Here is a 115343-nt window from a genome sequence, read left to right as displayed (position 1 = left end):
AAATAAAAGGCTTGGAAGGGTACGGCATTCAGGTGACGGAGCGCGTGCCGATCCAAATGCAATCGAACAAGGACAACGACCGCTATTTGCGGACGAAACAATCCAAGCTCGGCCATATGCTGCATTTTGAATAAGGATGCTTAAGCGAAAGCTTCCGAAGCAAGTTTTGTTCGAAGTCAATACGATGAAGCAATGCTCACAAAACTAAGCGAAAGCTTCCGAAGCAAGTTTTGTTCGATGCCAATACGAAGAAGCAAATCCTCACAAAACTAAGCGAAAGCTTCCGAAGCAAGTTTTGTTCGATGCCAATACGAAGAAGCAAATCCTCACAAAACATTAAGGAGATGTAAATCATGCCACATGTATACGAAGGACATTTAGTATCGTCGGGATTGAAATATGGAGTCGTCGTCGGACGATTTAACGAGTTTATTTCTTCAAGGCTGCTTAGCGGGGCGCTTGACGCGTTCACGCGGCACGGCGCAGCGGAAGGCGACGTCGAGGTCGCCTGGGTGCCGGGCGCTTTCGAAATTCCGTTAATCGCGCAAAAAATGGCGGAAAGCGGCAAATACGACGCGGTTATTACGCTGGGCGCCGTTATCCGGGGATCGACGCCGCACTTCGACTACGTGTGCAACGAAGCGGCCAAAAACGTTGCGGCCGTAGGAATGAAAACGGGCGTTCCGACCATCTTCGGCGTCCTGACGGTCGACTCGATCGAGCAAGCGATCGAGCGCGCCGGAACGAAGGCGGGCAACAAAGGCTACGAAGCGGCCGTTTCCGCAATCGAGATGGCGAATTTGGTCAAGCAGCTTCGGGCTTAAGTCCCGGATCATCCTCTGCAAGTTCCGAAAGCCCCCTTTCCGTCCCGGGAAGGGGGCTTTACCTTAAACGAGGTTATCGGGTAATATTATGGGGCGGGGTTTGATGAGACAGGCAGGAGGAATAAGGATGACGGTGCTTTACAAGCTGGATTCTTTTGAAGGACCGCTTGATTTATTGCTCCATTTAATCGATAAATCCGAAATTGACATACAGGATATTTCAATCCACGAGATTACCGATCAATACATGGAATATTTGGACGCCATGAAAGAGCTGGAGCTTGACGTCACGAGCGAGTTTCTCGTGATGGCCGCAACGCTGCTTTCCATCAAAAGCAAGCAGCTGCTGCCGAAGCCTCCGGTGTTCGAGGACGATTTCATGGACGAGTGGACCGATGAGAGCGAGGAGCTCGACCCGCGGGACGAGCTTATTCAAAGGCTGATCGAATACAGGAAATTCAAGCAGATTGCCGAGCAGCTGAAGGAAAGGGAGCTGACGCGCAGTCTCGTTTACATGCGCGAGCCCGAAGATTTGACCCCTTATATGAAAGAAGCCCCGGTCAACCCGGTTGAAGGCATACATATCAGCGATCTGATCGCCGCGTTTCAGAAGGCGCTGCGCAGGGCGGCAAGGCGGACGATCGTCGCCACCGTGCAGCGGGACGAAATATCGGTGAAGGATCGGATACGGGACATTGTGGAGGTTCTTAAGCAATACGAAACGGTTCGATTCTCCCGGCTCATTCGGGAAAATATGAACAAGCACGAGATTGTCGTCACCTTTCTGGCCATACTGGAGCTGATGAAGATGAGACATATACGCTGCTTCCAGCATCAATTGTTTGACGATATCGTCATTCATTGGAGAGGGGAAATGACGGAGAATGGATTACTCGAAGCTGAAATCGATTATTGAAGGGTTGCTGTTTATGGCCGGCGAAGAAGGCCTTACGAAACGGCAATTGGCCGATATATTGGAGCTGGACGCCGATCTGGTGGCGGATTTGATCTACGATCTTCATCGCGATCTGGACCGGGAAGGTCGGGGAATTCAACTGGCGGAGGTCGCCGGGGCTTACAAGCTGACGACGCATCCGGAGCATGCGCCGTATTTCGAGCGGATGGCTTATTCGCCGACGAGGTCGCATTTGTCGCAGGCGGCGCTCGAGACGTTGTCCATTATCGCTTACCGTCAGCCCATTACCCGAATCGACATCGAGGAAATCCGCGGGGTCAAAAGCGACCGGGCGATCGCTTCGCTGGTCGCAAAGGATTTGATCGAAGAGGTCGGGCGGGCGGAAGCGATCGGCAGACCGATCTTGTACGGTACGACCAAGTCGTTTCTCGATTATTTCGGGCTCTCCAGCTTGAAGGCGCTGCCCGATCCGGGACATGTGAGCGTCGAGGACGCGCTGGAGGAACAAACGCAAATGCTGTTCGAACGGCTGGACGAGCGGCAGCTTACGCTGGACGAGTTCACGCCGGTTCCCGAGCCGAACGAAGAGACCGGTTAACGCCGGCATCATGCATGAGAAAACAAGGCCAAGCCATACTATATTCAACCAGCAACAGGAAACGGAGGAAACTTAAATGTTCCCTGCCTCTTACGGTTGGATAGCAGCGGGAGGCCTTTTTTTTATGCTTATTCTCACCCTTGTCTTGTCGCCGATTAAGCTTAACGCGCATATCAGCAGGCAAGGCGTCGGCAATAACGACGAGATCAGCTTGAAGGTTAAAGCGCTGTTCGGCCTGGTTCGTTACCGGTTTCGGGTGCCGATGATGAAACTCGGCGGATTGTTCGTGACGGTGCGGGAAGAGTCGGAAAGCGATCTGCCGTGGAAACATGCGTTCGAACAAAATAAGGACGATATCGACAAAGGCAGCATCGATTCGGCTTTGCAAAATTGGGGAACGCTGCTGCAGCTGTTCCGTCATTTGGAGCTTTGGCTGCGCAGGGCGCTTAAGCGCGTCGACATTGTCGAATGGCGATGGCATACCACGGTCGGAGCGGGCGACGCGATGTGGACCGCGATGACGACGGGGGCGGTATGGTCGGTCAAAACCTCCTTGCTCGGATTTCTGTCGCAGCTGGTGCGGCTGAAAACCGAGCCGGAAATGAGCGTCCAGCCCGATTATCAGCAAGCTTCCTTTCGCACGGATTGGTTATGCACGGCCAAACTTTCCTTATGGGACGCCGTCGCGATCGGCTTGCAGCTCGCCGCCCGGCTGAAAAAGTCAAAGACCAGCATCAAAAAGCTGCAAAGCATGCTGAATCCTCAGCCGTCCCCGTAATGTTGGGATACATAGTCCTCCCGGAAGATGAGCAATCTATTAGCGTTAACGCACGGCTTATCGCTTATTTTCAACGGAAGCAGGAGGTAGGACAAATGCAAGAGCATCCAATACAAGGTCTTATGCAGACGGCCATGGAAAATATCAAAGAAATGGTCGACGTCAATACGATCGTCGGCGACCCGGTCCAAACGCCCGACGGCAGCGTGATCATGCCGATAAGCAAAGTCGGGTTCGGGTTCGTTGCAGGCGGCAGCGATATTCGTTATGACGGCCAATCCGCCGGTCATATTCCCGGGGAAACGAACCATGCAGCCGCACAGCCTCCGTTCGGCGGCGGCAGCGGCGGCGGCGTGTCCATTACGCCGATCGCATTTCTTGTCGTAGGCACGCATGGCGTCAAAGTAGTGCCTCTGGACAATCAAACGCATCTGATCGAGCGCGTTATCGACTCGGCACCGCAAGTATTCGAAAAAATTCAATCGATGATGCGCAACAACAACACGACGGTAACAACCGGAACGTTCATTCCGGACGAGACGGTACCCGACCGGTACGTATAGCCGCCCTCGAAGGGCGGTTTTTTCTTTGTCATTGGAAATTTTTCCGGTGGAGGGGGGCTCCTCCAAAAGTAATCGGAATTCGCTGCAGAGCTTCGGGTCACTTTTGGGGGATTTGTTCTTTTTTGCGGACAGAGGCGTCTAACCGAATCCAAATCGGCATAAACTATAAAAAGCCGTTTACAAGGGAGGAGCAGTATAACGAACATGTTAGCGTATCGGCTTTTGCGACTCGGTTTATGCATAACCGTCACATTGCTTTGCATCCGGACAAGCAATCTTCACGCTTCGCAGCAAACCGGGGACGACAATCCTCCGGCTATTTCCACGCACGCCGAAGCGTCGGCGCTCATCGACGTCACGTCCGGCAGGCTGTTGTACAGCGATAACGGAGATACTCCGATGCGGATTGCCAGCCTGACCAAAATCATGACCGCGATTGTCGCGATCGAGCACGGGAAATTGTCCAGCATGGTCAAAACCGGAAAGCGGGCCGCGGGCCGCGAAGGATCCTCCATCTATTTGCGGCTGGGGGAAGAAATGAAGCTGCTCGATATGTTATACGGCTTGATGCTTCGCTCGGGCAACGATGCGGCGACCGCGATCGCGGAGCATGTCGGCGGTTCGGAGGAAGGCTTCGTGGCGCTCATGAATGAGAAAGCGGCGTATTTGGGATTAACCAACACGCAATTTATGAATCCGCACGGGCTCGATGACGACGGGCATTATTCGTCAGCCAACGATTTGGCCAAGCTGACCGCATACGCGCTCAAAAATCCCGTGTTCGCCAAAATCGTCGCGACCGACGTCAAGACGGCGCCGAACCCTTACGATCCATGGGATTACAAATGGAAAAACAAAAACAAAATGCTCCGGCTGTATGAAGGGGCGGACGGCGTTAAAACGGGCTATACGAAAAAAGCGTTCCGCTGTCTCGTCAGCTCGGCCACCCGCAACGGCCAGCAGCTGGCGGCCGTGACGCTTAACGACGGGGACGATTGGAACGATCATATGAGGCTGCTGGACTGGGGATTTGCTCACTTCAAGCTGACGCAGCTTACCGATAAAGGAGCGGTAATCGAAGGCACTTCGTACGTTGCCGGACAAGCTTTCCGTTATCCGCTTGCGGAGTCCGAAAAGGATCAAGTCCGATACAAGGCGGTATACGTTAAGGCCGATTCGGTTCAAAGCGCCCTGGGAGAAAGGGGCGCGCTCGAATGGTATTTGAACGGCGCGAAAATCGGTGCCGTTCCGCTTGTCGACGCCGGAAGCGCAAGACTTAAGCTGCCGGAGCGCAAGCCGATGACGGAGGAGGCATGGGCCGATTACAAAAAAGCGGCCGGAGGCGGATTTTTGTCCGAGATGGCGAAAGCATGGTCCGCGCTGTTTAAAGGGGACTAGCAATAAATCGCTGGGGGAGGCGGTTTGTCGATGGTGAATTGGATTTGGTTGTTTATGATTGTGGCCAGCGTAGCGGCAGCTGCATACAACGGGCGAATGGACGAAATTACCCAAGCGGCGTTCCAAGGGGCCGAATCGGGCGTGACGATCAGCTTCGGCTTGATCAGCATTATGGTGCTGTGGCTCGGACTTATGCGGATCGCCGAGGACGCCGGGCTGCTGGCGAAGCTGGCCAAGCTGCTGGGCCCTTTTGTGCGCAGGCTGTTTCCGGACGTGCCCGAAGGCCATCCGGCGCTTGGATATATTATGAGCAATCTAAGCGCCAATCTGTTCGGGCTCGGCAACGCGGCCACGCCGATGGGAATTAAGGCGATGCAGGAGCTTCAGAAGCTTAACCCGGACAAAAACGTCGCGACGCCCGCCATGTGCACGCTGCTCGCTTTAAATACGTCAAGCATAACGATCATTCCGACGACATTGATTGCGATCCGCATGAAATACGGCTCGGCGAACCCGGCGGAAATCGTCGGGACGACGCTACTTGCGACCGCTATCGCGACCGGAGCGGCGATTGCCGCCGATCTATGGTACCGGAAGCGCCGGCCGCCGGGCGGCGTCAACCCGAACGCCGGGGGCAAGCCTAACACGGCCAAGCGCGGAGCTGCGTCCGGCATCTTTTCCGCCGGAGGTGGACAAGGTGTATGACTGGTTTATGAAGCTTTCCGCGTGGCTTATTCCCGCAGTTATCGTATTTATTCCTTTATATGCGGCTTTTCGGAAAATACCGGTTTACGAAACGTTTCTCGACGGCGCGAAAGACGGCTTCGGCACGGCCATTAACATCATTCCGTCGCTGGTCGGCATGATGGTTGCCATCAGCATGTTCAGAGCGTCGGGAGCGATGGATATGCTGCTTGGCTGGGCGAAGCCGTTGTTCGAAGCGATCGGCGTTCCGAGCGAAGTGCTGCCGCTCGCGATTTTGCGTCCGTTAACGGGCGCCGGCTCGCTTGCTTTTACGGCCGATTTGATCCAAAATTACGGGCCCGATTCGCTGATCGGGCGCATTGCTTCCACGATCCAGGGCAGCACGGACACGACGCTGTACGTGCTGACCGTTTATTTCGGCGCGGTCGGCATCCGCCGAACCCGTTACGCGCTTAAGGTGGGTCTGTTCTCGGATTTGGTCGGGTTTATCGCGGCGATCGTGATATGCATGTTCATCTTCGAGTGACCGAACTTGTGCTTTTCGCTCCATATCGTTATGATGGAGGTTGAGGTGAACCCGAGTGGAACGATTACAGAAAATATTGGCGCAAGCGGGAGTGGCTTCCCGCAGAAAATGCGAAGAGATGATTACGGCCGGCCTTGTCGAAGTGAACGGCGTGAAGGTAACCGAGCTAGGCGCGAAAGCGGACCCGGCGGCGGACGTCATTACCGTGAACGGCAAACGGATTAAAGGCGAGAAGAAGCTGTATCTGATGCTGAATAAACCGAAAGGCGTCATTACGAGCGCGACCGATCCGCAAGGGCGCAAAGTGGTGACCGATTATTTGCCCGGCATCAAGGAGCGGGTATATCCGGTCGGACGGCTCGATTACGATACCGAAGGCCTGTTGCTGCTGACGAACGACGGCGAATTCGCCAACCTGCTTACGCATCCGAGCCACCATGTGCCGAAGACCTATCTGGCAACGGTGAAAGGCATTCCGCACGGCAGCTCGCTGGAGAAGCTCCAGAACGGCATTGAGCTGGAGGACGGCATGACGGCTCCGGCCGAAGTGGAATACGCGGATGTCGACACGGACAAAAATCAGGCGACGATCAGCATTACGATTTATGAAGGAAGAAACCGGCAGGTGCGCCGCATGTTCGATGCGATTAAACATCCGGTGCTTAAGCTGAAGCGGATCCGCTTCGGGGAGCTTCCGCTCGCTCCGCTGCCGCGCGGCAAATACCGCCACTTGACGGAGGCGGAAGTGAAAGAACTGCGCAACATGGCGCTTAAGTCACATAATATTCATAAATAGCGAATCGACTCGGCGGCATTTGCCGTCGAATTTTCGTTATAATGGAAGTAACAGCCAAGACGAGTCAAAAGCGGACCTCAAAAGGCGGTCCTTCATCTTCGAAAAACCTCGGCTGAGGTTTTCTTACATCAAGGTGGTGGATTAAGGAATGAAAGCGTCGCGCAAACCGGTTCAAATTGCAATACTGCTGGCCGTGCTGTTGATCGGAGGCTACGCTGTCGGGACAACCTTGTTCGCGTCCGGCGGCAATTCCGTTCCGAAGGTCGGCGGCAAGCCAAACGAATTCAATCTGGTGGATTTGGAAGGCAACGTGCACCGTCTGTCCGATTACGCCGGCAAACCCGTCGTCATCAACTTCTGGGGTTCGTTCTGTCCGCCTTGCGTGGAGGAGATGCCGGAGTTCGAGCAGCAATACAACAAGTGGAAAGACCGGGGACTGACCATTCTGGCGATCAATTTAAGCGAGGATACGCTTACGGTCAACAACTTCGTTCGTCAATTCAACCTGACTTATCCGATATTGCGGGACGTTGACCGGAAGACGGAGAGAAGCTACGGCCTTCGTTCGTATCCGACCACTTTTTTCGTGAAGGCCGACGGCACCATTATGGAAATCAAAGTAGGCGGCATGACGCAGCAGGATATCGACGAGAGGATCGAACGTTTGCTTGCGGCGTAGCGGGCCGTGTATATCAACAGTCTGGACTAGGAGGTTTCCGTAAGTGTCCTTGGTACATAATACGAAATGCGATTGCGGGCACCAGAATTACGTCGGAACCGTATTATGCGAAAGCTGCGGCAAGCCGCTCACGGACGATGCCGGCTCGTCCATGCCGCTTGAGATGCGGTACGACGGGGCGGCAAGGCGTTCCCAGAAAAGCAATCCGAACTGGATCGACCGGATCTGGAATTTTTTCTCTTCCGTAAAGGTAGCCATTTATCTGATTCTCATTACGCTTATTTTGGCTACGCTGGGTACGATCTATCCGCAGGAAAACACGTTTGTCCGCGATGCCGATTTTGCGGCCTACTATAAAGAAACTTACGGCGTTCCGGGGCAAATTTATTACGCGCTTGGTTTATCCCGTACTTACGAATCCTGGTGGTTCATTACGCTGCTCGTCATGATCGGGACTTCTCTTGTCGTTTGCAGTCTCGACCGCGTTCTTCCGCTGTATAGGGCGCTCAGCAAACAGCAAATCCGAAAGCATCTGCAGTTCATCCGCCGGCAAAAAACGGTTTACGTCGCTCCGCTGGAAGCGAAGCCGGATGAATGGATCCAGTCTTTTGCCCATGCGCTTAAGCGTAAGCGCTACCGGGTTCATACGGACGGGGATGCGCTGCTTGCGGAGAAAAACCGGTTCAGCCGCTGGGGCCCTTACATCAATCATATCGGGCTGATTTTGTTTCTTTTGGCCATCTTGGCACGAAGCATCCCGGGCTGGCAAATGGACAGCTACGTAACGATTCCGGACGGCGAAACGGTTCCGATCGAAGGCACGAAGTATTATGTCAAAAACGAGAAATTTACCGTCGAATATTACAAAGACGAAGAGCTGCCGGAGGAACTGAAAGGCCAGGTTCGCGCGAAGCGCTACGAAACGAAGGCGGTTCTGTACGAATGTACGGCGAACTGCGGCGACCCTCTCGCCGAGCCCGAGCTGAAGGAAGTAGAGCGGCACGACATTACCGTAAACAGCCCGCTTCGCTACAAAGGTCTGAAGCTGTTTCAATACGATTACGATTTGACGCCGCGCCTGCAAGCGGTCAGCCCCGTCGTTATCGACAAGCAAACCGGCCAAAGCTACGGCCCGTTCGAGCTGCCGATGAAGGATGCTCCGCTCGAATACGAAGTGGGTCCGTATAAGCTGACTCTGCGGGCTAATTTTATGGAATTCGCGCTGAACGACAAAGGCGAGCCGACAACGCTGGGGAGGGACCCGAAAGCTCCGGCATTTGTGTTCATGGTTAGCGGTCCCGGCCTTGCCGAAGGCGGCGAGCCGTACATGTATTTCCCGATGGAGAAGGACAAAGTGAAATTCGGTCAAGACCGGATTAACGGCGCTTTGGCGGACAAGCTGGAGATCAAGGTGGAAGGAATGGAAAACGTCCGTTTCTCCGAAGCCTCCACTTATCTGAACGTGCGCGTCGACCGCGCTTTGAACTACGTATGGGTGGGCGCCATCGTCTCGATGATCGGCCTTCTGATGGGGGCTTATTGGCATCACCGCCGCATTTGGCTCCGCATCGACGACGGCGTGTTGTCGCTCGGGGCGCACACGAACAAAAACTGGTACGGCTTGCGCTCGGAAGTGGCGGCGGCATTGAAGAGAACGGGCATCACCGTCGATCCGAAGACGCTCGATAACGGAGGGAACAAAGCGTGATTGAATTTAGCAGCAATGCGTTTCTTGTCGCATTTTTTCTATATTGCTTTTCGTTCATGTTTTTCGTCATTGCGATCGCCGGCAAAAGATGGAGCAACCGGGAGCCCCTTGCACATGAGAAGCGGTGGAGCAAAATTTCGTTTATCGCCGCATGTCTCGGGCTTGCGCTGCACCTGACCTTTTTCTTTACGCGCTGGATCGGCAGCGGGCAAATTCCGACCAGCAACATGTACGAGTTTATGACGTTTCTGGCCATGGCCATTATGATCGCTTTCGTTATCGTTTATCTCATCTATCGTAAGCCGCTGCTCGGCATGTTTACGCTTCCGCTTGTCGTCATCATAATCGGTTACGCCTCCGTATTTCCGTCAGAGGTTCAGCCGCTTATTCCGGCGCTGCAATCCAATTGGCTGAAGGTGCATGTGACGACGGCGGCGCTGGGCGAAGCTTTTTTTGCCGTCAGCTTTGCGGCGGGGCTGCTGTATCTCGCTTCCGTCATCGATTTCGAAGGAACGACGAAGGCGCAGAAGAGGGAGCAATTCTGGCTAGAATTTTGCCTTTATTCCATCGTTCTGGTGGTCGGATTTATTGTCGTCGTGTTTGCGTTCAAGGGCGCAGGCTACGAAGCCCAATTCGTTCAGGAGAAGGTGACGATCGACAGCCAGGGCGCGGAGCAAACGTCTTCGGCTACGGTCGATTATACGCTTCCTCCTATTGCGAAGCCTTTTAATAGCCAGCCGGTCCATATCGATTCGTTTCTCGGGATGAAGGACGGGCTGTTCGAGGCTCCGTCGTGGATGAACGGCGTAAACGCCGGACGCAAGCTGAACACGGTTATATGGTCCGTTATCGCCGGCTCCATCCTGTACCTGCTGCTTCGTCTTGTATTTCGGAAGCCTCTCGGCGCGGTCATCCACCCGCTTACGAAAGGGATCGAAGCCGAGGATTTGGACGAGATCAGCTACCGGGCGATCGCGATCGGGTTTCCGGTGTTTACGCTCGGCGCGCTCGTATTCGCGATGATCTGGGCAGAGAAGGCGTGGGGACGGTTCTGGGGCTGGGACCCGAAAGAAGTATGGGCGCTCATCACATGGCTATATTACAGCGCATATCTTCATTTCCGGCTGTCGCGCGGCTGGCACGGCAAACGGTCCGCGTGGCTGTCCGTCATCGGTTTCGTGATCGTCTTGTTTACGCTGATCGGCGTTAATTTGATTATAGCGGGATTGCATTCCTACGCTGGTGTATAATAGAGAAAGAATAGTTGTAAGGTGAAAGCCGCCCCGATTCGGGCGGTTTTCGGGAAGGAGCATGTAATATGACGGAATTCGACAGCCGTATTCTGGTCGTTGACGATGAGGAGAGAATTCGCCGGCTGCTTAAAATGTATTTGGAGAAGGAAGGTTATTTGATCGACGAAGCGGAAGACGGAGAAACGGCGCTTCGGATGGCAACCGGCCAGGATTACGAGCTTATTCTGCTCGACGTGATGCTGCCGGGAATAGACGGCATCGAGGTGTGTTCGCGGCTGCGCCAGGTGAAGGCGACTCCGGTGATCATGCTGACGGCCAAAGGGGAAGAAATGAACCGCGTTCAAGGCTTTGAGGTCGGCGCGGACGACTATGTCGTGAAGCCGTTTAGCCCGCGCGAGGTCATTTACCGCGTCAAGGCGATTTTGCGCCGCTCCTCGGCAACCGCTTATTTGTCCAAGGAAGCGAACTCGAGCAATAATATCGTATTTCCTCATCTTGTGATCGAGCATGACGCCCATCGTGTAACGGCGGGCGGGCAGGAGGTCAGCCTTACGCCGAAGGAATACGAGCTGCTGCATTACTTGGCGGTATCGCCGGACAAGGTGTTCTCGCGCGAAGAACTGCTGAAGGACGTATGGAACTACGAGTTTTTCGGCGATTTGCGCACGGTAGACACGCATGTCAAACGGCTTCGCGAGAAGCTGAACAAAGTGTCGCCCGAAGCTGCGTCCATGATAACGACCGTATGGGGAATCGGCTACAAGCTTGAGGTGCCGAAATAAATGGTCAAGCTCGGGGAAAAATTGTTCCGGATGGTTTGGAACAACGTCGTTTGGAAGCTGTGGGGCACCATTATTTTGCTGGTGGCGTTCGTTCTGCTTATTCTCGGCGTCTTTCTGCTGCAATATATCGACGTCGCTTTTACCGAGCCAAAAAAAGTTCAACTTTTGTACATCGTAGTCGGGATTATCGGTTTTTTGCTTTCGACGCTGCTGGCGTTTTTCCTGTCCAGAGTCATTCAGCAGCCGCTGCTGCAGCTGAAGAAGGCCGCAGACTCGATCGCGCAAGGCAATTATCAGATGCGGGTACAGGTCAGCTCAAGCGACGAGATCGGCGAGCTGGGGAAGACGTTTAACCGGATGACGGAAGAACTCGACCGGCTCATTCACGACCTAAGCCACGAGAAGGAGCAGCTCTCCCTTATTCTCCGAAGCATCGGCGACGCCGTCTTGTCCTTTGATTCCGAAGGCAAAGTCATCCTGATGAATCCGCCGGGCGAGCAGCTTATCGCCAGGTGGTCGGAATACGATCCGGGCTTGCGTTCTCCGGAAGATGGCCGGAACGTTCCGCTTAAGGTGCCGGGGCCGCTTCTCGATTCGTTCGAAACGGTTATGGAGGAAGGGCGCGAGCTCTCGGAGAAAATTCAAGTGCTCAGCGGCGTATGGTCTCTTGTGATGGCGCCTCTTCGCTCGGAAGGAATAGCGCGGGGCGCCGTCGCGGTTATTCGGGACGTAACCGAAGAGCATAAGCTGGAGCGAATGCGCCGCGACTTGCTTGCGAACATCTCGCACGAAATCCGCACGCCGCTGTCGATGATGCAAGGCTACAGCGAAGCGCTGCTCGACGATATCGCCACATCGCCGGAGGAGAGGAAGGAGCTTGTGCAGATTATTCATGACGAGTCGCTGCGAATGGGGCGGCTTGTCGCGGATTTGCTCGATTTGACCCGGATGGAGGCCGGGCATACCGAGCTCCAGCTGCTTCCGATCGATTTAAAGACGGTCGTGAACCGCGTTTGCCGCAAATATGCCGTATACGCAAAAGACCAAGGCGTCCTGCTGCGCACCGAGCTCTCGGAAGAGCCGCTTAAAGTGGAGGCGGCCGATATCGACCGGATCGAGCAGGTGCTTACGAACTTGATCGACAACGCTTTCCGTTACACGCCTGCCGGCAAGTCGATTACGATAACCGGCAAACGGGTTACGGCGGATGGAACACGCTATGTAGAAATCAAGGTGATCGACGAAGGCAAAGGCATACCGAGCGAAGACGTGCCTTACGTGTTCGAGCGGTTCTACAAAGCCGACAAAGCGCGCAAACGCGAGCTGACGGGCGGAGGAACGGGTCTTGGCCTTGCGATCGTTCAAAATTTGGTCCAATTGCATAAAGGGAGCATACGAGTGGAAAGCGAGCTTGGCGTCGGTACGACGTTTACGCTGCTGCTTCCTGTCGAAGCTCCAGCTCTAAACGCCTCGATTTAACCGGGGCGTTTTTTTACATTTCGACAACGTGCATATTTCGTCGAACTGGCGAGCTTTAGCCTTGCGATGAAGGCGATAAATGTCGCTGCCGCTTGTTGAAAAAAGAAGAGTAATCTTGTTTATCGTGAAACAATTCGGGGAATAACGGCATGTGAGTGAAACTTCTCTCGAAGTCGTTTAAGGAGAGGCGACCGTGCTTCTAACGTCAAACGGCACCGGCCTTTTGCAAGGCCGATGCCGTTTCATTTTGAAGATCGGTATCGTTAAACGTTACAGCGTAATTTCTTTGGCGTTATTCAAGCTAGGCAATCCAGTAATTTTGTCCAGCACTTCTTTAGGCGCGCTTTTGTCGACGCGCAAAATCATAATGGCCGATCCGCCTACTAGCTGACGGCCTACCTGCATCGTTGCGATGTTGACGCCGTTGTCGCCGAGAAGCGTGCCGACGCTGCCGATAATGCCCGGCTTGTCGTTATGCGAAATCAAAATCAAGTTGCCTTCCGGCGTCACGTCGACAGGGAATTTATCGATCGCGACAATGCGCGGTCCGTAGCCGGTCAGCAGCGTGCCGGAAACCGTACGTTCTTCCTGTTTCGTGCGCAGCGAAACGGTAACAAGGTTCGTAAAGTCTTTCGCCGCATGGGATTTGTTCGTTACGATGTTCAAATCGCGCACCTTCGCCAAGTGAAGGGAATTGACCACGTTCACTTGTTCCGAGCCAAGGTGATGCGACAATACGCCTTTTACGATATAACGGGTAATCGGCTGCGTGTCCAATTCGGCAAGCTCGCCGGAATAGCCGACGACGATTTCCTGAACGGCGCCTTCCGTGCATTGGGCAACGAAGCTGCCGAGCTTCTCGCCAAGCTCGAAGTAAGGCTGAAGCTTGCTTTGAAGATTGGCCGGAATCGGAGGCATGTTCACCGCGTTCATAAAAGGCTCGTCCCGCAAAATGTGCAGCACTTGCTCCGATACGTCGATAGCCACGTTCTCCTGGGCTTCGACCGTCGACGCTCCAAGGTGAGGCGTCACGATAATTTTCGGATTCGACAAGAACGGATGATCGGGAGCGGGCGGTTCCGATTCGAATACGTCAAATGCAGCTCCGGCAACGATACCGCTATTGACAGCTTCCACAAGCGCCATTTCGTCGATGATGCCGCCGCGGGCGCAGTTGACGATACGCATGCCCGGCTTCATGATCTCGAATTGGGCGCGGCCGATCATATGGCGCGTTTCAGGCGTCAGCGGGGTATGCACCGTCATAAAATCGGCGTTGCGGACGATTTCCTCGACCGTCGCCAGCTTGACGCCGAGCTTCTCCGCCCGCTCTTCCGTCAGGAACGGATCGTAACCGAGAATGTTCATGCCAAACGCTTTGGCGCGTTTCGCCACTTCGCTGCCGATACGGCCCATGCCGAGCACGCCAAGCGTTTTGTTGCGAAGCTCGACGCCAAGGAACGATTTGCGGTCCCATTCGCCGCCCACCGTCTTCAGGTAAGCTTGCGGAATGTGACGGGCAACGGCCATCATCATCGCGAACGTGTGCTCGCAAGTCGTAATCGTGTTGCCGTCAGGCGCATTAATAACGATGATGCCTTGGGTTGTTGCGGCGTTCAGGTCGATGTTGTCCACGCCAACGCCGGCGCGGCCGACGACTTTAAGACGGGTGCCCGCTTCCATAATGCGCGCGGTAACGCGGGTTTGGCTGCGGACGAGCAGCGCGTCGTACTCGCCGATAATCGCAACCAGCTCGTCTTCGTTTAGTCCGGTCTTCTTGTCGACAACTACGTCTGGAGCGTCGACAAGCTGTTGGATGCCGAGATCGCTGATCGGATCCGAAACTAACACTTTGAACATGTTCAGAATGCCTCCTAATGGTGGCGGAAGCCGGTTCGGCTTCGGCGCCTTGTCTGTCTGAATTGGACTTTTTTATAGAAAAAAACTCTGAAAAGAGTTCTAATCAACCACCGCTTTAACACTTTACCGTGTCTCAACAAGCCGATATGACAATTCGTAACGGGTATCGCTTGCTGGCATTTTCCAGTTCAGCGCCGTTACTTGTATCCCAATTTAACATGTTACCATAAGAGTTGGAAGATGGGGCATATCCATTTGACTATCTCATTTTATAGCATGAAAGCTGTCGATTGCAATGCCGAAACTTGCCCATTTGTGAAAATTTCGTTAGAATTCGTACAGGAGAACAGGCTTTTCGGGCTGCGATTCAGAGGCGCAAATCTCAATCGAAGCCCTCGAGGACGGACGATAGCGCGGGAAAGGTCGATTTAATCGCTAAATTCATTTGTTCTTCCGACAGATTGCGAGTGCTTTATATTCGATTAAGGTAAAAAACAGCAAGGAGATTCGACCATGGATAACTGGTACGATGTGGAGCCGCGGAAGCTGCTAGAGCTTGTCGAAAGCGGAGAAATTAAAGAGGATCAAATTATCGATGTGCGCGAGCCGGAGGAATGGCATTACTACCATCTGCCGGGCTCCACGCACATCCCGATGAATACATTGCCATACGCGCTGGATCGGCTGCCTGCCGACAAGCCGCTGTATATCGTATGCGCCCACGGCGTGAGAAGCGTCGCGGTATGCCGATATTTGGCGGAAATCGGCGGCTTCGGGCACGGCCTCTATAATGTAGAGGGAGGCATGGCGTCGATCGCTTCTCTGCGGGGCTTCGATTACGATTAACGGTTAGAAGAGCGGAATATCCGGCAGCAGTTCGTCGCGGTATTGCTGTCCGGCGCCGTAATCGCCGCTGCGAACCGATTTCGTTTCCGTCAGCAGGTCGATTACGGCGCCTATCGTGGCCAGCCCCCTTTTGCCGGCTTGCCCGCTCGCGATCATCTCGTCGACGCGTGCGGTCAAATCTTGCGGCAAGTAATCGGTCAGTCCGTTTTTGGACTGAAGCGCATCAGCCGCAAGCTTGTTTTTGACCACGAGCGGAAGTCCGCTCCAAACGGAAAGCTTCATGCCGGCGTTATACGCGTATTCGGCAGGAATCGCCGAATCGACGGACGCCGACCACTGCAGCATGCTGCCGTAGAAAAGCCGCTGTCCTTGCAGCTGTTGTTTGACGGCGGACTTGTAATTCGCGTTAGCGGCGATGGCTGCGTCAAGCTCGGCGTTGTTCGATTTTTTTGCGGCTGCAGCGGCGTCGTCCGCCGCATCCTTGAACAGCTTCAAGCTGCGCAGGTAAGCCGCTTGCGAAGCGCCGACCAGCTTGACGTGCTGCAGGCTGACGCTTCCGGCTTCGTCGTATTTGACGGAAGCGAGCTTGGCCAGTCTCGCGAATTCGGCTTTGGCGTCGCCAAGCGAGCCTTGCGCCAGCGAATCGGCGACCTTGTCCCATTCGGCCTGAAATTCCCGGTAAGGCACGAATACGTTATTATAGAAAACGGCAATGTCCTGCTGACTTGCAGGCGAAGTGCCGGCTGCTTGCGCGTCGCCCTCTTTTTCGGCCTCGTAATCGGCTTCGGCCATGCTGATGCCCGTTTTTAAGCCAAGCAAATAGGAACCCGCCGCAAGCGTAAGCGTTAATATAAACAAGATGCTGAAGATGAAGGCCATGCGGTTTTGTCTTTTTTCCATTAACGTTGTAACTCCCCTTATATCATAATAAATTTAAAGTTCGACCCGCGCAGCAAATCGAACCTTAAGACAGGCGGAAAATTATGAAAAAGTTTGACATTCGAAAAATCCGGGTGCAAAAAGTAACGGCAGACCAGTTAAACGACAGGCTGCTTCTCATCAATTTATACGTTACTCAAGCACTAACTCTTATTATCGGTCTGATCTGGCTGTTATTTCAGCGCCAAAATCCATTGCGTCTATTGGAATTTCCGGAAGGGCTTCATTTTTTGGCTTGGGGAGCGGGTCTGGCGGCGGCGGTTATCGCCGCGGATTTGGTTTTATCGAGATGGGTGCCCGAAGAGGCGTCCGACGACGGCGGCATAAACGAGATGCTGTTCCGCGAACGCCCGATATGGCATATCGTACTCATTTGTCTGATCGTATCGGTATGCGAGGAATTGCTGTTCAGGGGAGCGATTCAGCATTCGTTTGGTCCTTATTGGACCAGCATCATTTTTGCGGCGATCCATGTCCGTTATTTAAGGCACTGGATTCCTACGGGTCTGGTGTTCTCCATCAGCTACGGGCTAGGCTGGATCTATATCGAGTCCGGCACTTTATGGGCTCCGATCGTCGCGCATTTTCTAGTCGATTTGGTTATGGGGCTCATCATTCGTTTCAGGAGGAATACATGAGCAGGGTTGAGAAATTCGGGAGATCGAGAAAAAAAAAGCAGCATGACAAGGCGGAGCGGCAGTTCGGCCAGCGCAGTGACTCGACGTCGAATCAGGCTTTGCCGCCTCGCCGCCAGAAGCATCCTTCCAGCAGCCAAAAAATAGCGAAATGGTACTATAATTTATTATTCGTATTGTTTGTGTGTCTGGTTGCCGGACTTTTCTGGTACGGCGTCAAATATTCGCAGTAGATTGTATCCTGCGGCTGAATGGCACTCACGATAAAACGACCCGTTGACGGGTCGTTTTTCGTTCATTATCGCCATATTTAACGATAGTCCGATGCTTTGATTCGTTTCGGGACGGTGATCGTTCCGCTCCATGTTTTAAAGGAATAATGAAACGCGGCGTTTTTGGTCCGATAAAGGATGGGCAAAAACTTATACTGGCTGCGTATATAAGGGACTGCAGGCTCAGCCTTTCGGTATTCGCCATGTGCTTGCAGTTCGTGCGCTTTCAGGTTGTCTTTCAACTGAAGATGGAGCAGCCGAATAACGGTACGCCGTATACCGGGATCGAGGATCGGGAACATAATTTCGATCCGATGGGTTAAATTTCGGGTCATCCAATCCGCGCTTGAAAGCCAGACACGAGGGTTTCCTCCGCTCTCGAAATAAAAAATGCGCGAGTGTTCAAGGAAGCGGTCTACGATGCTGCGGACCGCAATGTTGGCGCTTTGGCCGGAGACGCCGGGACATAAGCAGCAAATCCCGCGAACGATCAAATCGATTTTAACCCCTGCGTTGGAAGCTTCGTAAAGCTTATCGATGATGTCCCGATCCGATAACGAGTTCATTTTGGCAATAATCTTCGCAGGCTTGCCGGCTGCCGCGCTGCTTATTTCATTATCGATAAGCGAGTATAGCTTGGCCCTTAAATCCGTAGGGGAGACGGCCAAATAATTCGACTTGCGGTGCGGCACAAATCCCGAAATTTCATCAAATAATGCGCTCACTTCAGCGGCAATGCCGGCCTCGGCGGTAAATAAACCGATATCGGTATACAATTTGGCGGTCTGCCCGTTGTAATTTCCCGTTGACATATGAACATAGCGTTTCGGCCCCCCCGTTTCCCGCCGTTCGACGAGCGTCATTTTGGCATGAATTTTTAAACCGATCCATCCGTATATCACTTCGCAGCCCGCTTTTTCCAACGCTTTCGCCCATGCGATGTTCCGCTCTTCATCGAATCGAGCCTTAAGTTCGACGACAACCGTAACATGCTTTCCGTTCTGTGCGGCGCGGATCAGCGCCCGGGTAATTCGCGAGTGCTTGCTAACGCGGTATAACGTCATTTTAACGGCCGTGACGGCTGGATCGATCGCGGCTTGTTCGATAAAATCGTTGAACGCGTCAAACGATTCGTACGGGTGAAAAAGCGCGACGTCTTGCTCGCATAGGACGGAAAAGAAAGACCGTTGCTTGAACGCTTGCGGATAGATCGGCTTATACTCCGGGTACCACAGCCTTTCGCCGTCCGCTGCGGTAATCGCAAATTTCATCCAATAGCTTAAATCAAGCGGTCCATCGATAAGTGCAGCATTATCGCTTATGTCCATCTGCTTTCGCAGCCGGTTGTAAGCGTAAGGATGAACGTCCTTTTCCATGTCAAGACGTACAGGGGACCCGCGTTGCCTTCTAGGCAATTTCCGTTCCATCTCATGCAGCAAATCTTCCGCTTTTCTTTCCTCCAGCAACAAGTTGGCGTCGCGAATAATCCGAAATAAAGATGTGCCGGCTACTTGGGCTTCTTTGAATATAAGCGGAATATGCCGTTTCAACAGTTCTTCCACCATAATGAACTGCCGCTTGCGCTCTTCGCCTGGAGAAAGCTCCAGATAACGCCCCCATTTCGTCGGCACTTCAAGCAACGCCAGCGTCTCTTCTTCAGGAAAGCCTGCATGTTCTCCCGTTAACACAACGGCAAAATAAAGACGCTTGGATTTGATTAACGGAAAAGGGGCCTTTTCCTCCACCATGATCGGCTTTAACTCAGGCAGCATATGGCTGCAAAAAAACGCGTCGATTTTATCCTTTTGAATAGCCGTTAAGCTGTCGTAAGATGTGAATTCGAACCCGCCCGAAGCAAGCTCTATTGTAAAAGGACTGAGCGCCGCGTAAAGATCCGCAACAAGCTCTTCCGTTTTTTGGACGATCGCCTTAAACAATTCGCCAGGCGCATAACCGCTAAAATCTTTTTCGGTGACGCCCGATTTCCATAAGTTTCGTATGCCGGCTGCCCGTACGCTCATAAATTCATCCAAATTGGTCGACACAATCGAAAAAAATTTGGCGCGTTCCAAGATCGGCAAACGTTCGTTTTGCGCCTCCCCCAAAACCCGACGGTTAAATTCGAGCCAACTTAAATCGCGGTTCATGTATTTGCAGCTCATCGAACGCAACGCTTACTTGCGGCTGAAAAGCCGTCCGACTTTTTGAATCAAGTGCCATGAAGCGCTGTAGCGAACCGTAACGGTCTCAACGTTCTTTCCTTTATCCGAAGCTTGCATGCAAGCACCTCCGATCAATCACTCGCCGTCCGAAGGAAAGCGAGTGATTGTAATATCGTTTTAGATGATTTCCTCCATTTTGTGCGCAACGTTATTCGCAAAACGATTGTTGACCAGCATTTTTCCGGCTTCGTTTCCGACCTTGCGTCCGAGGGAATTGCCGAGCAAGCCGCCGACAACGGAACCGACAACGGTTCCTACTCCCGGCAGGACGGCAGTTCCCGCCATTGCACCGTATTCGATGCCTGCCATAATGCCGATGGCGCCCGTTACGTTTTCCGATGTTTTAACCGCGTATCGCGATTTTTCCATTTCTCCGTTAAAAAAGCTTCGGGTGTCCTGAAGTTGGGATATTCCTCCGGAAATCAAGCCGCCCCAAAGAGAACCGCCTTTGAACATTTCTTGCCACATTTTGTTCACCCCCTTTATCGATCGATATGAGGTTGACCCGATTCAAGTGTTCCCCTGTTGGCATTGCGGTTTTCGTTATAAATGCTGGGTATATTTTCGGGAAATTCCGAAGCCTTGCCCACAACTTGGTCTCTTGCGTCAAGGAACCATCCGGTTCCTTTGACGGCCAGCTTCCTGGCGGCTTTTCGCGCATCGGGGGAGACAGCCAACACAATTCCCGCAGCTGCAAGAAAAATGCCGAACGGCGATTTTAGCATACGTTGTCCTCCTTTTGAATTGGCATATAAATTAGAGGTTTTCACATGAAATGGATAAATTATTCATCGGCTTACATGAATGCCGCAAAGTCCATTAAGTACAATAATCCCGAATAAAAAGGGGACGCCCGATAAATATTATTTGCTAATAGATATGACGACGAGGAGCTGGAATAATGGCGCCCACTGGGAAGCAACGATTTCTGCGGTTATTGCCCGGCCGGATTCGAATCGAAATTGCCGGACTAAAAGAACAGCCCAATACCGTTGATTTTCTGGTTGAGCGACTCTCAGCGATTAAAGGGATTCGCCGGATTGCGCCCTGTACCGTTTCGGGACGGGCTTTGATCGAGTATGACGAGTCCAAGACGGATGCCCGGGAAATCATTCGCGCCATTCAAGAGGTCGAAAGAACCGTATGCGCTGCTGTCCGCGATATGGGCCAAGCTTCAATGGACCTTGCCATACGGGAAGCGGCAGCCTCCGCCGAACCGGTTACGGAAAAAGAGCTCCTCTGCGAGCTTGGACCGGTAGAACCGTTGCGTTTCGACGAGCCTGTTCCCAAAGAACGGGTTCCGCTCCCGCTTGCGGCCGCTATGGGGGGGCTTGCCGTATTAGGGGCCAAAAGGCTGTTTATGGGGCAGTCTGCGCTGGCGGGCAGCCCGATTCCTTTTTATTTATCCGGTCTTGTGTCGGTCGTTACAGGGTATCCGTTTCTAAAACGGGGATTCGAAACGTACTCTCAAAACAAGAAGTGGAATTCGGACCTATTGTTAGGATCATCTACTCTGGCGCTCGCATTAGTAAGAGAAAACCTGGTCGTGCTGGCCGGGTTAAGCGTTCTTCAATTTCTGAACTGGAAACGAAGCCGGCTTGCCTTTGAAGAGGGCTGCGGAAATTGGCTGTCCCCGGAAATTCAAAGCTACAGCGATAAAGCGGCCAAGTGGGGGTTAGTCGGCGGCGCGGCGACGTGGGCGATTACGCGCAACCCGCTTCAAGGCATCGCCGTGCTGCTCGCCGCTAACCCAAGGCCCGCCACGATTCCGGCCCAATATGCGTGGCGGCAGGCGGAAGCCGTTTCGCAAGAACGAAATCTTACCGTGCCTTCGAACGGTTCGCTTTCCCAATTGGCCAGAACGAATATGCTTCTTATCGAAGATGCGTCTCTTATGTTTGAGGATGAAGCCAATTCGGACGGAATTCGTTGGGTCTCGCATGAAGAGGATGCCGACAAAGCGATATGTTATGCGGCATCTTTAATGAAAAACAGCGAGCACCCGTGGAAGAATGAGGTGTGGGAACAAGCGAAACAAACGTGCCGGACGATTCGGTCAGCCTTTCACGTCACCGAAGAAGAAGGCGGATTGAAAGGGAAAGTGAACGATACGTCTATTTTCCTTGGCACCTCCGCTTATTTGCAACAGAACGGCATTTCATGCGATTCGTACGCAATCGAAGCGAAACGATTGGAGCGTAATGGCTTCAAAGTAATGTTCGTCGGCAAAGCCGGCCATCGTCCCGATCCGTGCCTGGGGATCATCGCGCGGCAAGAAGAAGCGATTTTGAACGAATGGGGCAAGCAGCTCCGGCCGTTTACGGCTCAAGGCTGGAAAATCGGCGTACTGCATAATAAATCGAATATATCTGAAAGCTCGCTCCGAAAGTGCGGCCTTGATACAAGCTGGCTGTCGCTTCAGCCCGGCGAAATGATCGAAAGGGTCGCCCATATGCGGCAAAAAGGCGAGCATGCGCTATTCGTCACGGGTTTCGAACGGAATCCGTTAAACGAGTATCTAGCCGAAGCGGGCATCCCGGTCATAACGGCGGATCAAATTCCGCGCGTCCTTGAAACGTCGGAGTATGTGAAGCATGTCGATCGTGCCGTAAATGGACATTTCCAAGCGACGAAAAGCTGGAATTTGATCGGTTCTGCAATGGCTTGTGTCGGAGCGCTTAGCGCGCCTGTGGCCAATTTGGCTGCGGATGCGCTATCGCTTGTTTTTTTGACCCGTTCGAAGAGAGTGAGCGAAGCCGAATATTCGAATCCGGCACATGCGGCCGTTTCTCGGGAAACCGCCGCCGCTTCGGACGGGCTCGCATGGCATGCCGTCGAAGGAAGCGAGGTGCTGGAGCGCTTTCAAGTCGAGCAGCGAAGCGGTCTTTCCGCCGAGCGCGCAGCCGAGCTTAAGAACCGTTACGGCATGAACCGGCTGGAAGGCAAACAGCCGACGCCCTGGTTGGTCGCGTATTTCAATCAATTCAAAGAATTTACGACACTTGTTTTGCTCGGGACGGCAACGTTCGCTTTCGTGAGCGGAGGGTTCGTTGACGGCATCGCGATGGGGGCGATTCTGCTCGCCAACGCAGCCATCGGTACGATTCAGGAACGGAAAGCCGACAAAGTCGTCCAGTCGCTGAACCAATTTCAACCTCAGATCTGCAAGGTGATAAGAGAAGGCAAGGAAACGGAAATCTCCTCATTGGAGTTGGTTCCGGGCGATATCGTTCATCTGGAGGCGGGCGACCGCGTTCCCGCAGACATACGTGTCTTGCATGCGTCGAATTTGCGCGTGAACGAAGCGGCGCTTACCGGAGAGTCGCTCCCCGTCGACAAATCCGGCATCGCGGTCGAAGGCGGCCGTCCGCTTCCGGAACGGAGCAATATGCTGTATTTGGGTACCGGTATATGCGGCGGCATAGGGACGGGAATCGTCGTCGATACGGGCATGCGAACGGAGATGGGCCACCTCGTGTCGATGCTGAAGCAGGACGACAAAGAGGTTACTCCTTTGCAGGAGAAGGTTACATCCATTAGTAAAAAATTCGTCAAGGGAGCGCTTGCCGCCGGCACGCTCGTTTTTATAACCGGTTTGATGAGGGGAATTCCGCTCAATCAGATGTTCTCGACTTCGATCGCTCTTGCCGCTTCCGCAATACCGGAAGGTCTTCCGGTCACGATTACGATCGCGCTAAGCGCCGGCATATTCCGGATGGCGAAGAAGCAAACGCTTGTACGAAAGCTGTCCGCTTTGGAGACATTGGGCAGGACGACGGTTATTTGTACGGACAAAACCGGTACGCTCACCCAAAACGAAATGACGGTAAAAGCCGTCGCTACGGCAGGCCGCTCTTGGACGGTTTCCGGCAGCGGATACGAGCCGGTCGGACAATTCCAAGAAACGAACCGGGAAGCTGCCGCCGGCATGCTTGCCGAATCGCCGTTAGACGGTGCGGCGGAGCCGGAGCTGGACCGCGATCTGAAACGGCTTCTTGAAATCGGCGCCTTGTGCAACAACAGCCGCTTGGAGAAGCAGGATGAAAGATGGATCGTAAAGGGCGATCCAACGGAAGGCGCTTTGTTAACCCTAGCGGCCAAAAAAGGGATATGGCCGTCAGACCTTCAAGGCTGGCGCAGAAGCCATGAAGAGCCTTTCGATTCCAATACCGGAAAAATGAGCGTCGTCTGTAAGGACAGCTCGGACAACAGCTGTTACCTTCTAATGAAAGGTTCGGTGGAGGCCGTTCTTCGGAGATGCAGCCGGTATCAAGCGAACGGCGTGCTGCTTCCTTTAAACGAGGAGCACAAAAACCAAATTTTGCGTTTAAACGAGCAGTATTCCTCCGATGCTTTGCGTGTGCTCGCTTTTGCTTATCGGCCCGTTGAGGATGACGGCGAAGGAGCGTGCGCGAATGAAGAGGATTTGATTTATGTCGGCATCGTCGGCATGGTCGATCCGCCGAAACCGGCAGTCGCGGAAGGAATTAAGAGCGCTCGATCGTTTGGCGTCAAAACGGTCATGATTACGGGAGATCACCCGATTACCGCCCTTGCGATCGCCAAGCAGATCGGCATATACGACGGCGCGCAAAAAGTGCTCTCCGGCCACGAGATCGACCGTCTGACCGACGAAGAGCTGACGGCCGTCGTCGAAGACGTCTCGATTTTCGCCCGGGTGACCCCCGAGCATAAGCTTCGCATCGTTTCGGCGTATCAACGCCGCGGCCATGTCGTTGCGATGACGGGCGACGGCGTAAACGATACGCCTGCCATCAAGAAGGCGGACATCGGCATCGCCATGGGGCAGCAAGGTACGGAAGTAACGAAAGAAGCGGCCGATATCGTGCTTCAGGAGGATCAATTCGGTTCCATCGTCGAAGGCGTAAAAGAAGGCAGAACGATTATCGGCAATATCCGCAAGGCGCTTGGATGCTTATTAACCGGAAACTTGGCCGAAATTATCGTGACGAGCGCGGCCGTTATGCTAGGACTTCCCATCCCGCTTGTACCCGTGCAAATTTTGCTGATGAATTTGATTACGGACGCCCTTCCCGCGATGGTGCTTGCCGTTAATCCGGGCAAAAAAACCGGAGTGACCGAACGAGCCGAAATTGCGGACGGAAATCTATATCGCAAAGTCGTTGCGCGCGGGGTTATGCTCGGTTTCGGTTCGCTCGGCTTGTTTGGGGCGACTCTGGCTTCCGGAGCGCCGATTGCGGTCGCGAAAAGCGTAGCATTCGCCACTCTTGTTGCGGGTCAGCTTATTCAGACGCTCTCGTGGAGACAAGAGGATACCGGACAAAGCGCCCGCGACTGGGCACAGGACCGCGTTCTTCTCGGCGCTTTGGGGATTTCCGGCCTTGCGCTGCTTACTGCGCTTTATTTTCCGCCGGCAGCCCGGTTTCTGCATACCGCGCCATTAACAATGAGGCAGTGGATCCCGGTGCTGGCGGTCGGAGTGACCGTATCCATCCTGTCTAAACCGGTCGTTTCCATGATGCGTTACCAAGGCGCTGCAGTGGAGAATGTGCCGGCAATAAGCGCCGTGCGAGCCGCAGCCTAATACGTTGCAATGCTTCTCTAACTCATGAACGGAGGCTTTAAACGATGATCCAAAAAAACATTGAAAAAATTATTGTGACCGCCGCTCTTGCGGCCGCCGCAACGACGCTTCTGCCGATTGCCAAAACTACGTTTCGTCCGCTGCTTGCCGGCGGGCTTGAGGCGGGTGCGGCTCTGGTGGACCGGGTTCGCTCCTGCCTGCAAATCGCCAAGGAGGAAGTGGAGGATATTATTGCGGAAGCCCAGTTCGAACGGATGAAGAAGCAGCTCGATTCGGAAATCGCTTTGATGGAAGGAGAACAATAGAGCGATGGAAGAAAAGTCGGTCGATTTTCATTTGCAGCAAGCGTTGTCCCATCTGGAAATCGCAATAAAGCAAAGCGTATCGCTTATTCTTGAGCATCGAGAGGATAAAGCGGCGATCGGAAAAAGGTGGGAGCAATTTTTAGGGACATTTCTGAATCTGGTTCGTGAAAAAGGAAAGCAATCGCGATTGAATTTGCTGTCTCTTATTTCGTTTCCCCGCATTCGCTGAATGCGCCGACGTTTAGCGACTCCTATTCGACCGCCAGGCCGTTCCGCCTCGCTTCTTACCAATATTTTTACGGGTATGACAAGCCGGCTGTGCAGCAGACTATAGAAGAGCTCCACGTTAATCGAGTCAACTCCGAAGGAGGCTGTTTATGTTCAAGCTACGCAGCGGATTTATCGTCGGCGGATTAATCGGAGCGGCGGCGGCTATGGTGTGGGCCCGCAGACGCCCGGCTGCCGCGGCGCGACTGACCGAAGCGGTGTCCGGCATGGGCTCCAGGCTGGCAGGCTGGGCCGTATCGGGGTGGGTGAACCGCTCCTGGGACAAGGCTGCGGATGCCGTCCCAAAGCCGTCAAGCGATACGGAAGCAAATTCAAAATCTAATTTGAATAAAATCGAAGCCATCTTAAACAGCGATCCGGCTTTGAAGCAAGAAGTATCGCGCATACGAGAAGAGGCGTCCGACGTTCACTAATGACCCGGCAACAAACGAAAATGACGAGGAATCGCAGATAACCGGCAGTAAAAAGCCGATATCGGCGATTCTTTTTTTTGTTCATAGTGCAATTGGAAGACGAACATGGTAACATAGGTACATAGTTTGATTTGTTCACATCTTTCCAAAAAATTTCATACGCTGTTACAACAGATGCTGCAGAGGAGGATCCTGTCATGAAGATCGAGCGGCTGAGTCAGGACAAGATACGTATTTTCCTGACGTACGACGACCTGCTGGAACGTGGGATCCAGAAGGATGATATGTGGCGAGAAATTCCTAAAGTACACGAGCTGTTTAGCGAAATGATGGATCAGGCATATACCGAGCTAGGATTCGACGCCAGCGGCGGGCCGCTTGCGGTGGAAGTATTCGCCCTCCCTGCCCAAGGGATGGTGGTCATCGTTACGCGGGGGAAAGTAACCGCGGGCGCGGAAGACCGGCTGGGCGAAGATGACGAGGAGACGGACGAGGATATTTACGAGATGGAAGTGACGATGGAGCAAAGCGACGTCGTCATGTACGCGTTCCGCGATTTCGAAGATGTCATCGATGCTTGCAAACAGCTGAAGAATGCCGGATTAACCGAAGACGGACGGCTTTATTCGTACAATGGGAAATATATATTGGTCTTGGAACCCGCAAATATCGAATCGTCGCGCAACAACGCGGTGATTGCCGTATTGGCGGAATATGGCGAAGCGACTTCCGTCACGTATGCCATGCTGGAGGAATACGGCAAAGTCATTATGGCTTCGGGTGCGGTTCGGGAAGTTTGCACTTATTTTTAAAGGCAGAAGGCATCCTGCAGGCGTCATCGTCAGCCGGATGCTTTTCTTTTCTCTTGCCGGGCCGCATTGTATAATGGAGTGGTACCCAAAGGGTTTGACAGAGGAGGTGGGAACGAAATGCTGCTGTTCTCCATATTGACCGCCGCGGTTGCACCGGGCATTTCGCTGCTCGCCTATTTATATTTGAAAGACCGGTATGAATCCGAGCCGATTCATATGGTGATGCGCATGTTCGTGCTCGGCGTGCTGATCGTCATTCCGATCGTCGTCATCCAGCGCGGGCTGGAATTATGGCTCGGCGATCAGCCGGTCGTATTTTCTTTCGTCGAATCGGCGGGGATTGAAGAGCTCGTAAAGTGGTTCGTGCTATATCATATGATCTACAACCATACGGAGTTCGACGAGCCGTACGACGGCATCGTATATGCCGCTTCGATCTCGCTTGGCTTCGCCACGCTGGAAAACGTGATGTACGCCGTGCTGTCGCCCGCCACGTTCGGCACGTTGATGATGCGCGCGCTTCTGCCCGTTTCCGGCCATGCGTTGTTTGGGGTCGCGATGGGTTATTATTTGGGAAAAGCCAAATTTGCGCCCAGCGCGAAGTCTCGCAAATATTTGGCGATCGCCTTTGCGTTGCCGTGGCTGCTTCACGGTTTCTACGATTATATTATGATCAGCTACGATACGAAGTGGATGTGGATTATTGTGCCGTTTATGGTTATTTTGTGGAGCTGGGGGCTTCACAAAATGAAAAGGGCGTCTTCCAGGTCGCCGTTCCGCTTTCTCGTTCCGGAAGACGAGGTTAAATATTAATCCGTTTGTCCATACTCAATATTAGATTGTCAGGACAGGATTATCGGTTTAACGGAGGATACGATGGATAAGGAAAGGGTTAAGGTAACCATTCGCTGCAACGTTTGCGGAGAGAAGTATGTCCTTAGAGGCCGGAGGGACAACGGCAAGATCGACACCGGCTTCAGGCAATGCATATGCAACAGCAAAGATCTGGAAGTCGAAGAGCATTACGGATTGTAAATTTGCAAACAACCGAATAACGAAACCGATGCATAAAGCTCCTTTTGGCAAACCAAACTAACACCAGGTTTTGCACAAGAAAGGAGCTTTTGTGTTATGTACCAACGATTAAGCGCAGTGCTTTTTCCCGTTTTTGCGATTTTGTTCGTGGGCGCGGCTTATTGGGGCTATCAGGAGCACCAGGATAAAAACTCGATACTGATTAAAGCGGAAAACCAGTATCAGAGAGCGTTCCACGATTTAACCTATCACGTTCAGCAGCTTCATAAACAGCTCGGCAATACGCTTGCGGTCAATTCGACATCGCAAAATTTCCACCGCAAAGGCCTTGTCAACGTGTGGCGAATTACGAGCCAAGCCCAAAACGATGTCGATCAGCTGCCGGTGACGATGATTCCGATCGACAAAGCCGAAGAGCTGCTGTCGAAAATCGCGAATTTTTCGTATAAAACCGCCGTGCGGGATTTGACCAAAGAGCCGCTTACCGAATCGGAATTCAAGACGCTGAAGACGCTGTATGCGAATTCTAAAGAAATTTCAAAAGATTTGCAGGACATGCAGCAGCAAGTATTGGTTCACAATCTGCGTTGGATGGACGTGGAGATGGCCGTCGCTTCGGAAAAGCAAACGAACAAAATCGTGGACGGCTTCCGATCGGTGAATAAAAAAGTCGGCTATTATCCGGAGATCGACTGGGGGCCTTCCGTCACGAGCATGTATCAGAAGCGGTCCGTCAATATGCTTAGCGGCAAACAAGTGTCGGCCGGCGAGATCAAAGCGAAAGCCGCGAATTTTCTCGGCATCGACCAATCCGGCATCCGCGTGACGGAGAACGGCAAAGGGACGTCGTACGCGACCTTTTCCGTAACGGCAGGCGGCAAAGGACGCACCGGCAGCGCGATCGCGATGGATTATACGCAAAAAGGCGGCCAGCTTGTCTGGTTCATGAACTCGCGCGACGTCAAAGGCTCGAAGCTAAGCAGGCAGGAAGCGGAGAAAGCGGCGGCGGCATTTCTGGATAAGCACGGCTTTAAAGAGATGAAGCCGGTCGCCTACAACGAGAACGACAATATCGGGACGTTCACATACGTCGGCATGCAGGACGGCGTTCTCGTTTATCCGGATAAGCTCAACGTCAAAATCGCGCTCGACAACGGCGACGCCGTGGGCTTGCATGCCAACGAGTATATTTACGAGCATCATAAGCGGACCATTCCGAAGCCGAAGCTGTCGAAAGAAGAAGCGCGCAAGTCCGTGAACCCGGACATGGAGGTAACCCGGGAGAATATGGCCGTCATCAAGGGCGAAGCGGGCAAGGAAGTGCTGTGCTACGAATATACGGGCAGAATCAATGGAGGAACGTACCGCATTTATATTAACGCGGACAACGGGACGGAAGAAGCGATCGAAGAGATAACGGCGGGCTGACGATTTCCGATATGGCTCCCCTCCAGCCGACATGCTATAATGTCGGATATGGGAGGGAGCCTATTTGTTGCCAACTGTTAACCAAATGTTGTATCTGCGAGTCGCCGCGTCCAATCCGGAGGAATCGGAAAAGGAGTATAAAGCGAGAATAGCCGATGCAGAAGGCGATACGCTGCTGATCGAAACTCCGATTCACGAGCCTACCGGCAGATTGAAGAAATTGCTGCTCGGCGACGAGCTTTCCATTTATTACATAAACGAAACGGGGATTAAACATTTCTTCGATTCGCACGTTCTTGGCTTTCGCGATGACCAGGTCCGGCTGGTAAAAATCCGCAAGCCGGATCCCGAGCGGATCACGAAGGTGCAAAGAAGAAATTTTTTGCGCGTGCCCGCCGAGCTCGAGCTTGCCGTCCTGACGGAAAATAGGGAGCGTTTTATCGCCGTAACGGACGATGTCGGCGGCGGCGTTTCTTTTTTATGCGATTCGAAGCGGGACATCCAGGTCGGGCAGCGGCTTGACTGCTGGATATTGCTGAATTACAAGAACGGAGCGGTCGACCATGCGCCGTTCGCCTCGGAAGTCGTGCGGATCGTCGAGATGGGAGCCGGGCGCAAGCAAGTGATGTCCAAGTTTACAACGATTAGCGATTCCGACAGGCAAAAAATTATCCGCTATTGCTTCGAGCGCCAATTCGACTTCCGGAACCGGTAGCGCACAGCCGAATAAAAAGCGGCAATATTTGGCATGCTAGCCTTAGGAAGGCAGGTGGCATGCCGTTATGAAACAACCGCGCAAGAAGCGGGAGCCCGTCAGCAGGAGCGACGCCCTTGGCCGGATCGACCGGGCAAGCGGATGGCTGCTGGCGGCGCTGGCTCTGTTGTTGACGATGCTGGTCGTATTCCAATTCGCCTTGCAAAGCGACAAAGTGAGACATGCCGTGAACGATGTCGAAAAATGGGAAGGCGCATCGTTTCCGTAAACGGAGGAAGCGATCGCCGTCTCTTCTTTTCGACCCTTTTCGCGTACGCGCGGTTTTGCATCTATGTCCGCAGTGTGGTATAATTTTCACGGTCGCAGGCAGAGCCTGCTTTTTTCTTGAAATATAAGAATTTATAGGTTTGGTCTTATAAATCGCCTTATATTTCCTCGTTTCGGTTAATCATGCATAGACGTTTATTACGGCCGCTTACGAATGGCAGCATGCCGTTAAAGGATGAATAGTCGTTTTATGCTGTGCCGAGTGGTTAAGGGAGGTCGACAGGAAGTGAGGCAGCAAGACGGCGGCGGCTCTCGCATGAATATCGCAATCGACGGGCCTGCCGGCGCAGGCAAAAGCACGGTGGCGCGAAAGGTTGCGGAGCAGCTTGGCTATATTTACATCGACACGGGGGCCATGTACCGGGCAGTAACGCTAAGCGCCTTGCGGAACCGGATATCGCCGGGTGACGCGGCCGCTTTGGCGAAGCATACGGAATCGGTTCGCATTCGTTTGCAGCCGGGAGAGAACGGCCAGCTCGTTTTTCTTAACGACGAGGATGTAACCGATTTAATCCGTTCCCGCGACGTGACGCTGCTCGTATCGAAAGTCGCGGCGAACGAGACGGTCCGATCCGTCCTGACGGATATGCAGCGAAAGCTTGCGGATCGCAAAGGAGTCGTGATGGACGGCCGGGATATCGGAACGTCCGTTTTGCCGGACGCGGAGTTGAAAATTTTCTTGACCGCTTCGGTTCAGGAGCGAGCGCGCCGCAGATTCCGCGAAAGCGGAATTCAACAAGGCGTAACGGTAGAGCAGCTGGAGAAGGAGATTGCCGAACGGGACAGGCTGGATGCCGAACGCGAAGTTTCTCCTCTCGTATGCGCGGATGACGCGATCGTCATCGACAGCACCTCCATGCCGATCGAGGAAGTCGTTCAGTCAATCGTTGCGTTAAGCCGAACCAAATTGGCGGAGGCGAAGTAAACTGATGTTATACCCGGTAGCGAAATTCATCTTGCGCAGCCTTTACCGTTTGCTGTTCAGGCTGGAGGCGGCAGGTGTGGAGAACGTGCCTTCGAGCGGGCCCCTGATCCTCGCTTCGAACCACGTAAGCAATTTCGATCCTCCGACGGTCGGGATTTTGATCGAGCGGAAGGTCCACTTTATGGCCAAGATCGAGCTATTCAAAGTGCCCGTGCTCGGGCCGATCATCCGAAGGCTCGGAGCGTTCCCGGTCAACCGCGGAGGCGTGAGCAAGGACGCGATCAAAGCGGCGATCGCCCTTCTGGAGGAGGGCAAGACGATGGCCATATTTCCGGAAGGCTCGCGAAACAGCGGAGGCGCCGGAAAGAAAGGAATGGCGCTGATCGCCCATCGCAGCGGCGCGCTTATCGTTCCGGTTGCCATTACCGGAGGCTACAAGCTTTTCGGCAAAACCAAAGTATCGTACGGACAGCCAATCGATCCGAAAGCTATTATCGATCCTCATTCAGAAGATCCTCTTGGGCAAATTACCGAAGCTGTCATGACACGCATACGCGAGCTCGCCGAAGGGCGGCAGTAACCGAAAAAGTTTTAAATGCCGCTTGACCAACGCCGGTCATTCGGATTTAAATAAAGTTGTGGTATGAATCGAGGAGGTTATTTAGGATGTCAGAAGAAATGAATGTTCAGGAAAGTCAAGAAGCCATGGATAATCTAGTGTCTTTGAAGAAAGGCGATATCGTTACCGGCACGATCGTCAAGCTCGAAGATAACCAAGCTTTCGTAAGCATTGGATATAAATATGACGGCGTAATTCCTATCCGCGAGCTTTCTTCCGTTCAATTGAACAACGCTTCCGAAGCGGTTGCGGTCGGCCAGGAAGTACAAGTGAAAGTCGTCAGCATCGACGACGAGAAAGAAAGACTTGTGCTCTCCAAACGTCAAATCGACTCCGAGAAAGCATGGGACGTATTGCAATCCCGTTACGACAACGGTGAAGTATTCGAAGTAACGGTTGCCGACGTCGTAAAAGGCGGCCTTGTCGTTGACGTAGGCGTGCGCGGCTTTATTCCGGCTTCCATGGTAGAGCGTCATTTCGTAGAAGATTTCAGCGATTACAAAGGCCGCACGCTTCGCGTGAAGGTAAAAGAACTCGACCGCGAGAACAACAAAGTGATTCTGTCGGCGAAAGAAGTGCTGGACGAAGAATACGAGCAAAACAAAACTCGAATCATGGAATCTCTTGTCGTCGGCCAAGAAATCGACGGCACGGTACAACGTTTGACTCCGTTCGGCGCGTTTGTCGATATCGGCGGCATCGACGGTCTCGTTCACGTATCCGAGCTGTCGTGGCAGCATGTCGCGCATCCGAAGGATGTCGTAGCGGAAGGTCAATCGGTTCGCGTGAAAGTGTTGAAGGTTGATCCGGCAGCAGGCAAAATCAGCCTGAGCATCAAAGCGGCTCAACCGGGTCCTTGGGAAACGGCGGCATCCCAGTTCTCGACCGGCGACATCGTGACCGGTACGGTCCGCCGTCTCGTATCGTTCGGCGCATTCGTTGAAATCGCGCCGGGAGTCGAAGGTCTCGTTCATATTTCCCAAATCGCGCACCGTCATATCGCGACGCCTCACGAAGTGCTGAAGGAAGGCCAAGAGGTCAAAGCGAAAATTCTTGATTTCAACCCTGCCGAGAAACGGGTAAGCTTGAGCATCAAGGAAACTGAAGAAGCGCCGGAGCAAGCGCCGAAAGCGGAAAAACCGCAACGCGACCGCGCGCCTAAACAAGAGGAACTGAACAATCCTAACGTTAGCTTGAGCAACCAAAGCATGAGCTTTACGCTGGCGGAACGTTTCGGCGACAAACTGAGCAAATTGAAGTAATTTGCCGGTTTTAACCAAAGCAATATTTCTAACTTCAACGGAGCTGTTCCAGATCGATGGATCCTGGAATAGCTCCTTTCTTTTGGCGCATAATAGGGAGCGTCAAGAGGTGATGCGTCCGATGAATCCCGGTTATATCGCATTATGGATTTTTGCGGTTGCCGTCATATTGATTTGCACCGGGTGGGAAGAACTGGTATGCCCCGGCATCCGTAAACGTTATGCGCTGTTTGCGGCCGCCGCATGCTTTGCGCTGCAGCCCGTACATGTACAAGCGGAGTGGGACGGAATATCCGTCTCGTTCGGCGGCAGCGTACTGGCTGCGGCAGCGGCGGTTGCGGTTGCGGCTTCGGCGGGCGAGCGAAGAAAGCCCGCTGCCGGAAGGGCAGGATACTTGCTCCTTTGTTCCTTTATTGCCGGCATGATCTGGGGGAGCATAAAGCAAATCTATTATGCCGACCCTGTCTTTTATTGGATCCATCCGGTATGGGACGGGCCGCTGCTGGCGGGCGTGCTTGCCGTAGCCTTTGCCTCGAAGCCCGGACAGCAGTATCTGATGCTTTTTCTCGCGGCTTGCTGGGCGGAAGCGATCGGCGCCGTTTTAACCGCGGTCGGATACAAGGCGAGCCTGGGCTCTTATGCCTGGTGGGACGGGCTTTTGATCGCCGCTGCCGCGGCGCGGATCGTAACTCTTCTGTTTTATGCCGCCAAGACTGTTGCGGTCAAGCTTCCGGTTTATGCAGCAGGTTCAAAAAGAAACGGCGAAGGCGATATGGACGGCGCTTAACGAAATGTTAGCCAAGTCGTTGCTTTTTTGTTATGATGATAGTCATGAGTATTTTTTGAAGGAGTGAATGGAAATTTATGGCTAGACCCGTTGTTGCTATCGTCGGGCGCCCGAATGTAGGGAAGTCCACCATTTTCAATCGGGTCATCGGCGACCGGCTTGCGATTGTAGAGGATAAACCGGGCGTCACGCGTGACCGGATATACGGAGCCGGCGAGTGGAACGGCAGAGCGTTCAGCATCATCGACACCGGCGGCATCGAGATCGATGGCGAAGACCAAATATTGAGGCTAGTGCGCGCCCAGGCGGAGCTTGCCATCGAGGAAGCCGACGTCATTATCTTTATGGTGGACGCCAAGGCGGGGCTGACGCATGCGGACGACGAAGTGGCCCAAATGCTGTTCCGTTCGCGCAAGCCTGTTGTCGTTGCCGTCAATAAGGTCGATAACATGAACCGGATGGATGACGTTTATGAATTTTATAGCCTCGGCTTTGGCACCCCGGTCGCCATTTCGGGTTCTCACGGGACGGGTATCGGCGATTTGCTTGATGCGGTTGTCGAGAAGCTTCCCGAGCAGGAAGACGAAGAATACGACGAGGACATTATTAAAGTCGCGCTGATCGGACGGCCTAACGTCGGCAAGTCGTCGCTCGTAAACGCGCTGCTGGGCGAAGAACGCGTGATCGTAAGCGACGTTGCGGGTACGACGCGCGACGCGATCGATACGCCGTTTGAACGGGACGGGCAGCGTTATGTCCTTATCGATACGGCCGGGATGCGCAAGCGGGGTAAAGTATACGAAACGACGGAAAAGTACAGCGTCATGCGTTCTTTGAAAGCGATTGAGCGGGCGGATGTCGTTCTTGTTTTGATTAACGGCGAGGAAGGGATTATCGATCAGGACAAGCATATCGCCGGTTACGCCCATGAAGCGGGCAAAGCCTCCATCTTTGTCGTCAACAAATGGGACGTCGTGGAGAAAGACGACAAGACGATGCAGCGGTTCGAGCAGACGATCCGCGACCATTTTTTGTTTATGACCTACGCTCCGGTCGTGTTCTTATCGGCGCTTACGAAATCCCGGCTGCACAAGCTGCTGCCGGTTATTAATCATGTTGCGGAGCAGCATTCGATGCGAATCCAGACGCATCTGCTTAACGACGTCATCTCCGATGCCGTTGCGATCAATCCGCCGCCGACGGACAAAGGAAAGCGGCTGCGCATCAACTATGCGACGCAGGTGGCGACGAAGCCGCCGACGATCGTTATTTTCGTCAATGATCCGGATATGATGCATTTTTCGTACGAACGGTATTTAGAGAACAAAATTCGGGCCGCCTTCGACTTCGAAGGCACGCCGATTCGTCTGTTTACAAGACGGAAGTCTGAAGAGGATTAGGGGAGAGTACATTGCTGCTAGCCATTATCGCGGTTGTCGTCAGTTACTTGATAGGTTCGTTGTCCTTCAGCATTCTGGTCGCCAAATGGGTGAAGGGAATAGATATTCGCCAGCATGGAAGCGGCAATGCGGGGGCGACGAATACGCTTCGCGTCCTCGGCAAAGGCCCGGGCATTCTCGTATTTTTGCTGGATATTGGTAAAGGGGTGCTCGCGGTTTGGATCGGCAGATGGCTGGCAGACGGATACGACTGGGTTCCGGCGCTTTGCGGCCTCGCTTCCATTGTCGGACACAATTGGCCGGTCTGGTTCCGCTTTAAAGGAGGCAAAGGAATCGCCACGACGGTCGGGGTCATGGCCTCGCTCTCTTTCCTGCCGGCTTTAGTCGCCGGCGTCATTGCCATTGCGGTTATCGCCCTGACCCGTTACGTATCGCTTGGTTCGCTCTTATTCGCGGCCCTTACGCCTATCGCGATCGGAATCATTCACTATGAATCTCCGGAGCTTGCGGTAAGCCTGGTGCTCTGCGTATTTGCGTTCGTAAGGCATCGCTCCAACATTATCAAGCTTGCGCAAGGAACGGAAAACAAGCTGGGAGCAAAAAAAGGACTGTGAGGTGGGGCATCCATGAGCAATGAGCGGAACGAACGTTACGCAGCCGTCCTTGTTGCGGGCAGCTGGGGGACTGCGCTTGCTTCGGTGCTGGCCGACAACGGCTTTACCGTACGTTTATGGACGCGGAACCGGCAGCAGGCCGAAGAAATCAATACGCGGAACGAAAATGCCAAATTCCTCCCGGAAATCCGTTTAAATTCCGCTATAGTGGCGACGCCCAGCATGGAAGAGGCTTTGGCGGAGGCGGATATTGCGCTTTTTGTCGCTCCGTCTTCCGCCATGCGGGATGTAGCCCGGCAAGCGGCTCCGTATATGTCCGAGTCGACACTATGCGTGCACGCGACAAAAGGGTTCGAGACCGAAACGCTTAACCGGATGACCATCGTGCTGTCGGAAGAGCTTGGGCGCCCTGCCGAGCGGATTGCGGTGCTGTCTGGTCCAAGCCATGCGGAAGAAGTAATCCGCAAACAGCCGACGACCGTCGTGGTCGCTTCGAGCGGATTGGCCGTTGCGGAGCAAGCTCAAGACGCGTTTATGAATCCTTACTTCCGCGTATATACGAATCCGGACGCCATCGGAGTGGAGGTTGCCGGCGCGATCAAAAACATTATTGCCCTCGGGGCGGGCTTGTCGGACGGGCTCGGCTTCGGGGACAACGCCAAAGCGGCGCTTCTGACTCGCGGGTTGGCGGAAATCGGCCGTCTCGGCGAAGCGATGGGGGCCAATCCCAAAACGTTTGCCGGCCTTGCGGGCGTCGGCGATCTTGTCGTGACGTGTACAAGCAAGCATAGCCGCAACTGGCGGGCCGGGTTTATGCTAGCGGACGGAACCCCGCTCGATGAGGTGCTTTCGCGCATGGGCATGGTCGTGGAGGGCGTGCGGACGACCCGCGCCGCTTACGAGCTTGCGAAGCGTTATAACGTGGAAATGCCGATAACGGCTCAGCTGCACCAAGTATTGTTCGAGCAGCTGGAGCCAAAGACAGCCGTTACGCGCCTGATGGGCCGTCTCCGTACTCACGAGATCGAGCCGATCGATTGATGAAGACTCGAAGGGACATACATACGCTCCTTGCACCAGAGATGTGTTGGAATCTCAGGCGCATGGAGCGTTTTTTAAAGCATAGAACTTCGCATGTTTCCGTTCTTGTCGGCGCTATTCCGCCAGCTCAGAAATCCCGCGTGTCGCGACTTGTTTGTTGTGAGTATCCCTAAGGCTCAGTAAGGCGATTGTCTAACTTTCCGAGCGAGCGGCGGGATCGTACCGAAAAGCATGCTAACAGACAACTGTACGCACCAATTGTCCCTCCGGTACATATGATGGCTAAGAGCTACTCACAAAGCGCAACATGGGAGGGGAAACATGAGCAACAAGGATCTTTCCAAGGACGTCCTAGGCGCAATTAACAAAAAAACGGGCAAAAATATATCCGAAAATGCCGTCAAAAAGCTTGCAAGCAACGTAACGCCGGATACGTTAAAAAACGAGGCGGAGCTGCGCAAGCTGATCAAGCAAGTGTCGGAAATGGCCAAAGTGCCCGTATCGGAAGCGACCACTAACGATATCGTAAAAGCGGTGACGGCCAGCGGCGTCGGCCTGAGCCATCTGGAATCGCTTATTAAAATGATGATCAAAAAGTAAATTAACGTTTTTATCGGACAAAAGCGGGTAAAAGGCAAAAGCTTCGCGCCTGCCGGACTTCGTCGATGGACGAATACGGCTTCCCGGCTTTTGTCCTTTTTTTGTCGAAATGCTATAATAAGGGCATCCTTGCGACAGGATATATTTCACAGACGAGGAGAAGATCGCCTCCATGGATGCCATGACGAAGATGTGGGTTTCCTTCATCGGAATCGGATTGATGGCGTTAGCGGCCTTTCTGATAACGTTTGCCCGCGTCAAAACAAAAGGCGTTACGAAAGCGCTGTTATCTATCGCCGCTTTTATTTTTCTTGTATTCGGTTTCATCTACGGGTTTTTCTCTATTTTATAAGGAATAAAGCAAGAGATTCGTTAACAGGACCGGCAACATAAGGAAAGAGGAGAAATGGCATGATTCGGCTTAAGGGGAGAACCAAATTCGCCGAGACGGAGGCGATAGCAGGACTTACGATTTTAAAGCATGCCGTGAAAGCGAAGATCGATTGGGGCCATCTGTGCACGAAGGGCACTTGCGCCCAATGCCGCTGTTATGTGGAAGAGGGGGCCGAATGGCTCGAAGGCATTACGGACGCCGAGTGGGACCGGCTGGAGCCGGAGGAGTTCGAGGCCGGCTATCGGCTTGCGTGCCAGGCGGTGGTCAAGGCCGGAGCGGGTACCATCGCGGCCGTCAACAAGCCTTACAGATAGACGGGAACGGCGATTAACGTTTAGGAAAGACGGCATGGGGAGACACGAATGGGCAATACACACGTTGAGGTTACGTTTCGGCCTTCCGGCCGGACGGTTAAAGTGAAGCCGGGTACGACGCTGCTTGCGGCGGCCAGGCGTGCCGGCGTTTCCATTCGCACCCGTTGCGGAGGGAATGCCGCTTGTTTGATGTGCAAGGTGAAGGTGCAGCCGGACGGCGCGCTGTCGCCGATAAGCGATAAAGAGCAATTGAAGCTGGCGGGCCTTACGGATGAGCGAATGCGGTTGTCCTGCCAAGCGAAAGTGTACGGCCGCGTGGAGGCGGAGGTGCCGCCCGATCCGTTGCAGGAGGTTGTGCGCAGACGTCTGCTGCAGCAGGCCGAGGAGGAAAACGATACGCTCTGGTAGCATAGGCGTGGAGGGATAGCCGAGTTGGTGAACGCAAACGAAAGAAAACAAGGGAAGGCCTCTTCGGTTCGGCGCTTGCTGGTGGCGCTCGCGCTTGCGGCTTCGGCCGTCGCGCTGACCGGATGCTTGTACCCGAAAGAGCAGCTAAGGCAGAACGCCGTTCCGCCAAGAGACGCGGTTCGTAACGTTCAGCTTGCGATCGAGGATTACCAGAAGGAGCTGGGATTGCTCCCGATCAAAAACAGCACCGTAGACACGCCGAGATACGAAAAGTTCGTCGTCGATTTTACAAAGCTGCTCAGCGGCGGCTATATTAGCGAGGTGCCGGGTGCGGCGTTCGAGGAGGGCGGGCATTATTATTTTATCGTCATTGACGAAGAAACGTCGCCGCGCGTCAAGCTGATGGATTTGCTTACGGTGCAGTACATAAACGATTTGAAGGCTCAGGTGCGGGATTACGCTAGAGCGCATAACGGGGCGCTGCCGCGAGGAGATGAGGTTGCTCCGGGTTTTTACCGGATCGATTACGGGCTGCTGAACAAAAAAGAAAAGCCGCTCCGCAGCGTTTATTCCGGACAAACGATTCCGGTCCTTCTCGATCGGGAAGGAAACGTGTACGCCGATTATGCCATCGACATTATGCAGGCGATTCAGAAGAGCGGGCGGACCGATTTCGACCCGTCGCTCGATTTGCGCACGCTGCTCGTGGACAATTCCGTATTCGCGCCGGCGAAATCGACCGCATACCGCTATGTCGACGGCGAACCGATGCCGGTGCCGGAATAACCGCAGCTCTATTATTCTTTTTGTTTTCTGGAAGACAAGCGGCTATATCAAATATTGAAATACTCGGAAAATAGAGACGGCATCGTTCCTTGATTGGGGCGATGCCGTTTTGCGTTTCCGGCCTTTTTGTGCCCCGCGGCGGTCGGAATATCGGAATATAAGGCTATGGCGGCTCATATAATTCAATCTTGGAAGGGATTTTGCGGCGAATGCAAAAAAAAGATTTCGTAGAAACAACCGTCATAAAAGGGGAGCCGGGACATATGATGTTACTAGTCCAACAAGCATGTACGAGTTGCGTCGCTGGCCTGCCCTCTTGTCCGGTGGAAGGCGGCGAACCGGAATTTCAATTGGGAGGGGATATTCAGTGGAGAAAGTGGACATTTTCAAGGACATAGCCGAACGAACCGGCGGGGATATTTACCTCGGGGTCGTCGGGGCGGTCCGGACTGGCAAATCTACGTTTATTAAGCGGTTCATGGAGACGGTCGTGCTTCCCAATATTACAAACGAGGCCGATCGCGTACGAGCCGTAGACGAATTGCCTCAAAGCGCCGCCGGCAAGACGATCATGACGACCGAGCCCAAATTCGTGCCGAACCAAGCGGTACAGCTTCGCGTCACGGAAGGGCTTGAAGTAAACGTTCGACTTGTTGATTGTGTCGGCTACGCCGTAGAAGGCGCCAAAGGTTACGAGGACGAGAACGGGCCGCGCATGATTTCGACGCCATGGTTCGAGGAGCCGATTCCGTTCCAGGAAGCGGCCGAGATCGGGACCCGCAAAGTCATTCAAGAGCATTCGACCTTGGGCGTTGTGGTGACAACCGACGGAACGATAGCGGAAATTCCCCGCGGCTCTTACATTGAAGCCGAAGAACGGGTAGTGGCCGAGCTGAAGGAGGTTGGCAAGCCCTTCGTGCTGGTCATCAACTCGACCCGGCCGCGCAGCGAAGAAACGCAAAGGCTTCGCGGCGAGCTGCAGGAAAAATACGATATACCGGTTATGGCGCTAAGCGCGGCGACAATGGGCGAAGACGAAGTGATGTCCGTGCTTCGCGAGGTGCTGTACGAGTTCCCGGTTCACGAAGTGAACGTGAATCTTCCGAGCTGGGTCATGGTGCTGAACGAAAACCATTGGCTCCGCAGCAATTACGAAAACTCGGTGCGCGATACGGTCAAAGATATTCGCCGTCTGCGCGACGTCGACCGCGTCGTTCATCAGTTCATGAACTACGACTTCATCGACAAAGCCGGCTTAAGCGGCATGAACATGGGGCAAGGCGTGGCCGAAATCGATCTGTACGCCCCGGATGAGCTGTACGACCGGATCTTGATGGAGGTCGTCGGCGTGGAAATCCGCGGCAAAGACCATCTGCTGCAGCTGATGCAGGAGTTTGCCCATGCCAAACGCGAATACGACCGGTTTGCGGAAGCGCTCGAGATGGTCAAGACGACCGGTTACGGCATCGCCGCGCCGACGCTGGCGGAAATGGCGCTCGACGAGCCGGAGCTTATCCGTCAAGGGTCCCGGTTTGGCGTTCGGCTGAAGGCGACGGCTCCGTCGATCCATATGATCCGCGTCGATGTCGAATCCGAGTTTGCCCCCATTATCGGCACGGAGAAGCAAAGCGAGGAGCTTGTCCGCTATTTGATGCAAGATTTCGAGAACGACCCGATCAAGATTTGGGATTCCGACATCTTCGGACGCTCTCTTCATTCCATCGTAAGAGAGGGCATTCAGGGCAAAATCGCCATGATGCCGGACAACGCCCGCTACAAGCTGCAGGAGACGCTTGGCCGTATCATCAACGAAGGATCGGGCGGCCTCATTGCAATCATCCTTTAATGGATAAGAGAAACCGTTTCTCGGAAGAAGCGGTTTCTCTTTTTTTTTGCGCGAATATTATTGCACAAAAAACGAATGAATCTTATAATGACTTTTATTATTGTTCGACTTTTTCCGATATTACTGAATTTTTATACATTGTATCGATTTATTTTAATTAATCCGATTGACATAGTTGGAAAAGGTGATATGATTACATCTAGATAAATTTTTCCGCGGTTGATAAAGGGGAGGAAACAGTAACATGAAAAGAATCGCCAAAATTTCGCTCAGCTTGATGCTGGCCGCGCTTATGGTCGTTATTGCGGCATGCGGCGGCAAGGCCGGGAACGGCAGCAATGCCGAGCCGAGCGCAGCGCCTTCTCAGGAAGCGGGGGCAGCCGCTACGGCCGGCAGCGATCTGGAATCGCTGAAGGGCAAAAAAATCGCGCTTGTCATGCAATTCAACACCGGCACGTTCTCCGCTCAATACGTAGAGGGCGTTAAGGAACAAGTAGAAAAGTTCGGCGGCACGGTGAAAGTATTCGCTTCCGACAACGATCTGGTGAAGATGGCTTCCAATCTGGACGCGGCCATCAACCAAGGCTTCGACGGCATTTTGCTCGACCATGGACAAGCCTCGGCTCTGGAAGCGGGCGCGAAGAAAGCCGTGGAGAAAGGCATTCAAGTCGTTTCGTTCGATTCGGATCTGAACGTGGACGGCGTTCCGCTCCTCCAGCAGGACGACCAGAAGATGGCCGAGCTGACGCTGCAGCAGCTGGCTAAGGACGCAGGCGGCAAAGGCAATATCGTAAAAGTATGGGTTGCCGGCTTTGCTCCGATGGAGCGCCGCCAAATCGCATATAAAGCTTTCCAAGAGCAAAATCCGGACATGAAGGAAATCGCGGCGTTCGGCAATGCGAGCAACCCGCAAGTCGATACGCAGGCGCAAATGAAAGCCATTCTGACCAAATATCCGAACAAAGGCGACATTACGGCCGTATGGGCCGCTTGGGACGAATTCGCTAAGGGAGCGGCTCGCGCCATTCAGGAAGCCGGACGCACCGAAATTAAAGTGTACGGCATCGATATGAGCGACGAGGATCTGCAAATGATCCAGGATCCGAACAGCCCGTGGATCGCTTCCGCCGCGACGGATCCGAAGGATATCGGCCGCGTGCAGGTTCGTACGCTGTACAAGCTGTTCAAAGGCGAGGAAGTCGATAAGGTAACGACGCTGGAATCCGTCTACGTAAGCCGCGACCAGCTTCCGACCGACAAAAAGATCAACACGACGGAACTGAGCGAGTACGTGGAAGGCTGGGGCAGCAGCCAGCAAAACTACGAAGATTGGATGAAAGAGCTGGAAGGCTCGAACTAATACAACATTATAGTTGCAGGCTTACGGAAGCTTATGCCCACGGGCGTAAGCTTCCTGATGCGTTATAAGGGAAGGGGTGCAGCATTACGATGAAGCAACTGGTCATGCAAGGAATCCGCAAATCCTTCTCCGGCGTGCCGGCTCTTCGCGGCGTCGATTTTACGGTGAACGGCGGCGAGGTGCATGCGCTGCTAGGCGCCAACGGCGCGGGGAAAAGCACGTTGATGAAAATTTTGTCCGGCGCATACGAGCAGGACGAAGGCACGATTACGATCGACGGCCAGCCGGTTGCCATTGGGTCGCCAGGGGATGCCAAGCGGCTTGGCATCCATTGCGTGTATCAGGAGGTGGACACGGCGCTTGTGCCTTATTTGAGCGTGGCGGAGAACGTCATGCTGGACCGGATTTCGGCGAAAGGCGGCCATTGGCTTGTGAACTGGGCGAAACTGGAGGAACAAGCGAAGGAGACGCTGGCGAGGCTTGGCGCGGACATCCCCGTGAAGAAGAAGGCGGGAGAGCTTACGCTCGCCGAGAAGCAGCTTGTTCTTATCGCCCGGCTGCTGACCGAGGAAGCGAAATACGTCATTTTCGACGAGCCGACGGCGCCTCTTAGCCACGAGGAGACGGAAAAGCTGTTTCGGGTTATCAACCAGCTTAAGGCGGACGGAATCGGCATCGTGTTTATTTCGCACCGTCTTCCGGAAGTTTTCAGGCTGTGCGATGCCATTACGGTGATGAGAGACGGCGAGCGCATCTGGACGAAGCGGACGGTTGAGTCCTCGCCGGAGGACGTCGTGCAAGCGATGCTGGGCAAAGTGTTTGCGGAGGAGTACCCCAAGGCGGACGTTACGATCGGCGAGGTGCGGCTCCGGGTGGAAGGGCTGTCGCGCGGCAAGGAAGTGAAGAACGTCAGCTTTGAAGCGAGAAGCGGCGAAATTGTCGCGGTCGTCGGGCTGGTCGGAGCGGGCAAAACCGAGCTGTCGCGCCTGCTGTTCGGAGCCGACCGGGCGGAAGCGGGGAGCGTCAAGGTGGACGGCAAGCTGCTTAAGCTTGCCGAGCCGGCGGACGCGATCGCGGGCGGAATCGCGCTTGTTCCGGAAGAGCGGCGCAAGCAAGGCATACTTGTCGACGAGTCCGTTCAGCAAAATTTAAGCCTGCCGATTTTGAAATTCATCTCGCGCCTCGGCATCGTGTCCAAAACGAAGGAAACGAACAACGCCTCCGCCGTTATCGGCAAGCTGGGCATCAAAACCTCTTCGGCCCTGGAGAAGACGGGGCATTTGAGCGGGGGGAACCAGCAGAAGGTGTCCATCGGCAAATGGCTGCCGACCGAGGCGACCGTCTACTTGTTCGACGAACCGACAAAAGGGGTCGACATCGGCGCCAAAAGCGACATATTCCGGATAATCGGCTCGCTGGCCGGACAAGGCAAGACGATCGTATATTTGACTTGCGAATTCGCGGAGGCGCTTGGCATCGCGGACCGCATTTATGTCATGTGCGACGGTTCCTTCGCCGCGGAGTTCAAACGCGGCGAAGCGACCCAGGAGCAACTGCTGTTGTACGCAAGCGGAGGAAAGGAAGAGCGGCATGGTAAATAAAAGCACCAACTTTGTGTTTAAGTACGGCTCGTTAATCATCATCGGCATCGTCATTTTGTTTTTTTCGCTCCTTAACGAGTATTTTTTCACCTACAGAAACTTGACGGACATTCTCCGTTCCATTTCGATCGTAACTTTTGTTGCCATCGGCGTGACCATTTCCCTAACGGTGGACGGCTTCGACCTGTCCGTCGGATCGACCGTTTCGCTTACGACCGTCGTGACGGCGGCGTTCATGGTCTGGTACGAGCTTCCGCTCATCGTCGTCATTCCGGCGGCTTTGCTGATCGGCGTTATCGTCGGGCTGCTTAACGCGCTGCTGATCGTGCGCATCCGCATTCCGGACATGCTGGCGACGCTTGCGGTCATGTACATTATCGCGGGCATTCACCGCACCTATACGAAAGGCTACAACATTTACAACAATATGCCGATGCCGGACGGCACTACCGCGCCGGGCACGTTCAGCGAGTCGTTCCTGTGGCTCGGCCAGGGCAAGCTGTTCGGCGTTCCGGTGCCCGTCATTCTGATGATTATCGCGGTGGTCGCCGTGCATCTGTTTTTTAAATATACGCGGTGGGGGCGCCAAATGTATACGATCGGCGGCAACGAAGAAGCGGCCAGATTGTCGGGCATTCGGGTACGCCGCATACGTACGTTCGCTTACGTCGCTTCGGGCGTGTTTGCGGCCATCGGCGGCATTCTTTATTCGGCGCGCGTCGGAACGGGCCAGATCGACGCCGGCTCTCCGCTGCTCATGGAAGCGGTGGCGGCCGCTTTCGTCGGTTATTCCGTCCTAGGAGCGGGCCGCCCGAACGTGATCGGCACCTTTTTCGGCTCGGTGCTGATCGGCGTGCTGCTGAACGGCTTGACGATGCTGAACGTGCAGTATTATGCCAACGATATTATCCGGGGCGGTGTGCTTTTGCTGGCTCTCGCCGTCACGTTTATTAACCTGACGCGAAAGAAAAGAGGCTGAAAGCCTTTGCCCGGGAAGCCGTCAAAGCCAATAGGCTCTTGAAATTGGGGAACTCCTGTATTACTATAAGTTTGTTCGGTCTAAAGGTATATTTTTGAAGTTTTCCGTTAATAAGAGGGATAAGATGACATTAGGCGCCTTCAGGGGAGGTGAAACAATGAATAAATCGGAATTGATCAGCAAAGTGGCGGAATTGGCGGATCTGTCGAAGAAGGACGCAACGAAAGCCGTTGACGCCGTATTCGAAGCCATTTCCGAAGCGCTGCAAAACGGCGACAAAGTGCAATTGGTCGGCTTCGGAAATTTTGAGGTTCGCGAGCGCCAGGCGCGCAAAGGCCGCAACCCGCAAACGGGCGAGGAAATCGATATCGCAGCCAGCAAAATGCCGGCTTTCAAACCGGGTAAATCCCTTAAGGATCTTGTTTCCCAATAAGGAGAAGCAAGTCGCTTTAGATGGCAGCAGCGTCCGAACGCATCACGTTCGGACGTTTTCGTTTGGCGGAATTTCAATGTTGACACCTAGGTAAATTTTCGGTAAACTTTTTGTTGCGCATAGGATGCCGCATTATATCGGGACGTAGCTCAGCTTGGCTAGAGCGCACCCTTGGGGTGGGTGAGGTCGCAGGTTCAATTCCTGTCGTTCCGACCATATTCGTAATTACCAAGCCCTCCCGACAGTACGGGAGGGCAGTTTTTCTGGACGCATAATGCAATTATGCACACTGCAGACTTGCAGACCATAACAGGAGGGCAAACGATGGAGTCGACCAACGATTATGTCGTGATCAAGGCGAAAGACCAAGGCGTGCAAGTCATCGGCTTGACCCGCGGGCAAGATACGAAATTTCACCACACGGAAAAGTTGGACAAAAACGAAGTGATGATCTGTCAATTTACGGATCATACGTCCGCTATTAAAATCCGCGGCAAAGCGATCGTTATGACCAAATACGGAACGATAGAAACCGATCAGTAAAAAAAGGCGCCAAACGGACGGCGCGTTTCGATGGAGCAGGCATAGCCTGCTCCATTTGTTTGTACAATGGGGTATGGGGGTTATGCGCGAAGCTTACACTATGGGTTGTTGCCGCCCGACGAAAGGAGGATCCGAATGCGGCTTTGGAGACGTTACGCGCCGGCGGCATTCGCCGCTTTGGCGGCTGTCGGCCTACTATCCTTTTTGCCCGCTGCGGCGGAGCATAAGCGGGCCGAGACTGAAGTCGCGGCGTTCCGGACGGAGACGATTCAGCGGCTCACCAACGCGAATTTGGTCGATGCGTTCGTTGCCCTCCGGCTGTCGGGGTCGATCGCCAACGTGAAATGGAGCCAGGCGGTCCTATCCGTCGAGCTGCTGATCGACGGAGCCGAAGGGCGCTCGGGAGCTTGGCTGCAGGATGCGAGGAAGCTGATCCGCTTTTCCTTTGAACATACCGGCAACGTAAACCGGCTGATCGTCCGGTTCAAGGAACGGGAACAAGCCGGCTCCCGCCTGCTCCTCGCGATTGACGTCAGAAGAAGCGACAGCTGGCTTCAAGGGAGCCCGGAAGAGCTCGACAACGCCGACCCGATCAAGGATCCGTTATGGAAAAAAAGGCTTCGGCTCAATTTTTCGCCCTATTACTTTGCCCATTTATATAATCTCACTTAAAGTTATGCTATAATAATTTAGATTATAGAGCGGCGGGGTGTCGCTTTTACTGTTCGGGGGCTGTTTAATGAAATCTTATCGAATTCCAGAGCTTACTAGGAAATATGTCGAGTACGACATGATCCAATCCCATACGGAGCTTCCGGCTGCGCCCGATTTTCGGGTCAGGCTGCTTCACGCTTTCCTGGACAAACATCAATCCTTGTCCCGGTTCAGCGACTTGTATGCGATCGTCGTGTCGTTGGTGCAGCTCGGCATGGATACTCACGACCTCATTGATACGAATCTCGGTAAAAGATCGATGCGAGAGATGCGCTCGCGGCAGCTCAAAGTTCTTGCGGGAGATTATTTCAGCAGCCGGTTTTATTATTTGCTTGCCCAGGACGGGCAAATCGAGATGGTATCCCGGATAAGCGCGGCCGTGTGCGAAGTCAATCGGCTGAAGGTGAGCCTCTACTCCGGGATGAAGCAGCTGAAGATGACGGCCGAAGATTATTTAAGCCAGACGGTTCGGCTAAAAAGCGAGCTGTTCTCGATATTCGAAACGATGCTGGAGGCCCCTTCGTCGAGGCTGTGGTCGGAGCTGCTCCGCCTCGTCAGCCAATGCGAAGCCGTAATGGAGGAGCTGCGCCGCAGCGAAAGTCCGGCGCGCTTTCGGAACAGCTGGGCGTATTGGCATGTTCTTCAGGAAGGAACCGAGGAGGAGCGCAAGCGGTTGTCCGAGAATCCCGACGAACCGGCTTTTATTCAAAGCTTAATCGTCAAATACGATATCCGAAATCAATTGGCGTCCAAGCTGCAAGCGGCGTCGGAAGGCATCCGGCGCGCCGCCGTCCGTCTCGAGACGGACGGTTGGGGCGGCGAGCTTGCCCGAATGCTTGACGGATACATTAAAAAAATGGCATTGCCGGTCACGTTGTAGACCGGAGGGATGAGGTGGGTAAACTGGCTTTTGACATGGATTCCAAACGGCATGTGCATGCGGTGTTCGAAAGCATCGCGCCGAAATACGATTTAATGAACGATCTGCTCAGCTTCCGCCGTCATAAGGCATGGCGCAAGTTCACGATGCGCAAGATGGACGTGCGGCATGGAGAAAGCGCGCTCGACCTGTGCTGCGGCACCTGCGACTGGACGATATCGCTCGCTCAGGCAAGCGGGACGGGACGCGTCGTCGGTCTCGATTTCAGCCGCAATATGCTGGATGTGGGCGCGGATAAAATAAAGAAAATCGGATTGGACAAGCAGATCGAACTGGTGCAGGGCAATGCGATGGACCTTCCGTTCGAGGACGACAGCTTCGACTATGTGACGATCGGCTTTGGATTGCGCAACGTACCCGATTATTTGCAGGTGCTGAAAGAAATGCGCAGAGTCGTGAAGCCCGGGGGGCAGGTCGTCTGCCTGGAGCTTTCCAAACCGGAATGGCAGCCGTTCAAAGGTATTTATTATTTTTATTTCGAACGGTTGCTTCCGCTCATCGGCAAGCTCGTGGCCAAACGGTTCGAGGAGTACAAATGGCTGCCGGATTCGCTTAAGACGTTTCCCGATTCGAAGCAACTGTCGGCATTGTTCCGCGAAGCCGGGCTGCACGACGTGCAGGCTTATCCGCTGACCGGCGGCATCGCGGCGCTGCACATCGGAACGAAGGAGACGTTGGAATGATACAACCGGATTCAAAGCGGCATTCCGGAGAACGTCCGGAAACCGCGGCCGTTCGGCGCTGGGCGGTCGGCATCACCGGCGCCAGCGGCTCTGTCTACGGCATACGTTTGGTGCAGGAGCTGCTCCGTTCGGGGATAACGGTTCATCTGGTCATTACGGAGGCCGGCTGGCGCGTATTGAAGGAAGAGCTGGATTGGGAGACGGCACACCGCCAGGCCGCGTTAAAGCGGCATTTCGAAGAAGCGATGGAAGCAAAACAGCTGATTTACCATCCGAATGCGGACATCGGGGCGAGCATCGCAAGCGGATCCTACCGCATGGAGGGGATGGCGGTTATGCCGTGTTCGATGGGGACGTTAGCCTCTATCGCCCACGGCATTTCCGATGATTTAATGACCCGCGCCGCCGACGTCATGATCAAGGAAGGGCGGAAGCTGCTGCTTGTTCCGCGGGAGACGCCGCTTCATGCGATTCATCTCGAGAACATGCTGAAGCTGTCCCGGCTGGGAGTGCGAATGATTCCGGCGATGCCGGCTTTTTATTATAAGCCCAGGACGATGGACGACATGATTGATTTTTTGGTAGGCAAAGTGCTTGACAATATGGATATTCCGCACGAACTGTACAGAAGATGGGGAGATGAACAGAATGGCTGACAGACAGAAAATCTCCATCGGCCAGATTGATTACGCGAACGCTTGGCCGATATTTCACGGCCTTCGCCTTGACGGCGATTATATGGAGAGCGTCGCGCGCGTGCCTTCGGAATTAAACCGGATGCTCGCCGCGGGCGAGCTGCAAGTATCGGCCATGTCCTCCTACGCTTACGCCGTAAACAGCGACAAGCTGCTGCTATTGCCCGGATTGTCGGTCGGCTCGGTAGGGCGCGTCAATTCGTTGTTTTTCTTTTCGAAAAAACCCGTCGATACGGACCCGCCGGAGCGGATTGCATTGACTTCCACGTCCGCAACGACGGTTAATTTGCTCAAAATTTTGATGGAGAGCTATTACGGCCTTCATCCTGAATATATATCGATGGAGCCTTCGCTCGACCGGATGCTCGAGCAGGCGGACGGCGCGCTTTTGATCGGCGATCCCGCCATTCATGCGTTCTGGACGAGGAAGGATCTCCACTGCATCGATCTCGGAGAGCTGTGGCACCGGTTTACCGGGCGCGGCATGACCTATGCGGTCGTGGCGGTGCGCAGGGATGCGGCGGAAGCTTGGCCGGACGCGATCGGCTATATTCATCGCGCCTTGCTGGACAATATGGCCGGAAACGTAAGCAACCTGGACCCTGTCGTCGCAAGGGCGTGCCGGGAGCACGGCGGGGAAGAATCGTTCTGGCGGTCCTATTTCGGAGGGCTTCAATACGATTTGAATCCCCGGCTTCTGGAAGGACTGGAGCTGTATTGCCGCTATGCGAAGGAGCTTGGCCTTCTGGAGCGGGACACGGAACTTGCTTTTTTTCGAAAAGATAAGAATTTATAAGTCTGCCCATTATAAATAGCTTATCCTTCACCGCGAAACGTAAGCTATGCCGCCTGAGGACTGCTGAGACGAAGGGCGAAATCAATCTCCGATAGACAGGTGAAAGAATGAAAATATTGGACTTATACTCCAAAATGAAAGGCGATTTAAACGAAATCGAGCAGGAGCTTATCAGAAGCGCTTCCAACGAGCAAGAGCTGTTGAACGAAGCTTCGCTCCACTTGGTGAAGGCGGGCGGCAAGCGGCTTCGCCCGGTTTTTGTGCTTCTGTCGGGCAAATTCGGGGATTACGATCTGCAGGTTCTGAAAAAGGTCGCGGTGCCGCTCGAGATGATTCATATGTCTTCGCTCGTTCACGACGACGTGATCGACGACGCCGGCACGCGCAGGGGACAAGTGACGGTGAATTCCAAATGGGACAATCGGATTGCGATGTATACGGGCGATTTTATTTTCGGCAAGGCGCTGAAGATTGCGGCAGAGCTGCAGAATCCCGTCATTCATCAATACTTGTCCAAGGCGATGCTGCAAATGACGATCGGCGAGATGGAGCAAATCCGCGATTTTTTCAATACCGAGCAGAACGTCCGTCATTATTTGCTCCGCATCCGCCGCAAAACCGCGCTGCTTATCGCGATCTGCTGCCTGCTCGGCGCATTGGCCGCAAACGCCGACCGCAACACGGCCTTCCGGCTGTACCGTTACGGCTACAATGTCGGAATGGCGTTCCAAATCCGCGACGATCTGCTTGATCTGCTCGGGACGGAGAAGCAGCTCGGAAAGCCGCCGGGTTCGGACATCCGGCAGGGCAACATTACGCTGCCCGTCATTTGCGCCTTGCGGCAGGACGGCGTACGGGAGCCGCTTCTGAAGGAGATCGAAGCCATTCGGGACAGCAACGGCGGCGCGGACACGAAACGGGCGATCGAGCTGATCCGATCGAGCGCAGGCATTGACGAAGCGGACCGACTGGCGGACCGCTTTATCGCGAAAGCGCTTGAAGCGTTGGACGGCGTTCCCGCCATTCCGGCGAAAAAACATTTGACCGATATCGCTTATTTCGTAAACAAGCGGAACTACTAGAACGAGAACGGCATCTTAAGCGGGAGGAACAGCATGTCAGCCGATACCGATTTTCAAGCTTTTATCCATCATATTAAAACGAAAACCGATATTGATCTGTCCTTATATAAAGAAGCGCAAATGAAGCGCCGATTGACAACGCTCCGGCTGAAACACGGATTCGCCACGTTCGCGGATTATTGGCGGGCGCTGGAGAGCGACAACCGGTTAATGAGCGAGTTTTTGGACCGGATGACGATTAACGTATCCGAGTTTTGGCGCAACCCGGGCCGGTGGGAGACGCTGCAGCGCCGCTTTCTTCCGGAGCTGCTTCAGCAGGCGGGAACGCTAAAAATATGGAGCGCGGCTTGTTCGACCGGCGAAGAACCTTATACGATCGCAATGCTGCTGGCCGAAGGAGGCCTGCTTAACCGTTCGGCGCTGCTCGCCACGGATCTGGACGCGGGCGTGCTTGCGAAAGCGCAGGAAGGCATCTATGCGGAGCGGTCGCTCAAAGACGTCCCTCCGGCGCACGCGGCCCGTTATTTTACCGAAAGGAACGGCATGTACGCCGTATCGGACACGCTGAAGAACGCCGTTCGATTCAAGCAGCACAACCTTCTTCACGACGAATACGATTCCGGCTTCGATCTGATCGTTTGCCGCAACGTTTTGATCTATTTTACCGAAGAAGCGAAGCAGCAATTATATTATAAGTTTTCGGAAGCGCTGCGCCCCGGAGGGCTGTTGTTCGTCGGCAGCACGGAGCAGATTTTTTCGCCCGCACAATACGGCTTTGAAACGGCGGATACGTTTTTCTACCGGAAGATTTAAGGCGGCGCTGCTGCGCGATGTATACGGCCGGCCGTCTTCTCCAATACTAGAGACAAAGATTGTTTGTTAGTTTGGAGGATACGGATTCGCAAATGGACAAGCGCAAAGTGATAGCGGCGTACAAACGGGGATGGATTACGATTCAGGAATGTGCGCAAATTGTCGGGGTGGACATCAGGCAAATTGACAGGCTTGTCAACGATCCCAATCTTTCGGTCGAAGTAAAATTAAGCGATGCGGGGATGCGCAGGAGCGGGCAACCGTTAATGCGTTAACGAGAAGCATCTCAAAGCAGGCTCCGGGACGGTTTCACGAAGGTTCCCGGGGCCTGTTTTCTTGCGAGAAAACGGTTATAAGTACAGTTTGGCCTTATATTTCTCGCCGAAACGGTTTCTCGTCCGAATGGAAAGGACAATGAACAAATTCGGCTTGTAATAGGCATTTCGCCTATTCTTGTCAAACCGGAAACGCTGTACTATAATGAGCAAAGATATTTAGCGCATTAAAACGTGGAAGCGTTAAGGCTTGCAAGACAACTACGGGGGAGGTTAGACGGGTTATGCGTGAGCTTACAGTCGATTTGGGGGAACGTTCTTATCCGATCTATATCGGCGAAGGGCTGCTGCAGTCCGCCGCCGTTTATTTTACGAAGCATGGCATCAGCAAAAGTTCCAAGCTGTTCATCGTGAGCGATACGCAGGTTGCTCCGCTATATTTGAGCTCTCTCGAGGATCATCTGCAAAGCGAGGGCTTCCAGACCGCGAGCGTGGTCGTTGAAGCGGGGGAGGGCACGAAGTCGCTTGCCGTTCTGGAGGAATTGGTCGGCAAGGCGCTGGAAGCGGGATTGGACCGGAAATCGGCGATTGTCGCGCTTGGCGGCGGCGTGGTGGGGGACTTGACTGGATTTTTGGCGGCGTCCTACATGCGCGGCGTCAAGTTCGTGCAAATTCCGACGACGATATTGGCCCATGACAGCAGCGTGGGAGGCAAAGTGGCCGTCAATCATCCGCTTGCCAAAAACATCATCGGAGCGTTCCACCAGCCGGAGCTCGTTCTTTACGATTTGAACACGCTTCAGTCGCTGCCGCGGCGGGAAGTGGCGGCGGGCTTGTCCGAAGTGGTCAAGGAAGGCTTGATCTGGGATCGGGAGTTCGTGGATTGGTGCGCCGGCCATTCGAAAGAGCTGCTTGCGCTTGAGCCGGCGGCACTTGAATATGCGCTTTACAAAGGATGCAGCGTCAAGGCGGCCGTCGTTTCGGAGGACGAGCGGGAGACAGGGCTGCGCGCGATATTGAATTTGGGACATACGATCGGCCATGCTCTCGAAGCGGTTGCCGGATACGGCGAGCTTCTGCACGGCGAAGCGATCGCGATCGGCATGGTCGGATCGGCGAAGCTGGGGGTACGGTACGGAGCGCCGCAAGAGGTGTTCGACAGAACGAAGAGCCTGCTTGCAAGCTTCGGCCTGCCGGTTCGGCTTCCGGGACATTTGGATACCGGCGCCATCATGGCGGCGATGATGCATGACAAAAAATTCGAGGCCAACAAAATGGTATTCGTCGTGCCTACGGCAATCGGACAGGTGGAAATCAGAAACGACGTTCCCGCGGAATGGGTTCGCGAAATCGTCGAGGAATTGAAACGGGAGGCGTAGCAGCTATGAACGTAAGAGGAATTCGCGGTGCCATTACGGTAGAGGCAAACGAAAAGGACTTGATCTTGAACGCGACGTTGGAGCTGACGCACAAGATCGTAGCGGAAAACGGAATCGTTCCCGAAGATATCGCCTGCGTGTTCATTACGGTGACGAACGACATCGACGACGCATTCCCGGCCAGCGCCGTTCGCCAGCTGGAAGGATGGGAGCTTGTCCCTCTCATGTGCTCGCTCGAGGTGCCGGTGAAAGGCAGCCTGGAACGCTGCATCCGGTTTATGGTGCTTGTCAACACGGACAAGTCGCAAGCGGAAATTAAACATGTTTATTTGGGCGGAGCCAAAGCGCTGCGTCCGGATTTGGCAAATGCGTAATTGACGCGAGCCGTGTTTCTACGGTATAGTGATTGTTAGATTCGAACAGCGATTCATAGGATTTAAAGACGAGAGCAGTTAGCAGAGTAGAGTTGTGAAGAGATTAGATGAGCAGAGCAGAGTTTAGATAGGCGGATAAGGAATGGATTCCGCCGCGAGTAGAGACAGCCGTCGATTGAGCGCGGAAGGATTGGAACGGGTTGCAGCCCGTACGGCCTTGCCATGTTTGCCGCATGCGGTTCAAGTCTCGCTGCTTTCATTGATTTCTTGACAATAGGTTTACTCGGAGCTTCTGCCGTCGGCGGAAGCTCTTTTTTTTCACATAAGTATTTATATGTTTTCGCGTCCATCGCCTTGTATTTCCCGCCGGAACGTTTCGTCCGTTGACGAGGAGCAGTAGAAAAGTTTCGGCTTGGGTGCCGAATAATCCGAAGGAGGATTTTCCTTATGACGAATGAATTGCAGCAAATCATCCGGCTGGCCGGCCGGTATAATCTGATCCCCATCGTCCGTACGATGATGGCCGATACGGAAACGCCTATTCGCGTCTTTCAGCAATTCGCGCAAGAGACGAACGCTTTTCTGCTTGAAAGCGTAGAGGGCGGCGAATGGGGGCGGCATTCGTTCATCGGCACCCATCCGTTCATGATGCTCTACGGCAAGAACGGCCGGATCATACTGGAACGGAACGGCCGCAAGGAGGATTTGTCGGGCAAGCCGCTGGAGCTGCTGAAAGCCCGCTTGAGAGGCTACAGGAGCCCGGTGCTCGAAAACTTGCCGCCTTTTACGGGGGGAGCGATCGGATTTTTCGGCTACGACCTGCTTCAATATTACGAGAAGCTGCCGGCTCACCGCGTGGACGATATGCAGATGAACGACATTCAATTCATGTTCTGCGATCAGATTATCGCCTTCGACCATTTCAAGCAGCAAATTCAAATCATCGGCAACGTTCACATTCCGGAGGGCGCCACGGACGACGACATCGCGGAAGCCTACGGCCAAACGGTCGCACGGATCGAATCGGCTTTCGCCCGGCTGAAGAAGCCGGCAGCGAGCCCGGTTCTTGCCGCCGCTCCGATGCCGGTCGATCCCGAGCTCGGAGACGTCCGCTCCAACGTAACGAAAGAGCAGTTTATGGCGAACGTCGAACAAGCCAAGGAATATATCCGCGCCGGCGACATTTTCCAGGTCGTTCTGTCGCAGCGCTTCAGCATCGAGACGTCGATTGATCCCCTTCACGTCTACAGAGTGCTGCGGACGATGAACCCGTCGCCTTACATGTACTACTTGAAAATGGGCGAAGAGATTATCGTCGGCACGTCGCCGGAAGCGCTGGTGAAAGTAAACGGGGACCGCGTGGAGACAAGGCCGATCGCGGGAACGAGGCCGAGAGGCCGCACCCCGGAGGAGGACATGGAGCTGGAACGGGAGCTTTTGGCGGACGAGAAGGAGCGCGCGGAGCACTTGATGCTGGTCGATCTGGGGCGGAACGATATCGGCCGGGTCGCGGAGTTCGGCTCCGTCCATTGCGATTCGTTCATGGAGATCGAACGGTATTCGCACGTGATGCACATTGTCTCCAACGTGGCGGGCAAGCTGCGTTCCGACAAAGACTTTTTTGACGCCTTTATTTCGTGTCTGCCGGCGGGAACCGTATCCGGCGCTCCGAAGCTGAGGGCGATGGAAATTATCGCGGAGCTGGAGAACGAAGCGCGCGGCGCCTACGCGGGAGCGATCGGCTACCTCGGATTCGGCGGATCGCTGGATACGTGCATTACGATCCGGACGATTATTTTCAAGAACGGCAAAGCTTACGTGCAGAGCGGAGCGGGCATCGTATGGGATTCCGTGCCGGAGAAGGAGTACGAAGAAACGCAGAACAAGGCGAAGGCGCTCCTGAAAGCGATCCGCACGGCCGAGCTGCTGTTCGGGACTCCGAAGCCGAAGCCGAATATGCAATTTCACGAGCTAAACGCCGATTATTGCGTTAATATGGGAGAGGGGATTGGACGATGAATGTCATTTTGCCGCGGATGGATATGAAGCAAGCGTTGGGCAAGCTGACGACGGGAGCCGGCTTGTCGCGGGAGGAGGCCCGTTCCGTCATGGAAACGATCATGTCGGGAGAGGCCAGCCCATCGCAAATTGCCGGGGTCGCCACGGCGCTTCGGATGAAAGGCGAAACGAAAGACGAAATTACCGGCTTCGCGGAAGCGATGCGCGCGTATTCCAGCCAGCTGCACACGAACCGCGAGGGACTGCTCGATACGTGCGGCACCGGCGGTTCCGGCATTCATAAGTTCAACATCTCGACCAGCTCGGCCATTATCGCTGCGGCAGCCGGCATTCGGGTAGCCAAGCACGGGAACCGGGCCATGTCCGGCAAGACGGGCAGTGCCGACGTGCTTGAAGCGCTTGGCGTGGACATTACGCTGACGCCCGGGCAAGCGGCGGAATGCTTGGAGAGAACGGGGATCTGCTTTATGTTTGCCCAGCTGTACCACCCGTCGCTGAAGCATGCCGCGGTTCCGCGGAAGGAGCTCGGCATCCGTACCATTTTCAATATTTTGGGTCCGCTTGCGAATCCGGCGGGCGCGGACCGGCAGCTGTTAGGACTGTACGATCGTTCCAAAACGGAGCTGATCGCCCATGTGCTTGGAGAGCTTGGACTCGCCAGGGCGCTTGTCGTAGGCAGCCACGACGGCCTGGACGAGATCAGCATTTCGGAGCCGACGCGCGTCTCCGAGCTGAACGGCGGGCAGGTGCGGACGTACGATTTGACGCCGGAGGAGCTCGGTTTGAAGCGTTACCCGCTTAGCGAAGTCATCGGCGGCGGGCCGGCGGAGAACGCGACGATTATTCGCGGCATCTTCCGCGGCGAAGAGCGGGGCGCCTACCGGGAAATCGTGGTGGCGAACGCGGCGGCATGCATTTATGTCGGCGGAGCGGCCGAATCCTTGAAGGAAGGGGCGGCGATTGCCGCCGAAATGATCGACTCGGGCGCGGCGGAGCGCAAGCTCGAGCAGCTTATACGAACGACGGGAGAGTTGGCACATGTTTCTGGATAAAATCGTAGCGACCAAAAAGAAAGAAGTCGAGGCGCTTGCCGAACGTTTCGATCTGGCGGAAGCCGAGCGCGTCATTGCCGGAATGCCGGCGTGCCGCGGATTCGAGCGGGCCTTGACGCAAGGACGCAAGCGCAGCATGGGGCTTATTGCGGAAGTGAAGAAGGCTTCGCCGTCCAAAGGGCTCATCCGCGCCGATTTTGATCCCGCGGCGCTTGCGGCCGCTTACGAGCGGGCCGGCGCGGATTGCATCTCGGTGCTGACGGACCGCGATTATTTTCAAGGCGACAACGGTTATTTGACAAGCGTGAAGGCAGCCGTGGGACTGCCGCTGCTGCGCAAAGACTTTATTATCGATTACCGCCAAGTTTACGAGGCGCGGCTGATCGGCGCGGACGCGGTGCTGCTTATCGCGGCCATATTGACGAAGGACCGGCTGTCCGAGCTGTACGGCGCCGCTAAATCGCTTGGCCTTGACGTGCTGATCGAGGTTCACGACGAAGCCGAGACGGCGGCGGTTCTCGAGATGGGAAGCGCCTTACTGATCGGCATCAATAACCGCAATTTGCATACCTTCGTCACCGATCTGAAGACGACGGAGCGGCTCATCGGCATGATGCCGGCCGGAGTGACGGTCATTAGCGAAAGCGGCATAGCGGGTCCCGCCGACCTTGCCTATCTGGCGGAAGCGGGAGCTCAAGGGGTATTGATCGGCGAACATTTCATGAGGCAAGCCGACATCGGCCGGGCGGTCAACGAGCTGATGGGCGAAGCGGCCGTACGATGAGCGCGCCGAGAATTAAAATTTGCGGCCTGAAGGATGCCGGCACAATCCGTGCGATGGACGGCTTGCCCATCCATGAGATCGGCTTTGTGTTCGCCCCGAGCAAACGCCAGGTGACGCCGGAGACGGCCGCGAGCCTCATACGGGAAGTACATGCGCTAAAGGGAGCGGGAGGCGAGAGGCCGCTGGCGGCGGGCGTATTTGTCAATGCGGAATTCGAGCGGCTCCGCGAGCTGCTGGCCGTCGCGCCGCTCGATATCGTTCAGCTTCACGGCGAAGAGAGCCCGTCCTTATGCCGCTCGATCCGCAGCGGGCTTAACGTGCGGGTCTGGAAAGTATTCTCCGTGGGGGAAAGCGGTGACGAAGCGGCCGAACGCATCCGCCCGTATGCCGGTTCGGTTGACGCGGTATTGATCGATACGGCCGGGGGAGGCACGGGCAAGCCGTTCGACTGGGAGCAGATCGAAGCGTATAAAGCTGCAGCCCGTTCCATCGGGGTTCCGTTATACGTCGCGGGCGGGCTCAATCCCGACAATGCGGACCGGCTCGTCCGGGACTACGCGCCGGACGGCATCGACGTATCGAGCGGAGTGGAAACGGAAGGACAGAAGGACATTCATAAAATTCGATTATTCGTACAGAAGGTGGTAGAGCGATGAACACGGTGCCAGACGCAAACGGGCGCTTCGGCAAATTCGGCGGACGCTATGTGCCGGAAACGCTAATGAACGCGCTGCTCGAATTGGAGGAAGCGTACAAGCATTATTCCAAAGACCCGGAATTTCAGGAGGAAATCCGTTATTTGCTTCATCAATATTCCGGAAGGCCGACGTCGCTTTATTATGCGAAGCGGCTCAGCGACCACCTCGGCGGCGCCAAAATTTATTTGAAGCGCGAAGACTTGAACCATACCGGCGCCCATAAAATCAACAACGCGATCGGGCAGGGCGTTCTTGCGAAGCGAATGGGCAAGAAGAAGGTTATCGCCGAGACGGGGGCCGGCCAGCACGGCGTGGCGACGGCAACGGTCGCGGCTCTGCTCGGCCTCGAGTGCAAGGTGCTGATGGGCGAAGAGGACATGGCGCGGCAGCAGCTCAACGTGTTCCGCATGCGGCTGCTCGGTACGGAGGTCGTGCCGGTCACATCGGGCACCCGAACGCTGAAAGACGCCTGCAACGAAGCGCTGCGCTATTGGGTCAGCCATGTGAACGACACGAATTATATTTTGGGATCCGCTACCGGGCCTCATCCGTATCCGATGATGGTGCGCGACTTCCAACGGATTATCGGGGACGAAGCGAGAGGACAAATATTGTCGGCGGAAGGCAAGCTGCCGGATTATATCGTTGCGGCCGTAGGCGGCGGCAGCAATTCCATCGGTATTTTTTATCCGTTTATCGAGGATGAAGGCGTGCGCTTGCTTGGCGTGGAAGCGGCAGGACGCGGCGTCGATACGGATGAGCACGCGGCTACGATGGCCAAAGGCCGCCAAGGAGTATTCCAAGGCTCCTACAGCTATGTGCTGCAGGACGACTACGGCCAAGTGCTGCCGGCGCATTCCATCTCCGCGGGGCTCGATTACCCGGGCATCGGACCGGAGCATGCTTACTTGAAAGATACAGGGAGAGCCCAATACGTGCCGATAACCGACGCCGAGGCGCTTGAAGGGCTGCAGCTGCTGTCCCGGACGGAAGGCATTATTCCGGCTCTGGAATCGGCTCATGCGATTGCGCAGACGATGAAGCTGGCTCCGACGCTTTCCAAGGATCAAGTGATCGTCGTCAGCTTGTCCGGGCGGGGCGACAAAGACGTGGAAGCGATTATGAAATATTTGGGAGGCGACGGCAATGAACCTCATTGATCAGACTTTTGCCCGGCTGCGCTCGGAAGGACAAACGGCGTTAATCCCGTTCGTGACCGTAGGGGACCCGGATGTCCCGTCAACGCTTGAGATCATTCGCCAATTGGAGCGCTCCGGCGCCGATATGATCGAGCTTGGCGTTCCGTATTCCGATCCGCTTGCAGACGGTCCGGTTATTCAGCGCGCGTCGGAAAGAGCGCTTCGGCACAACGTTACGATTGCCGATTGCATCGAAATCGCGGCACAGGCGCGCGCGTCGGGCGTACGGCTGCCGTTTATTCTGTTTACTTATTTCAACCCGGTTCTTCAGTTTGGCCTTGAAGCTTTCTTCGAGCTGATCAAAAGCAAAGAGGTAAGCGGTCTTATTATTCCGGATTTGCCGATTGAAGAGGATGCCGAGGTCAGAGCGCTGGCGGAAGCTACCGGCATTCATCTTATACCGCTCGTTGCGCCGACGTCCAAGGACCGGATCGCGCGAATCGCGTCCAAAGCGCAAGGCTTCGTATATTGCGTATCATCCCTCGGCGTTACCGGCGTCCGTTCCGATTTCTATTCCGGGATCGACGATTTCCTTCGGACGGTGCGCGAAGCCTCTCCGGTACCGATCGCGATCGGCTTCGGCATATCCAGCCGGGAGCATGTACGGCGCTTCTCGGAGCTTTGCGACGGCGTCGTCGTCGGAAGCGCGATCGTGCGCCAGATCGAGGAGGCGCTCCCGCTTCTGGCGGAGGAAGCGAGCCGCGAGGCGGGATTCGGCCGGATCGGCGCTTTCGTGCAGGAATTAAAAAGCTAACGTCCATCGGATTGGCCCTCGCGGAGCCGTTGATTCAACGCTTCGCGGGGGTTTTTCTATTTTCCGCATAGATAAGAATAAGAGTCTCCCCTAGTTCCAATATCCGGTTTTCGGCTCATTTATGGAAATGTGCTTTAAAAGATGCGCCGGATATGAGACAATATTGTAAATGCAAGCAAGTACTGCGTAAACAATTAGAAGAGGTGAACGGCTCATGCAGCCTAAGAGCAATATTGTGCATCTTCCGGTTTACCAGCCCGGTAAGCCCATCGAGGAAGTGCAGAAAGAGCTGGGCTTGACGGAAGTGATCAAGCTGGCATCGAATGAAAATCCGTTCGGCTGCTCCGAACGGGCGAAAGCCGCCATTATGGAGCAGCTTGGGCAATCGAATATTTACCCGGACGGCGCTTCGGCGGAGCTTGCGGAGGAACTCGCGTCCCGGCTTGGGGTACAGCGGAACCAGCTCGTATTCGGAACGGGCTCGAGCGACATCATTTTGATGATTTGCCGCGCGTTTCTGGCGGCAGGAGACGAAACGGTCATGGCTGACGAAACGTTCTCCCAATATAAGCATAACGCCGAGATCGAGAATGCCCGCATTATCGAAGTGCCGCTTTCGGACGGCAAACACGATCTGGACGGCATGCTGGCCCAAATAACGGATCGGACCAAAATCGTTTGGATTTGCAATCCGAACAATCCGACGGGGACAATCGTCAGCCGAGAAGAGCTGGCCGCGTTTCTGGACCGGGTTCCCGCACATGTGCTCGTCGTGCTGGACGAAGCTTATTTCGAATTCGCCGTCGATCCGGATTATCCGAACGGCATCGAGCTGCTGGAACAATACGGCAATCTGGTCGTGCTCCGGACCTTCTCCAAAGCGTACGGTCTTGCGGCGTTCCGTATCGGCTACGGCGTCGGGCGGCCGGAGGTCATCCGTTATATCAATCAGGTCCGCGAGCCGTTCAATACGAGCAGGGCTGCGCAAGCGGCTGCGAAAGCGGCGCTGCAAGACCCGGCATTCGTCGACTATTGCCGGTCCGAAAACCGGAAAGGCGTCGAATACTTATACGAGCAGTTCGAACGGCTGTGCCTTGCTTATTTTCCGACGCAGAGCAACTTTGTATTGGTCGATGCGGGCCTTTCGTCGCTTTCGGTCTTTGATGCTTTGCTGCGCAAAGGCGTTATCGTGAGGGCGGGATGGCGCCATTATCCGACTTATATTCGCGTCTCCGTCGGGACGGACGAACAGAACCGGAAGTTTGTAGCGGCGCTGGAAGACGTGCTTCAGGATATGGCGGTGCGCGGATAAACGATGATCAAAGTAACGATATTTGGCGTTGGATTAATTGGCGGATCACTTGCATTATGCTTTAAAGGCAAGTCTGGCATTACGGTCGTCGGACATTCCAGCCGGCCGTCTTCCGTGGAGAAATACGTGCAGAGAGGAGTCGTCGATTACGCGACGACGTCGATGCGCGAGGCGGCGGAGGGTGCGGACTTTATATTTTTATGCGTTCCGGTCGGCATGCTGGAACAATACGTGAACGAGCTCAGCCGCTTCAATTTGAAACCCGGCTGCATTATAACGGACGTCGGCAGCACGAAAGCTTCGGTTGCGGCATGCGCCCGTTCCGTGCAGCTTCCGGACGCCGTATTTATCGGCGGCCATCCGATGGCCGGCTCGGAAAGATCCGGCGTCGAAGCGGCGTCCTCCTATTTGTTCGAGAACGCCTTCTATGTGCTTACGCCGGATGAGACGACGCCTTCCGACGCGCTGGAGCGGCTGAAGGCTTTGCTTGCCCATACGAAAGCGCATATCGTCGTCGTCGATTCGGTGTCGCACGACGAGATCGTAGGGGCGATCAGCCATCTGCCTCATATTATCGCGGTCGCGCTTGTCAATCAGATCAAAGGGTACAATGACGGCAATCATTTATACGGATCATTAGCTGCAGGCGGCTTCCGGGACATTACGCGGATCGCGGCCAGCGACCCGATCGTATGGCGCGACATTCTGATCAATAACCGTGCCGTACTGCTGAAGCTGCTCAAGGATTGGAACGCCGAGACGGAGAAATTCGTCCGCATGCTCGAGACGGAAGACGGGAGCGCGGTAGAGCAGGCGTTCCGCGAAGCGGGCGAATTCCGTTCGAAGCTGCCGGAGCGGCGCAAAGGCATCATTATATCGACGTTCGATTGTTATGTCGACGTTCCCGACCATCCGGGCATCATCGGCAAAATCGCTACGGAGCTCGGCAATAGCGGAATTAATTTGAGCAACATTCAAATTATCGAAAGCAGGGAAGACGTTCCCGGCGTGCTTCGCTTGTCTTTCCGCAAGCAGGAGGATCTGGACAAGGCGCTTGCGCAGCTGACGGCTTCGGGTTATTCGGTTCATTTATAAGGTAACGTTAATCCGATGCGGTCCGAACGCTCCGGGCGGCAAGGCGGTAATATCCGCTTTGCCGCCCGGATTTTTTTGGGCTTGGAGGGCTTTATAGGCTGTGAAAGGTCCGCAAGAAACGGCCGAGGTTCTTCAAAAATATTTCGAATAAAAAATGTATGCGCTTATTGACAAATTGGAAGCGTATACATATAATAAAAGTACAGTATGGTTTCTCTCCACTCCTATCCAATAATTCGCACCCTGTGCGGACCGCCTTTTTATAAAAGGCGGTTTTTTTTTTGCCCGCTAACTACATAGGATTCCGTAAGACGACCTCGATTTGTTTTCGTTCAAAAAAATTTTCTCATTTTTCATTTTTTGCACCGTAAGCTATGATAAAATGATTTGGGCGCGCGCTCCTGTAAATTTGTGGATTTTTCGTTTTCGGATGTCGATATAAGAAGGAATTTGATAAACGTGCTCGAATTTTTACATAAATGACTTTCGGATTTTTTGTGCAGAACGCCGCAACTTTTCCCTTTTAACCCGGTACAATGATACGTAGCCGGAAGAGGGATAATCCGCAGGTGGAGGAGGTTCGCCTGTCATGACTGATTCCGAGCTCATACGCGAAATCAAGGATGGTAACGTCGAACTGTACTCCGAATTGATGGGGCGTTACCAGCGTAAAATATTAGCATTCATCTATCATATGTTAAAGAGCGCCAAGCTGGATTTGATGGCGGAAGATTTATGCTCGGAAACGTTTTATAAAGCGTATCGAAGCCTCCATTCCTTTCGCGAGGTCGACGCTTCTTTCGCGACGTGGCTTTATACGATTGCGCGAAACACGGTGCTTAGCGAGCTCCGCAAGCAAAAAACCGCAAACATGTCGCTGGACGAATCGGGGATCGACCCGATCGCTTCGCCGGAAATCGCTCCGGAACAGATGATTTTGCGCAAGGAAAGAATGGCAATGGTCCGGGAAGCCATCAACAACTTGCCGGAGAAGCAACGTTCGGCGCTTATTCTTCGGGAATATGACCAGCTGGACTATCAGGAGATCGCGAATATTTTGGGACAGACGGTCAGTTCCGTCAAGTCGCTCTTGTTTCGGGCAAGGGCCAGCGTGAAAAGTCAACTGGAGCCGTACTTCGGCCATGAACCGGGCTTGATGGAAGAATACGAGGGGATGAAGACGCGATGAAATGCGACGATGTTCAAAATAAATTCAGCGAATATTGGGATATGCCCGAATACGCCCCCGACCGGGAAGCTGTCGAACAGCATTTGCAGCATTGCGATCTATGTTCGGAGCAGTTCCGGCTCTGGGAGGAAAGCGAGAAGCTTATTCGCGATTTATCCGTTCCCGAAGAGGTGATCGGGCCGGTCGATCATTTGAACCGCGGCGTAATGGAACGGATCTATGCCGAACAAGCATGGCTCCGTCCGATTTCGCACAAGAGCTATCATTTCAGCCGGTCGTTCCGGAGAAATACGGCGATTGTCGTGGCATGCCTGATGGCGATGTTCATGAGCGGGCTGCTATACTTCGCGTTCCAGAACCATGCGGCCGATACCGCCTCGTCCCAGAAGGTGCAGCAGTTAACCGGGCTGATCGAGACCGCGAGCGCCTCAAGCGACAGCATCGTCGTGACGGCCAAGTTCAACGCCGAAGTTCCGGTAGCGAGCATCAGCGACCCGTTCGTTCTGCAGGTTATGCCCGCTTATCCGCAATATTGGGTCGCATTGTCACTGCTGGGCATCATCATCACGTTGCTCATTTTAAACTGGTTATCCCGAACGAGAAGCTGATAAAGGAGACGGACAATTGATAATCGGATTTATACGGCACGGAAAGACGGATTGGAACGCGCTAGGCAAAATTCAAGGTCAAACGGATATACCGCTTAACGAAGAAGGGATTCGTCAAGCCCAGCTGCTGGCGGACCGGCTTGCCCAAGACGTCCATCGCTGGGACGCCGTCATATCGAGCGATCTGGCGCGGGCTTACAGGACGGCGTCGATCATTGCCGATAAGCTGAACATACCGCTGCTGGAGCCGGATGAGAGGCTTCGGGAACGCTTTTACGGCGAGGTTGAAGGTACGACGGAAAAGGAGCGCCTGGAACGTTGGGGAGACGACTGGCGCGCCATGGATACCGGCAAGGAGCCGGATGAAAGCGTCCGGGCGAGAGGGCGGGCGTTTTTGGACGAACAATACGAGCGCAATCCCGACCGCCATCTGCTTGTCGTGTCGCACGGTAGCTTTTTGGCCCAGCTGTTCGAGGAGCTGTGCGGGGACATGGGCACGCAGTTCATCGGCAATATGTCGTATTCGATATTGGAATTGCAAGACGGGCGTTGGTATCCGCTCTTATATAATTGCATGAGACATCTGGAATCGTAAGCGGTTCTTCCCTGGCGGAAGAGCCGCTTTTTTGTTGTTTGTGAAATTATGCGAAACAACGTCATCTCCGGTGACGGTGCTCCGATTCTTGGGGGGGTTGTTCCGCTTGCCCGCAACAAATTTAGCAGGATGTTATAAAATCCGCATAATTTCCCATAATGGTAGTACATTGCCGCGGCTATCGGCGGAATACGAGGCATAAGCGGCGCGGAAAGGGGAGAGTAACGTTGAACTTGGCGGACATGCTCGGTTATGCGGATATTAAGCAGCTCAGCCGGATTGCGGAAGCCTATCGATGCGAATGCAGCGGACATTCGAAAAACGAGCTGATTCAATCCATACTCTCGACCGTGAGCCGCAAAGACGTGTTCGATTCGCAAGTGGGCAGTTTGACGATCGAAGACTTACGGTTCCTAAATCACCTGTTGTTCGAGTCGCGGGAAGCTTTCAGCCTGGAAGAACTTCTGGCGAGAGCCCAGCAGAGCTGTTTCGGTCAAACGGCGAAAGCCGAGGCGAAGCCCCCGGAGAAAAAGACGGCAGCGAAGCGCGCCAGAAAAAAATCCGAGCCGGAACCTGAGGCGCCCGTCCCGAGAGACATTATCAACCGGTTCAGGCATCAGGGATGGCTGTTCAACGGCTACAGCGGCACCGGCAAATATTTGTTCCAGGTTCCTCACGATTTAAAGGCTCGTTTCCGCGAGACGTTGAGACGGAAGTTTGCCGAGGAGCTAACGTATACCGATGACCCGCATGTGTACCGGGACGAGCAAGGGCTCATGCAAGACGATGTGCGGGCGTTGCTTCATTATATTTACCATAATGAAGTGCAGCTGGCGGCCGACGGAACGATGTACAAAAGGTTTGTTCTGCAGCTGTTCGACCGGCTTGCGATTCGCGAGGAGCTTCCGCCCAAAGGGGCTTGGAGGTTCGGATACGGCAAATATTTTAACGTTTATCCGAACCGGTTTTCGCTGTTGTTTGACTATTGCCGGCAGTCCAAGTTTTTGGAGGACGACGGAATTCGCCTTGCGCTGACCGCCGCGGGGGAAGAACGGCTTGCCGTCAAGCCGCCGGGGGAGCAGATTCAGCTATACAAGCTGTGGCTGAAGACGTACAAGGGGCCGATCCCGAATTTGCATTCGCTCGTTCATTGGATCAACTATCTAGCCGAGCAGTGGGTAACGGCGGATTCGCTCAGCAAAGTGCTGCTGCCCTTGATCAAGCCGTATTATTACGACGACGCCGAGACGATACTGGAGCAAAGAATTATCGTCATGATGGTTCATCTCGGACTGCTCCGGATCGGGGAGCATGAACGGCACGGAACCGTCATCCGCATGACAAAAGCAGGGAGCTCGGTCGTGGCGGGACTTGCAGAACCGGAATACGTCTCTTAAGGGTAAACGAAACGGGTTTCTAACCGGTGCTAAAAAAGCGATTCGACAACGGCATTTCAAGATGATCTTCAATTGTCGGTTATGGGGGTGTATCCTATGGATAAAATGAAAGTGACCTATGAAGCGATGCTGGCATTGGCAGCCGAGATGATACTGGATGAAGCCGTACTAAAGTACCGTACAGACCAAATCTACCGGGCTATTGACAACGCGCTCGCGGCCGGCGATGAGGATACGTTCTACCGTTTGACGAAGCAGCTGAACGAAATTCATCATTGACGTCAAAGGCAGGACTTTCGCTCGATGAACAAAATAAGCAAAGAGGCTGTTGCCGCTTGAAACGAGTACCGCTTGTTTCAAGCGGCAAAAATTTTTTTAAACGCTTTCTTGACGCTGTCTTTGCTTGGACGCATTGCAAAGCGGAAAAGGCGTCGCCATTAAATACGCTATATTGGCAAATTCCGCAAAAGATTGTAATATAGTACACAGCTTGTACGATAGCAGCGAAGGGAGGTGCTCCGTTTGAAATTCAGCGAATTTTCGGAGAGCAGGTGGCTTGAGCTGAAGCCTTATATGGACACATGCCTGCTTCCGATAACGGGATTGACCGGCACGGAGCTTCCCCATGAAGCGACCGCGGAGCTGGAGAAGCTGCGAGACTTGATGGATCGTATCGAAATCCCGTTCAAAGGCCGTATCGTTACGTATCCGGCAAGCCATTATGCGGATACGGATAACGCGGACCTGGCGGCGGAGCGGTTATGCCGCTCGTTGAAGCAAGCCGGGTTCAGATTCGTCATTATGGTTACCGCGAGCCGCTTCTTGAAGTTATCGGCCCCGTCGTCCGATCTGATCGTTGCCCCGCGCGACGACGGCGAATGGCCGGATGCGGCGGACATTGCCGCCGACGTCAGGAGGCTGTGGGCGGGCGAGCCCCCGATAGAAGCCATTTGACGTTATTTTGCATAAAACCGGCGCCCTCTGGAAAAAACAAATGGAAGGCAAGGCCAATTGTGACAAAATGATGACCAAATGAAAAAACGCTTTTTTTAGGCGTATTCAAAGATACTTCCATATATTGACGCTATTTGTTAGCTAGGATATTATAGGAAATGTCTTAAGCTCGTCATTTGTTTAGCTGTAAACAAGGCATGATATATGGTTGGCAAAGGGGGTAGATCAGAAGATGAGTAACCACGAACATCATGATTCTGCACATCGGCCGGTTCAGCGCAAGGAGATGTCCCGACGTCAATTTTTGTCTTATACGCTTGGAGGCACGACCGCTTTTATGGTAGGCGGAGCTGTACTGCCGATGGTTCGATTTGCGATTGACCCGCTGCTGGAGAAAAAAAGCGAAAGCACGTGGGTTAAAGTGGTCGAGGAATCCAAAATTACGGCCGAGCCTCAAGTTTTTAATTTCAAGGTGCATCAGGTGGACGGCTGGTACGAGAGCGAAGCCCAGCTATCCGCGTACATAACGAAAGGCGACAACGGCATATTCGCGCTGTCCCCGATTTGCAAGCATTTGGGCTGCACCATCGCATGGAATACGCACGGCAAGAATGAATACGACTGTCCTTGCCATAATGCCCGTTACACGATCGACGGGAAGAACCTGGCCGTATCTCCGAAGCCTTTGGATGAATACGAAGTGAAAGTTGAAAACGGTTTTGTCTACTTAGGTGCGATTAAACCGAATACACGGGTTTAGATAGGAGGGCGTAGCTCGGATGTTTAAAACGATATACAACTGGGTGGACGAGCGTCTAGACATTACGCCGCTATGGAGAGATGTGGCCGACCACGAGGTGCCTGAGCATGTCAACCCCGCTCATCACTTTTCCGCATTCGTATATTGCTTCGGCGGCTTGACGTTTTTTATAACCGTCATTCAAATTTTGTCGGGGATGTTCCTGACGATGTATTACGTGCCCGATATTAATAACGCTTACGCAAGCGTCGATTATTTGCAGCATAAGGTTGCATTCGGCGGCATCGTGCGCGGCATGCACCATTTCGGGGCAAGCCTTGTCATCGTCATGATGTTTCTCCATACGCTGCGCGTATTTTTTACCGGCTCCTATAAAGCTCCCCGCGAGATGAACTGGGTCGTCGGCATGCTTATTTTCTTCATCATGCTGGGCCTTGGCTTTACGGGCTACCTGCTGCCTTGGGACAATAAAGCGTATTTCGCGACGAAGGTCGGCGTCCAAATCGCGGAATCGGTGCCGTACATCGGTCCTTACATCGCCACGTTCCTTTACGGGGGAGACATAACGGGCGCCCAGACGTTAACCCGGTTTTTCGCCATTCACGTATTCTTCCTGCCGGGGGCTCTTATTGCCATGCTGGCTGCGCATTTCTTGATGATCCGTAGACAAGGCATTTCGGGGCCGCTTTAAGCGAAGGGAGGATAACCAATGGCACACGGCCATAAATCAGACGAAAAAGTCGTATATGTAGGCGACTCTCGCGTTAAGAAGGGAAAAGGGTTTCAAACTCCGCCGGATTACACCGCATTCCCCGGGAAATCCGAAGCGTTCATTCCGAACTTCCTGTTAAAGGAATGGATGGTCGGCTGCGTCGTTCTGGTCGGATTTCTCGTATGGACGATGGCGGAGCCTGCGCCGCTCGGCTACCCGGCCGATCCGACGAACTCGGCTTTTATTCCGATGCCGGACTGGTACTTCCTGTTCCTGTATCAATTTCTGAAATATCCTTACGTTTCGGAGCAATACGTCGTGCTGGGCACGATCGGCGTTCCGGCAATCATGTTCGGCTCGCTGCTGCTTGCGCCGTTTTTGGATACCGGCAAGGAGCGCCGTTTCTACCGCAGGCCGATCGCGTCTTCGCTTATGTTTTTGTCGTTAATTTCGGTCGTATACTTGACGGTGATCTCCTGGGATCACTATCAAGAACAGCTGAAAGAAACGAACACGGTTCCCGAGCATATCGAACGGGAAGAGAAGGCGAGAGAAGCGGCCGAAAGCGGTCAGGAACCGGAGACGGGCGGAGCTACAGGCGAAGAAGAGAAAGTGGCGCTCGTCGACGCGAACGACCCGGCTATGGACATTGCCAAAAAAGCAACCTGCGTAGGCTGCCACGCTGCCGATTTAAGCGGCAATCCGCCTGCCATCCCGGCACTTACCGGCGTCGGCGACCGTCTGTCGCAGGAGGAAATTGCGGCGACGATTACAAACGGCAAAGGCCAAATGCCGGCCTTCAAGGACCAGTTAAGTTCGGATGAAATTAATCAACTGGCCGTATGGCTGGCTAAGCAAAAAGCGCCAACGGAATAAATCATTAAGAATCCGGTCGAATGAACCGGATTCTTTTTTGGTTTTGAACATTAGCACGAAGAAGTTAAGCTTTGTCCGCCAGGACAAGCGGCTCTTGCTCGTACTCACAATCAAGGTTAACACGTAGCAGGCAGCACCCCAAGGCATGGCGTAACCTAAGCAGCAAGGCAAGCACGAAGAAGTGAAGCTTTGTCCGCCAGGACAAGCGGCTCTTGCCCGTATCCGCAATAAAGGTTAGCACGTAGCAGGCAGCACCCCAAGGCATAACGTGGCGTAAGAAGTGGTAAGAAAAGCTTTGTCTGCCAGGACAATGCGAGGGTTTGCGATAACGGATTGTCGAAGACGGCCGCGCTGCAGGCTCGCTAATTTGGGGTGTCCAGAGGGGCGAGCCCCTTGGAGCCCCTCCATTGGAGGGGGTGGGGGGAGGTTTGACCCCAGCGAGGGGTAGGGGGAGATCGATCGACTTGACAAGAACGCCAATTTTCGATGTACTGAAAAAGACATTCTATTGAAGGAGAAGAGTGCTTTGCCGATTTCATATTTTTGGAGCCGCGAGTTTTTGATGAACCGCAAGTTTTTGTGGCTGCTTTTTTGGGTCAACCTGCTCGGAACGATTTACGGCTATATTTGGTACGGGAACCAATTGGAGCTGACGTTGGAGGAAAATCCGCTTTGGCAAATCGTTTTTGTTCCCGACAGCCCGACGGCAAGCCTGTTTTTTACGCTTTCGCTCCTGTACATGCTTTATCCCCCGACTTCCGAATCGCGGCTTGTGTCGGTCATCCGGCAGCTGATCGAAGGCCTCGCCATCGTATGCTCCGTGAAGTACGGCATTTGGGCCGTGGCGATGATCGTGGCCGGCGGATGGCAGGGCAGCGAAATCGTATGGGAGCATTACATGCTCAGTGTATCGCATCTCGGGATGGCGCTGGAGGTTCTGCTGTACGCACGGTTTATGAAGGCCGAGCCGTGGGCGGTGACGATCGGCGCGGCTTGGCTGTTCATTAACGATACCGTGGACTATACATACGGTGTGTTTCCATGGTTGGCCGAGCCTTTATACGACGATCTGCCGGCCATACGGAACTTTACCTACGGCCTCTCCTTGTTTTCGTTTGTCGCAGCGCTCGTCTCCGTCCGTCTTCGAAAAAAGGAATAACCTCAAGCATCCCCTCATAGAGTGGTTATGGGGGGATGTCCATGATGAGACGAGTAATAATTCCTGCTCTATTAAGCTTGGCAATGTTGTTAGGCTCTGTCGCGTCCGTATGGGCGGACTCCGCCTCGACTTCACAAGCGAACCTAGTCGCCCCGGAAACGGCCATCCGGTTCGACCGTACGGCGGAGCTGCTGTATCGGGCCGCCCGGGAGTCCAACCGGCAGGCGGGTTATTTGTACGTTCAGCAGCTGCGAGGCATGATGGACAAGCAGATGAAGCGGCTGCCGCTTAGCGAAGCTGGCTGGGCGATCGTCGAGCGCAGTGCCGCGGAGATCGAATACAAGCTGTCGAACGGCAAGCCCGGCTCGGACTGGCTGTCCGACGCGGCCCGCATTCGGCTAGCCGCGGACGCGATCGTGCGGCCCGAGGTACCGCTATGGCATTCTTATGAAACGGTCATGCGCGACGATCTGGAAAGGGTGGTCAAAGCTTGGAACCGGATGGACGGGCGAGGCGCCGAATCGGCAAGAGCGGCTATCGATCTCCTCGCGGTCCATTACGATCGAATAGAAGCGGCCGTCAAGCTTCAAGCGGATCCGGCGAAGGCCGACGGTTTAAAGGAACGAATCGCTTATACGACAGGCTTGCTGGAAGCGGACAAGCGGCAGGAAGCGCAGCCGGATTGGACGAATCAAGCGCTCGCGGATCTTGAGACTTCGTTGTCCGTATTGTTTGAAGGAACGGCTGCCGCGGAGCCGCTGCCGGCGGTCGCTCCGATCCATGCCGGCCATCCCGTCAGCTGGATCCTAATGCTGGGCTCCGTCATTATGGGCGTGCTGGCTTATGTCGGCTACCGCAAATATAAACAGCAGCCCTATGGCATAAAGCCCTTCCGCTAAATCCGTTACGGATCGGAGAACCCTTCTCCGAGTACGTCGTCTACTTCGCTGACTACAATAAATGAACGGGGATCGATATTGCGCACGATCGTTTTCAAACGGCGGATTTCCTGCCTTTGGACGACGCAATAGGCGATCTCTTTTGTTTGTCCGGAGAATGCGCCTTTGGCCGGCAGCAGCGTAACGCCCCGATGCAGCTCCTTTGTAATGGCGGCCGCGATCGCTTCGCTTTCGTCGGAAATGATGGTAAACGATCTCGCCGAGTAGGCACCGTCCTGGATAAAGTCGATCAGCTTCGATGCGATGAATACCGTCACCAGCGTATACAGCACCTTTTCAATCGGGATAAAAAACAGCGCAAGGCCGATAATGACGGCGTCCAGGCATAAAATAAACTGCCCCATGCTTATGCCCCTCCAGCGGGTTACGATTCTCGCGACGATATCCACTCCGCCGGTCGTTCCCCCGAACCGAAACACGAGACCAAGTCCCGCTCCCAACGAGACGCCCGCGTATAACGCGGCAAGTATGTAATCCTGCGACGTATGGAAGGTGACGATCCAACCATTGGCGATCAACAGCTCCATCAGCCACAAAAACAGCGACAGCGACAGCACGCCGATGATCGTATAGAACATATCCCGCCGGTCTAACGCTTTCCATCCGAGAGCAAACAGCGGGATGTTCAGGAGCAGCGTCGACATGGACAGCGGCCACCCGAGCGCGTAGTTGAGCAGCACCGATATTCCGGTAACGCCGCCTTCCATCAGCTGGTTGGGCAGGACGAAATAATGAAGCCCGAAGGCGTAGACGGCGGTGCCGATCATAATCGGCAGCACGGAACGAAGATGCTTGGCAATGGACATCGCCATAAAACGGTTCACTCCTTTGGCGCGATGCGGTCGGTTCGCGATTCATAGTTATAGCGTATCCAGCCCGAGGAAAAAACATTGTTTTCGGCGCATCTTTGCGATAACATATGAATTGTTACTGACTTTTACATAGAATGGCTAAAGCGGATAGCCCCCGGAGGCTGCGCTGCCGTTCATCGACCGGAACTCGACGCAAAAGAAAGAAAGGGACGTTCGTGCATGGGGGATAAGACGCTTAGAGACATACAAAAAGAAGTGGACGATTATATTTCGCAATTTAAGGAAGGGTACTTTAGCCCGCTTGCCTTGATGGCCCGCATGAGCGAGGAAGTCGGAGAGCTTGCCCGGGAAATCAATCATTATTACGGCGAGAAGCCGAAGAAGCCCGACGAAGCGGAGAACTCCGTCGAGATGGAGCTTGGCGACATCTTGTTCCTGCTGTCCTGCTTCGCCAATTCGCTTGGGATCGATCTGACGGAGGCGCACGATAAAGTGATGCACAAGTTCAACACCCGGGACGCGAACCGCTGGACGAGAAAAAATCTCGAACCGTAATGCCGTACCCGTCATATGCTGTACCATCAGCCTGTGTACAAGGAGGGTGGGCGTATGGACGGGGAAAGCTGCATAAAAAAAGCTTACAACTATATATGGAATGCCGATTTCGAGCAGGCGATCTATTGGTTTGAGCAAGCTATTGCAGCTGAACCAGAGAACGCAAGCTACTATCACAAATGCGCGATTTCTTGCGCTCGCAGCGGCAAGTGGCAGAGAGCCGGCGAATGCGCGCGGCAAGCCGTTCTGCTTGAGCCCGGGAATCCGGAATACGAATATTATTTGCAAATCGTAGAAGCCCAACTGCTTGTGCTGGAAGCGGACCGGCTGCTTGATCAACAGCCTTCCAAACCGGAAGAAGCGATACCGCTGCTCGAGCAAGCCGCGCGGCAAGATCCGCTTAACTTTGAAGCCCATTACAAGCTGGCGCTTTCTTACCGCGAGCTGGGGCGGTTACACGACGCCGTCAGCTGCGCAAGGGAAGCCGTAAGGCTGGACCATAACCATTTTGCGGCCAGGCGGCTGTACGCGGAATTGTTGCGCAAGCAGCGTCTTGCTAATAACCCCATATAATAACCTTCAATGAAGGAAGAAAGGATCGCTTATAATGTCTTCACTCATAAAAGTAGCAGTAATCGGAGCCGGCGGACGCATGGGACGGGAAGTCGTGAAAATGGTGCTGGAGGACGAGACGCTGCAGCTTGCCGCTGCCGTCTCTCCTTCGGCAGCCGGAGCGGACGCGGGGAGCCTTGTGGGCAAACCGGCCACGGGAGTAACCGTCTCCGGCACGATCGAAGAAGCGCTGGAAGGGTCCGGGGCCGACGTCATGGTCGATTTCACCGTGCCGGCGGCCGCCTATCATAATGCAAGCACCGCTATCCGCTACGGCGTTCGGCCGATTATCGGCACGACGGGACTAACGCCGGAGCAGATGGATGAATTGGACAAGCTGTGCAAGGACAAAGAGCTTGGCGCGCTTGTCGCCCCGAATTTTTCGATCGGCGCGATTTTGATGATGAAATTCGCGGCGGAAGCTTCGAAATATATGCCGCATGTCGAAATTATCGAGTATCACGGCGATCAGAAGCTGGATGCGCCTTCCGGCACTTCGATCAAAACGGCGGAGCTTATTTCGCAAGTAAGGCAAGAACTCCGCCAAGGCAATCCGAAGGAAGAGGAGACGATCGAAGGAGCGCGGGGCGGCTATTACAACGGCTTCCGCATACATAGCGTTCGTTTGCCAGGCGTATTCGCGCAGCAGGAAGTGATATTCGGCGGTTATGGCCAAACGTTGAAAATTCGCCACGATTCTTACGAACGCGCGGGCTACATGCCGGGCGTCAACATTGCGGTGAAGAAGGTCATGACCTATACCGGACTTATATACGGGTTTGAACATGTGATGGACTAACGGGGAGGAAACAACGATGGGCTTGAAAATCGCATTTATTGCGCATGACCGAAAAAAAGACGAGATGGTTAACTTTGTGACGGCCTATGAGCACGTATTTGTGCCGCATACGCTGTATTCGACCGGCACGACCGGTTTTCGCATTATGGAGCAAACGAAGCTGAACATCCACCGGTTTATGTCCGGGCCGCTCGGCGGGGACCAGCAAATCGGCGCGCTCGTGGCGCAAAACGAAATGGATTTGATTATCTTTTTGCGCGATCCGCTTATGGCGCAGCCTCACGAACCGGATATTACGGCGCTTCTTCGGCTGTGCGACGTTCAGGGCATTCCGGTTGCGACCAATATCGCGACGGCCGAGCTGCTGGTCAAATCGCTGGAGCGCGGCGATTTCGCCTGGCGCGAGCTCGTTCATAAATACAAACCGGAGGGAACGGTATAACCGCCATGCTGGACATTCTCGTATTTGGCGCACATGCGGACGATGCCGAGATCGGAATGGGCGGAACGATAGCGAAGCATACGGCAGCGGGACTTCGGGTGGGCGTATGCGATTTGACTTTGGCAGAAATGTCATCCAACGGCACCGTGGAATTAAGGCAGCAGGAGGCTGCCTTAGCGTCTGCGGTGCTCGGTTTGTCTTCCCGCACCAATTTGCGTCTGCCCGACCGCGGCATTGCCTCTACCAAAGAACAGATCGACGCCGTTGTTGCCGAAATCAGACGTTCCCGGCCCAAAGTCGTTTTCGCGCCGTATTGGGTTGACCGCCACCCGGATCATATCGCTTGCAGCAAGCTGGTGGAGGAAGCGGTGTTCAACGCCAAACTGCGCCGCTACATGCCGGAGCTTGAGCCTGTGACGGTCCGGCAGCTTATCTATTATTACATCAACGATGCCGCGGACGTTTCGCTTGTCGTGGACGTATCGGAGCATTATGAAACGAAGCGGCAAGCGCTTCTATGCTATCGTTCCCAGTTTATGATGAACGGCGCGGACCAGGTGGCTACGCCTTTGACGGACCGTTACGTGGAGCGGGTAGAGGCGCGCGACATGCTGCTCGGCCAATCGCACTCGTACGCCTTCGCGGAAGGCTTCGCCATCAAACGGCCGCATACGGTCGATTTTTTTGCAAAATAAAATTAGATTCGCATACCGTTCTATATACGGCTAAACCTTTCAAGCGAAACGGTCTGTCCTCCGATACGGACGGAATCGTCTCCGCTTAACGTGAATGTTTTTTCCGGCGCAGGCAAATGTGTACAGCCGTTCTTGGAATACTATTAACTGATGGCTGACAGAAGGGGGCTGGTCCCGAATGTTCGATCAAAAATTGAAAATCGGAATAACGTGTTACCCATCGCTCGGCGGATCCGGCGTCGTCGCGACGGAGCTCGGGAAGCTGCTGGCGGAACGGGGACATGAAATTCACTTTATTACGCACAGCATTCCGTTTAGATTAGGGCATTATCATAAAAACATCTTTTTTCACGAAGTGGAAGTAAGCGATTATTACGTCTTCCGTTATCCGCCGTACGATTTGTCCCTTGCCAGCAAAATGGCGCAAGTGGCGCAAATGCAAAATCTGGATTTGCTGCATGTCCACTACGCCGTGCCGCACGCGGTTTGCGCTTTTTTGGCGAAACAAATGGTCGGATCGGATCTAAAGACGGTGACGACGCTTCACGGGACGGATATTACCGTTCTGGCACAGGACGAATCGATTAAAGATTTGATCCGGCTCGCCATTAATCAAAGCGACGCGGTGACGGCCGTATCCAAGGACTTGATTCGGGAAACGAGACAGCTTCTCGACATTACGAAGCCGATCGATTTAATGTACAATTTTATCGACAAGCGCGTTTATTATCCGCGCGACGTATCCGGCATGCGCCACGATTATGCGGCTCCGCACGAAAAAATATTGATGCATATTTCGAACTACCGCCCGGTTAAACGGGTCTGCGACGTGATCGACGTTTTTGCCAAAGTGGCGGAAACGGTTCCGTCCAAGCTGCTTCTTGTGGGCGAAGGCCCGGAATTGTCGAAGGTGCAATGCAAAATCCGGCAAATGAATTTGGAAGACCGCGTATGCTTCCTTGGCAAGCAAGAGGACGTCGCCCAAGTGATCTCGATGGCGGACGTGCTGCTGCTTCCTTCGGAGAAGGAAAGCTTCGGGCTGGTAGCCCTCGAAGCGATGGCGTGCGGCGTCCCTACGGTCGGTTCGACCGCCGGAGGCATCCCCGAGCTCGTGAAGCACGGGGAAACGGGGTATTTGGCGCCGATCGGCGACGTGGACGCCATGGCCGAATATGCGAAGATGCTGCTGCTCGACGAACGTCTTCATCGTCAATTCAGCCAGGCGTGCCTGCATCGCGCAACTTCCGAGTTTACGAGCGATGCCATTACATCGCAATACGAACAAATTTATTACCGGGTTCTTGGCATGGAATCGGAGCGGCCGATGGCCGCTTGCCAAGAATGCTGATGCGGTAACGAACAGCGAACAATCTAAAGAAGGTGCAGGGCGATGCGGATCGAGATGCCCGACGTAATGAAAGCGGCGCTCCCGATATTGGAACGGCTGGCCGAAGGCGGCTACGAGGCCGTTTTTGTAGGCGGCAGCGTCAGGGATATTTTGCTTCAAAGACCGATAACGGATGTAGATATCGCGACAAGCGCGCAGCCGGACGAGGTGATGCGGTTGTTCGAACGGACGGTGCCGACGGGAATCCAGCACGGCACCGTCACCGTTCTTGCGGGAGACCGCGCTTACGAAGTGACGACGTACCGGCAAGAATCGGCTTACGAGAACCACCGCAAGCCGGAAAGCGTGTCGTTCATCTCCGATCTCGAAGGCGATCTGATGCGGCGGGATTTGACGATCAACGCCATCGCGCTTAGGGCCGACGGCACGGTCATTGATCCGTTCGGCGGGATTCGCGACTTGCGCGAAGGCATCGTACGCTGCGTCGGGGACGCCGACGCCAGGTTTGACGAAGATGCGCTCCGCATGCTGCGGGCGGTGCGGTTTATGGCTGAATTCGGCTTCCGCTGCTCGCCGGATACATGGGAAGCGCTTCTTCGCCGCCGGAGCCTGCTTAGGCACATCGCGATGGAACGCGTCCGGATGGAGCTGGATAAAATGATCGGCGGCGCTTCTCCCGGCGAAGCGATTGCCGTATTGAACGAAAGCGGGCTGCTTTCGTATACGAAAGACCCTCTCGAAGCGCGTTTCTTCGGAGGAGACGGGGATTTCCGTTCCGGGAGGGCGTACGGCGCTTTGGACCGGCTGCAGCTGCCGGCCGACCGGTGGGCCTGCTTGCTGCTGCTGCACGGCGCCAAAGCGGAAGAAGCCGAGCGTACGCTCGACGCGCTGCGCTTTGCCGGCAAACGCAAGGACGAGATCGCGCTAATGATTAGGCTCCATATGGACATGACCGGCGAAGCCGAAAGAACGGGCTGCTTCGACGAGGCGGCCGATCCGGCCTCCGAACGGCTGCGGAGACTTTGGGTAAAGCTAGTTGTCCGCCACGGGACGGAAGCGGCGGAAAGCTGGCTGCGCATCGTCCGCGCCGCTAATGCGGCTCCATACGCCCGGGCCGCGGATTGGCTCGAGAATTGCCTCCGTTCGATGCCCGTTGCGACGCTTCGGGAATTGCGGCTGAACGGCAAGGAGCTGGCGGCACATTTGGAGCGGCGGCCCGGCTCGTGGACAGGCGAATGGTTGAACCGCCTTCTGATCGAAGCCGCGCTTGGCCGGATCAAGAACGGCAAAGAAGAGCTGCTGGCCCAAGCCGACATCTGGAAAGCGGAGGAGTGTGCGCATGAATAGCGAGAAACTGCTGCATTTGTTTGAGAACCGCGAGGGAGAATACGTATCGGGCGAAACGATCAGCCAAGAGCTGAACGTCAGCCGTACCGCCGTCTGGAAGCATATTCGCAAGCTGGAATCGCTCGGCTTCCGGTTCGACGCTTCCCGCAAGCTTGGGTATAAGCTTGTTTTCAAGCCGGACAGGCTTTCCGAAGCCGAGCTGTCGGACCGTTTGCGCACGGAGCGCTTCGGCCGGACTTTGCGTTTGCTGGACGAGGTCGACTCGACGCAAAACGTAGCCCGGAAGCTTGCCGAGGACGGGGCGCCGGAAGGGACGCTGGTCGTGGCCGAGCTGCAGACGCAAGGGAAAGGGCGCATGGGCAGGTCGTGGATATCGCCGTACGGCAAAGGCATATGGATGAGCATGGTGCTCCGCCCGCAAGTGCCGATTCATTTTGCCCCGCAGCTGACTTTGTTGACCGCGGTTGCGCTTTGTCGGAGCCTGATGCGGGTTACCGGCTTGACGATCGGGATTAAATGGCCGAACGACTTGCAGATCGAAGGGAAGAAAATAAGCGGCATTTTGCTGGAATCGACGGCCGAGGACGAGCGGCTGCGATATGTGATTGCCGGAGTCGGCATCAGCGCCAATCTGGAGGAAGACGACTACACGCCGGAAGTGTCGGACAAAGCGACGTCGCTGCGCATCGCCGCCGGCAAGCCGTTTGACCGGACGCAAATTATTGCCGATTTTATGCTCGAATGGGAGCAGCTATTTAACGTCTACCAATCCGGCGGCTTTGACGCCATCATCCCTCTCTGGGAGGCGCTGTCCGTATCGCTTCATAAGCCGGCCGTGTTATTGACGCCGCAAGGCGTGATCGAAGGGACGCCGGTCGGGCTTGATGCAAGCGGAGCGATTATCGTAGAGAAGGCAAGCGGCGAACGGGCTGTCGTTTTTTCGGCGGATATGGGCGAGCCTTCCACTTGAATCCGTTTACGAACGCGCCGGATTCTGATATGATGAGACAACAGGCGGTATCCGTACGGAGCTGCACTGTGCCGCAAGGCTTGAAGTGACCATTTTATTTTCTGCTCTGAGCCGAAGGGACCGAGACAGAAGGAATACGAACGTGCGCCCGTTAGCCGCATACCGCGCTAATGGCCGCCATATTGCGCATAGGCAGGACCGTGCTTTCAGATGTCCTGAATTTGTTATACGCGCGCGTTTCCTTTTCTACGACCGGAACCCTTTTAGCAGCGGCTAAAAGGTTTTTTTGTGTTTATCCTAATGAGACGAAAGGGATGAAGCATGATGAGGAAACGCCTTACAATTGCGGATTTGAAAAAGATGAAACAGGAGAAAAACCGGATTTCGATGCTGACCGCCTACGACTATCCGGCGGCGAAGCTGGCCGAGGAAGCGGGAATCGACATCATTCTCGTCGGCGACTCGCTCGGAAACGTGGTGCTCGGCTACGACACGACCATTCCGGTGACGCTTGAGGATATGATTTACCATACCCGGGCGGTTGCCCGGGGAGCGGTCCATACGTTTATTGTCACGGATATGCCGTTCATGACGTACGGAATCGGCCGCGAATCGACGCTCAGGAACGCCGCCAGGATCATGCAAGAAGGCGGGGCTCATGCGCTTAAGCTCGAAGGCGGAACGGAAATCGCCGCCGAGGTGTCCGCCTTGGTCAAGGCCGGCATACCGGTCATGGGACACATCGGCTTAACGCCGCAGTCCGTTCACCAGCTGAGCGGCTACAAGGTGCAGCGGGAAGCGCGCAAGCTGATGGAAGACGCCAAAGCGCTTGAAGAAGCCGGAGCTTTCGCCGTCGTGCTTGAAATGGTAACCGAACCGATCGCCGAATCGATCACGAAGGAGCTGTCCATTCCGGTGATCGGCATCGGCGCGGGACGAAGCTGCGACGGACAAGTGCTTGTCTATCACGATATATTGCAATACTCTTCGCCTTATATTAGTAAAAAGTTCGTCAAAACGTATGCCGACATCGGCACGACGATACGAGATGCCATCGAGAGCTATGTGCACGACGTCAAAACCGAAGCGTTTCCGGCCGAAAGCAATGTGTTTGGAGCAGCCAAGCAGGAAACGACGGAACATCTGTACGGCGGCGGCCGCAGTTCCGATGGAGAGGCGAAGGCCAAGGATGAAAGCGAGAAGGAGGCGGCGAGCCGTGATTTTGTGCAGAACTATTCCTGAGCTGAAAGCGGCTGTGGCGAAATGGAAGCGGGAGCTTGCCGAAGGGGAAACGATCGGCTTTGTGCCGACGATGGGATACTTGCACGAAGGCCACGCCAGCTTGATGAGACGCTCCGTAGCCGACAACCGTTTCACGGCGGTAAGCATTTTCGTTAATCCGATGCAATTCGGCCCAAACGAAGATTTCGACAAATATCCCCGCAACGAGGAGCGGGATTTGGCGATCGCTGGCGAGCAAGGCGTCGACTTGGTGTTTCTTCCAAGCGTGGAGGAAATGTATCCGAAGCGGCCTTTGACGAAGGTGCTGGTGAGCGGCGTTACGGAAAGGCTGTGCGGCGCGTCCCGTCCAGGCCATTTTGACGGCGTAGGGCTGGTCGTCAGCAAGCTGTTCCATCTCGTCCAGCCGGACCGCGCGTATTTCGGCATGAAAGATGCGCAACAGGTTGCCGTCATTAAACAAATGACGGAGGATCTGAACTTCCCTGTCGAGATCGTTCCTTGTCCGACCGTAAGGGAGCCGGACGGTCTTGCACTCAGCTCGCGCAACGTGTATTTGACGCCCGAGCAGCGCCGTCAGGCGGTCGTCTTGTCCCAAGCGCTGCAGCTTGCGGCCGACCGTATGGACGAAGGGGCCGTTACGCCGGCCGAATTGACCGAGCTCGTAAAAGCGAAAATAGGCGAAGCGGACGAAGCGGCCATCGATTATGTAGAGCTGCTCACGTATCCGCGCCTCGAACAACCCGAGGCGGACGTGAACGTCCACGAGGCGAATGCGCCGCTGCTGCTGGCCGTCGCCGTGAAGTTCGGCTCCACCCGGTTGATCGACAACCGGTTACTCCAACCATCGGAGGTTCACGCACATGTATAGAACGATGATGAAATCGAAGCTGCACCGCGCGACCGTTACGGAAGCCAACCTGAATTACGTAGGCAGCATTACGATCGACCGGGACTTGATGGAAGCGGCCGATCTGCTCGAGAACGAAAAGGTGCAGGTGGTCAACAATAATAACGGCGCCCGTCTCGAAACATACGTTATCGCCGGCGAACGCGGCTCCGGCGTCATTTGCTTGAACGGCGCCGCCGCCCGTCTCGTTCAGCCCGGAGATACCGTTATTATCATTTCTTATGCCGTCATGACGGACGAGGAAGCCCGCAATTATAAACCGGTTATTACGATTGTCGACGAAAACAACCGTCCGCTCAAAAGCTTGACGGAAGAAATTCACGCCACTATTCTGTAAGAAGGATACGCAAGCAGGATCTAGCCATCGTTATGTAACCGCTGGCTGGAAGTATGAAAAGCATGCCCGAAACAAAGAATGAGCATAAACAATCCTCAATCTTTGGCGAAGGCGGGATGCGGAATGTTCCAGCATTTATTTGCGGTGATGAACGAAACGCTTGATCAAATCGTACAGGAATACGCATCGTCGCCGCCTGAGCGGAGAGTCCAGCTGGAAGAACAGCTGGGCTTGCTGAAGAAGGCAAGCGACAGTCTTATCGAGCAATGGCTCGTATTCGAGGAGAAGCTGTCCGAGTTCCAACATCTTCAGCAAGCATTCCCCGCTGCGCCGGTTCCTCCGGCTTCGGGCGGCTGCCAGACGGAAGCGGCCGCGGAGCTTGCTTATTCCGACAAGCAGCAAGCCGCCGCTTTCGATGCGCCTTCGGGCGAAACGGCATTGGAGGGCGGCGACGCTCTGTCGCTGACGGACCAGGCGGCTGAGTTTTTTACGTTAGGCCAAGGGTATTATAAATTATTTATGTTTCACGAAGCCGACCGTTTTTTTCATAAAGCGCAGCACGAATGTCCCGAAAGCAATCTGATCCGGTTGTATTTAGGCATGACGAATATGCATTTGCAAAACTGGAACGAAGCGCACCGTCATTTCCAGATGCTTGTCGCCTTAACCGACTTTCCGAAGTGGCAGGCTTTAGGCTATAATGCATTGGGGTGCATTCAAGCCGTCCGCAGAAATATGGAATACGCCGAGAAGCTGTTTATGAAGGCTTACGAGGTATATCCGGAATTTACGGACTCGCTGTACAATATGAAATCATGCAAGGAATCGCCCCAGCAATTATCTTTATTTTTTGGCAGCACCGAGCTATGCTGTTTGTGAGAGGATCGGGGAAATGAATGAAATTTGCCGTATTGGATTTAGAAACAACGGGGCACAGCGCCGATGACGAAATATTGCAAGTCGGCGTCGTGCTGTTGAACGAAGAGCTTGAAATCGTCGATACGTTCAGCTCGTACGTCAAGCCAACGATTGCAATTCCTCCATTCATTACGCAGCTGACGGGAATAGACGCGGAGACGGTAGCGGACGCTCCGGAGGCCGAGGAAGTGCTGATGAAGCTTATTCCGCTGCTTGACGATGCGGTTCTGGTTGCGCATAACGTCGGCTTTGACGCCGGTTTTTTGAACCAATCGCTCGACAAGGCGGGTTATCATACGTTTGCCGGCCGAAGGCTGGATACGATCGATTTGCTGAAGTTTTTGTTCCCGACCATTTCGACGTATCAGCTTGGCGCCGTTACCGATTTGATGGGCATCGATCATAACAATCATCATCAGGCCGACAGCGATGCAATGGCGACGGCGGAGCTGTTCAGCCTGCTCGTGACGAAGCTAAGGAATTTGCCACTGCTAACTTTGCAGCGGCTTTCCTTGCTTTTGGACAGCCATACGGATTTGGGCTGGTTCGTCGGGCTTACGGCGGAAGAGAAGGAACGGCAAACCGCGATTGACGAGGATGCCTACCATTATTTCAACCGATTTGCGATAAAAGTCGGCGAATGGTCGGACGAGAAGCCCGCCCGGGCGGACGAAGCGGAGAATCCGCTTGCGGATCTTTCCTTTGACCAATTTTTGGAGCAGGTGCAGCAGAACTTCAAACAGATGTTTGAAGGTTACGAGGAACGTCCCGCCCAAACGCAAATGTTCCACGAAGTATACCGGTCGCTGGAGGACTCCAGCCATTTGCTGATCGAAGCGGGGACCGGTACCGGGAAATCGCTTGGGTATCTTATTCCTTCCCTCTATTATGGCATGAAGGAAGATAAAAAAATCGTTGTCAGCACGCATACCATCAATTTGCAGGAGCAGCTCCGCGCAAGGGACATCCCTTTGTTGACGCAAGCGGTGCCGTTTCCTTTCCGCGCTTCGGTTTTTAAAGGCAGAGGAAACTACCTATGCTTGCGGAAATTCGAAAGCAAAGTCAATATGAACGATATGGCCTCGCCGATCGAAGATTCGCTTACGGCTGCGCAGCTTGTCGTGTGGCTGGGCGAAACGGAAACCGGCGATCAGGAAGAGCTGAACATGAGCAACCGCGCATCGGAGTTCTGGTCGACGGTGGCAAGCGATTCGGATTCGTGCCTGAACCGGGCATGTCCTTGGTTTAGACGCTGCTACTACCATCGCGCCAAGCATGAAGCGTCCATCTCCGACATTTGCATTACGAATCATTCGCTGCTTCTGACGGACGTTCAGGCGGATCACCGGCTGCTGCCGGGTTACGATCACTTGATTGTCGACGAGGCCCATCATATCGAAGAGGTAGCGGGCAAACATCTTGGCATGCAGTTATCGTATTTTTCGATGATTAATGCGACGACCCGGCTTTACAAGGATGCGCGAAGCGGCTTGCTGCCCGCGCTGCAAACGAGATTGTCCGGAGAAAGCGACGATCGTGCATCGGCTTGGATCGAAACGATCGATACGATTATCCCTTCGTTCCACGAGATGAAGGAGCATTGGGACAAGCTTTTCGAGATGCTGTACGCTTTCGTCGGAGCCGGGCCGGACAACGGGGGAGAAAGCAGCCAAGCCGTCTACCGGCTCAAGGCCGATAGTCTGCCTTCGGGTTGGGACGATGCGTTGAACGAAGAATCGAATATTCATACCGGGCTCGGAACGGCGATCAAGCAGCTCGACAAGTTGCTGAACGAGATTAAGGACCGGCTGGACGACACCGGCATTCAAGCGCTAGTAACCGATCTGAACGGAGCTGTTCGCGATTTGACGCGGGTGAGGGACGATCTTCGCACCTTTATGAACATGGAAAGCAAGTCCCATGTCTATTGGCTTGAAGCGAGCACCGTATACCGCTATAGATCCGTCCATTTGTACGGAGCGCCGGTAGACGTAAGCAGCCAGCTGCAGCAATACTTCTTCGACGTCAAAGACAGCATCGTGCTCACTTCGGCAACGCTGTCGGTGCAAAAATCGTTCCAATACGTCGCGGAGCAGCTCGGTCTGGACGGCTACGAGGAAGCGGGGAGGCTGCGTACGGTTCAGCTTCCTTCGCCTTTCCGTTACCGCGAGCAAGCGCTTGTTATCATCCCGCGCAATTTTCCGACGCTGAAAGGTTCGGCGGGAGACGCGAACTTCAACGGCAAGCTTGTCGAATCGCTGGCGAGTGCGGCGGCGGAGGTCGGAGGCAAAATGCTCGTCCTGTTCACGTCCTATCGGATGCTGAAGCAAATTTACGACCCGCTGAAGGAACAGCTGGCGCAGATCGGCATTCAAGTGATCGGCCAGGGGATAGACAGCGGCAACCGGACGAAGCTGACGAGGCGCTTTATGCAAAATCCGGCTTCGGTTCTGCTTGGGACAAGCTCGTTTTGGGAAGGCGTGGATATACCGGGAGAAGCGCTCACTTGTTTGGCTATCGTCCGGCTTCCTTTCCAGCCTCCGAACCATCCGCTCGTCGAGGCGAAATCGGAGCTCTTGCAGCAGCAAAACCAAAATCCGTTTATGAAGCTGTCGATTCCGCAGGCGGTTATCCGGTTCAAGCAAGGCTTCGGCCGGCTGATCCGGACGTCAGAGGATAAAGGCATCGTTCTGCTGTATGACAATCGCGCCATCGAATCGTATTACGGGAAGCACTTTTTATATTCGCTTCCCGGTCCGAAGATCGAAACGATGTTTACGGAACAGATGGTTCCCCGCATTCGCGAATGGCTGACGTCAGGAGATGAGGAGCTATGAAACAGGACAAAATATCCGAAGCGGTCGTCCGTCGCCTGCCGACTTACCTGCAAGTGCTGTACGAGTTTGAAAGGCGGGAGGTCGTCACCGTATCGTCTCAGGAGCTCGGCAACGAGCTCGGCTTAAATCCCGCTCAAATCCGGAAAGATCTGGCTTATTTCGGGGATTTTGGGCGCAAGGGCGTCGGATACGACGTTTTGAATCTGATCGGGCATATCAGACAAATATTAAAGCTGAATCAGAAAATTAACGTCGCTTTGGTCGGAACCGGCAATCTTGGTCATGCGTTATGCAATTATAACAAGTATTCGAAGGATAATATGAAGATCGTGGCGGTCTTTGACGAAAACGTCGAAAAGATCGGCAAAAAGATCAACCATTTGACGGTGCAGCCGATGAGCGAGCTGAAGCAAACGGTGATCGAGCAGCAAATTCGGATCGGTATCATTACCGTGCCGGATTTTGCGGCGCAAGCCGTCGCCAATCAGATCGTCGAAGCCGGCGTCGAAGGGATATTGAATTTTGCGCCCGCTGTGCTGCGCGTTCCGGAGCATGTGCGGGTGCATTACGCCGATTTCACGAAGGAATTGCTTAGCTTGGCTTTTTATTTGGAAAGCGAGAGGAGAAACACGGATGGGTCAGCTTTGGATTAAAAACGGGCTGTTCGTAACGATGGAGGAAGATAAGCCCGCTTTCCGGGGGCATATGGTCATCGCGGACGACCGGATTACTTATATCGGCGAAACGGCTCCGAACCCGGCTCCGGAAGGGGCGGAGCAGCTTGACGGAAGCAAGCTGGCGTTCATGCCGGGTCTTGTCAATACCCATGGCCACGCGGCGATGTCGCTGCTTCGGGGGTATTCCGACGATCAGAACTTGCAAGTATGGCTTGAACAAAAAATGTGGCCGATGGAAGCCAAATACGTCGATGCGGATACGAAGGCGGGCTCGTTGCTGGCGATTGCCGAAATGCTGAAGAGCGGAACGACCGCTTTCGTCGATATGTACGACCGGATGGATCAGGTCGCCGAAGCCGTGAAGCAAGCGGGCATTCGCGGCCTATTGACGCGGGGCGTTATCGGCTTGTGCCCGCCCGAGGTACAGGAAGCGAAGCTTGCGGAAGCGATCCGATTCGCGAAGGACTGGAACGGCGAAGCGGACGGACGCATTCGGACGATGATCTCGCCGCATGCGCCTTACACTTGCCCACCGGATTACATCGAACGATTCGTCCAGGCTGCCCACGATTTGGATCTCCCGCTGCATACGCATATGTCGGAGACGCTTGCTGAAGTGGAGCAGAACGTTAAGGAATACGGGGCACGCCCCGTCGAGCATTTGGACAAGCTTGGATTTTTCTCCCGCCCGTCTCTCGTGGCGCATGCCGTTCATCTGAACGACGAAGAAATCGCTTTGCTGGCCGACCGCGGAGTCGCCGTATCCCATAATCCGGTGAGCAACTTGAAGCTGGCGAGCGGCGTAGCCCGGGTTCCGGAGCTGCTGCGCGCCGGCGTTACCGTATCGCTTGGAACGGACAGCGCGGCCAGCAACAACAACCTGGATCTGTTCAAGGAAGTGAAATTCGCCGCCCTGCTGCACAAAGGGGTTACGGGCGATCCGACCGTCGTGCCGGCCGCCGAAGCTTTGCGGATGGGGACCGTGTACGGCGCGAAGTCGATTTGGCAGGACGACTCCATCGGCGTGTTGCGCGCAGGGATGAAAGCCGACTTCATCGCTGTCGATATCGATCAGCCGCATTATTATCCGCTCACCGATATCGTTTCGCACCTTGTATATTCCGGGTCCGGCCGCGACGTGGCGCATGTGTGGGTTGACGGACGGCAAGTCGTCAAAAACGGCGAATGCGTTTATTTGGATGAGGAACGGATTCGATACGACGCGCAGGCGAGCTTCGAAAGGCTGCTTCGCGCATAATGAGGGCGATCGAGAAAAAAAGGCCGCCGGTTATCACGGTACGGCGCGCCGCTGCGCTTATTGTCGCCGCAATCCTTGTGCTCATAACGGCCGCTTTGCTGTATTACCGTTCGATCTATAAGCCGATCTGGCAGGAGCAGTCGGTAGTGGCGGCAGAAGCGCGCGAAACGGCCGGCATCACGGAAGTAGACCAGGTTAGCAAATATGTGTGGGATTCGCCGTTATGGATCGTGACAGGGCGGGACGAAGCGGGCGAAGAACGATTCGTGTGGCTCAATGCGGACGGACAGATGCTGCTGTCATTGAAGGCGACGGACTCGATGTCCAAAGATGCGGTTGAAGCGGAATTTAGGGCTTCCCGTCCGGATGCCGAAATATTGCGCATTCAGCCCGCCTATGTGGCTCAAACGGCGGCATGGGAAGTTTATTATAAAGAAAGCGGCAAATATCATTACGCGTTTTATTCGTTTACGGACGGATCCTTGCTTGAGAACTATCATTTAACCGGCAAAACAGCGTCGTAACTGGCGCTGTTTCCTGTTTTTACACCGAACTTCCGCACCTGCAATATGCTATACTCTTTGTATATCATTATGTATTGCAATCTTGATAGAAGCTGTTGAGATATCGTTTACTCCAGCTGCATGGCAGATTGCGGAAGGAGGACTGTAAACCGTGTTGTCTAAACGAATCATGGCAATTATATTGACCGCTGCGGCTTCGGCTCTCGTGCTGTTCGGAGGATGGTTTGTTTATGAACGTTCCGTCGTTGCAGCTCCTATTCAAAAAGCGATTACCGCATCGGAGGGGATTATTTCGGCCGGCGCGCCGGACATGACTTCCGATAAAGTTACGATAGAAGTTACGCTTGAGGCCGACGCGCGTCTGCGATCGGTTTACGAATCCGTCAAAAAGCAGGTTCAGCCGATGCTGAACGGCCGCGAGCTCGTTCTGGACATTAAACAACAGCCGAGCGAACGGCTTGACGAAGCTTGGTCCGCGGCATTGTTCGATATCGCGGAAGCGATGGAAACGAAGCATTATTCGCAAATTCCGGAATCGCTGCAGGCGATTTCCGACCGTTACGACGGCATTCAGGCGGTGTCCGAAATGGACGATACGAACGTGTATATTACGCTGAGAGACGGGGAGTCGACGAAGTTCGTCGTGCTGCCGCGCACGCCTTCCAAGCTGGAGGTGTGGACGAATGCGTAAATACGCCAAAGAAATAATCATTGGTTTTAGCGCCGCGTTGTTTTTGTTTTTGGCTTATATCGGCGTGAACGTCTGGCCCGTTTTTATGGTGGTCTTATTGGGCGCGGCCGTATGGTTTGCGGCGAAGGGACGAGGCAATCTCGTGCCGATTGCCGGCAGAAGGAGTGCGTCGGCCGTAAACGCCTCGGCATTCTCCTTTGAGCAAATCGGCGGTCAAGACCGCGCCAAGCAGGAGCTCATCGAAGCGCTTGACTTCATCGTCAAAGCCGACGAAATTCGCAAACTGGGCATTCGCCCGCTCAAAGGCATTCTGCTGGCCGGCCCGCCGGGGACAGGCAAAACGCTACTCGCGAAGGCCGCGGCCCATTATACGAATTCCGTCTATTTGGCGGCTTCCGGCAGCGAATTCGTCGAAATGTACGTGGGCGTCGGAGCGAGCCGGATCCGCGACCTGTTCAAGGAAGCGCGGACGAAAGCGAAAAAAGCGGGCAAGGACAGCGCCGTTATTTTCATCGACGAAATCGACGTCATCGGCGGCAAGCGCGACGGCGGCCAGCAGCGCGAATACGACCAGACGCTTAACCAATTGCTGACCGAGATGGACGGCATTCATACGAACGACAAGCCTCGGATATTGCTCATAGCGGCGACGAACCGCAAAGATTCGCTGGATGCGGCTTTGCTCCGTCCGGGACGGTTCGACCGCCACATTACGGTCGATCTTCCGGACAAAAAAGGGCGCAAGCATATATTGAGCATCCATGCGGCGAACAAGCCGCTGCATCCCGATGTCGATCTGGACCGGATCGCGTCCGAGTCGTTTGGCTTCTCCGGCGCGCAGCTCGAAAGCGTCATGAACGAAGCCGCGATTTATGCGATGCGGGAAGATAGCGAGACGATCGGCGATCATCATCTCGCGATGGCGATCGACAAGGTTATGATGGGCGAGAAGACGGACCGCGAAGCAACGAACGAAGAACGCGAAAGAGTGGCGCTCCATGAGCTTGGGCATGCTATTATGGCCGAGCTTGTGCGTCCCGGCAGCGTTTCCAGCGTAGCGTTGTCGCCTCGCGGCCAGGCGCTCGGCTACGTAAGGCATAACCCGCAGCAAGACCATTATTTGTATACGCGCGAATTTCTCGATCAACAAATTATGATCGCGCTTGGCGGCGCGGCGGCCGAAGAAATTTTTTACGGCGGCCGGAGCACCGGATCGAAAGGCGATTTCGACCAAGCGATGAACATCGTGCGTACGATGGTGGAGTCGGGGTTGACCGAGCTGGGCATTATCGACGCGCAAATGATGACGCCCGACGGTTGGGCGAAAGTAACGCGTTCGATTCTGGACGAGCTGATGGAAAGAACCAAGTCCATGCTGGAAGCAAAGCGGGAAGTGTTCGTGAGCGCGCTTGACGTCGTTATCCGCGAGGAGACGCTGACGGGCGACGAATTCCGGCGGCTGCTTGGCCGGACGCCGTCGCAAACGTCCGTCGCCGCGGCATATTGACCCCAGCAAAAAGTATAATTGTCATAAAAAATTTTGGGGGTAGACAATTGTCTGCCTTCATTTTTTGCTGAAAATCGTTATAATGAATTGGGATACATACGCATTAAGAATGTTTCTCAATTTTCAGAAAAGATAGATGCACAACCTTATAGAGGAGAGAACCACACGTTATGGCAATAAGAAAAGTCGGTGTAGTGGGCGTTGGCACGATGGGACAAAGCATCGCGGAGATGCTGGCCGCCAACGGCCTTGATGTATGTCTCGTGGAAAAAAACGAGGAACGGCTGGATCACGGCCTTCATATGATCGAGCAAAGCCTCGATAAAAAAATCGAAAAATGGGCGCTTACGCAAGCCGAAAAGAAGCTGCTCATGAATCGTATTCATAAAGCCAAAGATTATATGGAGCTTGCGGAATGCGATCTTGTGATCGAATCGATTACGGAGGATTTGCTGATCAAAAAAGCGGTTTTTCAGGATTTGGACCGGATTTGCAAGCCGGACGTCATTCTGGCCAGCAACACTTCCGCTTTAAGCTTGACCGAAATCGCCAGCGTAGCCGCTCATCCCGAACGGATTATCGGCTTGCATTTCGTATACCCGGCGACGAAAATCGACATGGTCGAAATCGTACGGGGGCTTCAGACGTCCGAAAACACGTTTGAACAGACGCGTCTTTTCGTCGAGGAAGTGATCCGGAAAAAAGGAATCATGGTGTTCGAATCGCCTGGCTTCGTCACGAGCAGGCTTATTTGCCTGTTTATTAACGAAGCGCTGCACGTGCTTGAAGAAGGCGTGGCATCGGCCGAAGATATCGACAGCGCCATGCGCATCGGGTATTCGTTCCAGCACGGCCCGTTCGAGATGGCCGACCGGTTCGGCCTCGATTCCGTCCTTGCCGCGCTTGACGGCATGTTCCGCGAATACGGCGAATTGAAATACCGCCCTTCCATCGTATTGAAAAAGATGGTGCGGGCAGGCCATCTTGGCGTCAAGTCGGGACAAGGATTTTTTAAATACGATATGGATGGGGATCGGATACAATGAAAATTTTAGTCATCAATGCGGGAAGCTCCTCTTTAAAATATCAGCTCTATAACATGTTGGATGAATCGGTGCTCGCAAGCGGGCGCGTCGAGCGGATCGGCATGGACTCCTCGATCGTAACCCATGAGCCGGCGGGCAAGCCGGAGGCGCGTCAGGTTAGCGAAATTTTGGACCATGTAACGGCCGTCAGAAGGGTGCTGGAAATGCTGGTGGATGCCGAGTACGGCGTTTTGACAGAGATCGGCGAAATCGACGCTGTCGGCCACCGGATCGTACACGGCGGCGAGACGTTTAAGGAGTCCGTTGTCGTCAACCAGGAAGTGAAGCTGGAAATCCGCAGGCTGTTTGATCTTGCGCCGCTGCACAATCCGGCCCATATGATGGGGATTAACGCGGTGGAGGCCAACCTGCCGGACGTGCCGCAAGTCGTCGTGTTCGATACGGCGTTCCATCAATCGATGCCGCGGACGTCGTATTTGTACCCGATTCCGACGATTCTTTACAGCCGGCACAAAGTTCGCCGCTACGGCTTCCACGGCACGTCCCACAAATACGTAAGCGGACAAGCGGCCGATTATCTCGGCAAGCCGATCGAATCGCTCAAAATCGTCAGCTGCCATATCGGCAACGGCGCCAGCTGCACGGCGATCCTGAACGGAAAATCGTACGACACAAGCATGGGCATGACGCCGCTTGAAGGTCTGATGATGGGGACGCGGAGCGGCGATCTGGATCCGGCAATCGTCCCGTACGTCATGAACAAGGAAGAGCTTACGCTTAGCGAAGTGAATTCGATGCTGAACAAGCACAGCGGCATGCTGGCCGTTTCCGGACTGAGCAGCGACATGCGCGAAATCGAGCAGGCGATGGAGGAAGGCGACGCGAAAGCGAAGCTTGCGTTCGACATGTACGTCTACCGTCTCCGCAAATATATCGGGGCATATACGGCAGCCATGAACGGCATCGACGTGCTGCTCTTCACCGCGGGCGTAGGCGAAAATTCGAGCGCGCTGCGCAAAGCGGTGTGCGAGGGGCTAACCTTCCTCGGGGTCGAGCTGGACGACGAGAAAAACGCCGTCCGCAGCAAAGAAACGCGCCGGATCTCTTCGGAGTCGTCCAAAGTGCAGGTGCTCGTCGTACCGACGAACGAAGAGCTTCTGATTGCCCGCGATACGTACGATCTTGTCAAACGCAAGTTAAACGGGTAACGGTTAATCGAATATAGCGAGTGTAAAGGTTTCAACTATAGGATTTATAATTTTGTTTATGCGAAAGGCGGCGGATGAGTTGAGTCAGGAGATGTGGAAAGCTTATTCGCGCGGGTTGGCCGCTGCCCTGAACGAAGGCGGCATCCATGTTTCGGCGCTGCTTCTCAAGTCGTACCGCCAGCTTGGGTTATCGGATACGGAGATGATGCTGCTTCTTCAGCTGATGTTGTTCGGCGAGAGGGAATATATCGAATTTCCGACGCCCGAACAGCTGGCGGAGAGGCTTGGGACGACGCCCGTTGCCGTGGCCCAAATGCTTGGCCGGCTGCTCCGGGACGGATTTCTGGCGATCGAAGACGAGATTGATCCGTCGACCGGGGTTCAATCCGAGCGCTACAGTCTGGAGGGATGGCTGCTGAAAGCGGCCGAATGGGCCGCAGAGGACAAGCGCCGGACGAAGCAGCAAACAAACCGCAAGCCGGAGCGGAGAGCGGCCGATCCGAGCAATCTGTTTTCCGTGTTCGAGCAGGAATTCGGCCGGCTCTTATCCCCGATGGAATGCGAAACGATCAGCGGATGGCTCGACCAAGACCGCTATTCGGAGGAGATTATCCGGTTCGCGCTGAAAGAAGCCGTGTTTGCCGGCAAGCTTAGCTTGCGGTATATCGACCGGATTTTGCTGGAGTGGAGCCGGAACCGCGTTACCAACGAAGAGGAGGCGCGGGCTCACGCGCAAAAATTCAGAGGCGGAAAACATTAGCTATTGATGTTGGACCGATGAACTTCATCGACCAAGCCAAATGGAAGGAGAAAGGGAGCTCCCTTTCGAAAGGAACGGCCGTCAACGTTTAGTTCAACTAATGATATGGGGAACGAAACAAGGGTTGTCTTGTCATCCGGAATCCGGAACGACGGGACAACCCTATTTGCCATGCTGAAACTTGTACTTGAATTAGGAAGTTGCGGCGATTGACGCTTTGTCATAATGTAATCCGAGATCATAAGCTTGCGTCAGAAGCTTATCGAAAATTTCCGGCCTTGAATCCAAGGTGTCATAGAATATCTCGACCTTGCTATTGGATATTCCGCAGTAATCGGCCATTCCGATGTTCAGCAGCTGGGAGAGCATTTTATCGTATTGTCTTTTCTCAAAGTGTTCTTTCGGAGCCGCTGCCAGACCAAGCCACAGTACTTGTTTGTGATGCAATTTATTGGAGCCGTATGCATAACCATTGTTCCAAACCCGGTCGATATATCCTTTCAGCATAGCAGGCAGACTGAACCACCATATCGGGAAAATATAGGCGAGAGCATCGTGTTTCTGCATTCGTTCGATTTCGGCTTCAACCTCGGGAGAATAGATCTTGCGATCGTCGGAAGACCAGTCGGGTTCATCCGCTTCCCACAACACGGGATTAAAGCCGCTGCGATGCAGATCGAGTATTTCCGTTTCGTGTCCGGCATCGGCGAGCCCCTGTGTAAAACGGGCCGCGACCGAAAAGGTTAAGGAATTCACCCTAGGGTGCGATACAACGGTTAATATTTTCAAAGCCGTCACCTTCCATTTTCTACTTTTTTGTTCGAATCAGGTACGATAAAATTATGTAGGATGAAGGAAAAAAACGGAAGAACGCACTTTTTTGTGCTATAAGAACTGAAAAGTGTTATAGGCACCGAAAAGTACCCGTTTAATCAAAACCGATTAGAGGATGGTTATCCTATGGAACTGCCGAAAACACGGACTTATAACATCCCCGCGGAAGCGACGTTGGAGGTTTTAGGAGGAAAATGGAAATTATTGATATTATGCCATTTGAACTGTGGACCCGGGCCGATGAGAACGAACGAACTAAAAAAGAAAATCCCCGAAATTACACAAAAGATGTTGACTCAACAGCTTCGGGAGCTGGAAGAAGACGGCATCATCATTCGAACGGTGTATAACCAAGTGCCGCCGAAAGTTGTCTATGAAATGAGTGAACTCGGAAAGTCGCTGGAATCCATATTAGACCAATTGGGCGAGTGGGGCGAGCGATATATGAATCAACGTAAGTGGATGATCAATTGCTCAGAATAAGGGTACCTCAATAAAACAGCGGCAGCCTGGGACTTTCTTTTTCGGTCCAAAGCTGCCGCTGTTTCTATATTCTATCCAGTCTCTGTTTAAAACGGATATACGCCAACCTTCAAAAAAGAACGGCAGGCCTGGACTTTACTTAAATCGTCCATGGCTGCCGCTTTTGACCGTAATGGTAATGTCCGGAACAGATCGTTACAGACCTTTTTTGAGCAGTTCCAGCCGGTACACGTATTCGAAGATGAACTCGAACGATTCGATATGGCGTTTCGCTTCAAACGCGTTGGCGCCCCAAGCGTATATGCCGTGCTTGCGGAGGAGGATGCCCGGCACGCCGGCCTGCAGCCGTTCCGTCACTTCCGGGACGATCCGCGGAATATCGGCATAATTCGATACGATCGGAATCTCGATATGCGCTTCTTCTTCCCAAATGTTCAATCCTTTAATCAGCTCGACGCCGTCGACCGGCACCGAGCCGCGGTTCCAGAAATATTCCGAGATGACGTTATTGAACACGGAGTGAATATGGAAGATCGCCCCCGCGCCCGTTAACCGGTAAATTTCGCAATGGATCAGCGTTTCCGCGGAAGGGCGGAGGTTCGTTTTCTCGCAAGCTTTGCCTTGCTTGTCCACCAGCAAATAGTCTTCCGGCGTATTGACCGTTTTGTCTTTGCCGCTGGCCGTAATGGCGAAATAAAATTGCTCCGGGTCAAAATCGCCTACCCGCACCGACAAATTGCCGCTTGTGCCGGGAAACCAGCCGCGGGAGGCAAAAAGCTCCTTCACCTCTCTCAGCTCGGCGAACGCTTGTTGCTTCTGTTCCAAAGTAATGTGCTCGAAGCTGCTCATCTGCTGTCAGTTCCTTTCCCGTTTCATATCGTCGATTATATCGTGGAACGTTTCGAATTCGGTATGCGCAAGGCCCAGCTCCCGGCATTTCTCCGTCAAATGGGAGCGGGAGTAAACGACGTCCGCCAGCTTGGCCCCTTCGAAGTCCGTTACGCTGTCGCCGATAATGATGCGCTCGTACCTGTCGGACGGGAAACGGCGCATAATCGTCGTTTTGCACATGCCGCAATCGTTATTGCAGTGCTCATCGCATGGATGCGGCCACGTAATTTCAATTCGTTCTCCCGAAAAATCGCTACCGTTGCAAAAAATATGGTTGGTCGGAATGCCGAAGCGCTCCAGCACCGGATAGACAAAAAAGTCGATGCCGCCGCTTGTGACGTAAAAGTCGATACCGGCTTCCTTCGCGTAAGCGAGAAGCTCGGCGAAACCCTCGCGGATACGGACGTTGGAGATGCCGTAATCGACCACTTGCTCCTTCAGCGAGGCGGGGAGGAGGCGGAACATCCGCCCGACGCCGTCCCGGATCGAAATTTGCTGCGCCAGCACCTGCTCCGCGATCGCTTCCCAACCCGGCGGGTTGAAATGGCGAATGATCGCGACGATGTTGTCGTTGACGGTAATCGTGCCGTCGAAATCGCAAAAGATAACGCGTTGTCTGGCTGTCATACTCATGAATGTCTAATCCCCCATGCATCAATTGCCGCTTGAAGCGGTTCGGCTCCCGGCTTTCGGGCCGCTTCCTCCAGCGATTCCCCGGCCAGCACCGCATCGATGGCTTGCCGGAAAGCCTTGCCGCCGGCAGCGGTGCCCAGCGGGTGGCCGTGTACGCCGCCGCCGGCGTTGACGACGACATCTTGTCCGAAGTCGCGCAAAATAAGCGGGACAAGTCCCGGATGGATGCCGGCCGACGGAACCGGGAAGCTCGCTTTGAGGCCGTCCGTTTCGGCCAGGAGCACTTCCTTGACCGCCATGTTTTCTTCCTTCGGCATCACAACGGAGCCGTACGGGGAAGGGAACAGGACGAGGTCGGCGCCCGCCAGACGCATCAGCTTGCCGAACAGGACGGATGCGCCGATGCCGTAATAAGGCGATTGATAATAAGCGCCGCCGACCGCCGGATGCGCCGCGATCGGCACCGAGATGGACGGGTCCTTGCTCAGCTCGTGAAGCACGTCGTAGCCGTAGGCGAGCACGTTGAACAGCAAAGCGTTGGCGCCGGCCGCAATCGCTTTGCGCGCGTTGTCCGCGAGCTGCGACGTCGGGCCGGTCAAGTTCACCGCATAAAGCAGCTTTTGGCCGGTTTCCTCGCTTGCTTTGCGAGCCGCCTCCATGCAGGCTTCCACCCGTTTTTCCAGCGGCGTCAGCGGGTTCTCGAACAATATTTCGTCATCCTTGATCAAGTCTACGCCGCCAAGCGCCTGCTTATAAAATTGTTCCTGCAAATTCGCCAGATCGTAGCCGATGACGGATTTGAATATGCTCATCAAAAGCGGACGGTCGTGCACGCCAAGAAGATCGCGCACGCCTTGAAGGCCGAACTTCGGTCCCGGGAAAGCGGACCGGAACTCGTCCGAAACGTCGATGTCGATCAGCTTGATTCGTCCGTCCATCGACAGCTTGCCGAATATCGTGACGAGCAGCGCCGGAATGTCGCGGCTGAAGTTAATGTCCGGGTAGGCGATGCGGATATCCGCGTACCTTTCCTTTCCCGCTTCTTCATGCACTTCGACGGACAGCACCTTGCCGAGATGCTTCTCCATCTCTGCTTTTCGCGCTTCCGGCAGCTCGGTCCAGCTGCCGACCGTCAGCCCGACGGCGATGGATAACGCCCGTTTATGAAAATCCGCTTTTTCATCAAAGCAGCGGTAAGTGGCTACGCACATGCCATTCATTCGTTAATCTTCCTTTCCAATTCTTTCCCGATTTCGCCGGCTCTCTCCGCCGATCTCGCAACGGCTCCCATGACGGTCGTTTTCAAGCCGTCCCGTTCCATCAGCTCGATAGCCGCCTGCGTCGTCCCGTTCGGCGAAGTTACTTTTCTTCTCAACTCGGCAGGGTCTTCTCCGGTTTGGCGCACCATCTCGGCCGCGCCCAGGAACGTCTGCAGCACCAGACGGCGCGATTCCTCCGGATCGAAGCCGAGCTCGACCGCTCCGGCAATCATCGACTCCATAAAATAATAAACGTAGGCGGGTCCGCTGCCGGACACGCCCGTTACGGCGTCCTGCATGGACTCCGGGATCGTCACGGTCATGCCGACCGCTCCAAACAGCTGCTCGGCAACGATCCGCTGCCGATCGGTTACGCCCGCGGAATAGCTGAGCCCCGTCACGCCCAGCCCGATCGTCGAAGACGTATTCGGCATCGTCCTGACGATCGATACCGGTTTGCCGATCAGCCGGCTTAACGAATCGATCGACAGACCGGCGATGACGGATACGATTAGCTGCTCGGGACGAAGCAGGTGCCTGATTTGCGCAATCGCCTCGGCCGCGTCTTTGGGCTTCATCGCAAGCATGACGATATCGGCGTCTTGAAGCAGATCCTCGGGGCTAACGCCTTGCTGCACCGTAACGATGCCGTACCGGTCGTGCAGTTCGCGCAGCCGGTCCGCGTTCTGGCGGTTCAACATCGAGATGCGGCCGGGCTCGGCCAAGTTATTATGAATCAGTCCGCGGACAAGCGCCTCCGCCATCGAACCGGCGCCATAGAAGCATATGCGCAAATTCGAAACGGCCGAAGACTGTCCGGATTGGGTCGTTAAGCTCATCGCTCGTTTCCTCCGTTGTATAAATTGCTTGCTATATTCGGGTCAGCCTCTCGTTTGCCCGTCGCCGTAAACGCGGAACTTGGTGGATGTGAGGGCGGGCAAGCCCATCGGGCCGCGGGCGTGCAGCTTCTGCGTGCTGATGCCGATTTCCGCGCCGAAGCCGAACTCGAAGCCGTCCGTAAAGCGGGTGGATGCGTTATGGTAGACGGCTGCCGCGTCGACCTCCTGCAGAAAGCGCTCGGCGTTCGCGCCGCTTTCCGTGACGATGCATTCCGAATGTTTCGTGCCGTAAGCCGCGATATGGTCGAGCGCTTCGTCCAGGCCGGACACGATTCGGACGTTCATAATATAGTCGTTATATTCCGTCGCGTAGTCGGCCGGACCGGCGAGCTTGATACCCGGCAGGACAGCCGCCGTCCGCTCGCAGCCTCTTATTTCGACGCCGGCTTCGGCGAACGGCTGCAGCAGCTCGTTTAACGAGCGAGCGGCGAACGCTTCGTGCACCAGGAGCGTCTCCATCGAGTTGCATACGGACGGTCTTTGCACCTTGGCGTTAAAAGCGATGTCGACGGCCATGCCGAGCTTCGCGGAATCGTCGATATAAGTATGGCAAATGCCGGCCCCCGTTTCAATGACGGGAACGGTGGCGTTTTGGACGACATTTTGGATTAAGGCGGCTCCGCCGCGCGGAATGACGACGTCGAGCAAGCCGTTCAGCTTCAGCATCTCGTTAACGGAACCGCGGTCGGAATCCTCGACGAGCTGAATGGCGTCGGCCGGCGCGCCGGAGCGGTCCAAAGCTTCCTTCAATAGGGCTACGATCGCTTTGTTCGATTCGATTGCCGCGGATCCGCCGCGCAGCACGACGCAGTTGCCCGTCTTCAAGCATAACCCCGCGGCGTCGACCGTCACGTTCGGCCTCGACTCGTAAATCATGCCGATGACGCCTAGCGGAACTCTCCGTTTCTCGACGCGCAGTCCGTTCGGACGCTCGAACTGCTCCAGCAGCTCGCCGACCGGATCGGGCAGCTCGGCGATTTGCCGCAGCCCTTCGGCGATGCCCCGGATACGCTCTTCCGTGAGCGCCAGCCGGTCAAGCATCGACTCGCTTGTGCCGCCCGCGCGTCCGCGGTCGAGATCGCGGCGGTTGGCTTCTATAATATGCGGCGCGCCGGCAATCAAGGCTTCGGCCATTGCCAGCAGCGCTTTATTTTTTTGTTCCGTGCTAAGCCGGTTCATCGCTTGCGCCGCTTGCTTCGCCAGCAGCGCTTTATCCCGTACCTCGCTCATCGTAGGTTACCTCCCGTAAATTGCAAAGTTTTGAATTACCTTAGCGACACCCATTCGTCGCGGTGAATCACTTCGATTCGGTGGACGTCAATCCGGTCGCGGATTTCATCCGTGCTGAGCCCGGCGACGGCTTTCACCTGCCAGGCGGCATAATTGACGACACCGCGGCCGATCGTTTCGCCCTCCGCATTTCTAACCTCGACGACGTCGCCCGGATGGAAGTCGCCGTCCAAGCCGGTGACCCCGACCGGCAGCAGGCTTTTGCCGCCGATCAGCAGCGCGCGTTCGGCGCCGGCGTCGACCGTGATGCTGCCTTGAGGCAGCGAGTGGAAGCCTAGCCATTGTTTTTTCATCGGCAAGCTGTTCAGCGCGGTGTCGAAATACGTCCCTTTGCCGCACCCTTCGGCCGCGAGCCGGAGGTCGCCGGCATCGAGCACCCGGCCGATAAAGGTTCGGATGCCGCCTCGCGTAGCGATCCGCGCCGCTTCGATCTTGGAACGCATGCCGCCCGTGCCGACCGAGGAACCCGCTCCTCCGGCCAAGCGGACGATGTCGCCGGTAATTTGGTCGACCCGGTCGATTTTGACGGCCTCCGGGTTGCGGCGCGGATCGTCCGTGTACAATCCGTCCATGTCCGTAATAATGATAAGCTGCTCCGCTTTGCACATATTGGCGACAAGAGCGGACAAATTGTCGTTATCCCCGAATTTCAGCTCGCCCGTCGAGACGGTGTCGTTTTCGTTAATAATCGGGACGGTCCGCAGCCGCAGCAGCTCTTCCATCGTCATCATCGCATTGTTGATCCGCTTCCGGTTGGAGAAGTCGGCCCGGGTCAAGAGCAGCTGCGCGGCGACGATGCCGTGGCGGCCGAAAGCCTCTTGATAAGCTTGCATGAGCAAAGCTTGGCCGACCGCGGCGGCGGCCTGCTTCTCGTGGAGCGCCTTCGGTCTTGCGTTATAGCCGATTTGGCGGAAGCCGGCCGCCACGGCGCCCGAGGTGACGAGGACGACGCCGCGGCCTTCGGCATGAAGGGAAGCGAGCTCTTCGGCAAAAAAAGCGATTCTTTCCCGGTTCAAGCCGCCTTCTTCGGACGTAAGCGAGCTGCTCCCGATTTTCACTACAATAAGGTTATTATCCGGCATATTGATCCCTTTCCGTCAAAAATGAAAAAGGCTTCCGTCCTCTAAAGGACGAAAGCCAACGCTTCCGCGGTACCACCTTCATTGATGGCCGACAACGATGCCGCCGCTTATAAGCGGGGTCGCTCCGGGCCATCCGACTTGGGCCTTGTAACAGAGGCGCTGTCCGGCTCCTCGCCGGCCGTTCGGGGGTGGGTTCGGCATGCGGTCGAGTCGGATTTTTGCAGCCCGTGGAAATCCGCTCTCTGGTTCACGACCTTGACATGCTTACTGGTCCCGTCATCACGTTATGATCCGTATAACGGCTGTACATAGATTGAAATTAGCATAACATGTCGGCACCGGACTGTAAAGAAGCCAGTTGTTCAAATAGAAGACAGAATATGCCGTCAGCCGAACAATCCGAGCTTGCCGATCCTTCCGACCGCTTCGACAAGTCTTTCTTCATCCGCCAGCAAGCCAAGGCGCACATAACCTTCGCCGCTTCGGCCGAAGCCGACGCCCGGAGCGACGACGACATCGGCTTTCTCCAGCGCAAGACCGGCGAACGATTCCGACGTATGCCCTTCGGGCACCGGGAGCCAGCAGAAGAAGGAGCCGCCCGGTCTCGCCGCTTTCCAGCCGATCTCGTCAAGCGCGGCGAACAAAGCTTCTCGGCGTCTCTCGTATCTTGCCACAAGCTCGTCGACGCATTGCTGCGGACCGGTCAGCGCAGCGGCAGCCGCTTCCTGAATGCCGCCGAACAAGCTGCAGTAATAGTGGTCTTGAATTTCGTTAATGAGGGAGACGACCTTGGCGTTTCCTAACGCGAAACCGACCCGCCATCCGGCCATGTTGTACGTTTTGGACAACGTGTAGAACTCGACGCCGACCTCTTTCGCCCCCGGCGTTTCCAGGAAGCTTACCGGCCGCCGCCCGTCGAATCCGATGGCGCCGTAAGCGAAATCGCTGGCGACAACGATGTTGTGCCGCTTGGCGAACTCGACCGTTTTCTCGTAAAAGGCGGAGTCTGCCACCGCTCCGGTCGGATTGTTCGGATAATTGAGAAACATCAGCTTGGCGCGAGCCGCCGTCCGTTCGTCGATGTTGCCGTAATCGGGCAAGAAGCGGTTCGCCTCGCTAAGCGGCATGAACGACATCTCCGCGCCGGCGAGCGCCACGCCCGACCAATAATCCGGATAACCCGGATCGGGAACAAGGCAGACGTCGCCCGGATTCAGCAAGCATTGGCTAATTTCGACAAGGCCGGTTTTGCCGCCGAACAAGATGGCCACTTCCGTATTCGGATCCAGCTCGACGCCGTAATCTTCCTTATAACGCTTGGCGACGGCTTCTTTCAAAAAGAGATATCCGCTGAACGGCGGATACCGGTGGTACAAAGGATTGGCGGCCGCTTCCTGCAGCTTGGCTACAATATGGGGCGGGGTAGGCTTATCCGGGTTGCCTTGTCCCAAATTGATGACGTCCCGGCCTTTCGCCGCCTGGGCGTTCGCTTTGGCGACCAGCTTCGCGAAAAATTGCGTCGGCAAACCTTTCATTCGGTCGGCCGGCCTAATATCCATCAGTTTCGAATCGGTTTTCATTCGCTCACTCTCCACAATGATCCTGCACAAATCGTTTTCAATTTAATGTAGCATGCGAACGGCAGCGTGTCGAGCGGCGATTGGCGCGGGCCGGCCGGGCGGAGTCCGGATTATAAGGCGGGAAGGCCGACTTTTCGGATAAATGGCGTAATATCCGCTTTGAAAAGTAGCAAATACGGTCTGCGCCGATCGTCGAATACAAGGAGGAGGGGCGGAGTGCCGTCGCAATAAAAGAGGAACACGTCCTCGGAACGGATCGCAACCCGGTTAAAAGAAACCGTCACCGGCTCCGCAAGCGGGATCCGGTAAACGTAGCTGCAGTTTTCATCCGGCCGCAGCTGCGGAGCAAATCCGGTGACGGATCGAACCCATTCCTTCACGTAAGCTTGGAATTGTTCGTCATTGTCGATCGTCCGGACGACCTTCTCCGCCTTGACGTCGAAAACTTGAACGGGACGCAGCGATACGGACGGTTCCGGAGCGGCGTAAGCGGCCGCGGCGCCGGCGAAGCAGGTTAAGCCGCAAACGACAAGCAATCCGGCAACGAGGCGGTTCCATTTCATGTTGTGCATTCGTTTGTCTCCTTTTAATAAGGCAGCATGCGCTGCAATAGTCTTCGTTATATTTTCCTCCTTTGGCGTTCCTATGCGGCAATATTGTTCCGGGAAGCCGAGGGCCGGCTTTAGGGCTTCGCCTTGACACGCCGGCTTCGTATCGAGGATGATAAGGTCTAACGGGATTATCAGCAGAGAGCTTATGAAGGAGAGATGCACCATGAAACAACGGTTACGGCTTGCGTTGCTGCAAATGGATATCGCGGTCGGAGAGCCGGAAGCGAATTTCGCCAAGCTGAAAACGATGATGGAAGAAGCGGCGGCTTGCGAGGAAAAGCCGGACGTGATCGTATTTCCCGAAATGTGGAATACGGGATACGCTTTGACGGAAATAACCGGGCTCGCGGACAGCTACGGAAGCCGGACGAAGGCGTTCGTCAAGTCGTTTTGCGAACAGCACCGCATTCATGTCGTTGCCGGCTCGATTGCGGAAGGGCGCGAGGACGGCGTGTACAATACGATATTTGCGTTTGACCGGGACGGCAACGAGACGGGCGCTTATTCCAAAATCCACCTGTTCCGGCTGATGGACGAAGAAAAGTACTTGAAGGAAGGCGATAAGCCCGGGACGCTGCGGCTGGAAGGAACGGACGCCGGGATGATGATTTGCTACGACATCCGTTTTCCCGAGCTGGCGAGGAAGCTTGCGCTCGGCGGCGCCAAGCTGCTGTTTGTGCCGGCCGAGTGGCCGCATCCGAGACTGCATCATTGGCGTACGCTTCTGACCGCGCGGGCGATCGAAAACCAAATGTTCGTCGTCGCCTGCAACCGGACCGGCCGAAGCGGAGATACAGCCTTCTTCGGCCATTCCATGGTCATCGACCCGTGGGGAGAAACCGTGGCGGAAGCGGGAGAGGAAGAAACGATTCTATATGCGGAGATCGATCTGGCTCTCGTCGACGCGGTCCGTTCGAAAATTCCGGTTTTCGAAGACCGGCGTCCCGCTCTTTATTAAGGTTTAAAACCGGCTTTGAAAATATTGATCGACCGTCTCGTGCATCGTTTGGATAAACGCTTGGGCGGCTTTGGACAGGTAACGGTCCTTGCTGCAGCCGATGACCAGCGTCCGGGAAGGCCTGCTCTTGAGCGGCAAATAAACCGGGACGAAATCGCCTCCGCCCGAGCGCGTCAGCATTTGGGGGACGAAGGCGATCCCCATGCCCCCGGCAACTAGCGATTGAACCGTCTCGATATTGCTGCTCTCGAACACGATGTCCGGCGTGAAGCCGGCCTGCTGGCAGATCGAGACGGTAATTTGCCGGAAGCCTTGCCCTTTCTTCAGGCCGATGAACGGCTCGTCCTTCAGCTCCGCGACATCGACGCCGTTCGTCCGCTTCGCAAGCGGATGGGTCGGAGGGACGGCAAGGCATATCTCCTCTTCCATGAGCGGTTCCCACGAAAGGGAAGGATCGAGAAGCGGGAGGGTAAGCAGGCTGATGTCCGTTCCGCCGCTTGCGGTCAGCTGCTCCAGCCTGGCGGTCGTTTCCTCGACGAGAATTACTTCGATTTGCGGGTATTTGGCCCCGAAAGCCGGAAGAACGATCGGCAAAATGTGGGCGCCCGTAATCGGCAGCGTTCCGACGACCAGACGCCCCCGGCGCATTTGGGCCATGTCGTCCATCTCCTGTTTCAGCTGCTCCACGGCGTCCAATATGGACTGGGCTTTCTCCACGAACGAATGGCCGGCCTGCGTCAGCTCGACGGAATTCGTCGTCCGGCGGAACAGCAATACGCCGATTTCCTGCTCCAGCTTGGACAGCTGCTGGCTTAGCGACGGCTGGGCGATATGAAGCTTCTCGGCGGCGCGGGAGAAATTTTTTTCCTTGGCGATTTGAATCACGTACAGCAACTGTCTCAGTTCCATCTTGTATCCCCTTTTAACGGTTTGTTCGCTCGTTATCTCATAGTTCTTTCCTATAGCCATTATAGATATTATATCTTGGAACAATCAACGGAAATGTTATAAGCTAACCTCAATGAACTTATTCGAACGATTTACGAGGTGAGCTTGAATGGCGAAGAAGACAATGTTTGAGAAAATTTGGGACAATCACGTTATCCATTCGGAAGAAGGCAAGCCAAGCATTCTGTATATCGACCTTCACCTGGTGCACGAGGTGACGTCGCCGCAGGCATTCGAAGGGCTTCGCATGTCCGGCCGCAAAATCCGCCGCCCGGATTTGACGTTCGCGACGATGGACCACAACGTTCCGACGAAGGACCGTTTCAATATTAAAGACCCGATCTCGAAGCAGCAAATCGACACCCTTACGAAAAACTGCCAAGACTTCGGCGTCAAGCTGTTCGACCTGAACAACCTGGACCAAGGCGTCGTACACGTTATGGGTCCTGAGCTTGGCCTGACGCATCCGGGCAAAACGATCGTGTGCGGCGACAGCCATACGTCGACGCACGGCGCGTTCGGAGCGCTGGCGTTCGGCATCGGCACGAGCGAGGTCGAGCACGTCATGGCGACGCAATGTCTTCAGCAGGCAAAGCCGAAGACGATGGAAGTTCGCTTCAACGGCAAGCGCAAGCCGGGCGTCACGGCGAAAGACATGATTCTCGGCGTCATCGCCAAATACGGGACGGACTTTGCGACCGGTTACGTTATCGAATACACCGGGGAAGCGATCCGCAGCCTGTCGATGGAAGAGAGAATGACGGTATGCAACATGTCGATCGAAGGCGGAGCGCGCGCCGGCCTGATCGCGCCGGACGAAACGACGTACGAATATTTGCGCGGCCGCGAGTATGCGCCGGCCGATTTCGAAGCGGCGGTAGCAAGATGGAACGAACTGAAAAGCGACGAAGGCGCAACCTATGACGCCGTTGTCGAATTCGACGTCGATTCCTTGATTCCGCAAGTAACCTGGGGAACAAGCCCGGGCATGGGCACGGACATTACGTCCGCCGTACCGGATCCAGCGAAATTCGCGACCGAAAACGAACGCAAAGCGGCCGAAAAGGCGCTTGAATATATGGACCTGAAACCGGGCACTCCGATAACCGACATTGAGATCGACTACGTATTTATCGGCTCCTGCACGAACGGACGGATCGAAGACCTTCGGGCGGCCGCCGAAATCGCGCGCGGCTATAAAGTGAGCGACCGCGTGACGGCGATCGTCGTTCCGGGCTCGGGCCGCGTAAAGATGCAAGCCGAGAAGGAAGGATTGGACAAAATTTTCATCGAAGCGGGCTTCGAATGGCGCGAAGCGGGCTGCTCGATGTGCCTCGCGATGAATCCGGACGTGCTGCAGCCGGGACAACGCTGCGCCTCGACCTCGAACCGCAACTTCGAAGGACGTCAAGGCCGCGGCGGACGCACGCATCTCGTATCGCCGGCAATGGCCGCGGCGGCCGCAATCAAAGGCCGCTTCACGGACGTGCGCGAATGGCAAATCAAATCGGCGGTAGCCAACTAATCACGGTGAGAGGGGTATAACGACTATGGAACCATTCAAACAACTGACCGGCATCGTCGCTCCCGTCGACCGGGTCAATGTCGATACGGACGCGATTATTCCGAAACAATTTTTGAAACGCATCGAACGGAGCGGCTTCGGACAATTTTTGTTCTACGAATGGCGTTTCTTCGAAAACGGGGAAGTAAATCCGGACTTCGAGCCGAACAAGCCGCGTTACCAAGGCGCTTCCGTTTTGATTTCACGCGCCAACTTCGGCTGCGGCTCGTCCCGCGAGCACGCGCCGTGGGCGATTTTGGACTATGGCTTCAAATGCGTCATCGCACCTTCGTTCGCCGATATTTTCTACAACAACTGCTTTAAGAACGGCATCCTGCCGCTGAAGCTGACGGAAGAGCAGGTAGAAGAGCTGTTCCAGCGCACGGCGAAGCACGAAGGCTACAAGCTGACTGTCGATTTGGAGAACAAGCGCTTGACGGACGAGTTCGGTCTTGACATCGCGTTTGACATCGACGAGCACCGCCGCCAGTTTTTGCTGCTTGGCCTGGACGATATCGGCTTGACGCTGCAGCATGAAGATAAAATCGCCGCTTACGAGCGCGAGCGCGCCGCTTACTAAGCGAAAAGAGACATGAACTGCCCCGCGGATGAACGCCGCGGGGCAGTTTTTTTGCGGGTTTGCCGGCTGCTTACCGTTCACTGGCTTTTTTGGCATGAGCTTTTGGGTAATTCGCGTTGGATCGGCGTAGCCGTCATGCCTGGTTTGATAGCTCTCGAAGTTTAAGCTTTGTCCGCAGGACAACGCGAGGGCAGCTCGAACGGAACATTGGAGAAGTGAAAGCAGAAGGAAGCACCATAAAGCATCAAAGCAGCTTAAGAAGCGGGAAATAAAGCTTTATCCGACAGGATAAGCGGGCAACGCTCGATTGATTGTCGAAGACGGCCGCGCGGCAGCGACGCTAATTTGGGGAATCGAGAGGGCGCAAGCCCTTTGAGGCCCCCTCCTTGGAGGGGGCGGGGTGGTGGTCCCTAGGGGCTTGGGGTAGGATTATGCCGAGAAAACGCAACTTTTTCGGACAAGCCGCGTCTACATTTCTGTCTGGTTAAGTCGAATGAGCACATTCGATGCGGGCAATATCAGTCATCGAGGTGGAGAATGAAGAAGTTTGTGGCCTTTATGTTGTTTATGTCCTTTCTGTTTGTGGCGTTTACCGGTTTCGGGCCTGCCGTTTCGGCAGCGGTTACGCCGAAACTGTACTTGAACGGCGAGCTTGTGGAAGCGCCGGTCGCTCCTCAGCTGGTGGAGAACAAGTACACGGTTGTGCCGATCCGGATTATTTCGGAAGGGCTCGGGATGAAGGTGACCTGGTCTCAAGCGGACAAGACGGCAACCATAAAGAGCGAAAGCGACACGATCGTTCTGAAGATCAACGAAAGCGTTGCCGACGTAAACGGCAACCAAGCCCAAATGGACACGCCCGCGATCGTGCAAAGCGGTACGACTCTTGTCCCGCTTCGATTTGTAGGAGAAAGCATGGGACTTGAGGTGAAGTGGGATAACACGGCGAAAGCCGCCTACGTCAGCGGTGAAGTTTCGGAAGAAACGCCGGGCGAAGAGACGGAAGCCGATGGGAGACTGACCTCGATTTCTTACGACGAAACGAATGGCGTAACCGTGTCGTACGAAGGTACGGTCGAGATGAGCAAGCCGATGGTACTGGACAATCCGAAACGCCTCGTATTTGATTTCGAGAATACGGATTACGCCGAAGATTTTCAACCGGCAATGTCGCTTACAACCATGATGGGCGAAATCGCCGTAAGCGGCCACGACACGCTGACGAAAATCCGCTACTCGCTGTTCTCGGCGGAACCGCCTACCGCCCGGATCGTCCTCGACTTGAGCGGAAGCTCGACTTATTCCGTGTCCGAAGGGGAAGGGGAATACCGCATTAAGGTCGAGAAGGACACATCAACCGGCAACGATTCAGGCTCCGGAACGGCTCCGGAGACGCCGACGACGCCGCCGGACTCCGGCAGCGGCAAGAAGTATACCGTCGTCATTGATGCCGGCCACGGCGGCTCGGACCCGGGAGCTCAAAGCGTCAATTCCCGATGGGAAAAGGAAGTCAACTTGAGCATCGCGCTCAAAATAAAAGCGCTGCTGGACAAGGAACCTAACATCGATTTGCAAATGACGCGAACCGGGGATACGTACCCAAGCTTGCAGGACCGGGTCGATTTCGCGGAGAAGGCGAACGCCGACATTTTTATTTCCATCCATGCGAACAGCGCGACGCCAAGCGCATCCGGCACGGAAACGTATTATACGCATGAGAACAGCAAGAAGCTGGCCGAGACGGTCCATAAATATTTGGTGAAAGGGACCGGCCTTAAGGACCGAGGCGTCAAGACAGCGAATTATTTCGTGACGAGAGAGACGACGATGCCGGCCATCCTGCTCGAAACGGGATTTTTGACGAACGCGGGGGACGCGGCCGTTCTGTACAGTTCCGAGAAGCAGCAGGACATCGCCGAACAGATTGTCATCGGCATAAAAGAATATTTGGGAGTATCCTAAGCCGCTGCGGGACTAACGGCGCAATCCGCGTTTTCAGCCTCAGGGGCATAGGGAAGGGATAAAGGAAGGCTTTGCTGCAGCTGTCCGGCTACGGCAAAGCCTTTTGCCTTACGCCGGAGCCGGTACAATTCGTCCGGCAAGACGGCTTAAGGCCGGGACTGCGGCCGCAAGCGCAGCCGGCAGGATGACGCGCTGCGCCCAAAGAGCGGCATTTCTTTCTATCCGTCATTTGACGCCTTCATAGTGTGCCAAAACGGCAACATGAAGGGCGGGCATTGCGTCAAAGAAGGAGGAGCTTGATGTTCCTGCGGCAAATTTTGCATACGGGAAAGGAATCGGTGCAGTTGCCGTCGAATAATGTATAGGTTCAATACTGACAAGGAGGATTACATACTTATGTCATTCAAACGTAATACGCGTACCACGATTGTCGCAAGCGCTCTGGCCGTCTCGTTGTTAGCCGGAGGCGCAGCCGTTCCGGCCGGAACGGTCCATGCCGCATCGGCGGTTAGTTTCTCTGACGTTAGCAGCGGCCACTGGGCCGAAAAGCATATTACGAAACTCGCACTGCAAGGCATTATTACCGGTTACAACGGATCGTTCCGACCCGGCGAAAGCGTCACCCGCCAAGAGGCTGTCTTAATGGCGCTCCGGTTCGCGGGACTGGACGGCGAAGTGAGAACCGACGACGTGATCGCGTTTCCGTCGTCTTTTGTGGTCAGCAATTTTTACAAGGCATACATTAATCTCGCATTTGAACATAACCTGCTCGACCGCGACGACGAATACGCGCTTGCGGCAAGCGAGACGGATAAAGAATGGGGGACTACGCCTGCTTCGCGCGAATGGGTAACGAAGCTGCTGGTTCGGGCGATCGGCGAAGAGGACAAGGCGGAGTCCATGGCGGGAACGCCGTCCTCCTTCGGGGACGCAGGCAGCATCGGCAGCGATTATGTCGGTTACGTCAACGCAGCCGTTTCTTTGGAGCTGGTGAAGGGGGTTTCGGAAACGAAATTCGACCCTCAAGCGAACGTGAACCGAGCGTCGCTCGCGACCTTGTTCAGCCGCGCCGAGCGTCTGCATCCGGTTGAATACGCGGGACAGACCAGCGGCATCGTAACAAAGCTTAGCGATTCGTCCATCACCGTCTATGCGGACGGAGAGGAAACAACCTATTCCATCGGCGGCGATACGCGAATTTACCGTTATGATTCCGAGCAGGCGGCAACCTTGGACGATCTGGAGCTGTATACGGACGTGACGGTTATCGCCGATTCCGGGAATGCGCTTTATATTGAAGCGCAAGGCGACGAGCAGCATGTCGACTCGTACGAAGCGGTGATGGACCGTGTCATCAAAGCGGACGACATGATGTACGTATGGGTAGACGATAAGCCGGTAGAGGTTTATTACGACGACAGTCTGGTCGTGAAGGATGGGGACGGCGAAGATATATCGCTGGATTCGATCAAACGGGACAGCGTGATCACCATCACGCAGGATACGTTCCGCGACTCCCCGATGGCTGTAGAGGTTACGGTCGAGTCCCAAGCGGTAGAGTCGGCGGAAGGAACGTTCTATTCGACCGACGATAAGCTGATTACGATTATGAAGGACGGTTCTCCGATTACTTATGTGCTCGCCGACGAAGTCGAGGTGGAGATCGAAGGAATGGACGATGCCGAGCTGAAAGATCTGATTAAAGGGAAAGACGTAGTGGAGCTGACGATGAATGAGGACGGCGAAGTAGCGAAAGTGGAAGTGACCAATCGCGACGTCGAGTCGATTACGGGAGCTAAGGTTATGAGCTATGACGATAAGAGCTCGCTCGTTACGCTCGTCGATTCCAAAGGCACGACGCCGTATGCTTTGTTCATCAGCGACAACACCAAAATCCGTTATAACGGCGATACGATTTCGCTCTCCAAAGCCGACTCGATGCTGGAGGAAGGACGGATCGTGTCGCTTACGTATTCGGGCTCCGCGATTGTGACGCTTGAGTTTCTGTCCGGCTACACCGGCACAATCGGCGCGATCGACAAATCCGACAAGGAGCTGACTCTGAAGCTGGATAACGGCGTAACCGTCACCGTGCCTTACTCCAGTCCTTCGGTTGAAATTGTAGGGGACGATACGCCGACCATTTCGGATTTGGCGGTCGGCAACAAAGTAACGGTCAAGCTGACGTCGACCCAGGACAGGGCGGCGAGCATCAACGTGCACAAGGACGTGCAATACGACATCGTTAAAGTGCTGGACTCCATCAGCAAGCTTCAATTGAAGGCCGAAGGCGAAGACGCCATCCGCCTGGACATCAGCTCGGTGAAGCTGCTGGATGAGGACGGCGACGAGGTTGGCGTCTCCTCTTACAAGGCGGGCGACGTCGTAACCGTGTCCTACGAAGGCTTGACGGCGAAATCGGTGGTCGAAACGCCTGTCGTCATGGGTTCGATCTCCTCCGCCTCCGCAAGCGGCTTGACATTAAAGACGAATGACGGCGATACAGAGACGATTGACTTCGACGACGATACCGTAACGCTTTATGTCGACGGCGACAAGCAATCTGCGCCGACGGCATCGCTCGCGGGCAAATATGCCGCAATCGGGACGGACAGCAGCGATAATACCGTTATATACGTCAGCTCCGGCGAGAAGCGCAGCTTTACCGGCTACGACGAAAGCACGGGACAAATTTTGACGTTGAGAACATCCAGCAGCAACAGCGACAATTACTTTATCGTTCGTTCCGATACCGCACTTTTGGACGACGGAGCTTCGTTTGCCCCCGCTTCGCTTTCGTACGGGGACGAGCTCACCGTCTACTATTTCCGCAACACGGCTATCGCCATTATGAAAAATTAAATCGATTTTGCGAAAAACTGTCCTTCGGGGCAGTTTTTCTTTTACAATATCCGAAGCAGCAGAAATTACAAATTGAATTTGAGGATAAAAACTGCGTTTAAATGCGGTTGCTTTGCTTTGTAAGACTTCGATAAAAGTTTTTCTCAATATTTCATAGGTTACGGTTGCGTATCGCGACGAATTTCGCTACACTTTGATTCGAAGATAACCGCTTTTACGTCGTTTTTCGTTATATTATCGATTATTTGTTTTTGAACGGTCACAATCTGCGTAGAGCGGGACGTGTTCCGATTAGGAGAGAGTACGATGAATGCGAAACAGAAGATGCGCCATATATTGGATACGCTTGCGGAAATGTTTCCGGACGCGCACTGCGAGTTGAATCACAGCAATCCGTTTGAGCTGACGATCGCCGTATTGCTCTCGGCCCAATGTACGGACGAAACGGTCAACAAGGTTACCGCCTCGTTATTTCAAAAGTATAAGAGGCCGGAAGATTATTTGGCCGTTCCGCTGGAGGAATTGGAGCAAGACATTCGGAGAATCGGCTTGTTCCGCAACAAAGCGGCCAATATTCAGAAATTGTGCCGCATTCTGATCGACAAATACGACGGCGAAGTTCCGCAGAAGCACGAACAGCTTGTCGAACTGCCTGGTGTCGGCCGGAAGACGGCGAACGTCGTCGTATCCAACGCGTTCGGCGTACCGGCAATAGCTGTCGATACGCATGTGGAAAGAGTTTCAAAACGGCTTGCGGTTGCAAAGCCGGACGATTCCGTCCTCGAAGTCGAAAAAAAATTGATGAAGCTTGTGCCTAAAGATGAATGGACGATTACGCATCACCGGCTCATTTTTTTCGGCCGCTATCATTGCAAAGCGCAAAATCCCGATTGTCCGGCTTGTCCGCTGCTTGATCTGTGCAAAGAAGGAAAATTACGTATGAAGCCGGGCGCAAAAACAAAAAATAAAGAAGTAAAGCGAAGCGTAAACGGTTGATGCCGTTCTAGGGCGGCCATAACCCGTGAAAAAAGAAAGAGTAAAGGATGAGCCCATAACAATGAAATGCATTTCGGTGTACACGAACAATTTTGAACAGTTTTCCGATATTTATGAGCAGGTGATCGGAGCTCCGCCGCACGAGAACGAGGATATCGTCGTCGAAGGCATAACGGTAAGCGGCTCGGGCGACGTGCCGGAACAATATATCGAAAGGATGCGGCTGAAACCGGAGGTGGTCGTCATGCGCGAGAAAAACAGGAACATTACGATCCTGCAGCACGGCGACGTGTTTGAGATTTGCATGCCCGGAACGGAAGAAGCGGTCGTCTAAAAGGATATTTTCGTACGGCCAAGGCGAACCGGCCGTTCACCGCCGGAAGCGAAACGATAGGTAGGGGATTCGGATGGGAGAGAAACCGGAAACATCACTTATGGAAGCGCTGGCGTATACGGCGCGCACGATGGCGGAAGCAGGGGACTTCAAGCATGCCCGGCAAGCGGAGGATTTAAGCGGTAAGCTGACCGAGGGTCGGCTTACTGTCGCTTTTTGCGGGCATTTTTCCGCGGGGAAATCAACGCTGATCAATCGGCTGTGCGGAGCCGAGCTGCTGCCTTCAAGCCCGATTCCGACAAGCGCCAACGTGGTGGCGATCCGCGGCGGCGAGAAAGCCGCGGCTATGATCCGTACGGCGGATGGAGGCGAGATGACCGTTCCCGTCGAAGATTTGGAGAAGTATTGCGTCGACGGGGCTAATTTCGCATCGGTTGCCATTACATATCCATCGGAGAGGCTCGGCGATCATACGGTTCTGCTGGATACGCCCGGAATCGATTCGACGGACGACGCGCACCGGATGGCGACGGAGTCGGCGCTGCATTTGGCCGACGTCGTCTTTTACGTCATGGATTACAACCATGTCCAATCGGAAATTAATTTCGCCTTTGCGAAGCAGCTGAAGGATTGGGGCAAACCGCTTTATTTTATCGTCAACATGATCGACAAGCACCGGGAACGCGAGCTTTCCTTCGAAGCGTACCGGAGAAGCGTGGAAGAAGCGTTTCAAGCCTGGCATCTCGAGCCTGCCGGCATCGTCTATTTGTCGATGCGCGAGCCGGAACATCCGCATCAGGAGTTTCACAAGCTGGAGAAGCTGCTGGAGGAGCTGGCGGCGCTGCGGTCTCCGCTTGCCTTGTACAGCGTGGACGCATCGCTTCGCCATCTGGTCCAATCGCATTTGAAAATGCGCGAGGAGCGGGAGGAGCCGGAACGCGAAAGGCTGCTTGCCGAAGCGGGGGGCGAGGAGGAGAGGTCCCGGGTCAAGGCGGAGACGGAGAGGCTGCACGCCGAAATCGCGAAGCAGCGCAGCCTGTCGGATGCGTTTCAAGCCGGTTTCCGCAAAGAGCTGCAATCGCTTCTCGACAACGCGAACGTAACGCCTGCCGTGACACGCGATTACGCGCATTCTTTCCTTGAAAGCCGCAAGCCGGGGTTCAGGACCGGGCTGCTGTTCGCAGGGGCGAAGACGGCTGCCGAGCAAGAGCGGCGGGCGAAAGTGTTCTGCGACGATTTTAATGCTCAAGTTCAAGCCGCCGTCGATTGGCATGTCAAGGATTTGCTGCGGCATGCGGCGGAACGTCTTAGTTATCCGCAAGACCGGCTGGAGGCGCTAATCAATGAAGCGTTCGGCTGGAAGCCCACCGTCGAGTGGCTTATTGGCCGCGTTAACGCCGGGGCCGTTGTCGGCAACGAATATACGCTTGTCTACAGCCGCGAATTGTCCGCGGAGGTCAAGTCGATTTATCGGAAGCAAGCGCTCGAAGTGATGGATGCGCTTTCCGCATTTGCCGTAGAAGCCGGCGCGTCGGCGGCGGCTTCGCTCGAGCGCGAGCTTGCCGCGCTTGGCGCGCGCGGCGCTGCGCTTGCGCAGCTGGCGGCGCTGGAGGAGCGCGCCGCCGCCTATGC

The 115343-nt window shown here is 54.7% G+C and carries 121 protein-coding genes and 1 tRNA gene (1 of these 122 running past the window's edge); 106 read left to right on the top strand and 16 right to left on the bottom strand.

The features are described 5' to 3' along the window. The 15 genes from ACFSW5_RS17330 to ACFSW5_RS17260 form a co-directional block, all read left to right on the top strand. Positions 1-134 carry the 3' portion of a bifunctional 3,4-dihydroxy-2-butanone-4-phosphate synthase/GTP cyclohydrolase II gene (locus ACFSW5_RS17330; protein WP_379275693.1) on the top strand. Its footprint begins 1066 nt before the window's first position, so the window shows 134 of its 1200 coding nt (coding positions 1067-1200); its start codon lies off the left edge, out of view; it ends in the stop codon at positions 132-134. Positions 135-353: 219 nt separating this feature from the next. Next, positions 354-824, top strand: coding sequence for a 6,7-dimethyl-8-ribityllumazine synthase (ribH, locus tag ACFSW5_RS17325; RefSeq protein WP_379275690.1), 471 nt, complete (start codon positions 354-356; stop codon positions 822-824). A gap of 127 nt (positions 825-951) precedes the next feature. Next, positions 952-1740, top strand: coding sequence for a segregation and condensation protein A (locus ACFSW5_RS17320; protein WP_379275688.1), 789 nt, complete (start codon positions 952-954; stop codon positions 1738-1740). Then, a complete protein-coding gene (gene scpB / locus ACFSW5_RS17315) occupies positions 1709-2338 on the top strand; it encodes an SMC-Scp complex subunit ScpB (protein ID WP_379275686.1) in 630 nt (209 codons plus the stop codon). The genes ACFSW5_RS17320 and scpB overlap by 32 nt, the downstream gene beginning before the upstream one ends. Positions 2339-2462: 124 nt before the next feature. Next, entirely contained in the window at positions 2463-3116 is a 654-nt protein-coding gene (locus tag ACFSW5_RS17310; protein ID WP_379275684.1) for a DUF2953 domain-containing protein, read from the top strand. Positions 3117-3211: 95 nt separating this feature from the next. Beyond that, complete coding sequence (gene ytfJ / locus ACFSW5_RS17305; RefSeq protein ID WP_379275682.1) at positions 3212-3679, top strand: GerW family sporulation protein; 468 nt, start codon at positions 3212-3214, stop codon at positions 3677-3679. Positions 3680-3883: 204 nt separating this feature from the next. Then, the gene (locus ACFSW5_RS17300; RefSeq protein WP_379275679.1) at positions 3884-5077 is read left to right on the top strand and encodes a D-alanyl-D-alanine carboxypeptidase family protein; all 1194 of its coding nucleotides are present in this window, start codon (positions 3884-3886) and stop codon (positions 5075-5077) included. A 30-nt stretch (positions 5078-5107) separates the two neighbouring features. Further along, complete coding sequence (locus ACFSW5_RS17295) at positions 5108-5782, top strand: nucleoside recognition domain-containing protein (protein WP_379275677.1); 675 nt, start codon at positions 5108-5110, stop codon at positions 5780-5782. 7 nt (positions 5783-5789) lie between these two features. After that, complete coding sequence (locus ACFSW5_RS17290; RefSeq protein ID WP_379275777.1) at positions 5790-6308, top strand: spore maturation protein; 519 nt, start codon at positions 5790-5792, stop codon at positions 6306-6308. Between the two features lie 55 nt (positions 6309-6363). After that, entirely contained in the window at positions 6364-7104 is a 741-nt protein-coding gene (locus ACFSW5_RS17285; RefSeq protein ID WP_379275675.1) for a pseudouridine synthase, read from the top strand. Between the two features lie 148 nt (positions 7105-7252). After that, the gene (locus tag ACFSW5_RS17280; RefSeq protein WP_379275673.1) at positions 7253-7783 is read left to right on the top strand and encodes a redoxin domain-containing protein; all 531 of its coding nucleotides are present in this window, start codon (positions 7253-7255) and stop codon (positions 7781-7783) included. Positions 7784-7832: 49 nt separating this feature from the next. Further along, the gene (gene resB, locus ACFSW5_RS17275; protein WP_379275775.1) at positions 7833-9491 is read left to right on the top strand and encodes a cytochrome c biogenesis protein ResB; all 1659 of its coding nucleotides are present in this window, start codon (positions 7833-7835) and stop codon (positions 9489-9491) included. Between the two features lie 56 nt (positions 9492-9547). Further along, positions 9548-10741: a cytochrome c biogenesis protein CcsA gene (gene ccsA / locus ACFSW5_RS17270; RefSeq protein ID WP_379275772.1), complete on the top strand. Its 1194-nt coding sequence runs from the start codon at positions 9548-9550 to the stop codon at positions 10739-10741. A 68-nt stretch (positions 10742-10809) separates the two neighbouring features. Beyond that, complete coding sequence (locus tag ACFSW5_RS17265; protein WP_379275670.1) at positions 10810-11526, top strand: response regulator transcription factor; 717 nt, start codon at positions 10810-10812, stop codon at positions 11524-11526. Then, positions 11527-13005, top strand: coding sequence for an ATP-binding protein (locus tag ACFSW5_RS17260; RefSeq protein WP_379275668.1), 1479 nt, complete (start codon positions 11527-11529; stop codon positions 13003-13005). Positions 13006-13275: 270 nt separating this feature from the next. Here the strand turns inward: ACFSW5_RS17260 and serA are convergent, their stop codons facing one another. After that, positions 13276-14865, bottom strand: a complete 1590-nt coding sequence (serA, locus tag ACFSW5_RS17255; protein WP_379275666.1) for a phosphoglycerate dehydrogenase — start codon at positions 14863-14865, stop codon at positions 13276-13278. A gap of 513 nt (positions 14866-15378) precedes the next feature. On the opposite strand from serA, the gene ACFSW5_RS17250 reads away from it, so the two are divergent. After that, on the top strand, positions 15379-15711 hold the full coding sequence (locus tag ACFSW5_RS17250) for a rhodanese-like domain-containing protein (protein ID WP_379275664.1): 333 nt from the start codon (positions 15379-15381) through the stop codon (positions 15709-15711). 3 nt (positions 15712-15714) lie between these two features. On the opposite strand, the gene ACFSW5_RS17245 is transcribed toward ACFSW5_RS17250, so the two are convergent. Continuing rightward, on the bottom strand, positions 15715-16611 hold the full coding sequence (locus ACFSW5_RS17245; RefSeq protein WP_379275662.1) for a hypothetical protein: 897 nt from the start codon (positions 16609-16611) through the stop codon (positions 15715-15717). 83 nt (positions 16612-16694) lie between these two features. On the opposite strand from ACFSW5_RS17245, the gene ACFSW5_RS17240 reads away from it, so the two are divergent. Then, positions 16695-17288 carry a CPBP family intramembrane glutamic endopeptidase gene (locus ACFSW5_RS17240; RefSeq protein WP_379275660.1) on the top strand — a complete coding sequence of 198 codons (594 nt, stop codon included), beginning with the start codon at positions 16695-16697 and terminating at the stop codon, positions 17286-17288. Continuing rightward, positions 17285-17518: a hypothetical protein gene (locus ACFSW5_RS17235; RefSeq protein WP_379275657.1), complete on the top strand. Its 234-nt coding sequence runs from the start codon at positions 17285-17287 to the stop codon at positions 17516-17518. Before ACFSW5_RS17240 ends, ACFSW5_RS17235 begins: the two co-directional genes overlap by 4 nt. A gap of 77 nt (positions 17519-17595) precedes the next feature. On the opposite strand, the gene ppk1 is transcribed toward ACFSW5_RS17235, so the two are convergent. From ppk1 to ACFSW5_RS17220, 3 genes are all read right to left on the bottom strand, one after another. Further along, complete coding sequence (gene ppk1 / locus ACFSW5_RS17230; protein WP_379275655.1) at positions 17596-19704, bottom strand: polyphosphate kinase 1; 2109 nt, start codon at positions 19702-19704, stop codon at positions 17596-17598. A 192-nt stretch (positions 19705-19896) separates the two neighbouring features. Beyond that, entirely contained in the window at positions 19897-20247 is a 351-nt protein-coding gene (locus ACFSW5_RS17225) for a hypothetical protein (RefSeq protein WP_379275653.1), read from the bottom strand. 14 nt (positions 20248-20261) lie between these two features. Further along, the gene (locus ACFSW5_RS17220) at positions 20262-20504 is read right to left on the bottom strand and encodes a hypothetical protein (RefSeq protein ID WP_379275651.1); all 243 of its coding nucleotides are present in this window, start codon (positions 20502-20504) and stop codon (positions 20262-20264) included. Positions 20505-20680: 176 nt separating this feature from the next. Here ACFSW5_RS17220 and ACFSW5_RS17215 point away from each other — a divergent pair, with 176 nt between their 5' ends. The 58 genes from ACFSW5_RS17215 to ACFSW5_RS16930 all read left to right on the top strand — a co-directional run bounded on the left by ACFSW5_RS17215 (position 20681) and on the right by ACFSW5_RS16930 (position 72393). Further along, entirely contained in the window at positions 20681-25345 is a 4665-nt protein-coding gene (locus tag ACFSW5_RS17215; RefSeq protein ID WP_379275649.1) for a cation-translocating P-type ATPase, read from the top strand. 44 nt (positions 25346-25389) lie between these two features. After that, positions 25390-25650 (top strand): DUF5132 domain-containing protein, encoded by a 261-nt coding sequence (locus ACFSW5_RS17210; protein WP_379275647.1) that lies wholly within the window; start codon positions 25390-25392, stop codon positions 25648-25650. A 4-nt stretch (positions 25651-25654) separates the two neighbouring features. Next, the gene (locus ACFSW5_RS17205; RefSeq protein ID WP_379275645.1) at positions 25655-25879 is read left to right on the top strand and encodes a hypothetical protein; all 225 of its coding nucleotides are present in this window, start codon (positions 25655-25657) and stop codon (positions 25877-25879) included. 148 nt (positions 25880-26027) lie between these two features. Then, positions 26028-26351 carry a hypothetical protein gene (locus ACFSW5_RS17200; RefSeq protein WP_379275643.1) on the top strand — a complete coding sequence of 108 codons (324 nt, stop codon included), beginning with the start codon at positions 26028-26030 and terminating at the stop codon, positions 26349-26351. 197 nt (positions 26352-26548) lie between these two features. Continuing rightward, the gene (locus tag ACFSW5_RS17195) at positions 26549-27163 is read left to right on the top strand and encodes a genetic competence negative regulator (RefSeq protein WP_379275641.1); all 615 of its coding nucleotides are present in this window, start codon (positions 26549-26551) and stop codon (positions 27161-27163) included. A 117-nt stretch (positions 27164-27280) separates the two neighbouring features. After that, a complete protein-coding gene (gene prsW, locus ACFSW5_RS17190) occupies positions 27281-27976 on the top strand; it encodes a glutamic-type intramembrane protease PrsW (RefSeq protein WP_379275638.1) in 696 nt (231 codons plus the stop codon). A 63-nt stretch (positions 27977-28039) separates the two neighbouring features. Continuing rightward, positions 28040-28198 (top strand): hypothetical protein, encoded by a 159-nt coding sequence (locus ACFSW5_RS17185; protein WP_379275635.1) that lies wholly within the window; start codon positions 28040-28042, stop codon positions 28196-28198. Between the two features lie 96 nt (positions 28199-28294). Further along, on the top strand, positions 28295-29626 hold the full coding sequence (gene ypeB, locus ACFSW5_RS17180) for a germination protein YpeB (RefSeq protein ID WP_379275632.1): 1332 nt from the start codon (positions 28295-28297) through the stop codon (positions 29624-29626). A gap of 67 nt (positions 29627-29693) precedes the next feature. After that, a complete protein-coding gene (locus ACFSW5_RS17175; RefSeq protein ID WP_379275630.1) occupies positions 29694-30341 on the top strand; it encodes a flagellar brake protein in 648 nt (215 codons plus the stop codon). A gap of 67 nt (positions 30342-30408) precedes the next feature. Next, positions 30409-30609 carry a hypothetical protein gene (locus ACFSW5_RS17170; RefSeq protein WP_379275627.1) on the top strand — a complete coding sequence of 67 codons (201 nt, stop codon included), beginning with the start codon at positions 30409-30411 and terminating at the stop codon, positions 30607-30609. Between the two features lie 315 nt (positions 30610-30924). Continuing rightward, positions 30925-31593: a (d)CMP kinase gene (cmk, locus tag ACFSW5_RS17165; protein WP_379275770.1), complete on the top strand. Its 669-nt coding sequence runs from the start codon at positions 30925-30927 to the stop codon at positions 31591-31593. A 4-nt stretch (positions 31594-31597) separates the two neighbouring features. Continuing rightward, positions 31598-32173, top strand: a complete 576-nt coding sequence (locus ACFSW5_RS17160) for a lysophospholipid acyltransferase family protein (protein ID WP_379275625.1) — start codon at positions 31598-31600, stop codon at positions 32171-32173. Between the two features lie 86 nt (positions 32174-32259). Next, positions 32260-33474, top strand: coding sequence for a 30S ribosomal protein S1 (gene rpsA, locus ACFSW5_RS17155; protein ID WP_379275623.1), 1215 nt, complete (start codon positions 32260-32262; stop codon positions 33472-33474). Positions 33475-33586: 112 nt separating this feature from the next. Then, positions 33587-34261 carry a YphA family membrane protein gene (locus tag ACFSW5_RS17150; protein ID WP_449290234.1) on the top strand — a complete coding sequence of 225 codons (675 nt, stop codon included), beginning with the start codon at positions 33587-33589 and terminating at the stop codon, positions 34259-34261. A 77-nt stretch (positions 34262-34338) separates the two neighbouring features. Next, positions 34339-35661 (top strand): ribosome biogenesis GTPase Der, encoded by a 1323-nt coding sequence (der, locus tag ACFSW5_RS17145; protein ID WP_379275619.1) that lies wholly within the window; start codon positions 34339-34341, stop codon positions 35659-35661. Between the two features lie 11 nt (positions 35662-35672). Further along, on the top strand, positions 35673-36275 hold the full coding sequence (plsY, locus tag ACFSW5_RS17140) for a glycerol-3-phosphate 1-O-acyltransferase PlsY (protein WP_379275617.1): 603 nt from the start codon (positions 35673-35675) through the stop codon (positions 36273-36275). Between the two features lie 12 nt (positions 36276-36287). Further along, a complete protein-coding gene (locus ACFSW5_RS17135) occupies positions 36288-37316 on the top strand; it encodes an NAD(P)H-dependent glycerol-3-phosphate dehydrogenase (protein ID WP_379275615.1) in 1029 nt (342 codons plus the stop codon). Positions 37317-37637: 321 nt separating this feature from the next. Then, positions 37638-37916, top strand: a complete 279-nt coding sequence (locus ACFSW5_RS17130) for a stage VI sporulation protein F (RefSeq protein ID WP_379275613.1) — start codon at positions 37638-37640, stop codon at positions 37914-37916. 172 nt (positions 37917-38088) lie between these two features. Then, the gene (locus ACFSW5_RS17125) at positions 38089-38268 is read left to right on the top strand and encodes a DUF2768 family protein (RefSeq protein ID WP_379275610.1); all 180 of its coding nucleotides are present in this window, start codon (positions 38089-38091) and stop codon (positions 38266-38268) included. A 59-nt stretch (positions 38269-38327) separates the two neighbouring features. Continuing rightward, the gene (locus tag ACFSW5_RS17120; RefSeq protein ID WP_379275608.1) at positions 38328-38624 is read left to right on the top strand and encodes a 2Fe-2S iron-sulfur cluster-binding protein; all 297 of its coding nucleotides are present in this window, start codon (positions 38328-38330) and stop codon (positions 38622-38624) included. A gap of 48 nt (positions 38625-38672) precedes the next feature. Next, positions 38673-39032, top strand: a complete 360-nt coding sequence (locus ACFSW5_RS17115; RefSeq protein WP_379275606.1) for a 2Fe-2S iron-sulfur cluster-binding protein — start codon at positions 38673-38675, stop codon at positions 39030-39032. A gap of 24 nt (positions 39033-39056) precedes the next feature. Next, a complete protein-coding gene (locus ACFSW5_RS17110) occupies positions 39057-39818 on the top strand; it encodes a hypothetical protein (RefSeq protein ID WP_379275604.1) in 762 nt (253 codons plus the stop codon). A gap of 367 nt (positions 39819-40185) precedes the next feature. Then, the gene (gene spoIVA / locus ACFSW5_RS17105) at positions 40186-41664 is read left to right on the top strand and encodes a stage IV sporulation protein A (protein ID WP_379275602.1); all 1479 of its coding nucleotides are present in this window, start codon (positions 40186-40188) and stop codon (positions 41662-41664) included. Between the two features lie 244 nt (positions 41665-41908). Beyond that, positions 41909-43024: a sugar ABC transporter substrate-binding protein gene (locus ACFSW5_RS17100; RefSeq protein ID WP_379275600.1), complete on the top strand. Its 1116-nt coding sequence runs from the start codon at positions 41909-41911 to the stop codon at positions 43022-43024. Between the two features lie 89 nt (positions 43025-43113). Next, entirely contained in the window at positions 43114-44625 is a 1512-nt protein-coding gene (locus tag ACFSW5_RS17095) for a sugar ABC transporter ATP-binding protein (protein ID WP_379275597.1), read from the top strand. Continuing rightward, complete coding sequence (locus tag ACFSW5_RS17090; protein WP_379275595.1) at positions 44615-45604, top strand: ABC transporter permease; 990 nt, start codon at positions 44615-44617, stop codon at positions 45602-45604. The genes ACFSW5_RS17095 and ACFSW5_RS17090 overlap by 11 nt, the downstream gene beginning before the upstream one ends. Before the next feature lie 157 nt (positions 45605-45761). Continuing rightward, positions 45762-46037 (top strand): HU family DNA-binding protein, encoded by a 276-nt coding sequence (locus ACFSW5_RS17085; RefSeq protein ID WP_379275593.1) that lies wholly within the window; start codon positions 45762-45764, stop codon positions 46035-46037. 138 nt (positions 46038-46175) lie between these two features. Beyond that, positions 46176-46253: transfer RNA gene (locus tag ACFSW5_RS17080), tRNA-Pro, on the top strand. A 108-nt stretch (positions 46254-46361) separates the two neighbouring features. Then, the gene (mtrB, locus tag ACFSW5_RS17075; RefSeq protein WP_379275591.1) at positions 46362-46580 is read left to right on the top strand and encodes a trp RNA-binding attenuation protein MtrB; all 219 of its coding nucleotides are present in this window, start codon (positions 46362-46364) and stop codon (positions 46578-46580) included. Between the two features lie 135 nt (positions 46581-46715). After that, complete coding sequence (locus tag ACFSW5_RS17070) at positions 46716-47252, top strand: hypothetical protein (protein WP_379275588.1); 537 nt, start codon at positions 46716-46718, stop codon at positions 47250-47252. Positions 47253-47319: 67 nt separating this feature from the next. Then, complete coding sequence (locus ACFSW5_RS17065; protein WP_379275586.1) at positions 47320-48174, top strand: heptaprenyl diphosphate synthase component 1; 855 nt, start codon at positions 47320-47322, stop codon at positions 48172-48174. A gap of 35 nt (positions 48175-48209) precedes the next feature. Continuing rightward, positions 48210-48917 (top strand): demethylmenaquinone methyltransferase, encoded by a 708-nt coding sequence (locus ACFSW5_RS17060; RefSeq protein ID WP_379275768.1) that lies wholly within the window; start codon positions 48210-48212, stop codon positions 48915-48917. Further along, positions 48914-49573, top strand: coding sequence for a UbiX family flavin prenyltransferase (locus tag ACFSW5_RS17055; RefSeq protein ID WP_379275582.1), 660 nt, complete (start codon positions 48914-48916; stop codon positions 49571-49573). The genes ACFSW5_RS17060 and ACFSW5_RS17055 overlap by 4 nt, the downstream gene beginning before the upstream one ends. After that, complete coding sequence (locus ACFSW5_RS17050; RefSeq protein ID WP_379275580.1) at positions 49566-50408, top strand: menaquinone biosynthesis protein; 843 nt, start codon at positions 49566-49568, stop codon at positions 50406-50408. The genes ACFSW5_RS17055 and ACFSW5_RS17050 overlap by 8 nt, the downstream gene beginning before the upstream one ends. 107 nt (positions 50409-50515) lie before the next feature. Next, positions 50516-51490, top strand: coding sequence for a polyprenyl synthetase family protein (locus tag ACFSW5_RS17045; RefSeq protein WP_379275578.1), 975 nt, complete (start codon positions 50516-50518; stop codon positions 51488-51490). Positions 51491-51523: 33 nt separating this feature from the next. Next, on the top strand, positions 51524-52303 hold the full coding sequence (locus tag ACFSW5_RS17040; RefSeq protein WP_379275576.1) for a CheR family methyltransferase: 780 nt from the start codon (positions 51524-51526) through the stop codon (positions 52301-52303). Between the two features lie 92 nt (positions 52304-52395). Next, a complete protein-coding gene (locus tag ACFSW5_RS17035; protein ID WP_379275574.1) occupies positions 52396-52578 on the top strand; it encodes a hypothetical protein in 183 nt (60 codons plus the stop codon). A gap of 284 nt (positions 52579-52862) precedes the next feature. Continuing rightward, positions 52863-53957: a 3-dehydroquinate synthase gene (aroB, locus tag ACFSW5_RS17030; protein ID WP_379275572.1), complete on the top strand. Its 1095-nt coding sequence runs from the start codon at positions 52863-52865 to the stop codon at positions 53955-53957. A 5-nt stretch (positions 53958-53962) separates the two neighbouring features. Next, positions 53963-54331 (top strand): chorismate mutase, encoded by a 369-nt coding sequence (gene aroH / locus ACFSW5_RS17025; RefSeq protein WP_379275569.1) that lies wholly within the window; start codon positions 53963-53965, stop codon positions 54329-54331. A 447-nt stretch (positions 54332-54778) separates the two neighbouring features. Next, positions 54779-56350: an anthranilate synthase component I gene (gene trpE, locus ACFSW5_RS17020; RefSeq protein ID WP_379275567.1), complete on the top strand. Its 1572-nt coding sequence runs from the start codon at positions 54779-54781 to the stop codon at positions 56348-56350. Continuing rightward, positions 56347-57402 (top strand): anthranilate phosphoribosyltransferase, encoded by a 1056-nt coding sequence (trpD, locus tag ACFSW5_RS17015; RefSeq protein WP_379275565.1) that lies wholly within the window; start codon positions 56347-56349, stop codon positions 57400-57402. Before trpE ends, trpD begins: the two co-directional genes overlap by 4 nt. Continuing rightward, positions 57389-58186, top strand: a complete 798-nt coding sequence (gene trpC / locus ACFSW5_RS17010; protein ID WP_379275563.1) for an indole-3-glycerol phosphate synthase TrpC — start codon at positions 57389-57391, stop codon at positions 58184-58186. The genes trpD and trpC overlap by 14 nt, the downstream gene beginning before the upstream one ends. Further along, positions 58183-58842: a phosphoribosylanthranilate isomerase gene (locus tag ACFSW5_RS17005; protein ID WP_379275560.1), complete on the top strand. Its 660-nt coding sequence runs from the start codon at positions 58183-58185 to the stop codon at positions 58840-58842. Before trpC ends, ACFSW5_RS17005 begins: the two co-directional genes overlap by 4 nt. Continuing rightward, positions 58839-60044 carry a tryptophan synthase subunit beta gene (gene trpB, locus ACFSW5_RS17000; protein ID WP_379275557.1) on the top strand — a complete coding sequence of 402 codons (1206 nt, stop codon included), beginning with the start codon at positions 58839-58841 and terminating at the stop codon, positions 60042-60044. Before ACFSW5_RS17005 ends, trpB begins: the two co-directional genes overlap by 4 nt. Then, on the top strand, positions 60031-60837 hold the full coding sequence (gene trpA / locus ACFSW5_RS16995; protein WP_379275554.1) for a tryptophan synthase subunit alpha: 807 nt from the start codon (positions 60031-60033) through the stop codon (positions 60835-60837). Before trpB ends, trpA begins: the two co-directional genes overlap by 14 nt. A gap of 214 nt (positions 60838-61051) precedes the next feature. Continuing rightward, a complete protein-coding gene (gene hisC, locus ACFSW5_RS16990; protein ID WP_379275552.1) occupies positions 61052-62149 on the top strand; it encodes a histidinol-phosphate transaminase in 1098 nt (365 codons plus the stop codon). Positions 62150-62152: 3 nt separating this feature from the next. Continuing rightward, on the top strand, positions 62153-63244 hold the full coding sequence (locus ACFSW5_RS16985) for a prephenate dehydrogenase (protein WP_379275549.1): 1092 nt from the start codon (positions 62153-62155) through the stop codon (positions 63242-63244). Positions 63245-63833: 589 nt separating this feature from the next. Beyond that, positions 63834-64433, top strand: coding sequence for an RNA polymerase sigma factor (locus ACFSW5_RS16980; protein WP_379275546.1), 600 nt, complete (start codon positions 63834-63836; stop codon positions 64431-64433). Next, on the top strand, positions 64430-65041 hold the full coding sequence (locus ACFSW5_RS16975) for an anti-sigma factor (RefSeq protein ID WP_379275544.1): 612 nt from the start codon (positions 64430-64432) through the stop codon (positions 65039-65041). The genes ACFSW5_RS16980 and ACFSW5_RS16975 overlap by 4 nt, the downstream gene beginning before the upstream one ends. 16 nt (positions 65042-65057) lie before the next feature. Continuing rightward, a complete protein-coding gene (locus ACFSW5_RS16970) occupies positions 65058-65636 on the top strand; it encodes a histidine phosphatase family protein (RefSeq protein WP_379275542.1) in 579 nt (192 codons plus the stop codon). 227 nt (positions 65637-65863) lie between these two features. Then, positions 65864-67033: a hypothetical protein gene (locus ACFSW5_RS16965; RefSeq protein WP_379275540.1), complete on the top strand. Its 1170-nt coding sequence runs from the start codon at positions 65864-65866 to the stop codon at positions 67031-67033. A 96-nt stretch (positions 67034-67129) separates the two neighbouring features. After that, the gene (locus ACFSW5_RS16960) at positions 67130-67312 is read left to right on the top strand and encodes an IDEAL domain-containing protein (protein ID WP_379275537.1); all 183 of its coding nucleotides are present in this window, start codon (positions 67130-67132) and stop codon (positions 67310-67312) included. A 234-nt stretch (positions 67313-67546) separates the two neighbouring features. After that, positions 67547-67987, top strand: a complete 441-nt coding sequence (locus ACFSW5_RS16955; RefSeq protein WP_379275535.1) for a DUF2487 family protein — start codon at positions 67547-67549, stop codon at positions 67985-67987. A 232-nt stretch (positions 67988-68219) separates the two neighbouring features. Next, the gene (locus tag ACFSW5_RS16950) at positions 68220-68747 is read left to right on the top strand and encodes a ubiquinol-cytochrome c reductase iron-sulfur subunit (RefSeq protein WP_379275532.1); all 528 of its coding nucleotides are present in this window, start codon (positions 68220-68222) and stop codon (positions 68745-68747) included. A 19-nt stretch (positions 68748-68766) separates the two neighbouring features. Beyond that, on the top strand, positions 68767-69438 hold the full coding sequence (gene qcrB, locus ACFSW5_RS16945; RefSeq protein WP_379275530.1) for a menaquinol-cytochrome c reductase cytochrome b subunit: 672 nt from the start codon (positions 68767-68769) through the stop codon (positions 69436-69438). Positions 69439-69456: 18 nt separating this feature from the next. Beyond that, positions 69457-70335, top strand: a complete 879-nt coding sequence (locus ACFSW5_RS16940; protein ID WP_379275528.1) for a c-type cytochrome — start codon at positions 69457-69459, stop codon at positions 70333-70335. A 526-nt stretch (positions 70336-70861) separates the two neighbouring features. Beyond that, entirely contained in the window at positions 70862-71494 is a 633-nt protein-coding gene (locus tag ACFSW5_RS16935) for a DUF1405 domain-containing protein (RefSeq protein WP_379275526.1), read from the top strand. Positions 71495-71538: 44 nt separating this feature from the next. After that, complete coding sequence (locus tag ACFSW5_RS16930; RefSeq protein WP_379275524.1) at positions 71539-72393, top strand: sporulation protein YpjB; 855 nt, start codon at positions 71539-71541, stop codon at positions 72391-72393. A gap of 5 nt (positions 72394-72398) precedes the next feature. Here the strand turns inward: ACFSW5_RS16930 and ACFSW5_RS16925 are convergent, their stop codons facing one another. Further along, positions 72399-73265 carry a YitT family protein gene (locus ACFSW5_RS16925; protein WP_379275522.1) on the bottom strand — a complete coding sequence of 289 codons (867 nt, stop codon included), beginning with the start codon at positions 73263-73265 and terminating at the stop codon, positions 72399-72401. Positions 73266-73484: 219 nt separating this feature from the next. On the opposite strand from ACFSW5_RS16925, the gene ACFSW5_RS16920 reads away from it, so the two are divergent. The 21 genes from ACFSW5_RS16920 to ACFSW5_RS16820 all read left to right on the top strand — a co-directional run bounded on the left by ACFSW5_RS16920 (position 73485) and on the right by ACFSW5_RS16820 (position 93945). Continuing rightward, the gene (locus tag ACFSW5_RS16920) at positions 73485-73820 is read left to right on the top strand and encodes a nucleotide pyrophosphohydrolase (protein ID WP_379275520.1); all 336 of its coding nucleotides are present in this window, start codon (positions 73485-73487) and stop codon (positions 73818-73820) included. A gap of 54 nt (positions 73821-73874) precedes the next feature. Continuing rightward, the gene (locus ACFSW5_RS16915) at positions 73875-74393 is read left to right on the top strand and encodes a tetratricopeptide repeat protein (RefSeq protein ID WP_379275518.1); all 519 of its coding nucleotides are present in this window, start codon (positions 73875-73877) and stop codon (positions 74391-74393) included. A gap of 34 nt (positions 74394-74427) precedes the next feature. Next, positions 74428-75231 carry a 4-hydroxy-tetrahydrodipicolinate reductase gene (dapB, locus tag ACFSW5_RS16910; protein WP_379275515.1) on the top strand — a complete coding sequence of 268 codons (804 nt, stop codon included), beginning with the start codon at positions 74428-74430 and terminating at the stop codon, positions 75229-75231. A 16-nt stretch (positions 75232-75247) separates the two neighbouring features. Beyond that, positions 75248-75673: a methylglyoxal synthase gene (gene mgsA / locus ACFSW5_RS16905; RefSeq protein WP_379275511.1), complete on the top strand. Its 426-nt coding sequence runs from the start codon at positions 75248-75250 to the stop codon at positions 75671-75673. Between the two features lie 5 nt (positions 75674-75678). Then, a complete protein-coding gene (gene bshB1 / locus ACFSW5_RS16900; protein ID WP_379275508.1) occupies positions 75679-76368 on the top strand; it encodes a bacillithiol biosynthesis deacetylase BshB1 in 690 nt (229 codons plus the stop codon). 178 nt (positions 76369-76546) lie between these two features. Then, positions 76547-77716 (top strand): N-acetyl-alpha-D-glucosaminyl L-malate synthase BshA, encoded by a 1170-nt coding sequence (gene bshA / locus ACFSW5_RS16895; RefSeq protein WP_379275504.1) that lies wholly within the window; start codon positions 76547-76549, stop codon positions 77714-77716. Between the two features lie 42 nt (positions 77717-77758). Further along, positions 77759-79063 (top strand): CCA tRNA nucleotidyltransferase, encoded by a 1305-nt coding sequence (locus ACFSW5_RS16890; RefSeq protein ID WP_379275500.1) that lies wholly within the window; start codon positions 77759-77761, stop codon positions 79061-79063. Then, positions 79056-80033, top strand: a complete 978-nt coding sequence (locus tag ACFSW5_RS16885; protein WP_379275497.1) for a biotin--[acetyl-CoA-carboxylase] ligase — start codon at positions 79056-79058, stop codon at positions 80031-80033. Before ACFSW5_RS16890 ends, ACFSW5_RS16885 begins: the two co-directional genes overlap by 8 nt. Positions 80034-80357: 324 nt before the next feature. Beyond that, positions 80358-81275: a 3-methyl-2-oxobutanoate hydroxymethyltransferase gene (panB, locus tag ACFSW5_RS16880; protein WP_379275495.1), complete on the top strand. Its 918-nt coding sequence runs from the start codon at positions 80358-80360 to the stop codon at positions 81273-81275. Continuing rightward, positions 81250-82143, top strand: a complete 894-nt coding sequence (gene panC / locus ACFSW5_RS16875; RefSeq protein ID WP_379275492.1) for a pantoate--beta-alanine ligase — start codon at positions 81250-81252, stop codon at positions 82141-82143. The genes panB and panC overlap by 26 nt, the downstream gene beginning before the upstream one ends. Further along, entirely contained in the window at positions 82136-82519 is a 384-nt protein-coding gene (gene panD, locus ACFSW5_RS16870; protein ID WP_379275490.1) for an aspartate 1-decarboxylase, read from the top strand. Before panC ends, panD begins: the two co-directional genes overlap by 8 nt. Before the next feature lie 123 nt (positions 82520-82642). Beyond that, entirely contained in the window at positions 82643-83398 is a 756-nt protein-coding gene (locus tag ACFSW5_RS16865; protein ID WP_379275487.1) for a hypothetical protein, read from the top strand. A 17-nt stretch (positions 83399-83415) separates the two neighbouring features. After that, positions 83416-86274, top strand: a complete 2859-nt coding sequence (gene dinG, locus ACFSW5_RS16860) for an ATP-dependent DNA helicase DinG (RefSeq protein WP_379275485.1) — start codon at positions 83416-83418, stop codon at positions 86272-86274. Next, a complete protein-coding gene (locus tag ACFSW5_RS16855) occupies positions 86271-86927 on the top strand; it encodes a redox-sensing transcriptional repressor Rex (protein WP_379275483.1) in 657 nt (218 codons plus the stop codon). The genes dinG and ACFSW5_RS16855 overlap by 4 nt, the downstream gene beginning before the upstream one ends. Then, on the top strand, positions 86908-88209 hold the full coding sequence (locus ACFSW5_RS16850; RefSeq protein ID WP_379275481.1) for an amidohydrolase: 1302 nt from the start codon (positions 86908-86910) through the stop codon (positions 88207-88209). The genes ACFSW5_RS16855 and ACFSW5_RS16850 overlap by 20 nt, the downstream gene beginning before the upstream one ends. After that, a complete protein-coding gene (locus ACFSW5_RS16845; protein WP_379275479.1) occupies positions 88209-88733 on the top strand; it encodes a cell wall elongation regulator TseB-like domain-containing protein in 525 nt (174 codons plus the stop codon). The genes ACFSW5_RS16850 and ACFSW5_RS16845 overlap by 1 nt, the downstream gene beginning before the upstream one ends. A 154-nt stretch (positions 88734-88887) precedes the next feature. After that, a complete protein-coding gene (locus ACFSW5_RS16840) occupies positions 88888-89424 on the top strand; it encodes a hypothetical protein (protein WP_379275477.1) in 537 nt (178 codons plus the stop codon). Further along, positions 89417-90931 carry an AAA family ATPase gene (locus ACFSW5_RS16835; protein ID WP_379275475.1) on the top strand — a complete coding sequence of 505 codons (1515 nt, stop codon included), beginning with the start codon at positions 89417-89419 and terminating at the stop codon, positions 90929-90931. Before ACFSW5_RS16840 ends, ACFSW5_RS16835 begins: the two co-directional genes overlap by 8 nt. Positions 90932-91101: 170 nt before the next feature. Then, positions 91102-91977: a 3-hydroxyacyl-CoA dehydrogenase family protein gene (locus tag ACFSW5_RS16830; protein ID WP_379275473.1), complete on the top strand. Its 876-nt coding sequence runs from the start codon at positions 91102-91104 to the stop codon at positions 91975-91977. Further along, the gene (locus ACFSW5_RS16825; RefSeq protein ID WP_379275471.1) at positions 91974-93185 is read left to right on the top strand and encodes an acetate/propionate family kinase; all 1212 of its coding nucleotides are present in this window, start codon (positions 91974-91976) and stop codon (positions 93183-93185) included. Before ACFSW5_RS16830 ends, ACFSW5_RS16825 begins: the two co-directional genes overlap by 4 nt. Before the next feature lie 79 nt (positions 93186-93264). Next, positions 93265-93945: a DnaD domain protein gene (locus ACFSW5_RS16820; protein WP_379275468.1), complete on the top strand. Its 681-nt coding sequence runs from the start codon at positions 93265-93267 to the stop codon at positions 93943-93945. A 192-nt stretch (positions 93946-94137) separates the two neighbouring features. Here ACFSW5_RS16820 and ACFSW5_RS16815 read toward each other — a convergent pair whose 3' ends face one another. Next, entirely contained in the window at positions 94138-94734 is a 597-nt protein-coding gene (locus tag ACFSW5_RS16815; RefSeq protein WP_379275465.1) for an NAD(P)H oxidoreductase, read from the bottom strand. Positions 94735-94905: 171 nt separating this feature from the next. Between ACFSW5_RS16815 and ACFSW5_RS16810 the strand changes: the two genes are divergently transcribed. Next, positions 94906-95262, top strand: a complete 357-nt coding sequence (locus tag ACFSW5_RS16810; protein WP_379275463.1) for a winged helix-turn-helix transcriptional regulator — start codon at positions 94906-94908, stop codon at positions 95260-95262. 195 nt (positions 95263-95457) lie between these two features. Here the strand turns inward: ACFSW5_RS16810 and mtnB are convergent, their stop codons facing one another. The 8 genes from mtnB to ACFSW5_RS16770 all read right to left on the bottom strand — a co-directional run bounded on the left by mtnB (position 95458) and on the right by ACFSW5_RS16770 (position 103468). Continuing rightward, positions 95458-96111 (bottom strand): methylthioribulose 1-phosphate dehydratase, encoded by a 654-nt coding sequence (gene mtnB, locus ACFSW5_RS16805; RefSeq protein WP_379275460.1) that lies wholly within the window; start codon positions 96109-96111, stop codon positions 95458-95460. A 6-nt stretch (positions 96112-96117) separates the two neighbouring features. Then, positions 96118-96786: a 2-hydroxy-3-keto-5-methylthiopentenyl-1-phosphate phosphatase gene (locus ACFSW5_RS16800; protein WP_379275458.1), complete on the bottom strand. Its 669-nt coding sequence runs from the start codon at positions 96784-96786 to the stop codon at positions 96118-96120. After that, complete coding sequence (locus ACFSW5_RS16795) at positions 96783-98006, bottom strand: 2,3-diketo-5-methylthiopentyl-1-phosphate enolase (protein WP_379275454.1); 1224 nt, start codon at positions 98004-98006, stop codon at positions 96783-96785. Before ACFSW5_RS16795 ends, ACFSW5_RS16800 begins: the two co-directional genes overlap by 4 nt. Beyond that, positions 98003-98884: a pyrroline-5-carboxylate reductase gene (proC, locus tag ACFSW5_RS16790; RefSeq protein ID WP_379275451.1), complete on the bottom strand. Its 882-nt coding sequence runs from the start codon at positions 98882-98884 to the stop codon at positions 98003-98005. The genes ACFSW5_RS16795 and proC overlap by 4 nt, the downstream gene beginning before the upstream one ends. Positions 98885-98926: 42 nt before the next feature. After that, complete coding sequence (locus tag ACFSW5_RS16785) at positions 98927-100174, bottom strand: glutamate-5-semialdehyde dehydrogenase (RefSeq protein WP_379275448.1); 1248 nt, start codon at positions 100172-100174, stop codon at positions 98927-98929. A gap of 35 nt (positions 100175-100209) precedes the next feature. Beyond that, positions 100210-101316 (bottom strand): glutamate 5-kinase, encoded by a 1107-nt coding sequence (gene proB, locus ACFSW5_RS16780; protein WP_379275446.1) that lies wholly within the window; start codon positions 101314-101316, stop codon positions 100210-100212. A gap of 386 nt (positions 101317-101702) precedes the next feature. Continuing rightward, complete coding sequence (locus ACFSW5_RS16775) at positions 101703-102896, bottom strand: pyridoxal phosphate-dependent aminotransferase (protein ID WP_379275444.1); 1194 nt, start codon at positions 102894-102896, stop codon at positions 101703-101705. A gap of 110 nt (positions 102897-103006) precedes the next feature. Beyond that, positions 103007-103468, bottom strand: coding sequence for a hypothetical protein (locus ACFSW5_RS16770; RefSeq protein ID WP_379275442.1), 462 nt, complete (start codon positions 103466-103468; stop codon positions 103007-103009). A gap of 202 nt (positions 103469-103670) precedes the next feature. Here ACFSW5_RS16770 and ACFSW5_RS16765 point away from each other — a divergent pair, with 202 nt between their 5' ends. After that, positions 103671-104465, top strand: a complete 795-nt coding sequence (locus tag ACFSW5_RS16765; RefSeq protein WP_379275440.1) for a carbon-nitrogen family hydrolase — start codon at positions 103671-103673, stop codon at positions 104463-104465. A 3-nt stretch (positions 104466-104468) separates the two neighbouring features. Here ACFSW5_RS16765 and ACFSW5_RS16760 read toward each other — a convergent pair whose 3' ends face one another. Beyond that, positions 104469-105374: a LysR family transcriptional regulator gene (locus ACFSW5_RS16760; RefSeq protein WP_379275438.1), complete on the bottom strand. Its 906-nt coding sequence runs from the start codon at positions 105372-105374 to the stop codon at positions 104469-104471. 148 nt (positions 105375-105522) lie between these two features. On the opposite strand from ACFSW5_RS16760, the gene leuC reads away from it, so the two are divergent. From leuC to ACFSW5_RS16725, 7 genes are all read left to right on the top strand, one after another. Next, a complete protein-coding gene (gene leuC, locus ACFSW5_RS16755) occupies positions 105523-106938 on the top strand; it encodes a 3-isopropylmalate dehydratase large subunit (protein ID WP_379275436.1) in 1416 nt (471 codons plus the stop codon). A gap of 25 nt (positions 106939-106963) precedes the next feature. Next, complete coding sequence (gene leuD / locus ACFSW5_RS16750; protein ID WP_379275434.1) at positions 106964-107557, top strand: 3-isopropylmalate dehydratase small subunit; 594 nt, start codon at positions 106964-106966, stop codon at positions 107555-107557. Between the two features lie 537 nt (positions 107558-108094). Then, positions 108095-109519, top strand: coding sequence for an N-acetylmuramoyl-L-alanine amidase (locus ACFSW5_RS16745; RefSeq protein WP_379275432.1), 1425 nt, complete (start codon positions 108095-108097; stop codon positions 109517-109519). A gap of 396 nt (positions 109520-109915) precedes the next feature. Continuing rightward, positions 109916-112381, top strand: a complete 2466-nt coding sequence (locus ACFSW5_RS16740) for an S-layer homology domain-containing protein (RefSeq protein WP_379275429.1) — start codon at positions 109916-109918, stop codon at positions 112379-112381. 306 nt (positions 112382-112687) lie between these two features. Next, positions 112688-113377 carry an endonuclease III gene (gene nth / locus ACFSW5_RS16735; RefSeq protein ID WP_379275426.1) on the top strand — a complete coding sequence of 230 codons (690 nt, stop codon included), beginning with the start codon at positions 112688-112690 and terminating at the stop codon, positions 113375-113377. A 61-nt stretch (positions 113378-113438) separates the two neighbouring features. Continuing rightward, positions 113439-113711: an NAD/NADP transhydrogenase alpha subunit gene (locus ACFSW5_RS16730; RefSeq protein WP_379275424.1), complete on the top strand. Its 273-nt coding sequence runs from the start codon at positions 113439-113441 to the stop codon at positions 113709-113711. Between the two features lie 73 nt (positions 113712-113784). Next, a partial coding sequence (locus ACFSW5_RS16725; RefSeq protein WP_379275422.1) for a dynamin family protein occupies positions 113785-115343 on the top strand: 1559 nt, incomplete at its 3' end.

The sequence above is a fragment of the Paenibacillus thailandensis genome (assembly GCF_042685365.1).
GTDB classification, from domain to species: Bacteria; Bacillota; Bacilli; order Paenibacillales; family Paenibacillaceae; genus Paenibacillus_AP; species Paenibacillus_AP thailandensis.
This window is presented reverse-complemented; position numbering and strand designations above follow the sequence as displayed.

Coding starts and splice junctions, on each gene's coding strand:
- ribH (WP_379275690.1), top strand. CDS start 354: ATGCCACATGTATACGAAGGACATTTAGTATCGTCGGGATTGAAATAT.
- ACFSW5_RS17320 (WP_379275688.1), top strand. CDS start 952: ATGACGGTGCTTTACAAGCTGGATTCTTTTGAAGGACCGCTTGATTTA.
- scpB (WP_379275686.1), top strand. CDS start 1,709: ATGGATTACTCGAAGCTGAAATCGATTATTGAAGGGTTGCTGTTTATG.
- ACFSW5_RS17310 (WP_379275684.1), top strand. CDS start 2,463: ATGCTTATTCTCACCCTTGTCTTGTCGCCGATTAAGCTTAACGCGCAT.
- ytfJ (WP_379275682.1), top strand. CDS start 3,212: ATGCAAGAGCATCCAATACAAGGTCTTATGCAGACGGCCATGGAAAAT.
- ACFSW5_RS17300 (WP_379275679.1), top strand. CDS start 3,884: ATGTTAGCGTATCGGCTTTTGCGACTCGGTTTATGCATAACCGTCACA.
- ACFSW5_RS17295 (WP_379275677.1), top strand. CDS start 5,108: ATGGTGAATTGGATTTGGTTGTTTATGATTGTGGCCAGCGTAGCGGCA.
- ACFSW5_RS17290 (WP_379275777.1), top strand. CDS start 5,790: ATGAAGCTTTCCGCGTGGCTTATTCCCGCAGTTATCGTATTTATTCCT.
- ACFSW5_RS17280 (WP_379275673.1), top strand. CDS start 7,253: ATGAAAGCGTCGCGCAAACCGGTTCAAATTGCAATACTGCTGGCCGTG.
- ccsA (WP_379275772.1), top strand. CDS start 9,548: ATGTTTTTCGTCATTGCGATCGCCGGCAAAAGATGGAGCAACCGGGAG.
- ACFSW5_RS17265 (WP_379275670.1), top strand. CDS start 10,810: ATGACGGAATTCGACAGCCGTATTCTGGTCGTTGACGATGAGGAGAGA.
- ACFSW5_RS17260 (WP_379275668.1), top strand. CDS start 11,527: ATGGTCAAGCTCGGGGAAAAATTGTTCCGGATGGTTTGGAACAACGTC.
- serA (WP_379275666.1), bottom strand. CDS start 14,865: ATGTTCAAAGTGTTAGTTTCGGATCCGATCAGCGATCTCGGCATCCAA.
- ACFSW5_RS17250 (WP_379275664.1), top strand. CDS start 15,379: ATGGATAACTGGTACGATGTGGAGCCGCGGAAGCTGCTAGAGCTTGTC.
- ACFSW5_RS17245 (WP_379275662.1), bottom strand. CDS start 16,611: ATGGAAAAAAGACAAAACCGCATGGCCTTCATCTTCAGCATCTTGTTT.
- ACFSW5_RS17240 (WP_379275660.1), top strand. CDS start 16,695: ATGAAAAAGTTTGACATTCGAAAAATCCGGGTGCAAAAAGTAACGGCA.
- ACFSW5_RS17235 (WP_379275657.1), top strand. CDS start 17,285: ATGAGCAGGGTTGAGAAATTCGGGAGATCGAGAAAAAAAAAGCAGCAT.
- ppk1 (WP_379275655.1), bottom strand. CDS start 19,704: ATGAACCGCGATTTAAGTTGGCTCGAATTTAACCGTCGGGTTTTGGGG.
- ACFSW5_RS17225 (WP_379275653.1), bottom strand. CDS start 20,247: ATGTGGCAAGAAATGTTCAAAGGCGGTTCTCTTTGGGGCGGCTTGATT.
- ACFSW5_RS17220 (WP_379275651.1), bottom strand. CDS start 20,504: ATGCTAAAATCGCCGTTCGGCATTTTTCTTGCAGCTGCGGGAATTGTG.
- ACFSW5_RS17215 (WP_379275649.1), top strand. CDS start 20,681: ATGGCGCCCACTGGGAAGCAACGATTTCTGCGGTTATTGCCCGGCCGG.
- ACFSW5_RS17210 (WP_379275647.1), top strand. CDS start 25,390: ATGATCCAAAAAAACATTGAAAAAATTATTGTGACCGCCGCTCTTGCG.
- ACFSW5_RS17205 (WP_379275645.1), top strand. CDS start 25,655: ATGGAAGAAAAGTCGGTCGATTTTCATTTGCAGCAAGCGTTGTCCCAT.
- ACFSW5_RS17200 (WP_379275643.1), top strand. CDS start 26,028: ATGTTCAAGCTACGCAGCGGATTTATCGTCGGCGGATTAATCGGAGCG.
- ACFSW5_RS17195 (WP_379275641.1), top strand. CDS start 26,549: ATGAAGATCGAGCGGCTGAGTCAGGACAAGATACGTATTTTCCTGACG.
- prsW (WP_379275638.1), top strand. CDS start 27,281: ATGCTGCTGTTCTCCATATTGACCGCCGCGGTTGCACCGGGCATTTCG.
- ACFSW5_RS17185 (WP_379275635.1), top strand. CDS start 28,040: ATGGATAAGGAAAGGGTTAAGGTAACCATTCGCTGCAACGTTTGCGGA.
- ypeB (WP_379275632.1), top strand. CDS start 28,295: ATGTACCAACGATTAAGCGCAGTGCTTTTTCCCGTTTTTGCGATTTTG.
- ACFSW5_RS17170 (WP_379275627.1), top strand. CDS start 30,409: ATGAAACAACCGCGCAAGAAGCGGGAGCCCGTCAGCAGGAGCGACGCC.
- cmk (WP_379275770.1), top strand. CDS start 30,925: ATGAATATCGCAATCGACGGGCCTGCCGGCGCAGGCAAAAGCACGGTG.
- ACFSW5_RS17160 (WP_379275625.1), top strand. CDS start 31,598: ATGTTATACCCGGTAGCGAAATTCATCTTGCGCAGCCTTTACCGTTTG.
- rpsA (WP_379275623.1), top strand. CDS start 32,260: ATGTCAGAAGAAATGAATGTTCAGGAAAGTCAAGAAGCCATGGATAAT.
- ACFSW5_RS17150 (WP_449290234.1), top strand. CDS start 33,587: ATGCGTCCGATGAATCCCGGTTATATCGCATTATGGATTTTTGCGGTT.
- der (WP_379275619.1), top strand. CDS start 34,339: ATGGCTAGACCCGTTGTTGCTATCGTCGGGCGCCCGAATGTAGGGAAG.
- ACFSW5_RS17135 (WP_379275615.1), top strand. CDS start 36,288: ATGAGCAATGAGCGGAACGAACGTTACGCAGCCGTCCTTGTTGCGGGC.
- ACFSW5_RS17130 (WP_379275613.1), top strand. CDS start 37,638: ATGAGCAACAAGGATCTTTCCAAGGACGTCCTAGGCGCAATTAACAAA.
- ACFSW5_RS17125 (WP_379275610.1), top strand. CDS start 38,089: ATGGATGCCATGACGAAGATGTGGGTTTCCTTCATCGGAATCGGATTG.
- ACFSW5_RS17120 (WP_379275608.1), top strand. CDS start 38,328: ATGATTCGGCTTAAGGGGAGAACCAAATTCGCCGAGACGGAGGCGATA.
- ACFSW5_RS17115 (WP_379275606.1), top strand. CDS start 38,673: ATGGGCAATACACACGTTGAGGTTACGTTTCGGCCTTCCGGCCGGACG.
- ACFSW5_RS17100 (WP_379275600.1), top strand. CDS start 41,909: ATGAAAAGAATCGCCAAAATTTCGCTCAGCTTGATGCTGGCCGCGCTT.
- ACFSW5_RS17095 (WP_379275597.1), top strand. CDS start 43,114: ATGAAGCAACTGGTCATGCAAGGAATCCGCAAATCCTTCTCCGGCGTG.
- ACFSW5_RS17090 (WP_379275595.1), top strand. CDS start 44,615: ATGGTAAATAAAAGCACCAACTTTGTGTTTAAGTACGGCTCGTTAATC.
- ACFSW5_RS17085 (WP_379275593.1), top strand. CDS start 45,762: ATGAATAAATCGGAATTGATCAGCAAAGTGGCGGAATTGGCGGATCTG.
- mtrB (WP_379275591.1), top strand. CDS start 46,362: ATGGAGTCGACCAACGATTATGTCGTGATCAAGGCGAAAGACCAAGGC.
- ACFSW5_RS17070 (WP_379275588.1), top strand. CDS start 46,716: ATGCGGCTTTGGAGACGTTACGCGCCGGCGGCATTCGCCGCTTTGGCG.
- ACFSW5_RS17065 (WP_379275586.1), top strand. CDS start 47,320: ATGAAATCTTATCGAATTCCAGAGCTTACTAGGAAATATGTCGAGTAC.
- ACFSW5_RS17060 (WP_379275768.1), top strand. CDS start 48,210: ATGGATTCCAAACGGCATGTGCATGCGGTGTTCGAAAGCATCGCGCCG.
- ACFSW5_RS17055 (WP_379275582.1), top strand. CDS start 48,914: ATGATACAACCGGATTCAAAGCGGCATTCCGGAGAACGTCCGGAAACC.
- ACFSW5_RS17050 (WP_379275580.1), top strand. CDS start 49,566: ATGGCTGACAGACAGAAAATCTCCATCGGCCAGATTGATTACGCGAAC.
- ACFSW5_RS17045 (WP_379275578.1), top strand. CDS start 50,516: ATGAAAATATTGGACTTATACTCCAAAATGAAAGGCGATTTAAACGAA.
- ACFSW5_RS17040 (WP_379275576.1), top strand. CDS start 51,524: ATGTCAGCCGATACCGATTTTCAAGCTTTTATCCATCATATTAAAACG.
- ACFSW5_RS17035 (WP_379275574.1), top strand. CDS start 52,396: ATGGACAAGCGCAAAGTGATAGCGGCGTACAAACGGGGATGGATTACG.
- aroB (WP_379275572.1), top strand. CDS start 52,863: ATGCGTGAGCTTACAGTCGATTTGGGGGAACGTTCTTATCCGATCTAT.
- aroH (WP_379275569.1), top strand. CDS start 53,963: ATGAACGTAAGAGGAATTCGCGGTGCCATTACGGTAGAGGCAAACGAA.
- trpE (WP_379275567.1), top strand. CDS start 54,779: ATGACGAATGAATTGCAGCAAATCATCCGGCTGGCCGGCCGGTATAAT.
- trpD (WP_379275565.1), top strand. CDS start 56,347: ATGAATGTCATTTTGCCGCGGATGGATATGAAGCAAGCGTTGGGCAAG.
- trpC (WP_379275563.1), top strand. CDS start 57,389: ATGTTTCTGGATAAAATCGTAGCGACCAAAAAGAAAGAAGTCGAGGCG.
- ACFSW5_RS17005 (WP_379275560.1), top strand. CDS start 58,183: ATGAGCGCGCCGAGAATTAAAATTTGCGGCCTGAAGGATGCCGGCACA.
- trpB (WP_379275557.1), top strand. CDS start 58,839: ATGAACACGGTGCCAGACGCAAACGGGCGCTTCGGCAAATTCGGCGGA.
- trpA (WP_379275554.1), top strand. CDS start 60,031: ATGAACCTCATTGATCAGACTTTTGCCCGGCTGCGCTCGGAAGGACAA.
- hisC (WP_379275552.1), top strand. CDS start 61,052: ATGCAGCCTAAGAGCAATATTGTGCATCTTCCGGTTTACCAGCCCGGT.
- ACFSW5_RS16985 (WP_379275549.1), top strand. CDS start 62,153: ATGATCAAAGTAACGATATTTGGCGTTGGATTAATTGGCGGATCACTT.
- ACFSW5_RS16980 (WP_379275546.1), top strand. CDS start 63,834: ATGACTGATTCCGAGCTCATACGCGAAATCAAGGATGGTAACGTCGAA.
- ACFSW5_RS16975 (WP_379275544.1), top strand. CDS start 64,430: ATGAAATGCGACGATGTTCAAAATAAATTCAGCGAATATTGGGATATG.
- ACFSW5_RS16960 (WP_379275537.1), top strand. CDS start 67,130: ATGGATAAAATGAAAGTGACCTATGAAGCGATGCTGGCATTGGCAGCC.
- ACFSW5_RS16950 (WP_379275532.1), top strand. CDS start 68,220: ATGAGTAACCACGAACATCATGATTCTGCACATCGGCCGGTTCAGCGC.
- qcrB (WP_379275530.1), top strand. CDS start 68,767: ATGTTTAAAACGATATACAACTGGGTGGACGAGCGTCTAGACATTACG.
- ACFSW5_RS16940 (WP_379275528.1), top strand. CDS start 69,457: ATGGCACACGGCCATAAATCAGACGAAAAAGTCGTATATGTAGGCGAC.
- ACFSW5_RS16930 (WP_379275524.1), top strand. CDS start 71,539: ATGAGACGAGTAATAATTCCTGCTCTATTAAGCTTGGCAATGTTGTTA.
- ACFSW5_RS16925 (WP_379275522.1), bottom strand. CDS start 73,265: ATGGCGATGTCCATTGCCAAGCATCTTCGTTCCGTGCTGCCGATTATG.
- ACFSW5_RS16920 (WP_379275520.1), top strand. CDS start 73,485: ATGGGGGATAAGACGCTTAGAGACATACAAAAAGAAGTGGACGATTAT.
- ACFSW5_RS16915 (WP_379275518.1), top strand. CDS start 73,875: ATGGACGGGGAAAGCTGCATAAAAAAAGCTTACAACTATATATGGAAT.
- dapB (WP_379275515.1), top strand. CDS start 74,428: ATGTCTTCACTCATAAAAGTAGCAGTAATCGGAGCCGGCGGACGCATG.
- mgsA (WP_379275511.1), top strand. CDS start 75,248: ATGGGCTTGAAAATCGCATTTATTGCGCATGACCGAAAAAAAGACGAG.
- bshB1 (WP_379275508.1), top strand. CDS start 75,679: ATGCTGGACATTCTCGTATTTGGCGCACATGCGGACGATGCCGAGATC.
- bshA (WP_379275504.1), top strand. CDS start 76,547: ATGTTCGATCAAAAATTGAAAATCGGAATAACGTGTTACCCATCGCTC.
- ACFSW5_RS16890 (WP_379275500.1), top strand. CDS start 77,759: ATGCGGATCGAGATGCCCGACGTAATGAAAGCGGCGCTCCCGATATTG.
- ACFSW5_RS16885 (WP_379275497.1), top strand. CDS start 79,056: ATGAATAGCGAGAAACTGCTGCATTTGTTTGAGAACCGCGAGGGAGAA.
- panB (WP_379275495.1), top strand. CDS start 80,358: ATGAGGAAACGCCTTACAATTGCGGATTTGAAAAAGATGAAACAGGAG.
- panD (WP_379275490.1), top strand. CDS start 82,136: ATGTATAGAACGATGATGAAATCGAAGCTGCACCGCGCGACCGTTACG.
- ACFSW5_RS16865 (WP_379275487.1), top strand. CDS start 82,643: ATGTTCCAGCATTTATTTGCGGTGATGAACGAAACGCTTGATCAAATC.
- dinG (WP_379275485.1), top strand. CDS start 83,416: ATGAAATTTGCCGTATTGGATTTAGAAACAACGGGGCACAGCGCCGAT.
- ACFSW5_RS16855 (WP_379275483.1), top strand. CDS start 86,271: ATGAAACAGGACAAAATATCCGAAGCGGTCGTCCGTCGCCTGCCGACT.
- ACFSW5_RS16850 (WP_379275481.1), top strand. CDS start 86,908: ATGGGTCAGCTTTGGATTAAAAACGGGCTGTTCGTAACGATGGAGGAA.
- ACFSW5_RS16845 (WP_379275479.1), top strand. CDS start 88,209: ATGAGGGCGATCGAGAAAAAAAGGCCGCCGGTTATCACGGTACGGCGC.
- ACFSW5_RS16835 (WP_379275475.1), top strand. CDS start 89,417: ATGCGTAAATACGCCAAAGAAATAATCATTGGTTTTAGCGCCGCGTTG.
- ACFSW5_RS16830 (WP_379275473.1), top strand. CDS start 91,102: ATGGCAATAAGAAAAGTCGGTGTAGTGGGCGTTGGCACGATGGGACAA.
- ACFSW5_RS16825 (WP_379275471.1), top strand. CDS start 91,974: ATGAAAATTTTAGTCATCAATGCGGGAAGCTCCTCTTTAAAATATCAG.
- ACFSW5_RS16810 (WP_379275463.1), top strand. CDS start 94,906: ATGGAACTGCCGAAAACACGGACTTATAACATCCCCGCGGAAGCGACG.
- mtnB (WP_379275460.1), bottom strand. CDS start 96,111: ATGAGCAGCTTCGAGCACATTACTTTGGAACAGAAGCAACAAGCGTTC.
- ACFSW5_RS16800 (WP_379275458.1), bottom strand. CDS start 96,786: ATGAGTATGACAGCCAGACAACGCGTTATCTTTTGCGATTTCGACGGC.
- ACFSW5_RS16795 (WP_379275454.1), bottom strand. CDS start 98,006: ATGAATGGCATGTGCGTAGCCACTTACCGCTGCTTTGATGAAAAAGCG.
- proC (WP_379275451.1), bottom strand. CDS start 98,884: ATGAGCTTAACGACCCAATCCGGACAGTCTTCGGCCGTTTCGAATTTG.
- ACFSW5_RS16785 (WP_379275448.1), bottom strand. CDS start 100,174: ATGAGCGAGGTACGGGATAAAGCGCTGCTGGCGAAGCAAGCGGCGCAA.
- proB (WP_379275446.1), bottom strand. CDS start 101,316: ATGCCGGATAATAACCTTATTGTAGTGAAAATCGGGAGCAGCTCGCTT.
- ACFSW5_RS16775 (WP_379275444.1), bottom strand. CDS start 102,896: ATGAAAACCGATTCGAAACTGATGGATATTAGGCCGGCCGACCGAATG.
- ACFSW5_RS16770 (WP_379275442.1), bottom strand. CDS start 103,468: ATGCACAACATGAAATGGAACCGCCTCGTTGCCGGATTGCTTGTCGTT.
- ACFSW5_RS16765 (WP_379275440.1), top strand. CDS start 103,671: ATGAAACAACGGTTACGGCTTGCGTTGCTGCAAATGGATATCGCGGTC.
- ACFSW5_RS16760 (WP_379275438.1), bottom strand. CDS start 105,374: ATGGAACTGAGACAGTTGCTGTACGTGATTCAAATCGCCAAGGAAAAA.
- leuC (WP_379275436.1), top strand. CDS start 105,523: ATGGCGAAGAAGACAATGTTTGAGAAAATTTGGGACAATCACGTTATC.
- leuD (WP_379275434.1), top strand. CDS start 106,964: ATGGAACCATTCAAACAACTGACCGGCATCGTCGCTCCCGTCGACCGG.
- ACFSW5_RS16745 (WP_379275432.1), top strand. CDS start 108,095: ATGAAGAAGTTTGTGGCCTTTATGTTGTTTATGTCCTTTCTGTTTGTG.
- ACFSW5_RS16740 (WP_379275429.1), top strand. CDS start 109,916: ATGTCATTCAAACGTAATACGCGTACCACGATTGTCGCAAGCGCTCTG.
- nth (WP_379275426.1), top strand. CDS start 112,688: ATGAATGCGAAACAGAAGATGCGCCATATATTGGATACGCTTGCGGAA.
- ACFSW5_RS16730 (WP_379275424.1), top strand. CDS start 113,439: ATGAAATGCATTTCGGTGTACACGAACAATTTTGAACAGTTTTCCGAT.